Origin of the sequence: Pseudomonas sp. Wu6, assembly GCF_019891515.1 — a bacterium.
Lineage (GTDB): Bacteria > Pseudomonadota > Gammaproteobacteria > Pseudomonadales > Pseudomonadaceae > Aquipseudomonas > Aquipseudomonas orientalis_A.
The window spans coordinates 1-88,627 of sequence record NZ_JAFLXH010000028.1; the positions used below are offsets into that span (position 1 = coordinate 1).

At 62.7% G+C, this 88,627-nt stretch carries 67 protein-coding genes and 1 pseudogene; 28 read left to right on the plus strand and 40 right to left on the minus strand.

The features are described from left to right. Positions 1 to 217: 217 nt before the first annotated feature. Entirely contained in the window at positions 218 to 1,045 is an 828-nt protein-coding gene (locus J1G34_RS18850; RefSeq protein WP_065893101.1) for a N(5)-hydroxyornithine transformylase PvdF, read from the minus strand. 198 nt (positions 1,046 to 1,243) lie between these two features. Here J1G34_RS18850 and J1G34_RS18855 point away from each other — a divergent pair, with 198 nt between their 5' ends. Both J1G34_RS18855 and J1G34_RS18860 read left to right on the plus strand, forming a co-directional pair. After that, the gene (locus J1G34_RS18855; RefSeq protein WP_065897793.1) at positions 1,244 to 2,896 is read left to right on the plus strand and encodes a cyclic peptide export ABC transporter; all 1,653 of its coding nucleotides are present in this window, start codon (positions 1,244 to 1,246) and stop codon (positions 2,894 to 2,896) included. A 108-nt stretch (positions 2,897 to 3,004) separates the two neighbouring features. After that, a complete protein-coding gene (locus J1G34_RS18860) occupies positions 3,005 to 5,446 on the plus strand; it encodes a TonB-dependent siderophore receptor (protein WP_083203285.1) in 2,442 nt (813 codons plus the stop codon). Positions 5,447 to 5,594: 148 nt separating this feature from the next. Here the strand turns inward: J1G34_RS18860 and J1G34_RS18865 are convergent, their stop codons facing one another. Both J1G34_RS18865 and J1G34_RS18870 read right to left on the minus strand, forming a co-directional pair. After that, the gene (locus J1G34_RS18865) at positions 5,595 to 17,432 is read right to left on the minus strand and encodes a non-ribosomal peptide synthase/polyketide synthase (protein WP_222994477.1); all 11,838 of its coding nucleotides are present in this window, start codon (positions 17,430 to 17,432) and stop codon (positions 5,595 to 5,597) included. Positions 17,433 to 17,435: 3 nt separating this feature from the next. Further along, the gene (locus tag J1G34_RS18870) at positions 17,436 to 31,472 is read right to left on the minus strand and encodes a non-ribosomal peptide synthase/polyketide synthase (RefSeq protein WP_222994478.1); all 14,037 of its coding nucleotides are present in this window, start codon (positions 31,470 to 31,472) and stop codon (positions 17,436 to 17,438) included. A 208-nt stretch (positions 31,473 to 31,680) separates the two neighbouring features. Between J1G34_RS18870 and J1G34_RS18875 the strand changes: the two genes are divergently transcribed. Both J1G34_RS18875 and J1G34_RS18880 read left to right on the plus strand, forming a co-directional pair. Beyond that, positions 31,681 to 31,932, plus strand: coding sequence for a type II toxin-antitoxin system HicA family toxin (locus tag J1G34_RS18875; RefSeq protein ID WP_065894295.1), 252 nt, complete (start codon positions 31,681 to 31,683; stop codon positions 31,930 to 31,932). After that, positions 31,929 to 32,282, plus strand: a complete 354-nt coding sequence (locus J1G34_RS18880; protein WP_065894293.1) for a type II toxin-antitoxin system HicB family antitoxin — start codon at positions 31,929 to 31,931, stop codon at positions 32,280 to 32,282. The genes J1G34_RS18875 and J1G34_RS18880 overlap by 4 nt, the downstream gene beginning before the upstream one ends. On the opposite strand, the gene J1G34_RS18885 is transcribed toward J1G34_RS18880, so the two are convergent. From J1G34_RS18885 to J1G34_RS18915, 7 genes are all read right to left on the minus strand, one after another. Continuing rightward, entirely contained in the window at positions 32,261 to 33,454 is a 1,194-nt protein-coding gene (locus tag J1G34_RS18885; protein ID WP_065894291.1) for an MFS transporter, read from the minus strand. The two genes, J1G34_RS18880 and J1G34_RS18885, sit on opposite strands and share 22 nt — an antisense overlap. A gap of 40 nt (positions 33,455 to 33,494) precedes the next feature. Next, the gene (locus tag J1G34_RS18890) at positions 33,495 to 34,850 is read right to left on the minus strand and encodes an MATE family efflux transporter (protein WP_065884695.1); all 1,356 of its coding nucleotides are present in this window, start codon (positions 34,848 to 34,850) and stop codon (positions 33,495 to 33,497) included. 184 nt (positions 34,851 to 35,034) lie between these two features. Continuing rightward, positions 35,035 to 36,285, minus strand: a complete 1,251-nt coding sequence (locus J1G34_RS18895) for a hypothetical protein (RefSeq protein ID WP_207225378.1) — start codon at positions 36,283 to 36,285, stop codon at positions 35,035 to 35,037. 169 nt (positions 36,286 to 36,454) lie between these two features. Beyond that, positions 36,455 to 36,922, minus strand: coding sequence for a hypothetical protein (locus J1G34_RS18900; RefSeq protein WP_122462583.1), 468 nt, complete (start codon positions 36,920 to 36,922; stop codon positions 36,455 to 36,457). A 117-nt stretch (positions 36,923 to 37,039) separates the two neighbouring features. Then, positions 37,040 to 37,855: an ammonia-dependent NAD(+) synthetase gene (nadE, locus tag J1G34_RS18905; RefSeq protein ID WP_065894283.1), complete on the minus strand. Its 816-nt coding sequence runs from the start codon at positions 37,853 to 37,855 to the stop codon at positions 37,040 to 37,042. Position 37,856: 1 nt separating this feature from the next. Beyond that, on the minus strand, positions 37,857 to 39,074 hold the full coding sequence (pncB, locus tag J1G34_RS18910; RefSeq protein ID WP_065894281.1) for a nicotinate phosphoribosyltransferase: 1,218 nt from the start codon (positions 39,072 to 39,074) through the stop codon (positions 37,857 to 37,859). 11 nt (positions 39,075 to 39,085) lie between these two features. Further along, positions 39,086 to 39,733: a nicotinamidase gene (locus J1G34_RS18915; RefSeq protein ID WP_065894279.1), complete on the minus strand. Its 648-nt coding sequence runs from the start codon at positions 39,731 to 39,733 to the stop codon at positions 39,086 to 39,088. 145 nt (positions 39,734 to 39,878) lie between these two features. Between J1G34_RS18915 and J1G34_RS18920 the strand changes: the two genes are divergently transcribed. Then, positions 39,879 to 40,571 (plus strand): NUDIX hydrolase, encoded by a 693-nt coding sequence (locus J1G34_RS18920; protein WP_065894278.1) that lies wholly within the window; start codon positions 39,879 to 39,881, stop codon positions 40,569 to 40,571. Between the two features lie 67 nt (positions 40,572 to 40,638). Here the strand turns inward: J1G34_RS18920 and J1G34_RS18925 are convergent, their stop codons facing one another. Continuing rightward, complete coding sequence (locus tag J1G34_RS18925) at positions 40,639 to 41,412, minus strand: L-iditol 2-dehydrogenase (RefSeq protein WP_065937434.1); 774 nt, start codon at positions 41,410 to 41,412, stop codon at positions 40,639 to 40,641. Between the two features lie 214 nt (positions 41,413 to 41,626). Between J1G34_RS18925 and J1G34_RS18930 the strand changes: the two genes are divergently transcribed. The 3 genes from J1G34_RS18930 (at position 41,627) to J1G34_RS18940 (ending at position 44,711) form a co-directional block, all read left to right on the plus strand. Further along, on the plus strand, positions 41,627 to 42,541 hold the full coding sequence (locus J1G34_RS18930; protein ID WP_222994479.1) for an AraC family transcriptional regulator: 915 nt from the start codon (positions 41,627 to 41,629) through the stop codon (positions 42,539 to 42,541). A 176-nt stretch (positions 42,542 to 42,717) separates the two neighbouring features. Further along, entirely contained in the window at positions 42,718 to 43,668 is a 951-nt protein-coding gene (locus tag J1G34_RS18935) for a nucleoside-specific channel-forming protein Tsx (RefSeq protein ID WP_222994480.1), read from the plus strand. 14 nt (positions 43,669 to 43,682) lie between these two features. After that, complete coding sequence (locus J1G34_RS18940) at positions 43,683 to 44,711, plus strand: purine-nucleoside phosphorylase (protein ID WP_065894274.1); 1,029 nt, start codon at positions 43,683 to 43,685, stop codon at positions 44,709 to 44,711. Between the two features lie 106 nt (positions 44,712 to 44,817). Here J1G34_RS18940 and J1G34_RS18945 read toward each other — a convergent pair whose 3' ends face one another. The 3 genes from J1G34_RS18945 to J1G34_RS18955 all read right to left on the minus strand — a co-directional run bounded on the left by J1G34_RS18945 (position 44,818) and on the right by J1G34_RS18955 (position 46,029). Then, a complete protein-coding gene (locus J1G34_RS18945; protein ID WP_083203250.1) occupies positions 44,818 to 44,991 on the minus strand; it encodes a metallothionein in 174 nt (57 codons plus the stop codon). An 89-nt stretch (positions 44,992 to 45,080) separates the two neighbouring features. Further along, entirely contained in the window at positions 45,081 to 45,536 is a 456-nt protein-coding gene (locus J1G34_RS18950) for a DMT family transporter (RefSeq protein WP_065884704.1), read from the minus strand. A 4-nt stretch (positions 45,537 to 45,540) separates the two neighbouring features. After that, positions 45,541 to 46,029, minus strand: a complete 489-nt coding sequence (locus J1G34_RS18955) for a DMT family transporter (RefSeq protein WP_222994481.1) — start codon at positions 46,027 to 46,029, stop codon at positions 45,541 to 45,543. 115 nt (positions 46,030 to 46,144) lie between these two features. Between J1G34_RS18955 and J1G34_RS18960 the strand changes: the two genes are divergently transcribed. From J1G34_RS18960 to J1G34_RS18970, 3 genes are all read left to right on the plus strand, one after another. After that, positions 46,145 to 47,077 (plus strand): LysR family transcriptional regulator, encoded by a 933-nt coding sequence (locus J1G34_RS18960; protein ID WP_065884706.1) that lies wholly within the window; start codon positions 46,145 to 46,147, stop codon positions 47,075 to 47,077. 140 nt (positions 47,078 to 47,217) lie between these two features. Beyond that, on the plus strand, positions 47,218 to 47,577 hold the full coding sequence (locus J1G34_RS18965) for a type II toxin-antitoxin system Phd/YefM family antitoxin (RefSeq protein WP_170876043.1): 360 nt from the start codon (positions 47,218 to 47,220) through the stop codon (positions 47,575 to 47,577). After that, positions 47,574 to 47,951 carry a type II toxin-antitoxin system VapC family toxin gene (locus tag J1G34_RS18970; RefSeq protein ID WP_065937422.1) on the plus strand — a complete coding sequence of 126 codons (378 nt, stop codon included), beginning with the start codon at positions 47,574 to 47,576 and terminating at the stop codon, positions 47,949 to 47,951. The genes J1G34_RS18965 and J1G34_RS18970 overlap by 4 nt, the downstream gene beginning before the upstream one ends. Positions 47,952 to 47,978: 27 nt before the next feature. Here J1G34_RS18970 and J1G34_RS18975 read toward each other — a convergent pair whose 3' ends face one another. Beyond that, positions 47,979 to 49,298, minus strand: a complete 1,320-nt coding sequence (locus tag J1G34_RS18975) for an Nramp family divalent metal transporter (RefSeq protein WP_065937423.1) — start codon at positions 49,296 to 49,298, stop codon at positions 47,979 to 47,981. Positions 49,299 to 49,336: 38 nt separating this feature from the next. After that, complete coding sequence (locus J1G34_RS18980; RefSeq protein ID WP_222994482.1) at positions 49,337 to 50,893, minus strand: DUF726 domain-containing protein; 1,557 nt, start codon at positions 50,891 to 50,893, stop codon at positions 49,337 to 49,339. A 244-nt stretch (positions 50,894 to 51,137) separates the two neighbouring features. Here J1G34_RS18980 and J1G34_RS18985 point away from each other — a divergent pair, with 244 nt between their 5' ends. Beyond that, entirely contained in the window at positions 51,138 to 51,539 is a 402-nt protein-coding gene (locus tag J1G34_RS18985; protein ID WP_222994483.1) for a RidA family protein, read from the plus strand. Here the strand turns inward: J1G34_RS18985 and J1G34_RS18990 are convergent. Together J1G34_RS18990 and J1G34_RS18995 are read right to left on the minus strand one after the other, a co-directional pair. Continuing rightward, a complete protein-coding gene (locus J1G34_RS18990) occupies positions 51,529 to 52,425 on the minus strand; it encodes a LysR family transcriptional regulator (RefSeq protein ID WP_065894264.1) in 897 nt (298 codons plus the stop codon). The genes J1G34_RS18985 and J1G34_RS18990 overlap by 11 nt on opposite strands. 67 nt (positions 52,426 to 52,492) lie before the next feature. Then, positions 52,493 to 52,675 (minus strand): hypothetical protein, encoded by a 183-nt coding sequence (locus tag J1G34_RS18995; protein WP_130138709.1) that lies wholly within the window; start codon positions 52,673 to 52,675, stop codon positions 52,493 to 52,495. Here J1G34_RS18995 and J1G34_RS19000 point away from each other — a divergent pair. Both J1G34_RS19000 and J1G34_RS19005 read left to right on the plus strand, forming a co-directional pair. Beyond that, complete coding sequence (locus tag J1G34_RS19000; RefSeq protein WP_065894262.1) at positions 52,667 to 54,475, plus strand: monovalent cation:proton antiporter-2 (CPA2) family protein; 1,809 nt, start codon at positions 52,667 to 52,669, stop codon at positions 54,473 to 54,475. The genes J1G34_RS18995 and J1G34_RS19000 overlap by 9 nt on opposite strands. A gap of 72 nt (positions 54,476 to 54,547) precedes the next feature. Beyond that, a complete protein-coding gene (locus J1G34_RS19005) occupies positions 54,548 to 55,102 on the plus strand; it encodes a DcrB/PsbP domain-containing protein (protein WP_065894261.1) in 555 nt (184 codons plus the stop codon). A gap of 115 nt (positions 55,103 to 55,217) precedes the next feature. Here J1G34_RS19005 and J1G34_RS19010 read toward each other — a convergent pair whose 3' ends face one another. From J1G34_RS19010 to J1G34_RS19035, 6 genes are all read right to left on the minus strand, one after another. Beyond that, positions 55,218 to 55,937, minus strand: coding sequence for an alpha/beta hydrolase (locus J1G34_RS19010; RefSeq protein WP_065897146.1), 720 nt, complete (start codon positions 55,935 to 55,937; stop codon positions 55,218 to 55,220). 12 nt (positions 55,938 to 55,949) lie between these two features. After that, complete coding sequence (gene cobF, locus J1G34_RS19015; RefSeq protein WP_065897148.1) at positions 55,950 to 56,705, minus strand: precorrin-6A synthase (deacetylating); 756 nt, start codon at positions 56,703 to 56,705, stop codon at positions 55,950 to 55,952. Positions 56,706 to 56,750: 45 nt separating this feature from the next. Further along, complete coding sequence (locus J1G34_RS19020; RefSeq protein ID WP_065897150.1) at positions 56,751 to 57,305, minus strand: histidine phosphatase family protein; 555 nt, start codon at positions 57,303 to 57,305, stop codon at positions 56,751 to 56,753. A 77-nt stretch (positions 57,306 to 57,382) separates the two neighbouring features. Then, positions 57,383 to 58,702, minus strand: coding sequence for an MFS transporter (locus J1G34_RS19025; protein WP_065894258.1), 1,320 nt, complete (start codon positions 58,700 to 58,702; stop codon positions 57,383 to 57,385). A 34-nt stretch (positions 58,703 to 58,736) separates the two neighbouring features. Further along, positions 58,737 to 60,269: a class I adenylate-forming enzyme family protein gene (locus J1G34_RS19030; RefSeq protein ID WP_065894256.1), complete on the minus strand. Its 1,533-nt coding sequence runs from the start codon at positions 60,267 to 60,269 to the stop codon at positions 58,737 to 58,739. A gap of 3 nt (positions 60,270 to 60,272) precedes the next feature. After that, on the minus strand, positions 60,273 to 61,451 hold the full coding sequence (locus J1G34_RS19035) for an acetyl-CoA acetyltransferase (protein WP_065894253.1): 1,179 nt from the start codon (positions 61,449 to 61,451) through the stop codon (positions 60,273 to 60,275). Positions 61,452 to 61,597: 146 nt separating this feature from the next. Between J1G34_RS19035 and J1G34_RS19040 the strand changes: the two genes are divergently transcribed. Next, positions 61,598 to 62,170 carry a LuxR C-terminal-related transcriptional regulator gene (locus tag J1G34_RS19040; protein ID WP_065884721.1) on the plus strand — a complete coding sequence of 191 codons (573 nt, stop codon included), beginning with the start codon at positions 61,598 to 61,600 and terminating at the stop codon, positions 62,168 to 62,170. A 589-nt stretch (positions 62,171 to 62,759) separates the two neighbouring features. Here the strand turns inward: J1G34_RS19040 and J1G34_RS19045 are convergent. Next, positions 62,760 to 63,347 (minus strand): NUDIX domain-containing protein, encoded by a 588-nt coding sequence (locus J1G34_RS19045; protein WP_065884722.1) that lies wholly within the window; start codon positions 63,345 to 63,347, stop codon positions 62,760 to 62,762. A 181-nt stretch (positions 63,348 to 63,528) separates the two neighbouring features. Between J1G34_RS19045 and J1G34_RS19050 the strand changes: the two genes are divergently transcribed. Then, the gene (locus tag J1G34_RS19050; protein ID WP_065894251.1) at positions 63,529 to 64,455 is read left to right on the plus strand and encodes an alpha/beta hydrolase; all 927 of its coding nucleotides are present in this window, start codon (positions 63,529 to 63,531) and stop codon (positions 64,453 to 64,455) included. A 194-nt stretch (positions 64,456 to 64,649) separates the two neighbouring features. Here J1G34_RS19050 and J1G34_RS19055 read toward each other — a convergent pair whose 3' ends face one another. From J1G34_RS19055 to J1G34_RS19070, 4 genes are all read right to left on the minus strand, one after another. Next, on the minus strand, positions 64,650 to 65,807 hold the full coding sequence (locus tag J1G34_RS19055; RefSeq protein ID WP_222994484.1) for an alpha-hydroxy acid oxidase: 1,158 nt from the start codon (positions 65,805 to 65,807) through the stop codon (positions 64,650 to 64,652). Positions 65,808 to 65,940: 133 nt separating this feature from the next. Continuing rightward, positions 65,941 to 66,669, minus strand: a complete 729-nt coding sequence (locus J1G34_RS19060; protein ID WP_222994485.1) for a DUF72 domain-containing protein — start codon at positions 66,667 to 66,669, stop codon at positions 65,941 to 65,943. After that, positions 66,666 to 67,097 (minus strand): DNA methylase, encoded by a 432-nt coding sequence (locus tag J1G34_RS19065; RefSeq protein ID WP_222994486.1) that lies wholly within the window; start codon positions 67,095 to 67,097, stop codon positions 66,666 to 66,668. Before J1G34_RS19065 ends, J1G34_RS19060 begins: the two co-directional genes overlap by 4 nt. A 2-nt stretch (positions 67,098 to 67,099) precedes the next feature. Then, positions 67,100 to 67,309: a hypothetical protein gene (locus tag J1G34_RS19070; protein WP_065884727.1), complete on the minus strand. Its 210-nt coding sequence runs from the start codon at positions 67,307 to 67,309 to the stop codon at positions 67,100 to 67,102. A 196-nt stretch (positions 67,310 to 67,505) separates the two neighbouring features. Here J1G34_RS19070 and J1G34_RS19075 point away from each other — a divergent pair, with 196 nt between their 5' ends. Beyond that, a complete protein-coding gene (locus J1G34_RS19075) occupies positions 67,506 to 68,009 on the plus strand; it encodes a DUF4142 domain-containing protein (RefSeq protein ID WP_065884728.1) in 504 nt (167 codons plus the stop codon). A 30-nt stretch (positions 68,010 to 68,039) separates the two neighbouring features. Next, entirely contained in the window at positions 68,040 to 68,600 is a 561-nt protein-coding gene (locus J1G34_RS19080; protein ID WP_065884729.1) for a type 1 glutamine amidotransferase domain-containing protein, read from the plus strand. Between the two features lie 60 nt (positions 68,601 to 68,660). Here the strand turns inward: J1G34_RS19080 and J1G34_RS19085 are convergent, their stop codons facing one another. Then, positions 68,661 to 68,867 (minus strand): PLD nuclease N-terminal domain-containing protein, encoded by a 207-nt coding sequence (locus J1G34_RS19085; RefSeq protein ID WP_065884730.1) that lies wholly within the window; start codon positions 68,865 to 68,867, stop codon positions 68,661 to 68,663. Between the two features lie 279 nt (positions 68,868 to 69,146). Between J1G34_RS19085 and J1G34_RS19090 the strand changes: the two genes are divergently transcribed. Beyond that, entirely contained in the window at positions 69,147 to 69,623 is a 477-nt protein-coding gene (locus J1G34_RS19090) for a hemerythrin domain-containing protein (RefSeq protein WP_065884731.1), read from the plus strand. A gap of 56 nt (positions 69,624 to 69,679) precedes the next feature. Here J1G34_RS19090 and J1G34_RS27310 read toward each other — a convergent pair. Continuing rightward, positions 69,680 to 69,983: pseudogene (locus J1G34_RS27310) on the minus strand (DUF2946 domain-containing protein); the annotation flags it as partial. A gap of 179 nt (positions 69,984 to 70,162) precedes the next feature. On the opposite strand from J1G34_RS27310, the gene J1G34_RS19095 reads away from it, so the two are divergent. From J1G34_RS19095 to J1G34_RS19105, 3 genes are all read left to right on the plus strand, one after another. Next, a complete protein-coding gene (locus tag J1G34_RS19095; RefSeq protein WP_065894241.1) occupies positions 70,163 to 70,771 on the plus strand; it encodes an SCO family protein in 609 nt (202 codons plus the stop codon). Further along, entirely contained in the window at positions 70,771 to 71,253 is a 483-nt protein-coding gene (locus J1G34_RS19100) for a copper chaperone PCu(A)C (protein ID WP_122463785.1), read from the plus strand. Before J1G34_RS19095 ends, J1G34_RS19100 begins: the two co-directional genes overlap by 1 nt. Positions 71,254 to 71,455: 202 nt before the next feature. Then, entirely contained in the window at positions 71,456 to 72,454 is a 999-nt protein-coding gene (locus J1G34_RS19105; RefSeq protein ID WP_222994487.1) for an NAD(P)H-quinone oxidoreductase, read from the plus strand. 594 nt (positions 72,455 to 73,048) lie between these two features. Here the strand turns inward: J1G34_RS19105 and J1G34_RS19110 are convergent. The 3 genes from J1G34_RS19110 to J1G34_RS19120 all read right to left on the minus strand — a co-directional run bounded on the left by J1G34_RS19110 (position 73,049) and on the right by J1G34_RS19120 (position 75,574). Next, positions 73,049 to 74,176: an alkene reductase gene (locus J1G34_RS19110; RefSeq protein WP_065894235.1), complete on the minus strand. Its 1,128-nt coding sequence runs from the start codon at positions 74,174 to 74,176 to the stop codon at positions 73,049 to 73,051. Positions 74,177 to 74,270: 94 nt separating this feature from the next. Beyond that, positions 74,271 to 74,948 carry a type 1 glutamine amidotransferase domain-containing protein gene (locus J1G34_RS19115; RefSeq protein WP_065937433.1) on the minus strand — a complete coding sequence of 226 codons (678 nt, stop codon included), beginning with the start codon at positions 74,946 to 74,948 and terminating at the stop codon, positions 74,271 to 74,273. Then, positions 74,945 to 75,574 (minus strand): TetR/AcrR family transcriptional regulator, encoded by a 630-nt coding sequence (locus J1G34_RS19120; protein ID WP_222994488.1) that lies wholly within the window; start codon positions 75,572 to 75,574, stop codon positions 74,945 to 74,947. Before J1G34_RS19120 ends, J1G34_RS19115 begins: the two co-directional genes overlap by 4 nt. A 173-nt stretch (positions 75,575 to 75,747) precedes the next feature. Here J1G34_RS19120 and J1G34_RS19125 point away from each other — a divergent pair, with 173 nt between their 5' ends. Next, complete coding sequence (locus J1G34_RS19125; protein ID WP_065897161.1) at positions 75,748 to 76,689, plus strand: GlxA family transcriptional regulator; 942 nt, start codon at positions 75,748 to 75,750, stop codon at positions 76,687 to 76,689. Positions 76,690 to 76,693: 4 nt separating this feature from the next. On the opposite strand, the gene J1G34_RS19130 is transcribed toward J1G34_RS19125, so the two are convergent. Then, positions 76,694 to 77,332 (minus strand): GNAT family N-acetyltransferase, encoded by a 639-nt coding sequence (locus J1G34_RS19130; protein ID WP_222994489.1) that lies wholly within the window; start codon positions 77,330 to 77,332, stop codon positions 76,694 to 76,696. Between the two features lie 46 nt (positions 77,333 to 77,378). Here J1G34_RS19130 and J1G34_RS19135 point away from each other — a divergent pair, with 46 nt between their 5' ends. Continuing rightward, on the plus strand, positions 77,379 to 78,251 hold the full coding sequence (locus J1G34_RS19135) for an undecaprenyl-diphosphate phosphatase (RefSeq protein WP_130138996.1): 873 nt from the start codon (positions 77,379 to 77,381) through the stop codon (positions 78,249 to 78,251). Here J1G34_RS19135 and J1G34_RS19140 read toward each other — a convergent pair. The 4 genes from J1G34_RS19140 to J1G34_RS19155 are packed head-to-tail and all read right to left on the minus strand — an operon-like array spanning position 78,191 to position 81,726. Beyond that, positions 78,191 to 79,078: a sugar phosphate isomerase/epimerase family protein gene (locus J1G34_RS19140; RefSeq protein WP_262411869.1), complete on the minus strand. Its 888-nt coding sequence runs from the start codon at positions 79,076 to 79,078 to the stop codon at positions 78,191 to 78,193. The two genes, J1G34_RS19135 and J1G34_RS19140, sit on opposite strands and share 61 nt — an antisense overlap. A gap of 1 nt (position 79,079) precedes the next feature. Then, positions 79,080 to 80,279 carry an NAD(P)/FAD-dependent oxidoreductase gene (locus J1G34_RS19145; protein WP_222994490.1) on the minus strand — a complete coding sequence of 400 codons (1,200 nt, stop codon included), beginning with the start codon at positions 80,277 to 80,279 and terminating at the stop codon, positions 79,080 to 79,082. 2 nt (positions 80,280 to 80,281) lie between these two features. Then, complete coding sequence (locus J1G34_RS19150) at positions 80,282 to 80,602, minus strand: MocE family 2Fe-2S type ferredoxin (protein ID WP_057721995.1); 321 nt, start codon at positions 80,600 to 80,602, stop codon at positions 80,282 to 80,284. Positions 80,603 to 80,634: 32 nt separating this feature from the next. Next, positions 80,635 to 81,726, minus strand: coding sequence for a fatty acid desaturase family protein (locus tag J1G34_RS19155; RefSeq protein ID WP_222994491.1), 1,092 nt, complete (start codon positions 81,724 to 81,726; stop codon positions 80,635 to 80,637). Between the two features lie 162 nt (positions 81,727 to 81,888). Between J1G34_RS19155 and J1G34_RS19160 the strand changes: the two genes are divergently transcribed. After that, the gene (locus J1G34_RS19160) at positions 81,889 to 82,938 is read left to right on the plus strand and encodes a LacI family DNA-binding transcriptional regulator (RefSeq protein WP_222994492.1); all 1,050 of its coding nucleotides are present in this window, start codon (positions 81,889 to 81,891) and stop codon (positions 82,936 to 82,938) included. Positions 82,939 to 83,582: 644 nt separating this feature from the next. Here the strand turns inward: J1G34_RS19160 and J1G34_RS19165 are convergent. After that, the gene (locus J1G34_RS19165) at positions 83,583 to 85,556 is read right to left on the minus strand and encodes a sigma-54 interaction domain-containing protein (RefSeq protein ID WP_222994493.1); all 1,974 of its coding nucleotides are present in this window, start codon (positions 85,554 to 85,556) and stop codon (positions 83,583 to 83,585) included. 174 nt (positions 85,557 to 85,730) lie between these two features. Between J1G34_RS19165 and J1G34_RS19170 the strand changes: the two genes are divergently transcribed. The 3 genes from J1G34_RS19170 to J1G34_RS19180 are packed head-to-tail and all read left to right on the plus strand — an operon-like array spanning position 85,731 to position 88,456. After that, positions 85,731 to 86,735 carry a Gfo/Idh/MocA family oxidoreductase gene (locus J1G34_RS19170; protein ID WP_222994494.1) on the plus strand — a complete coding sequence of 335 codons (1,005 nt, stop codon included), beginning with the start codon at positions 85,731 to 85,733 and terminating at the stop codon, positions 86,733 to 86,735. After that, on the plus strand, positions 86,732 to 87,511 hold the full coding sequence (locus tag J1G34_RS19175) for a TIM barrel protein (RefSeq protein ID WP_222994495.1): 780 nt from the start codon (positions 86,732 to 86,734) through the stop codon (positions 87,509 to 87,511). Before J1G34_RS19170 ends, J1G34_RS19175 begins: the two co-directional genes overlap by 4 nt. Before the next feature lie 18 nt (positions 87,512 to 87,529). Continuing rightward, positions 87,530 to 88,456 (plus strand): sugar ABC transporter substrate-binding protein, encoded by a 927-nt coding sequence (locus tag J1G34_RS19180; protein ID WP_065891766.1) that lies wholly within the window; start codon positions 87,530 to 87,532, stop codon positions 88,454 to 88,456. The last annotated feature ends 171 nt before the right edge of the window (positions 88,457 to 88,627 follow it).

An 88,627-nucleotide genomic window follows, 5' to 3' on the forward strand; every position in this document is an offset into this window, starting at 1 on the left:
ACAACCGAATCAGGCTCCACAGCTACAACAACTACCTGTCGCCAATAGCCATGGAGCAAAAAGCGGCATAAACACCGTAATCGGTGTCCGGGATTACTTGACCAGTTCAGCTTGCCCCCGATGAGGGACTGTCAGTGAATGCTTCTGCAACTGACCCTCCGCCATCGGGGGCAAGCCCCCTCCCACATTTGAACGCCATGCGTCAGGAGGATTGTATTCAGCCTTGCTTAGCCAACAGTTCCAGGCCTTCATGCAGCGCCGGGAACAGACTGTTGTTGAAGTTGTTCCAGCGCAGTTCGAGGATGGTGTCTTCGGGCGAAATCTCGGTCTTCAAGACGTCGTGGAACACTTCGCCGGAATCAATGCCGTTATCCACATAGTGAAATGACGCGCCGGTGAGGTACAGCGGCGCCGAGGGGGTGGTAGCCCTGGTCGTCCAGTCCACCACGGTCTGCCCACGCGCGCCATACAACGCGTTCCAGGTGGCATAGGCGCCACGGCGTTCGTAAGGCGATTCGATGCGGGTGATACCCGGATGGATGTTCATGATGCGCCGCGCAAACGGTGCGCCTGGGCGTACCAGTTCATCGAGGATCACCAGCAAGCCATCGAGCACCACGATGTCGGCTTTCAACTCGACCAGCACGTCATGCAGGCGCCGTTCGAAATCCTGTTTGCCGGCGATATGCTCAGCGCTGCCCCGAGGCAGGCGACGATAGGTCGACGGTACGCTCAGCAACAGGTCGTTGACCAACTTGCCCTGTACGCTCAGGTCGGCCGGGTACAACCACTGGCCGCCAGGCTTGTAAGCGAAACCATAATCGGCGACCAACGCCTGATCCCGTGGATTCTGCTCATCGTCGTCGTACACCACCCCGACCAGGTTGTAGGCATCGCCCAGCGCGGTGTCGTTGAGCGAGCCCACCAGAAACTCCAGCACCGACTTCATGTAGCGCTCGTGGTCCTTGTAGGCCACCGGCTGCCCGGCCTTGTCGGCGGCGGCATTTCTCAGGGACCAGACATACACCAGGTTCTTTTTCGTCATTGTTTCGCTCTCGCAGAAGGAATACGTACGGCGTGAATACCCGTGCGCCTACCCAACAAGAACGAACCAGCCCTCGCGCAATTTATCCAGCGCCGCCACCGCCCGGCACACCGAGCTAAATAGTCGCGCCGACACTTCGTTTGTCATGGGTAAGGGTCTGTGTGCCCAGCCCCTCTTTTCACTCTCCGGGATGTATTTATGACCGACCCCAAACGCGGCGCCTTCAAAGGCATGCTCGCCCTGCTCCGGCCCTTTCGCATCATTGTGACGGTCTCCGTCGCCCTCGGCATGGTGGGCGGCCTGGCCATTACGTTGCTGCTGGCGACCATCAATAACGCGCTGCACTCGGCGGCAGGCATGACCCAGGGCGTGGTTCTGACCTTTGCGGCACTGTGCGTGGTGGCGCTGTTCAGTTCGATCATTTCCGACATCGGCACCAACTACGTCGGGCAACGGATCATCGCCGCCCTGCGCAAGGACCTGGGCGAGAAGGTGTTATCGGCGCCCATCGGTCAGATCGAACGCTATCGCTCCCACCGCCTGATCCCGGTGCTGACCCACGACGTCGACACCATCAGCGACTTTTCCTTCGCGTTCACGCCGCTGGCCATCGCGGCCACAGTCACCCTCGGGTGCCTGGGCTACCTGGCCTACCTGTCGGTGCCGATGTTCCTGATGATGGTGGTGGCGATCATTATCGGCAGCACCGTGCAGTTCATTGCCGGCGGCAAAGGCATCCAGGGCTTCGACCTGGCGCGCAGCCATGAAGACGAGTTGCAGCGTTACTACAACGCCATTGCGTCCGGCGCCAAGGAACTGCGCATGCACCGACCACGGCGGTTTCGCATGAACACCCACCGCATCCAGGAAACCGCCGACCGCATCAGCGACATCCAGGTGCGCTCGGTCAATATCTACATCCTGGCCAAGACGTTTGGCTCGATGCTGTTCTTCGTGGTCATCGGCCTGGCCCTGGCGATGCAGGCGTACAACCCCAACCCGGACCCGACGGTGATCACCGGCTTCGTGCTGGTGCTGCTGTACATGAAAGGCCCGTTGGAACACCTGCTGGGTTACATGCCCGTGGTCGGCAAGGCCAAGATCGCGTTTGGCCGCATCAGTGAACTGTCGGAGCGTTTTTCGTCCCCGGAACCGCACCTGTTGATGGATGACAGCGAAGCGCCGACACCGGTGGTCAACAGCCTCGAACTGCGCAACGTGAGTTACAGCCCGCCGGCGGTCGAGGGCAGCGAGCCGTTCCACCTGGGGCCGATCAACCTGAGTATCCAGCAAGGCGATATCGTGTTTATCGTCGGCGAAAACGGCAGCGGCAAGACCACCCTGATCAAACTGCTGCTGGGTCTGTACCCGCCCCAGGCCGGCGAGATTCGCCTGAATGGCGAAGCGGTCACCGACCCTGAGCGCGATGACTATCGCCAGTTGTTCACCACGGTGTTTTCCGACTACTACCTGTTCGACGACCTGGTCCAGGGCAGCGCCGCCCAGTCCCTGGACAGCGCCACCCAATACCTGGAACGCCTGGAAATCGCGCACAAGGTCAGCGTCAAGGACGGCGTATTCAGCACCACCGACCTCTCCACCGGCCAGCGCAAGCGCCTGGCCTTGGTCAACGCCTGGCTGGAAGAACGCCCGGTGCTGGTGTTCGACGAATGGGCCGCCGACCAGGACCCGGCCTTCCGCCGGATCTTCTACACCGAGCTGCTGCCGGACCTCAAGCGCCTGGGCAAGACCATCATCGTGATCAGCCACGACGACCGTTATTTCGACATCGCCGACCAACTGGTACGCCTGCGCGCCGGCCAGGTGGTGCACGAAATGGAACCGGCGTGAATTTTATTTTCCGGTTTTTCCAGGTAGGAACGTCTCACTAGTGCTAATGAGAATTAACCTCAATAGATACGATAACTGCCCACTTAAAACCTAGAAGAGAAAGCATCCATGCCAGCACGACTCGGTCTCAGCCCCCTGAGCAAAGCGTTATCCATGCGCAGGGCCCTGAACATGAACCTTCTTCCGAGTGCCCTGGCACTGGCGGTGGCGCTGCCGATGGCGGGCTATGTTCAGGCCCAGGAGATCGAGTTGAACATTCCTGCACAGCCGCTGGGGAGCGCGCTGCAGGAATTTGGCCGCCAGACCAACGTGCAAGTGCTGTACAGCCCTGGCGACGTGCAGGGTAAGAACAGCCGGGCGATCAAGGGCAAGATGCAGCCGCAGCAGGCCATCGATGCGTTGCTGGCAGGCAGCCAGACCACTTACAGCCTCAACGGCAATACCTTGACCGTGGCCGCCGCCAGCGCAGCGGGCGGGCTGGAACTGAGCCCGACCGAGGTCACCGCCAACTACCTGGGCAACATCACCGAAGGCTCGAACTCCTACACCCCGGGCACCATTGCCACCGCCACGCGCCTGACCCTGACACCCCGGCAAACCCCGCAGTCGATCACGGTGGTCACGCGCCAGCACATCGAGGACTTCGGCCTCAACAGCATGGATGACGTGATGCGCCACACCCCCGGCATCACGGTGTCGGCCTATGACAGCGACCGTACCAACTATTATTCCCGGGGTTTCTCGGTCAACAGCTTCCAGTACGACGGCATTCCTTCCACCGTGCGCAACGTCGGTTACTCGGCGGGCAATACCTTGAGCGACATGGCGATCTATGACCGCGTCGAAGTGCTCAAGGGCGCTACCGGCCTGCTCAATGGCGCCGGCTCCCTGGGGGCGACGATCAACCTGATCCGCAAGAAGCCGACAGCGGACTTCAAGGGGCATGTGCAACTGGGCGCCGGTTCCTGGGACAACTACCGCAGTGAAGTTGATGTCAGCGGGCCCCTGACCGACAGCGGCAATGTCCGTGGGCGTGCGGTCGCCGCGTACCAGGACAAGAAGTCGTTCATGGACCACTACTCGCGCAGGACCGAAACCTACTACGGCATTACCGAATTCGACCTGTCTCCCGACACCCTGCTGACCGTGGGCTTCGACTACCAGGACAACGTTCCGCAGGGTTCGAGCTGGTCCGGCTCCTTCCCGCTGGTCAATTCCAACGGCAGCATCAACAAGATGCCGCGCTCCTACAACAACGGCACCACCTGGAGCTCCTGGGAGCAGAACACCCGAACCGCGTTCGCCATGCTCGAACATGACATGGGCAGCGGCTGGGTGACCAAGTTCCAGCTCGACCACAAGATCAACGGCTACCACGCCGACCTCGGTTCGATTCAGTTCGTCCAGCCGGCAGCCGATGGCACTGCCGAAATCAACGGGCAGAAGTACACCGGCGAAACTAAAAGCACCTCCGCCGACCTCTACGCCACCGGGCCTTTCAGCCTGTTCGGGCGCGAACATGAACTGGTAGTGGGCGGCTCGATCGGCACCTCGCGCTGGCAGGGCAAGGGTTACTGGTCGCCGGAATGGCCGGGCGGCAACAAAGTCGATTTCTATAACTGGAACGGCCACCTCGCCAAGCCTATCTACGGCCCGGCCCAGCAGCACATCGATGACACCATCCGCCAGACGGGTTACTACGTGACCACACGCTTGAACGTGATGGATGACCTGAACGTGATCCTCGGCGGGCGCGTGGCCAACTATCACGTCACCGGCAACAACCCTTCCTACAAGGAAACCGGGCGGTTCATTCCTTATGCCGGGGTGATCTACGACCTCAACGACAACTTCTCGGCGTACGCCAGCTACACCGATATTTTCCAGCCTCAGGAAAGTACCTATAAGGACCGCAACGAAAAACTGCTGGAACCGGACGAAGGGCAAAACTACGAGATCGGCCTCAAGGGCGAGTTCTTCGAGGGCCGCCTGAACACCAGCATCGCTTACTTCGAAGTGCATGAGACCAACCGTGCGATCTCCGACGATGCGTACAACAACCAGACGCCAACCCCGCAGAACTATGCATTCAAAGGTTCCAAGGCCGTAACCAAAGGCTACGAAGCGGAAATTTCCGGTGAGTTGAGCCCGGGCTGGCAAGTGCAAGGTGGCTACACCCACAAGATCGCGCGCGATGACGATGACAAGAAGATCTCCACGTTCGAGCCCGAGCATCAGGTCAACCTGAACACCACCTACAAGCTCAAGGGTGACCTGGACAAGTTCACCATCGGCGGCGGCGTGCGCTGGCAGACCAAGGGCTGGAACGAGATCTGGAACGGGCCACTGGAAACCAATCAGGACATCACCCAGGAATCCTACTGGCTGGTGGACTTGATGACCCGCTACCAGGTCACCAAGAACCTGTCGGCGACGGTCAACTTCAACAACATCTTCGACAAGTCCTACTACACCAACGTGGGTTTCTATAACTCCGCCGCCTACGGCGAGCCGCGTAACGTGATGGTCAGCACCCGCTGGGACTTCTGACCGCACGGCGACAAGCTCCACAATCGGCGGAGTAATGGGGATCAAAATGTGGGAGGGGGCTTGCCCCCGATGGCAGTGTGTCAGTCAATACATCTGTTGACTGTGACACCGTAATCGGGGGCAAGCCCCCTCCCACATTGGATACGGGTTACCCCATCGCCTGCGCCAGGCTGCGGATGAACGCGGCGCTGTCGATAATGCCGTCATGGTCAGTCTCGATCATCACCGAACGCTCGATGCGTCCCTGGCTGATCACTGTCGCCATCTGCTGTTCAATCAATTCCCTGAAGCGCCCTGCCCGGCTCATGGACGCCCACCAGCAACTGACTGGCGCCTTGATCGGCTTGAAGTCCGACGCGACCATGCGTTCGCTCAACGCGCGGTCGACGTCCCAGGCAATCTGCGCTTCGTTGCCGTGCAGCAATTGCTCCTTGATGGCGGTAAAGGTTTCGCCCAAGGCCTGCTCAGCCCAGCTCACGAACCCTTGCCATTGACCCATTTCATCCTCGGCATCGCGCTGGCACTGCTCCCAGGCACGCTGTATCGCCTCGGCGAACTCAGGGAACATCACGCCCAGTAACGCCGCGCGGCGCTCGTTGGCCGACACCTCACGATCTTCCCCCACGTCTACCGCATCCCAGTAAGGCTTGACCCACTGCGGCGGCGCGGCGTCGATCCACCCCACAAACTCCACCTCACGCCCCGCCTGTTCCAGGCCGTGCGCCACTTCCATCGCCAGGTTGCCGCCCAACGACCAACCTGCCAGGCGGAACGCCCCGTGGGGCTGGGCCATCAGCAATTGTGTGGTGTAATCCTCGACCATCACTTGCCAGTGCGGCACCGCAGCGCCCTCCTCGGCCAATGCTCGGCACATCACCCCGAATACCGGGCGCTGCTCGCGCAGTGCCAGGGCAATCGCGGTGTAGCAATGCACCGAGCCAAAGCTTGGGTGGAACAGGAACAACGGCGTGCCTTCGGTCTGCTGGTTGAGCCTGACGATCAACGACGTTCGGTTATCGCCCTGCAAGCAGCTGACCTGCCCGGCCACAGTTGGATTGAGCATCAACTGGCTGACCGACAAATTCACGCCGCTGGCCTTGCGGATGCGCTCCTTGAGCATCAGTACCCGCAACGAATGGCCACCCAGTTCGAAGAAATTGTCGTGCAGCCCCACGCGTTCCACGTCCAGCACCTCGCTCCAGATCGCCGCGACCTGCTGCTCTATTTCGCTGCGGGGTGCCTGGTACTGCCCGGTGCCGTGGGCCTCTGGCTTGGGTAATGCCCTGCGATCCAGCTTGCCGTTCGGGCTCAGCGGCATCTGCGCCAATACCACCCACTGCGCCGGCACCATATAGTCCGGCAACTGCGCGGCCAGGTGCGCAACCAACGCGGCTTTCCAATCGTCCTGCGGCTGTTGCAGCACCAGGTAACCCACCAGGTGGGTGCCGTCGACCGCGAGCACTGCCGCTTCACGGATGCTGCTGTGTTTCAGCAGGCGCGCTTCGATCTCACCCAGCTCGATGCGCAGCCCGCGCAGTTTGACCTGATGGTCGATGCGCCCGGCGTACTCAAGCACGCCATCGTCGCGATAACGTGCCAGGTCGCCGGTGCGATACAGGCGCGTGCCGCTGCCGAACGGATCGGTGACAAAACGCTCGGCGGTCAGCGCGGGACGACGGTGATAACCCCGCGCCAGCCCGACCCCACCCAGATACAACTCACCCAACACACCGACCGGCGCCGGTTCCAGGTTGGCGTCCAGCACATAGCACGAAAGATTGGCGATTGGCCGGCCGATCGGCACGGCGTCGCGGCCCTCTTCGACGCAGGTCCAGTGGGTCACGTCGATTGCCGCTTCGGTGGGGCCATACAAATTGTACAACCCAGCGCCGGGTAGCTTGGCGAAGACCTGCTGCTGGGCGTCGGCGGGCAGCGCTTCGCCACTGCAGACAATGCGTTGCAGGCTGTGGCACGAGGCCACCTCTGCGTCTTGCAGGAAGGCTTGCAGCATGGACGGCACGAAATGCAGCGTGGTGATCTGGTGCGCGTTGATCAGGCTGACCAGCCGCGCCGGGTCACGATGGTCGCCCGGTGCGGCCACCACCAGGCGTGCGCCGGTCATCAATGGCCAGAAGAACTCCCACACCGACACGTCAAAGCTGAACGGCGTTTTCTGCAGCACGCTGTCACGGGCCTCGAGGCCATACGCCTGCTGCATCCAGCACAGCCGGTTGGTCAGTGCACGATGGCGGTTGCCGGCGCCCTTGGGCTGGCCGGTGGAGCCGGAGGTGTAGATCACATAGGCGAGGTTTTCGCCGTGCACGGCGACGTTCGGGTTGTGGACGCTGAAGGCGTCCGGCGAGGCGTCGCCGCTTTCCAGCACCAGGCATTGCACGCCGGCTGGCACCGGCAGTTGCGCCTGCAGATGGGCCTGGGTCAACAGCAGTTGCACAGCGCTGTCCTGCAGCATGTAGGCCAGTCGCTCACGCGGGTATTCCGGGTCCAGCGGCACGTAGGCACCGCCCGCCTTGAGCACCGCCAACAGGCCCACGACCATTTCGATCGAGCGCTCCAGCGCCAGCCCCACCAGTACGTCCGGGCCGACGCCGGCAGCGATCAGGCGATGGGCCAGGCGGTTGGCCCGGGCGTTCAATTCGGCGTAGCTCAAGGTGTGCCCGGCAAACAGCAGCGCCGGGGCCTGCGGCGTGCGATGCACTTGCGCCTCGATCAACTGATGCACCGCTTGATCCAGAGGATATTCCACCGCAGTGGCGTTCCATGTCTGCACCAGCGTTGCGCGCTCGGCGGCGGCCAGGGTTGGCAATGCGCCCAGGGGTTGGGAAGCATCGTCTGCCAATGCCATGAGTAATTGCTGGAAGTGCTCGGCCAGGCGCTGGATGTGCGCTGCGCTGAAGGCCTTGCGGTCGTAGTTGAACTCCACGCCCAGGCTGTCGCCTATCGCCAGCAGGACCGTCAATGGGTAGTGGGTCTGCTCCAGGCTTTGCACCGCGCCAAAGCGCAGCCCCGACGGCGCGCCCTGCTCCAGGGCCTCGGACACCGGGTAGTTTTCGAAGACCAGGATACTGTCGAACAGCGCTTCGCCACCCAGCCCGGCCCAGCGCTGGATCTCGAACAACGGTGTGTGTTCCTGCTCACGCAAGCTCAGGTTCTGCTGCTGGACCTGCTGCAGCCACTGACTGACCGACATCTGTGCATCCGGGGTCGCCACCACCGGCAAGGTGTTGATGAACAGGCCGACCTGCTGTTCAATCCCGCGCAATTGCGCCGGACGCCCTGCCACTGTAGCGCCGAACGCCACGGTGGCGTGCCCGGTGTGGTGCTGCAGCAGCAACAGCCAGGCGCTTTGCACCAAGGTGTTGAGGGTGACTTTGTTGCGCTGGACGAACGCTTTGAGACGCTCGGTCTGCGGCGCGTCAAGACTCAGGCGATGCTCACCGTTAATCGCCAGGGCCGTGTCGTCCTGCACCTGTGCGCCACGCGCCAGGCGCGTAGGTTCCTGCAAGTTGATCAACTGGTCTTTCCAGAACGCCTGGCTGAGTGCCTTGTCCTGGGCGTGCAGCCAGGCAATGTAATCGCGATAACGCCCGGTCGGCACCGGCAATGGTTCACCTGCATAGTGTTGCAGGACTTCGCCAAACAACTGCGAACCGCTCCAGCCGTCCATCAGGATATGGTGATTGGTGTAGATCAAGTGATAGCTCGACCCACCGGTGCGCACTACCGTCAGGCTCAACAGCGGCGCCTGTTCCAGCACAAAGCCCTGGGCCCGCGCCGACTCGGCCAGGCTGTCGAGGGATAAGGCAGCATCGTCGCGCGCTTGCCAGTCCAGCTCGACAAACGGCAGGCGAACCTGCTTGTAGACCACCTGCAAGGGCTGCTCCAGCTCGGCCTGCCAGACAAAACCGCTGCGCAGGATCTCATGACGCTCGACCGCCGCCTGCCACGCTTGGTGGAAGCGCGGTACATCCAGGCCGTGCACGTCGATGCGCATCTGGTTGATGTAGTCACCCGAGCCTTCGCCGTACAGCGACTGGAACAGCATGCCCTGCTGCATCGGTGACAGCGGGTACAGGTCTTCGACCTCGGCGGCGTTCAGCGCCAGGTCATCGAGCTGCTGCTGGGTCAGGTTCGCCAGGGGGAAGTCGGACGGCGTCACGCCCCGGTTGGCCGGCTCGCAGCAGTGGTCGATCAGGGCCTTGAGTTCCCGTGCGTATTCATCGGCCAGTTGCTGGACAGTCGCTTGCGCGAACATCGCCTGGCTGAAACTCCAATTGAGCCTCAACTCGCCGCCATACACCTGGCCGTTGATTTCCAGCCAGTTACCCAACGGCGCCTCCGGGCTTTGCTCGGCACCGCTGGCGTCGCCGGAAGGCGTAAACAGCCCTGGCCGCTCGGCGCTGTCGAAGCTGACGTCGAACTGTCCCAGGTAGTTGAACGTGATGCGCGGGCGTGGCAACGCGGCCAAGGCCTGCCGGGCCTCGGCATCGCCCAGGTAACGCAGGGCGCCAAAGCCCAGGCCCTTGTCGGGGACGGCGCGCAGTTGTTCCTTGATCTGTTTGAGGGAGCTGGCCAGGGTGGTGGCCGGCAGCAATTTCAACGGGTAAAGGCTGGTGAACCATCCGACGGTGCGGGTCAGGTCGATCTCGTCGAACAGGTCTTCGCGGCCGTGGCCTTCGAGCCTGATCAACATCGACTCATCACCGGTCCAGCGCGTGATCACACGGGCCAGGGCGGTCAGCAACAGGTCGTTGATCTGGGTGCGATAGGCACTCGGCGCGTCCTGCAGCAAGCGACGGGTGTAGACCGGGTCCAGCTGCGTACTCACACTCAGCGCCAGGTGGTTGCTCAGGCTGGCCTGCGGGTCGGCGCCCGGCAAGCCGGACGGACTGCCGTGCAGTTGCGCCTGCCACCAGACCAGTTCGTGTTGCAGTGCCTCACTGCGCGCATACGTCTGCAGGCGTTCAGCCCAGGCGCGGGTGGCGCTGGTCTTGGCCGGCAGTTGCACGGCGGCGCCCTGGGCCAGTTGCTGATAGGTGCTTTGCAAATCTTCGAGCAGGATGCGCCAAGACACGCCGTCAACCACCAGGTGATGGATGACCAGCAACAATCGCTGGGACCCGTCGGCCAGTTGCGCCAGCACCGCACGCAACAAGGGCCCCGCCTCCAGGTCGAGGCTGCGCTGGGCTTCTTCGCCCAGGGCGTCAAGTTCCTCGACTGTATTCAAGGTGGTCTGCCACAGCACCTGGTCGGCCTGGTGCAGGTGCGGCCCACGGTACGCCGCACTCCAGCCCGCCGGCCCCTGCACAAATGTGCTGCGCAAGGCATCGTGGTGCACGATCAGCGCCTCAAGCGCGGCCACCAGCAGCGGCACCTGCAAGGGCTGGTGCGGTTGCAGCACCACCGATTGGTTCCAGTGGTGACGCTGGGGGATGTCATCGGCAAAAAACGCCTGCTGCACCGGCAACAGCAGCAGCTCGCCGCTCAGTGCCGACTGATCCAGCAGCACTGCGCCCTCGCCTTCCCGGGCGACTGCCGCCAGGCTCTGCACGGTCTGGTGCTGGAACAGGTCCTTGGGCGAAAAGCGCACGCCGACCTGACGCGCCCGGCTGACCACCTGGATCGACATGATCGAGTCGCCGCCCAGCTCAAAGAAGTTGTCATGCAAGCCCACTTGCGGCAGGCGCAGCACGTCGCACCAGATCGCGGCGATCTTGCGCTCCAGTTCGCTCTGGGGCGCTACATACACCTGCTGCATCAGGCTTACATCCGGCAGCGGCAGGCCCTTGCGGTCGAGCTTGCCGTTGGGGGTCAGCGGCATGCGTTCGAGGAACATCAGGTGGGTAGGCACCATGTAGTCCGGCAAACGGGTTTTCAAGGCGCGACGCAGGGTTTCGCGGCCGTTGGCCTGGGCGACGGCATCGTCGAGCAGGGCCGGATCAAGCGGCACCACGTAGGCCACCAACTGCTTGCCGGTCGGACCTTCCTGGGCCACCACCACGGTTTCGCCGACGCTGTCCTGTTCGCGCAGGCGCGCTTCGATTTCACCCAGTTCGATACGGAAACCACGGATCTTGACCTGATGGTCGACGCGACCCAGGTAATCCACCACACCGTCCGGACGCCCACGGGTCAGGTCGCCGCTGCGATACACGCGGCTGCCGGGCTTGCCGAACGGGTCCGGCACAAAGCGTTCGGCGGTCAACGCCGGACGCTCCAGGTAACCCCGGGCCACGCCCTCGCCGCCCAGGTACAACTCACCGGCCACGCCGATGGGTTGCAGGTTGAGCTGCGCGTCCAGCACGTAGCCGCTGCGGTTGCCGAGCAAAGTGCCGATGGGCGCGTAGACGGCGCCGCACGGGTCACCCTTGCGCGCCTTCCACAGCAGCGGCGTGACCACGGTTTCGGTGGGGCCGTAGCCGTTGAACAGGTAGGTCGGCTTCAGCGCGCGCCAGGCCAGGTCGTAGCTGGCCTGGGCCACCGCATCACCGCCGAAGCAGTACACCCGAACGGCTGGAGGGTTGCCGTCGCGTTCGGCGTGTTCGGCCAGTTGCTGCAGGTACACCGGTGGGAACACCGCCATGGTCACGTTGTGCCGGTGCATCTGTTCATAGGTGTATTCCGGCAACCATAGGCTGTCGTCGCGGATCAGCACGCTGGCGCCATTGATCAGCGGGTGCATCCAACCCTCGTGGGAACCGTCGAAGGCGAACGACATGAAGTGCAACTCGCAATCGGCCGGGCGGGTTTCATAGCGCTCACCGGTGGCGATGATGTGCGCCACCAGTGGCCCGTGGGACACCGCCACGCCCTTGGGCATGCCGGTGGAGCCGGAGGTGTAGATCACGTAGGCGAGGTTATCGCCGTCGAGGGCGACGTTCGGCGCCGCATGATTGTCGTCGGACCAGTCCTGCAGCTGATCCACTGCCAGGGCTTGCAGGCCTTGCGGAATCGGGAGGCGCTGTTGCACGGTCGAGTGGGTCAGCAGCAACCGCGAGCGGCTGTCCTGCATCATGTACAGCAGGCGATCACGCGGGTATTCGATATCCAGCGGCACGTACACGCCACCGGCCTTCAACACCGCGAGGAACGCCACCATGATCTCGGCACTGCGCGGCATGGCAATCGCCACGCGCACTTCCGGGCCGACGCCACGGGCGATCAGCGCGTGGGCCAGGCGGTTGGCCTGGCGATCCAGCTCGCCGTAAGTGAGCTGCTCGTCGGCGAACTTCACCGCCACCGCATCCGGGGTTTCCCGGGCACGGTCGGCCACCAGTTCATGCACCAAACGCTGGGCCGAGAAACCGGAGGCGCTGCGGTCCCACAGTTGCAGGATGTGTTGCTGCTCGGCGGCGTCCAGCAGGTTCAACTGGCCCAGCGGTTGCCGAGGGTTGGCGACCATGCCCTGCAGCAGGTTCTGCCAGTGGCGCGTCATGCGTTGCACGGTGCCGGCTTCGAACAGGTCCTGGGCATAACCCAGGGTGGCCCAGATGCCTTCGGTGGACTCCTGAATGTCCAGGTCGAGGTCGAAATGCGCGGTCTTGCTTTGCCATTCCAGCCCTTGGACCAGCAGGTGCGGCAGGTGCTGCTGGACCTGGGCCTGGCCGACGTCGGTCTGGTGGTTGAACATCACCTGGAACAGCGGATTGTGGCTCAGGCTGCGTTCCGGTTGCAGGGCTTCCACCAACTGTTCGAACGGCAGGTCCTGATGGGCCTGGGCCTCAAGCGCGCGTTGCCTGGTTTGTTGCAGCAACTGCTCGACGCTCATCTGGCCGTGCAGGTCCGCCTTGAGGACCTGGGTATTGACTAAGAAGCCGATCAGCCGCTCGGTTTCGCTGCGGTTGCGGTTGGCGATGGGCACGCCGACGCGGATTTCTTCCTGGCCGCTGTAGCGGTGCAGCAGGGTCTGGAACGACGCCAGCAGCAACATGAACAGGGTCACGCCCTGTTGCCGGGCCAAGGCCTTGAGCTGTTGGCTCAGCTCGGGGTCCAGCTCGAAAGCCAGGCGTGCGCCGCGATGGCTTTGCACGGCGGGACGCGGGTGGTCGAACGGCAACTCCAGCACACTTTGCTCGCCGCCGAGCATTTCGCGCCAGTACGCCAGCTGACGGTTCTTCTCGCCCGCCTCCATCCAATTGCGCTGCCACACGGCATAGTCGGCATATTGGATCGGCAACGCCGGCAGCTGCACTTCCTCGCCCTGGCTGTAGCCCGCATAGAGCTGCACCAGTTCTTCGACCATCACCTGCATCGACCAGCCATCGGAGACGATGTGGTGCTGCACCAGCACCAGCACATGCTCACCAGCAGCCACGCGCAGCAGCGACACACGCAGCAACGGGCCGTGTTCCAGGTCGAACGGCTGCGCGATCTGCGCCTCGACCTGCGCCTGGAGTTCAGCCTCGTCGACATCGGCGTGAGCGATCTGCAGCGACGCCGATGGCGCGATCACTTGCACTGCACGCTCATGCTCCTGGCGCAGGCAGGTGCGCAGGCTTTCATGCCGGGCCAGCAACGCATCGAAACTGCGCTGCAACGCGCCCAGGTCCAGTTGCCCTTTCAGGCGCAACGCACTGGGAATGTGGTAGGCGGCGCTGTGCGGCTCCAATTGCCAGAGAAACCACTGACGCTCCTGGGCATACGACAGCGGCAAGGCGTGCTCGCGCCCGACCGGCAGCAACGGCGGTGCGCTGGGCGCCAGGCTGTCCTGGGCCTGCAGTGCCGCAACAAATGCATCCAGCCGTGGGTGCTCGAACAAGGCCTTGAGCGGCACCTCGCGCTGCAGCGTCTGGCGAATGCGCGACACCACTTGCATCGCCAGCAGCGAATGCCCGCCCAGTTCGAAGAAGTGCTGGTTCAAACCGACGTTGTCGGTGCCGAGAATATCGGCCCAGATCGCAGCGATCTGCTGTTGCAACGCGGTGACCGGCGCCTGCCAGTCCTGGAGCGCCGTGCTGGCGTCCGGTTTGGGCAGTGCCTGGCGGTCCAGCTTACCGTTGGGGTTGAGCGGCATGCGCTCGAGGAAGATCAGGTGCGCCGGCACCATGTAGTCCGGCAGCTGTTCGCGCAGGGTGTTCATCAAGCGTTCGGCTTCACTCGACGGTTGCGCGGGCACCAGGTAGGCCAGCAGTTGGTTGTCGACAGCCAGCACCAGCGCTTCGCGCACGCCGTCCTGGGCCAACAGCACGGTTTCGATCTCGCCCAGTTCGATGCGGAAGCCGCGCACTTTCACTTGATGGTCGACCCGCCCGACATACTCCACCACCCCGTCGGCGCGATAACGCGCCAGGTCGCCGCTGCGATAAAGCCGCTCGCCGCAGGCACTGAACGGGTTGGCGACAAAACGCTCGGCGGTCAGGCTCGGGCGCCGCAGATAAGCGCTGGCCAGGCCGCTGGCGCTGGCGATGTAGAGTTCGCCTACGGCACCGACAGGCAGCAGATTCAGGTCGCGATCCAACACATACAGCCCACGCCCGGGTAGCGCGCGGCCGATGGGGCTGGCGGTGACGCCGCTGATTACGTCGGGGTCGGTGCAGTCCAGCACGCTGGAGACCACGGTGGCCTCGGTCGGCCCGTAGGTATTGAGCAGCCGCACATGGCCCAGGCCCGCCCGTTGCCACAACAATGGACCGTCGAGGGGCATGGCTTCGCCGCCGATATGCATCTGGCGCAACGCCCCGTAAGGCCGCGCACCCGCCGCCAGGCAATCCTGCAAGAACAGTTTCCAGTAGGCGGTCGGCAAGTCGGCCAAGGTGATGCCCTGCTCGATGATCTGCCGATACAACTCGGCACCGTCCCACAGTTGCGGGCCACGCAGCACCACCGTGGCACCGAGGGTCAGGGCCGGGTACAACTGCTCGACGAAGCCGTCAAAATTCAGGGTAGCGAACTGCAATACCCGGTCTTGCGCGACCAGTTGCGAATAGTCGGCGGCGATGCAGGCGAACTCACTCAATGCGCCATGGCTGATGGCCACGCCCTTGGGTTTGCCGGTGGAACCCGAGGTGTAGATCACGTAGGCCAGGCTGTGCGGTTCGAAAACAGCCGGTGGATTGTGCTCATCACACAGCGCCAACTGCGCCTGGACCAGGTCGATTTCCACGGCCACCGCGTGCGCCGGCAATGGCAGGCGATCGCGCAGGTGCGACTGGGTCAGCACCAGGCGCACATCGCTGTCCTCGAGCATGTGCACCAGACGCTCGCGGGGGTACTCAGGGTCCAGCGGCACATAGGCCGCGCCGGTCTTGAGCACCGCCAGCAAGCTGACCACCATGGCGAAGGAGCGCTCCACGGCGATCCCGACCAAGGCTTGGGAGCCGATACCCTGGGCGATCAAGTAGTGCGCCAGGCGGTTGGCCTGGCGGTTCAGTTCGCCATAGCTGAGGGCCTGGTCGTCCAGGGCCAGGGCCTGACGTTCAGGCTGCGCGGCGGCCTGGTCTTCGAACAGCAGATGTACGCCTTGCAATTGCCGGGCGCAGGCCGGAGCGTTCCAGTCCTGAAGCATGCGTTGCTGCTCGGTAGCATCCAGCAGCGAAAGCTCGGCCAGACGCCTGCGCGGATCGCTGACGACCGTCTGCAGCAACTGCTGCCAGTGCTGCGCCAGGCGCTCGATGGTCGCTGAGTCGAACAAATCGGTGGCGTAATTCAACGCCGCCCACAGCCCTTCGGCCGACTCATGGGTATCCAGGCTCAGGTCGAAATGCGTGGTCTGGCTGTCCCAGTCCAGCTCCACCACGCGCAGGCCAGGCAGTTGCTGGCCGTCGCGCCCGCCCTGGGCGTCGGTCTGATGGTTGAACATCACCTGGAACAATGGGTTGTGGCTCAGGCTGCGCTCAGGCGAGAGCGCCATCACCAATTGCTCGAACGGCAGGTCCTGGTGGGCCTGGGCTTCCAGGGCGCGGCGCTTGGTCTGTTGCAGCAACTCGACAAAGCTCATCTGCCCGTCCAGGTCAGCCTTGAGCACTTGGGTGTTGACGAAAAACCCGATCAGCCCCTCGGTTTCGACGCGGTTGCGGTTGGCAATCGGCACGCCGACGCGGATATCCGACTGCCCGCTGTAGCGGTACAACAAGGTCTGGAAGGACGCGAGCAGCAGCATGAATGGGGTGATGCCTTCTTGCTGCGCCAGGCGCTTGAGACCGGCGACCAGTTCGGGCTGTAGATGCAGCTCCAGGCTCGCGCCGCGATGGCTTTGCTGCGCCGGGCGCGGACGGTCCAGCGGCAGTTCCAGCACCGGCTGTTCACCGCCCAGCAGCGCCTGCCAATAAGCCAGTTGCCGCGCCCGCTCTCCCGCTTCCATCCAGCCGCGCTGCCACAGGGCGTAGTCGGCGTACTGAATCGGCAGCTGCGGCAGTTGCAGGTCCTGGCCCAGGCTGTAGGCGGCATACAACTGCACCAGCTCCTGCACCATCACCTGCATTGACCAGCCGTCGGAGACGATGTGGTGCTGCACCATTACCAGCACATGGTCATCTTCAGCCAGTTGCAGCAAGGTCACGCGCAGCAGCGGAGCCTGGTGCAAATCGAACGGCCGCGCCACCTCCGCTTCCACCCGTGCCATCAACTGCGCTTCGTCGATCTGCGCGTGTTGAATCTCGACCCGGGCCTGGGGCAGCACAGCCTGCCACAAGTGCTCGCCCTCCTCGACCAGTTGGGTGCGCAGGCTCTCGTGTCGGGCCAGCAGGCTGTCGAAGCTGCGCTGCAGTGCCGCCAGGTCCAAGCGACCGTGCAGGCGCAAGGCGCCGGGGATGTGGTAAGTGGCGCTGCCGGGGTCCAACTGCCAGAGAAACCACTGGCGCTCCTGGGCATAGGACAGCGGCAGGCGTTGGCCGTCCTCACGGATTGCAGCAATCGGCAGTTGAGCGAAACTCATGCCCCGGCTTTGCAGACGCTGATAAAACTGCTGGCGCTGTTCCAGAGGCAAGCGAAGAAAGCGCGACACCAGGTCGATGTTAGGGTTGGAAAGCATGGTTCAAATCGCCTCTAGTTCGCTCAAAAAGTCACGAAGATCATCAAAATCTTCCACGCTGCCGGCGCGGAAAGTGGCTGCGGCCTGCACGTAGGCGCGCAGTGATTCGGTCTGGAACAGTTCCATCAGCGGTACGTCCAGGCCCAACTCGGCCTGCACCCGCGAGGTGATCTGGATGGCCAGCAGGGAATGCCCGCCGACTTCGAAGAAGTTGTCGTTCAGGCCCACTTGCGCCAGGTGCAGCACGTCGGCCCAGATCGCGGCGATCTGCTGCTCCAGTTCGGTGTGCGGCGCCACGTACTGTTGCTGCATCTGGCTGGCATCCGGCAACGGCAGGCCTTTGCGGTCGAGCTTGCCGTTGGGGGTCAGCGGCATCTGTGCGAGGAACACGAAGTGCGCCGGCACCATGTAGTCCGGCAGGCCGCTTTTCAGGGCGCGACGCAGGCTGTCGCGGAATTCGGCCTGGTCGGCCAGGGTCGCATCGGCCGGCACCACGTAGGCCACCAACTGCTTGCCGGTCGGACCTTCCTGGGCCACCACCACGGTTTCGCCGACGCTGTCCTGTTCGCGCAGGCGCGCTTCGATTTCACCCAGTTCGATACGGAAACCACGGATCTTGACCTGATGGTCGACGCGACCCAGGTAATCCACCACACCGTCCGGACGCCCACGGGTCAGGTCGCCGCTGCGATACACGCGGCTGCCGGGCTTGCCGAACGGGTCCGGCACAAAGCGTTCGGCGGTCAACGCCGGACGCTCCAGGTAACCCCGGGCCACGCCCTCGCCGCCCAGGTACAACTCACCGGCCACGCCGATGGGTTGCAGGTTGAGCTGCGCGTCCAGCACGTAGCCGCTGCGGTTGCTGAGCAAAGTGCCGATGGGCGCGTAGACGGCGCCGCATGGGTCGCCCTTGCGCGCCTTCCACAACAGTGGCGTGACCACGGTTTCGGTCGGGCCGTAGCCGTTGAACAGGTAGGTCGGTTTCAGTGCGCGCCAGGCCAGGTCGTAGCTGGCCTGGGCCACTGCATCCCCGCCGAAGCAGTACACGCGCACCGCTGGAGGGTTGCCGTCGCGCTCGGCGTGTTCGGCCAGTTGCTGCAGGTACACCGGTGGGAACACCGCCATGGTCACGTTGTGGCGGTGCATCTGTTCATAGGTGTATTCCGGCAGCCACAGGCTGTCGTCGCGGATCAGCACGCTGGCGCCATTGATCAACGGGTGCATCCAGCCTTCATGTGCGCCGTCGAAGGCGAATGACATGAAGTGCAGTTCGCAATCGGCCGGGCGGGTTTCATAGCGCTCGCCGGTGGCGATAATGTGCGCCACCAGTGGCCCGTGGGACACCGCCACGCCCTTGGGCATGCCGGTGGAACCGGAGGTGTAGATCACGTAGGCAAGGTTGTCGCCGTCCAGCGCCACATTCGGCGCGCGGTCACTGCACTGCGCCCATTGCTCGCTGCAGTCAATCGCCAGGGTCTCCAGCCCATCGGGGACCGGCAGTTGCGCCAGGGCGCGGGTATGGCTGAGCAGCAATTGCGCCCGGCTGTCCTGCATCATGTACAGCAGGCGATCACGCGGGTATTCGATATCCAGCGGCACGTACACGCCACCGGCCTTCAGCACCGCGAGGAACGCCACCATGATCTCGGCACTGCGCGGCATGGCAATCGCCACGCGCACTTCCGGGCCGACGCCACGGGCGATCAGCGCATGAGCCAGGCGGTTGGCCTGGGTGTCGAGTTCTGCGTAACTGAGGGTGTGCGCATCGAACTTCACCGCGACAGCATCCGGGGTCTCCCGGGCACGGTCGGCGACCAACTCATGCACCAGCCGCTGGGACGGATAGCCGGCATCGGCGCGGTTCCACAGTTGCAGGATGTGCTGCTGCTCGTGCTGATCCAACACGCGCAACTGGCCGATGGCTTGAGTCTGATCGGCCACCATCGCCTGCAACAGGTTCTGCCAATGCCCGGCCATGCGCGCGATGGTGGCGGGTGCAAACAGGTCGGTGGCATAGCTCAGGGAGGCATGCAGCGCCGTCGGGCTTTCTTCCACGTCCAGCGCCAGGTCGAACTGGGCCACGCCGTCATCCCAGCCCAGGACCTCGATGTGCAGGTCGGTCAACTGCTGCAACTGACGCTCGGCGGACGTTACACGGTGGTTGAACAGCACCTGGAACAACGGGCTCAGGCTGAGGCTGCGGTCCGGATGCAGTGCTTGCACCAGTTGCTCGAACGGCAGGTCCTGATGGGCCTGGGCGTCCAGGGAGCGCTGGCGCACCTGGCGCAGCAGCTGCTCGACGCTCATCTGCCCGTGAAGGTCGGCCTTGAGCACTTGGGTGTTGACGAAGAAGCCAATCAGGCCCTCGGTCTCCAGGCGGTTGCGGTTGGCAACCGGCACGCCGACGCGCACGTCTTCCTGGCCGCTGTAGCGATGCAACAGCGCCTGGTAGGACGCCAACAACACCATCGGCAAGGTGACGCCGGCACTGCGCGCCAGGGTGCGCAGGCCTTCCAGCAGTCCTGGCGCCAGGTCGATGCCCAGGCGCGCACCGCGATGGCTTGGCAGCGCCGGGCGCGGAAAGTCGAACGGCAGCTCCAGTACCGGTTGCTCGCTGCCCAACTGCTCACGCCAATAGGCCAGTTGACGTGTTTGCTCGCCGGCCTCCATCCAGTTGCGTTGCCATACGGCATAGTCGGCGTACTGGATCGGCAGCGCCGGCAGATCCGCGGTTTGACCCTGGCTGAACGCGGCGTACAGCTGCACCAGCTCTTCGACCATCAGTTGCATCGACCAGCCATCGGAGACGATGTGGTGCTGCACCAGCACCAGCACGTGGTCGTCCTCGGCCAGGCGCAACAACGTGACCCGCAACAGCGGCCCGCGCAGTAAATCGAAGGGCCGTGCGACCTCGGCGGCGACGGTGGCCTTGAGGTCGGCGTACTCGCAGGCGCCGTGGTCGATAGCGATCCGGCCGACCGCTTCGATGACCTGCACCGCAGCCGTGGCCTCCTGGCGCAGATGAGTGCGCAGGCTTTCATGGCGGGCCAGCAAGGTGTCGAAACTGCGTTGCAACGCGGCTTCGTTCAATGGGCCATGCAAACGCAAGGCACTGGGGATGTGATACGCCGCGCTCTGCGGGTCCAGTTGCCAGAGGAACCATTGACGCTCCTGGGCATAGGACAACGGCAAGGGTTGCGTGCGGTCGGCCTTGAGCAGCGCCGGTGCGGTGCTGCCCTCCTCGCCGAGGGCGCGCACGAAATCACCCAGCAGGGGCTGCTCGAACAGGGTCTTGAGTGCGACTTCCAGCGCCAGTGCCTGACGCACCCGCGACACCACCCGCGTGGCCAGCAGGGAATGCCCGCCCAGCTCGAAGAAGTGATCGTCGAGGCCGACCTGCGGCACCTCCAGCACCTCGGCCCAGATCGCCGCAACCTGTTGTTCGCGCGCGGTGACGGGCGCCAGGTGGCCCTTGTGCAACTGACCGGCATCGACCTTGGGCAAGGCCTTGCGGTCGAGCTTGCCGTTGGGGGTCAGCGGCAGGCGCTCGAGCAGCAACACGTGCGCCGGCACCATGTAGTCCGGCAGCCGCTCGCGCAGCGCGGTTTTGCAGGCCTGTGAATCCACCGCCGTGGTGGTCACCAGGTAGGCGATCAAACGGTCGTTGTCCGCCAGCACCACCGCTTCCCGCACGCCTGGGTACTCCCGCAGGCAGGCTTCGATTTCACCCAGCTCGATACGGAAGCCGCGCACCTTGACCTGATGGTCGACGCGGCCGATGTACTCGACCACGCCGTCCTCACGGTAACGCGCCAGGTCGCCGGTGCGGTACAGGCGTGCGCCTGGCGGGCCGAACGGGTCCGGCACAAAACGCTCGGCAGTGAGTGCCGGCCGCGCGTGATAACCCCGCGCCAGGCCGACTCCGCCGATCAGCAGCTCGCCGGCCGCGCCCTGCGGGCAGGGGGTAAGCCCGGCATTGAGGATAAACAGCGAGGTATTGGCGATAGGTCGCCCGACAAAAGGCTGCGCCTCGTGCAAGCGATGGGCCGCCGACCAGATGGTGGTTTCCGTCGGCCCGTAGAGGTTCCACACCGGGCCCTGCAAATCGAGCAGACGCTGGGCCAGGTCAGCCGGCAGCGCTTCGCCGCCGCACAGGCACTGGATACCGCGCAGCAGGTGCGCACGCGGGCTGTCGAGCAGCATGCGCCAGGTCGACGGCGTGGCCTGCAGCACGTTGGCTGCCTGGTTGTGAGCGAGGTCGAGGATGGCTTCCGGGTCAAGGGCCATGGTCTGCTCGCTCAACAGCACCGTCGCGCCGACACTCAGCGGCACGAAGAGCTCCAGGGCGAAGATGTCGAATGAGAACGTGGTCAACGACAACAGACGCGCATCGCCGTCAATGGACAAGGTATCGGCCATGCCGCAGGTAAAGCTGCACAACGCCTGGTGCCGTACCATCACGCCTTTGGGCGTGCCGGTGGAGCCGGAGGTGTAGATGACGTAGGCCAGGTGCTCCGGCGTAACGTCCACCTGAGGGTTGTGCGCGTCACCGTCGCAGTCGTCGGTCAGCAGCACCAGCAGGTCCTGGGGCTGTACGAGACGACCGCGCAAATGCGCCTGGGTCAGCAACACCCGGGCATTGCTGTCTTCGAGCATGAACGCCAGGCGCTCTGCCGGGAACTGCGGGTCGAGCGGCACGTAGGCGCCACCGGCCTTGAGGGTTGCCAGCAGGCCGACCACCATGTCCAGGGAGCGTTCCACATGCACCGCCACCAGCACGTCGGGGCCGACGCCCGCCGCGATCAACCGGTGCGCCAGGCGATTGGCCCGGCGGTTGAGTTCGGCGTAGCTCAGGCTGACGTCATTGAAGCGCAGTGCGGTGGCATCCGGCCGGGCGAGCGTTTGCGCCTCGAACAACTGATGTACGCATTGCTCGTGCGGGTAGTCGGCGGGCGTGTGGTTCCAGTCTTCAATCATTTGCTGGCGCTGAGGCGCACTGAGCATCGCCAGTTCGTCGAGCGACTGTGATTCATCGCGTACCACGGCGCGCAGCAGGTTATGCCAGTGCCCGGCCAGGCGTTCCAGGGTCGCCGGCTCGAACAGGTCGGTGGCGTACGTCAGCGACGCCCACAGGCCATCGGCGGATTCTTCGGTTTCCAGGTTCAGGTCGAACTGGGTGCTGTGAACGGCCCAGTCCAGCGGCTGCAATGCCAGGCCCGGCACGTGCACGGCGCCGGCGCGCAAGCTGTCCTGGTGGTTGAACATCACCTGGAACAGCGGGTTATGGCTGAGGCTGCGCTCGGGCTGCAAGGCTTCCACCAGTTGCTCGAATGGCAGGTCCTGATGCGCCTGGGCCTCGAGGGCGCGCTGCTTGACCTGGGCCAGCAGCTGCGCAAAGGGCATTTGCCCCTGCAGCTCGGCCTGCATGACCTGGGTATTGACGAAGAAACCCACCAGCCGTTCGGCTTCCAGGCGCGTGCGGTTGGCGATCGGCACGCCGACACGTATCTCGGACTGTCCGCTGTAGCGATGCAGCACGGTCTGGAACGAGGCCAGCAACAGCATGAACAAGGTTACGTCCTGACGCTGGGCCAACGCCTTGAGTTCGGCCACCAGCGTGCTGTCCAGATGGATCTTCTGGCGCGCGCCGCGATGGCTTTGCACCGCCGGGCGCGGATGGTCCAGAGGCAGCTCCAGCAGCGGGTGTTCACTGCCCAGGCGCGTGCACCAGTAATCGAGCTGGCGCTGTTTTTCCCCGGCCGCCATCCAGTCACGCTGCCATTGGGCATAGTCGGCGTACTGGACCGGCAACGCCGGCAATGGGCTGTCGCCCTGGTAGAGCGCCACCAGCTCATCGACCATCACCTGCATCGACCAACCGTCGGAGATGATGTGATGCTGAGTGATGACCAGCACATGGTGCTGCGCAGCGACTTCCAGCAATTTGACGCGCATCAGCGGGCCACTGCGCAGATCGAACGGGCGCTGGATTTCCTCGGCCACCGCCTGCTCGATCGCCGCCAACTCGACGCGCTGGCGCTCGATGGTCACTGCCAGGGCGGGATGGATGACTTGCAGGGTCTGCTCGCCCTGCTCGACAAAGGTGGTGCGCAGCGGCTCATGGCGGTGTACCAGCGCCTGGAACGCCTGCTCCAGGGCGGCGATGTCCAGCTGACCGCGCAGGTGCAGGGCGGTGGGAACGTGATAGGCCGCGCTGGCGGAGTCCAGTTGCCAGAGGAACCATTGGCGTTCCTGGGCGAAGGACAACGCCAGCGGATGGTCGCGTTCCAGCGCCACCAACGGCTGCGCCGTGCTCACCTGCAACGCCGCGCAGGCGTCGGCAAACGCGCGCAGGGTCGGCTGTTCGAACAGCGCGCGCAATGGCACTTCCAGGTTGAGCGCATGCCGTACCCGGGAGATGACCTGGGTGGCCAGCAACGAGTGGCCGCCGCGCTCGAAGAAGTGATCCTCCAGCCCGACCTGCTCAACCTGCAACACCGCCTGCCAGATCGCTGCCAGCTGGATTTGCAGCGGGCTGTGGGGCGCCACGTAGGCTTGTGTGTGCTGGTTCAGATCCGGCACCGGCAATGCGCGGCGGTCAAGCTTGCCGTTGTTGTTCAACGGCAAGGCATCGAGCACCACCCACTGCCCGGGCACCATGTAGTCCGGCAGCGACTGACGCAAACGGGCCGCCAGTGCCTGTGTGTCCAAGGCGATGCCCGCAGCGGGCACCACGTACGCCACCAACTGCGTACCGGTGGCGCTCGGCAGCGCCAATACTGCCGCTTCACGCACCTGCGGCAAGGCTTGCAGGCCGGCTTCGATTTCGCCCATTTCGATACGCAAGCCGCGAATCTTCACCTGATGGTCGATACGCCCGACGTACTCCAGCGCACCCGCCCCGTTGTAACGGGCCAGGTCACCACTGCGATACAGTCGGGCGCCGGGGACTGCGGAAAACGGGTCCGGCAGGAAGCGCTCGGCGGTCAGCGCCGGGCGGTCGAAATAGCGCTGGGCCAGACCGGCTTCGGCGCCGATGCACAACTCGCCTACGCCATCGGTCGCCAGCAATTGGAAACTGCTGTCGAGCACGTAGAGCGAGCGCCCTTCAATCGCGCGCCCGATCGGCACACCGAACGCGTCGCTGGCATCATCGAGTTGGCACGCGTGCACGCTGGACACCACCGTCGCCTCGGTCGGCCCATACGTGTTGACCAGCCGTACACCGCCCAACCCGGCAGCATGCCAGGCGCGCAGGCCTTCCACGGACATCGCCTCACCGCCCACATGCACCTGGCGCAGCCGGCCCAGGGAGCGTTGGTGCATGACGCATTCCTTGGCCAGCAGGTACCAATATGCGGCGGGCAAGTCGGCCAGGGTCACGCCCTGTTCAACGATCTCGCGCGCCAGTTGCCCGGCGTCCCACAGGTCATCGCCACGCATGATCAGCGCCGCGCCCACGCACAGCGGCGGGTAGCACTGCTCGACAAAGCCGTCGAAGCTGAAGGTCGCGAACTGCAGCACGCGGTCCTCTGCGCTCAACTGGCTGTACAGCACGGCGCTGTCGCAGAACTGGCCGAGGGCGGCATGGTCGATGGCCACGCCTTTGGGCTGGCCGGTGGAGCCGGAGGTGTAGATCACATACGCCAGGTCCGCCGCCGCCGCGTGATTGGGCGGATTGGTTGCCGGGCAGTCGGCCAGCTCATCGCCCGTGGCGCTGAAGTCGACACGGGTCAGCCCGACCGGCAACGGCACATCGGTCAGCAAGCCGGTTTCGCTGAGCAGCAGGTCCAGGCGACTGTCCGCGAGCATGTAGGCCAGGCGCTCGGCCGGGTATTTAGGGTCCAGCGGTACATACGCCGCGCCGCTCTTGAGTACCGCCAGCAGGCTGACGATCAGTTGCGGACCGCGCCGCGACGCCAGGCCCACGCGCTGGCCGGGGCCCACGCCCAGTGCCAGCAGGCGATGGGCCAGGCGGTTGGCCCGTGCGTTGAGTTGGGCGTAGCTCAAGCGTTCGCTGCCGGCCTGCACCGCCAGTGCGTCCGGCGTGGCCTGGGCCTGGGCGGCGATGCGCTCATGGGCGTGTAGATGACCTCGGGCGGTCGCCGGCAACTGGCTGAGGGCAAGCACGTCGCGCTGCGCGGGGGCGTCGAGCAGGCGCAGATTGCCCAGGGAGACGTGAGCGTCGGCCAACAGTTGCGCCAGCAGATGGTGCAGGTTGTCCCCCAGCCGCGTGACCTGAGACGCGCTGAACTGCGCGCGGTCGTAGCTGAATTCCAGGCGCAGGCCGGTGCCCAGTTCGATGCCAAGGGTCAATGGGTAATGGGTGCGCTCATGGTTATGCAGCGGCCCGAAGGTCAGGCCGGCCGGCGCGCCTTGTTTCAGGGCTTCGGCCACCGGGAAGTTTTCAAACACCAGCAGCGTGTCGAACAGCGCGGCGCCTTGCTGGCCGGCCCAGCCCTGGATGTCGTAGAGCGGCACATGCTCGTGATCGCGCAGGCTGAGGTTCTGCGCCTGCAACTGGCTGAGCCAACTGGCGGCGGATTGCGCCGGCGAGGCGGCGCTGATGATCGGCAAGGTATTGATGAACAGGCCCAACTGCTGCTCGATCCCCGGCAACGGCGCGGAACGCCCGGCCACGGTGGCGCCGAAAGCCACGCAAGCCTGCCCGGTGTAGCGTTGCAGCAGCAGGCTCCAGGCGCCCTGCAACAGGGTGTTGAGGGTCACTTTATGTTGGCGGGCGAACTCACCGAGGCGCTGGGTGAAGTCACTGCCCAACACGACGTGATGCTCTGCAGTCCCCGCACCGTCAACCGGCGCGCGCAGCGCCTGGGCCAACCGGGTCGGCGCCGGCAATGGCGCCAGCTCGGCTTTCCAGAATGCTTCGCCGTTGCCTTGCTGTTGCAGCCAGCCCAGGTAATCTCGAAATTGCCCAAGCGGTGCAGGCACGGCCTGGGCCGCGTAATGAGCAAGCACTTCGCCGAGCAACTGGGCGTTGCTCCAGCCATCCATCAGGATGTGGTGGCTGGTGAAAATCAGCTGCCAGGTCGTGCCCGCGCCACGCACCAGCACCAGGCGAAACAGCGGCGCGGCATTGAGTTCGAAGCCGCGTGTACGCTCGGCGTTGGCCAGTGCATCGAAATCGGCGCGGGGGTCTTCAATCACTTGCAGTTGCAGGTCGACCTGGCGGCGAATCACTTGATGCGCGCTGTCCAGGCCCAGCCAATGGAAGCTGCTGCGCAGGATGTCGTGACGGTCCAGCGCGGCCTGCCAGGCGCGCCCGAACGCAAGCAGGTCGAGGCCGTCGATGTCCAGGCGCAGCTGGTTGATATAGGCCTGGGCCTCGGGTTCCAACAGCGTGTGGAACAGCATGCCCTGCTGCATCGGCGACAAGGGGTAAAGGTCTGCGATGGCCGGCCCGGCCACCGGCAATGCATCCAGTTGCGCCTGGGTGACGCGTGCCAGGGGGAAATCCGATGGCGTGACCTGCCCGGCCGGCGTGGCACAGCAATGTTCGATCAGGGTCTTGAGTTCAGCGGCGTATTCGTCCGCCAGGCGCTGGATGGTCGAGGGTTCGAACATCTCGCGACTGAAGCCCCACTGTAAGGCCAACTCACCGCCATACACCTGCCCTTCCACCGTCAGCCAGTTGGCCAGCGGCGCCTCGGGGTCCTGAGCCTGGCCACTGCCCTCGCCGGCCGGTACGAACAGCGCCGACTCATCGAACTGGCGGTCGAACTGGCCCAGGTAGTTGAAGGTGATGCGTGGCGCGGCCAGCCCGGCCAGGGATTCGCGCGCTTGCGGCGCGCCGAGGTAGCGCAGCAGGCCATAGCCCAGGCCCTTGTCGGGGACGGCGCGCATTTGCTCCTTGACCGCCTTGATTGCACCGGACAGCTCGCCATCGGCTTGCAGGCGCAATGGAAACAGGCTGGTGAACCAACCAACGGTGCGTGTCAGGTCGATGCCATCGAACAGGTCTTCGCGACCATGTCCTTCCAGCTGGATCAGCGCGGTGGGTTGACCGCTCCAACGGCTGACGACCCGTGCCAGGGCGGTGAGCAACAGGTCATTGACCTGGGTGCGATAGGCCGCCGGCGCCTCTTGCAGCAACTGGCGCGTGTACTCGGCATCGAGGCGCGTTTCAAGCTTGGCGCCCAGGCGATTTTGCAGGCCACCCTCGGGGTGATCGCAGGGCAACTCGGCATCGATGGATTGCGCCTGCCAGTACGGCAGTTGGTGATCGAGGGCCTGCGCGTGGTCTTGCAGGCGCTGCGCCCAGTGCTGGTAGGCGCTGGTCTTTGCCGGCAATGTCTGTTCGCGATAAGCCTGTTGCAGGTCTTCCAGCAGGATGCGCCAGGACACGCCATCCACCACCAAATGGTGCACCACCAACAGCAAGCGCTGGGTACCGTCGGCCATGTCGACCAGGGCGGCGCGCAGCAGCGGGCCGTGCTCCAGGTCCAGGCTGCGCTGGGCCTCATCGCACAGCGCGGCCAATTCGGCGTCACTGCCGGCACGGGCCTGCCACAACGCCGATGCGCCGACCTGCGCGGCGTGATGCTGTTGCCAACCCTCGGCCTGCGCCACGAAGCGCAGACGCAGGGCATCGTGATGCCGGATCAATTGCATCACCGCCGCATCGAGTCGAGAGAACTCCAGGGTTTCACGCGGCGTCAGCAGCAATGACTGGTTCCAATGCTGACGCGCCGGGATGGTCTGGGCGAAAAAGCCCTGCTGCACCGGCGTCAGGATGACCTCACCGCTGACCGGGCCTTGATCGATCGCATTGAGCTCATCGAAGCTCGCCACCAGCGCCAGGCTGCGCACGCTCTGGTATTGGAACAGGTCGCGCGGGCTGAGGCGGATACCGGCCTGACGGGCACGGCTGACCACCTGGATGGAAATGATCGAATCGCCGCCCAGCTCGAAAAAGTTATCGTCCAGGCCTACGGCCTCGATGCCTAGCACACTGCTCCAGATCGCGGCCAAGGCTTGTTGCAGGGCGTTTTCAGGCGCGGCGAAAGCCTGCTGCGGCGCAGTGTCCGGCAGTGGCAGCGCCTTGCGATCGAGCTTGCCGTTGGCGGTCACCGGCAGCCTGGCCAGGGTGATGAAATGGGTCGGCACCATGTATTCCGGCAGGCTGTTGAGCAGCCAGGCCTTGAGGTCGCCGACGGCCTCGCTTTCAAGGACCAGATAGGCCACCAGCTGCTTGCCGCCCTGTACCAGGACCACTGCTTCGCGCACCTGCGGGTGCTGCATCAAGCGTGTTTCGATCTCGCCCAGTTCGATGCGCAAGCCGCGCAGCTTGACCTGGTGGTCGAGGCGGCCGAGGTATTCGATCACCCCATCGGCGCGCTGACGTACACGGTCGCCGGTACGGTACAGGCGCTCAGCGGCCACGAAGGGGCTCGGCACAAAGCGCTCGGCGGTCAGCGCCGGGCGACGATGGTAGCTGCGCGCCAGACCGGTGCCGCCCAGGTAAAGCTCACCCGCAACACCGGCCGGTACCGGGTTGAGCTGGGCATCGAGCACGTAGGTGCCGAGGTTGGCGATCGGCCGGCCAATCGGCACGCTGTCGGCGCCTTCATCGATGCAGGTCCAGTGGGTCACGTCGATCGCGGCTTCGGTCGGGCCGTAGAGGTTGTACAAGGCCGCATTCGCCAGCTTGGCGAACACCTGCAGTTGCGCGTCCAACGGCAAGGCTTCGCCGCTGCAGACAATGCGCTTGAGGCTGGCGCAGGCGCCTACGCCTGGCTCATGGATGAACGCCTGCAACATGGACGGCACGAAATGCAGGGTGGTGATGGCGTGCCGCTTGATGGTCTCGATCAGGCGGGCCGGTTCACGGTGCTCTCCCGGTGCGGCGACCACCAGGCGCGCGCCGGTCATCAGCGGCCAGAAAAACTCCCACACCGAAACGTCGAAGCTGAACGGCGTTTTCTGCAGCACCGCGTCGCTGCCATCGAGTGCGTAGGCCTGCTGCATCCAGCACAGGCGGTTGACCAGCGCACGATGGCTGTTACCGGCGCCCTTGGGCTTGCCGGTGGAGCCGGAGGTGTAGATCACATAGGCCAGGTTCAACCCATGGAGGGTGACGTTCGGGGACTCGCTGCTGTAGGCGTCGAGCCAGTCGGCGGGCTGGTCCAGGGCTATCACCTGGATGCCTGCGGTCGGCAGTCGCGCCAACAGGTTTTGCTGGCTGAGCAGCAGCGTGATGCCGCTGTCGTCGATCATGTAGGCCAGGCGTTCCCCAGGGTATTCCGGGTCCAGCGGGACGTAGGCGCCGCCTGCCTTGAGGATGGCCAACAGGCCCACGACCATGTCGATGGAACGCTCGACACAGATCCCCACCAGCACATCCGGGCCGACGCCTCGCTCGCGCAGTGCATGGGCCAATTGGTTGGCACGCGCGTCAAGCTGGGCATAGGTCAGGGTGACCTCACCGAATACCAGCGCCGGGGCATCCGGCGTGCGTTGGGCCTGGTCTTCAATCAGGTGATGGATCGCGCGTTCGGTCGGGTACGGCGCGGCGGTGTGGTTCCAGGCCTTGACCAATACCTGCTGCTCGTCAGCGCCCAGCATCGGCAACTCGCCGATGCGCTGTTCACCGTCCGCCACCATCGCCTGCAACAGGCTGATCCAATGGCGGGCCATGCGCTGGATGGAAGGCGCGTCGAACAGGTCGTTGGCGTATGTCAGCGCGGCATGCAGGGTGCCTGATTTTTCATAGGTGTCGAGGGTTAGGTCGAACTGCGTGGTGCGACCCTGCCATTCCACCAGGGCCAGTTCCAGGCCGGATGCGGTGCTGACGGAGGCGATGTCCGCCACCACCGGCTGATGGTTGTACATCACCTGGAACAGCGGCGTATGGCTCAGGCTACGCTCGACTTTCAAGGCTTCCACCAAGCGTTCGAACGGCAATTCCTGATGCGCCTGGGCACCCAGGGCGTGTTCCTTGATGCCTTGCAGCAGTTCGACGACGCGGGTTTGTCCGGTCAGTTCGGTGCGCAGCACCTGGGTATTGACGAAGAAACCGATCAGCCCTTCGACTTCAGTGCGATTGCGGTTGGCGATGGGCACACCGACGCGTATATCGCCCTGCCCCGTGTAGCGATGCAGCAGCACATTGAACGCGCCGAGCAGCAGCATGAACAAGGTGACGTTGTGCGTTTGCGCGCACGTGCGCAATTGCGCGGCCAGCGCCGGGTCGATCTCGAAGGTGTGGCGCGTGCCCTGGTAGCTGGGCATGGCCGGGCGTGGACGGTCGGTCGGCAGCTCCAGCACCGGGTGTTCATCGCCCAGGCGCGCCTGCCAGTATTGCAGCTGGCGCGCCTGCTCGCCGGCTTCCAGCCAGCGACGCTGCCAGAGGGCGTAGTCGCTGTACTGGATCGCCAGCGCCGGCAATTGCGGCGCTTCGTTGCGCTCGTGAGCGTCATAGAAACGGATGAATTCGTCGATCAACACATTCATCGACCAACCGTCGGAGACGATGTGGTGCAAGGTCAGCAGCAACACGTGCTCGTGTGCATCGAGCTTGAGCAGTTGCACGCGCAGCAGCGGGCCGTGTTCCAGGTCGAACGGCAACAGCGACTGACGCGTTGCCGACGCGTTGACGGCCTGCTCACGGTCAGCGGGGGCCAAGTTACTGAGGTCCAGGTGCTCGACTACCCCTGACGGTTCGATTGGAACCTGGGCCAGCCGCTCATCCGCCTGGCGCTGAAACACCGTGCGCAAGGTTTCGTGGCGCGCCACCAGGCTGGCGAACGCCTGGTCCAGGGAGTCCAGGCTCAGCGCACCCTTCAAGCGTACGGCGCCGGGCAGGTTATAGGCGCCGCTGGCCGGGTCCAACTGCCACAGAAACCACATGCGCTGCTGCGCGTAGGACAGCGCCTGGCGGTCCTCTGCCTCCACCCCCGCCGGAATCGGAAACCGGGAAAAATCCACGCCTTCTTTCTGCAGGGCCTGCAGGAACACTTGGCGCTTTTCCAGGGGCAACCCGATAAACCGGCGAGCAAGTTTCAAGGAGTCTTCAGCATTCATTTGTTGGAGTCCGGAGCAATAGGCAGGAAGCACAAAGGCACGTCGTCCCTATAAAACGAACCGCAGAGGGAAAAATTAGCGAGCAATGGGGGCTGCAAGCGAGGTGTCATCAAGGGTTACATCAATCTTGAGAAAGACACGTCAACCCAAGCTAGCATTGACGTACACCACTTTTTGCAACTACATTTAGTTACACGCAGGGAACGCCGTGTCCAAAAATGAAAAGCTGCTCGCCAAACTGCTCGATGAGCACGTGGCATTCACCTGGTCTGAACTCGTAACGCTGTTACGCCGACTGGGCTACACACAGATTGAAGGGGCTGGAAGCCGGGTCAAATTCGATATCGGCGACCCCAGTGCACTGATTACCCTGCACAAGCCTCACCCCGGCAACGAACTGAAACACTACATTCGGCGCCAAATCATCGAACAATTGAAATCAGGAGAACTGATTCAGTGAACAACCAGCTGAAACACAAAGGCTACATCGGCTCCATCGAAGCCAGCCTCGAAGACAACTGCCTGTTCGGCAAAATCCTGTTCATCAAGGCGTTGGTGAGCTACGAAGGCAAAACCGTCGCCGAGCTGGACGCGGCCTTCAGAGAGGCGGTGGACGATTACCTCGCCACCTGCCAGGCCCTCGGGCAAACGCCGGAAAAGCCTTGCAAGGGCTCGTTCAACGTACGCGTGGGTCATGATCTGCATTTGGCGGCAGCGCTGGCGGCGACCCGCAAGAAAGTGACGTTGAACGATCTGACACGCCAGGCGCTGAATGAGTTTTTACAACATCATTGCCCGGCGATTGGCTGACTGCCCAACCGCCGATACCCCAGCACGGCCGAACCCAACACCACCAACCCCGCCGCCAGCGCCACCCAGAACCCGCTGGCGGCGCCGGAGTGGTCAATCATCCAGCCCGAGCTGGCGGCGCCAATCGCCACGCCGATGCTCAGGCCGGTGATCAGCCAGGTCATGCCTTCAGTGAGGCGGCTCGGTGGGACCACTTGCTCCACCAGCGCCATGGACACGATCAGGGTCGGGGCGAAGAACAGGCCGGAGATAAAGATCGCCACGGCCAGGCCCGGAATATCGGTCACCCACAGCAACGGCAAGGTGGTCAACGCCGTGGCCACGCCGCAGAACAGAAACTGCCGGGGCAACGAGGCCTTGAGCTTGAGCGTGCCGAAAGCCAGGCCGGCCAGGCAGGAGCCGATGGCGTAGACCGACAGCACGATACTCGCCGCGGCGGGTTGACCCTGATGCTGGGCAAAGGCGACGCTGACCACATCCACCACCCCGACAATTACACCCATGGCCAGCAACAGGGTCATCAGGATCAGCACCGAAGGCGAGGCGATCAGCCAGCGTCCATGGTGGTCGTGGCGTGGGTGCACCGGCGGCTCGGTCTCGCGTTGCAGCACGAAAGTGGTCACGCCCACCGCCAGCAACAGCGCCGCCGCCAAAGGCCCGGCCTCGGCAAACAGCACCACGCTCAGACCGACCGAAATGGGCGGGCCGATGATAAAGCACACCTCATCGAGCACCGACTCCAGGGCGAACGCGGTTTGCAGCCTGGGCTGGCCGCGGTACAACTCGGTCCAGCGCGCTCGCACCATGGCCGACATGTTGGGCATGCAACCGGCCAGCGCGGCGAACAGGAACAACGTCCAGTTCGGCGCCTGCACACGCGTGCACAGCAGCACCATCAACAACGCGCCCCCACCGATCAGCGCGGCGATCGGCAGCACCCTGCCCTGGCCGTATCGATCCACCAGACGCGATACCTGCGGCGCACAAAATGCCGTGGCCAACGCGAACACCGCCGCCACCGAGCCCGCCAGGCCATAACCGCCATGCACCTGCGAGAGCATGGTGATCAGGCCGATACCGGTCATGGATATCGGCATGCGTGCCAGCATGCCCGCCAGGACAAAAGCGCGAGCGCCGGGAACCTGAAACAACGCGGCGTAGGGATTTGCCATTGATAAAGCGCCTTCTGTCCTTAGGTGGGGCAACCTTGTATCACACCAGCCGCTTGATCTGCTTATGCCGCCATACCAGGCGGTAATAGGCTGTCTGCAACACCAGCATCGCCAGGTAAGTCACCGGAAATGCCATCCATACGCCTTCCAGGCCAAAGTGCGCATTGAACAGGTACGCCACCGGCAATTCCACGCACAGCACACAGAAAATCGAGATAGCGACCGGCATCAGCACCACGCCGCTGGCACGCATGATCCCGCCGATCACGGCCTGGAAGCCGAACACCAGGATGCTCCACAGCATGATATGCAACAGGTGCTCGGCGTTGACGCGCGCGGCGGCGTCGGTGATGAACAGACCCAGCAGCCAATGCGACAACCCGTAGCCGAGCACGATCAGGCCACCGGTGAGGCCGGTATTGATCAACAGCCCGGTGCGCAGGATCGGCCCGATGCGCTCCAGGCGACCGGCGCCAATGGCCTGCGCGCCCAGGATCGAGGCGGTGATGGCAATCGACAGCGCCGGAAACTGCACGTAATTGACGATCTGCGTCACCGCGCCGTACGCCGCCGTTGCCTGGGAACCATGGCCGTTGACCAGCGCCAGGATGACCAATTCGGACAACGACAGCACCACCATCTGCAAGCCGGTAGGCAACCCGATGCGCAGGACCTTGCCGAGGATCACCCGGTCCAGGCGCAGGGCTGCGAGCATGTCGCGATCCGGCGCCATCACATGGTGCTTGTGGCGCAGGCGCAGAATCAGGAACAGCATCGCCAGGGCATTCCCCGCCAGCCCGGCGTACGCCGCACTCTGGATGCCCATGGGCGGCAGGCCGATCCAACCGCGGATCAGCGCCGGCGTCAGCAACAAGCCCACCAGGGTCGATACCATCAGCGCCAACAACGGCGAAACCGTGTCGCTGACGCCGCGCAGCAGCTGGGTATAAAGGATAAAGACCAGCAGCAGCGGCATGATCAGCATCATCACCTGGGCGTAGCCCACCGCATCGTCCAGCACATCGACGGGGGTTCCCAGGGCCTGCAACGCGGGGCGCGCAAACAGCCCACCCAGTACGGCCGCGAGCAAGCCTATCAGTGCGCCCAGGGTCAGCGTGGCGCCGGTGATCACCTTGACCAGTCCAGTCTCCCCGGCGCCCCAGGCCTGGCCGATCAGCACCGAGGCGCCGGCACCCAGGCCAATCACCAGGGCGATGAAGAAAAACACGATGGGGAACATGCCCGACACCGCCGCCAGCGCGTGGGTACCGAGCATCTGCCCGACATAGATACCGTTGAGCGTACCGGAGAAGCTTTGCAGAAAATTGGAGAGCACCATCGGTGCCAGAAAGAACAGGTAAACCTGCCACAACGGTCGTTGCTGGGTGACTTCCATGATGGTTTGGGCCCCTGGGTGGCAGTGGAGTGGTCAATCGCTTGAGGCTGTTGGCGCTGAACCGCCAATGGTACGCCGAGATCGATGGACCACTCCAGAGGGCAGGTAGTTGCGTGCAACGAGGCAGGTGCCAGGGACGGCTGCTATCCGCCTACCGGAAAGCAGCCTTTGATAGCCGCAAATATTACCCGCCGGCGGATACGGAGAAGTTACCCGCATACGCGCTGGCGTAGGGTTTGCTTGGCGCACGGGAGGATTGCTGGTCGATCATATGGTCGATGTTGACCATATCAAAGCGTTGGTCTTCAGCGCCCGGCTTGCCCTCCTCCCGAACGCCGATATCCAGCTCACGCAACAAGCCAGGACGATTGAGCAATTCCAGGGCCACTTCGCGCGCTTGCGGACTGAAGGTTCGTGTGGACGGGGTAAGACCCGCCGCCTCTTTCAGCTCATTCACATTGACGTACTTGTCATCCGCACCGGCGGTAAACTGTCTGAAATTATTTTTGACGGCATGCAGCAGCCCTTCGTCGCTCATCGTCCTGAATGTATTTGATGCATCCCCCAGGTCCTGCCGGGAGATACTGCCGTCAAGCACGCCACTGCGGCCTTGATCCAGTGTCTTGAACAGTTGTCCTCGCTCCATCAATTCCTGCGCGACAGCAGTATCGGCCGCACTGATGGGCCGTCCATCCAGGGTATGTCCCGACGCAGCGGCGCTCAGCGACTCATCCGTGATGCTACCTCGTGAAGGATCTTGCAGGGCACCGAAATGGGAAAGCACCTTGGCCGAGAACGCCTCGTCACTGTCATTGGCATAGGGTCGACCTGCGGCCATCATCGGGCTCCATGGCTGGCTACCTTGCACACCCATATAAGACGGGGGCTGCGACGCCTGCCAGCCTTGCATGCCTTGCGGCCCACCGAATTCAGGTTGCGCGTTGAACTGAGGAGAATATTGCTGATTTATTCTCTGCTGTTGCATCGCGCCGTTATTCCCTCCGGCAAATCGATTGCCTGACAGTGGGGAATAGCCGCCCGCCTCCTGCTGAGACAACTGACCGATAGCCAGTTGCATATCCTCGCGGTTAATCAGGCCATCTTCCTGAGCGCCATTTTGAACACCGTCAAACAGGCTTGCGAGACCGGGCCGACCCAATATATCCCTGGCAAGCAACGTCATCTGATCATCATGACCGCCCATCCCCAATGGACGATTGGCCACATCAGCCAGCGACTCTCGAGACGCGAAAGAACTGCCAGGCGATCTGAAATACTCGAAGTTTTGCAGCAGCATGTCTGCAACGGCCGAGTGGGAATAATTGCTGGTCATTACGCTGGGCATATTCGCCATCGCATTACCCGCTGAGGGAAATTCGCGGTTCTGCACAGGCGGAGGCGAATAGAACGGCTGGTTTAAGTAAGTATTCATCATGGCAACACCTCATGTCTTGGACGTAACAACGGCCTGGCCAAACAAACAAGCGCTCGGTTCGGCTGCCTGTTGGTGGCAACTGAAACAGTGCAGTTCCAAACACACATAGGGTTTCGCATCAGAATCGGACTATCCACCAAACGCCTGCGAGGGCCGGCGAAGTGCAGGGTCAAGCGGAGCGATCTGCGGCCCGACCGCCGTCGTGGCGCAGAACACGTAGCTTGAGCAGCGAGTGGCGCATCTCGCGGTGGCGTTCGCTATTGAGCAGCAGCAATCCGCACAGCGGACATACGACACCCAACGTATAGGCCAAGGTGTGGGGATGGTACTGCAGGGTCGGTACCACCAGCATCAGACACATCGCAAAATAGCTTGCCAGGACAACACCCGCCCAACGCCGACCGCACATCATCATGGCATTGGAAAACACGGCAACAGTCGCCAATGCGACAAGACTCCACCCCGACATCTGCGCTTTGAGCGACGGGTCGAACCGGCGCAGATAGGTCGCATCATCCAATACCGTCACCAGGATGCCTGACAAAATCGCCATGGCCGTCGTGCCGAGAAGCACTGGCAGGTAGCGGCGCAAGACGCCAGCAATTGAGTCACTCGCTTTCAATACGCTGGAAGCCATTCCGTTGATCCTGAACTCATTGAAAGCTCAGAGCGTAAAGAATCCTCATCCTTCAATAATGTAGGAAAAATTCCATTTCATGGCGAGACACTTCCTGATATGGCTTGCAGCCCGCGCCTACTGCGGGGCAATCGGCAGCGCACGTTTATGCGCTGTCTTGCCATATGCCGCCTCGACAATCGCCCTCACCCGCTCGCTCACCGGTTCGCCCATCAAGTACGCGTCGATCTCGGCGTACGAGCAACCGTAGGCGTCCTCATCGAGTTTTCCCGGTGCCAGTTCTTCAAGATCGGCAGTCGGCGGCTTTTGCGCCAGTTTTGCCGGGGCACCGAGTGCGGTGGCAAGCAGGCGCACCTGGGATTTGGTCAGGCCAGACAACGGCGCCAGGTCGCAGGCGCCGTCGCCGAATTTAGTGAAGAACCCCATCAGCGCTTCGGCCGCCTGGTCGGTGCCGACCACCAGGCCATTGTGCAGGTTGGCGAGTGCATACTGCGCGATCATGCGCGCGCGGGCCTTGACATTGCCCTTGATGAAATCGCGTTGTGCGGCACTGGCTTGCGCAGCGGCCAGGTTGGCCATCAGGCCGTCGACACTGACGGCAATGTCCAGGGTGTCGACATGGTCCGGCAGGATAAAATCCAGGGAGGCCTGGGCATCGTGTTCGTCGCCCTGGGTTTTGTAGGGCAGACGCATGGCGATAAAGCGCGCGGCGTAGTCTTCGTCGCGCAGTTGCTGCACCGCCAACTGGCACAGGCGGCCTGCGAGCAATGAGTCGACACCGCCGCTGATACCCAGTACCAGCGCCTTGCAGGCAGAAGCGCGCAACACGCGCTTGATGAAATCGATGCGTCGTTGAATTTCCCGGGCCTCGCCACCTGCGACCAGCAAGCGGTCTACGTTCAACTCACGGGCGATGCGTTCTTGAGTGTGCATGTCATGCCTCCACGCTACCAACGTTGAATACCTGTGCTGCGTACTGCAGGAACGATGGGTCTTCGCAGACGTTCTTGACCGGGTCATCGGAAAATTTCACCACCGGCTCGCCGTGTACTCGCACCAGCTTCATCACGATACTCAATGGCTCCACGCCGTCCACATCACAGGCAAGGCTGGTGCCCATGCCGAAGCCGAACCTGGCCTTGCCGCGGATATGCCGCAGGATCGGCAGGCATTTTTCGAAATTCAGACCATCGGAGAACATAAGGTCTTTGGTCATCGGGTCGATACCGAGCGCCTTGTATCTGGCCAGCACCTTGTCGGCCCACACGATGGGGTCCCCGGAATCCTGGCGCAGGCCGTCGTAGAGCTTGGCGAAGTACAGATCGAAATCCTTGAGGAAGAAATCGGTGCTGATGCAATCGGTCAGGGCCATGCCAAGACGGCCGCGGTACTCGCGCACCCAGTTTTCCAGTGCGGCGTTCTGGCTTTCGCGCAGGCGCCCCAATTGCTGGTGCACCATCAGCCATTGGTGGGCCATGGTGCCGATCAGCGGCAAGTCGAATTCATAGGCCAGGTGTGCGTTGCTGGTGCCGAGGAACTGGCCGGGGAAGTCGCGGCGCATGATGTCCACCACTTCGCGCTGGGCCTTGAATGACAGGCGCCGCCGCGTAGAAAAGTCGGAGACGCGCAGGTCGGCCAGTTCGTCGCGGCTGAGGTTTTTCTCCAGCCAGTCGAACTTCTGGTAGAGCTTGCGGGTGACGTCTTCGAGGGTGACGTCGGGGTACTTGTCGCGGTTGCGCAGCTCGCTGACCAGCGCCAGTACCGGTTGCTCGAACATGATGCAGTGCAGCATCGGGCCGATCACCCGGATGTTCAATTGCCCGTCCACTTCACTGACGTGGATATAACGCAGGTTGAAGCGAAACAGCCCGAGGAAGCGCTCGTAATCCGGCGTGAGGTATTCGCGAAAGCGCGGGTTGAACAGGAAGCGCAGCTCGCCTTCACGCATCTGCAGGCCGGCCAGCTGTTCCAGCTCGGCGCGCAGCTGCGGGATCAGATGGCCGAGTTTTTCCCTGGAGCGGACGATGAAGTTGTACTCCACATCCACATTGGGGTGCTGGTGCAGCACCGCCTGCATCATGGTGAAGGTGTAGTAATCGGTGTCGAGCAAGCCCTGGATGACCGGGGACTCGGTGTCATAGGCGCTTTCCATGGTGGATCTCCTTAACGCGTGGCCATCGCGGCCAGTTCTTCGCGGGTGCGGCTGATAGCGGCACCGGCCTTGAGCAATTCGTTGACGGCCTGCACGCCGCCCTCTTCAGTGATCCCTCGACACCCCGGCAGGTGCAACACCACCTGCAGCCCGGCCTTGAGCAGTTGCAGGGCGGTGGTCTTGACGCAGTAGTCCAGGGCCAGGCCACCGACGAGCACGCGGACGATGCCCCGGGCCTTGAGGTATTCAATGACGCCGGTCGACAGCTTGTCGTGCAGGTCGTGGTAGCAAGCGCCGTAGGGGTGCAGGTCGGGTTCGACGCCCTTCCACACGAAGTAGTCGTAGTCATAAGGGCTGGGCAATTCAGCCAGCAAGGTGAAGCCCTCGGTACCCGGCACGCAGTGGCTGACCCAGGTGACATCGGCGTGAGCCAGGCCGGTAGGTTGCAGCATCTGGCTGTGCTGCTCGACCACCCAGGGCGCCTGCGGGCTGTGGGCGTCCTTGCTGCCGATACGGCGCCCGGCAAGGCTGGCCATGTAGTTGAGTTCGGCACCGATCAGGTCTCCTCCGGCTACGGGCAGTTCGTCGGGGCACAGCGGCGTGAAACTCTTCTGGGCATCCACATCGAATGAGGCAATGGCAGTTTTGGCGAGGGTCATGGTGATTCTCCGGTGGCCTGGAAACAAAAGTACATGTCATGTACTTTCAAGGCAACAAGTATTTTCACGACTGCCTGAGCTCGAGTACATGACATATCTGTCCGAAGCGTTAGACTAGGTGCCTACGTTGTAAGAAGGACGTCACATGCCATTGAGCCCCTACCTGCACACCGTCGACTTGTGCGTACTGTGTTACTCCCGTGCCTGCGGGGAATTGAAGCTGTTGCTCAACAAGCGCGATGCCGAGCCCTTTGCCGGACATTGGGCATTGCCGGGTGTGGTGGTCAATGGCGATGTGCAGGACCTGAGCCTGCAGGATGCGGTGGAGCGACTTCGCGCCAGTGACAAGGTCGGCCTCGATCTGGTCTGGAACGAACAGGTGGGCACCGTGGGCGATGCGTTTCGCGACCCGCGCTGCTGGTCATCGTCCACTTACTACCTGGCGATCGTGGCCGAAGAAGTCGCGCTGGGCGGCCATCAGGCCTGGTATTCGTTGAGTGCGGTAGCCGATGGCAGTATCAAGTTACCGTTTGATCACAACAGGCTTGTGGCGGCCGTACAGGAGCGATTGTTTTCCAAATCGCTGTACAGCAGCCTGCCGTTGATGTTCCTGGGCCGTGAGTTCAGCGCACCGGAGGCGACTACGATTTTTTCTTTGGTACTCGCCCGGCCGGTGCTCAAGACCAGTATCCGCCAGCGCTTGCTGAAACTGACCGAGGCCGGGTATCTGCGCGAAACCGGGCGCAAAAAGCAGGGTGAAGGCGGCCGGCCCCAGGCGACGGTAGACATGTTGAAGCCAGGAGAGATCTACTTCTTTGATCGCAGCTTTGCCGAGTAACCGAACAACGAATATCAACGGGGTGGGGCTGGTTGTCCGTGCCCACCGTGTTGATCGGTGCACGCCACTAGTTCATCCAGTTACCGCCATCGACGTTGTAGGTCTGCGCGACGACATAGTCAGCCTCTTTCGACGCCAGGAAGATCGCCATGCCGATCAGGTCTTCAGCCGTGCCCATGCGCCCGTAAGGCACCTCGTCCCCTACCCGTTTCTTCTTCTCGCCCGGCGCCAGGCCTTCATGCCGGGCGAAGAGTGCATCCACTCCATCCCAGTGCTCACCGTCCACCACGCCCGGGGCGATGGCATTGACGTTGATGCCCTGCCTGATCAGGTTCAACCCCGCCGATTGCGTCAGGCTGATCACCGCCGCCTTGGTCGCGCAATACACCGCCACCAGCGCCTCGCCGCGCCGCCCGGCCTGGCTGGCCATGTTGATGATCTTGCCGCCGTGGCCCTGGCGGATCATCTGCCGCGCGGCGGCCTGCAAGGTAAACAGCGTACCCGCGACGTTGATCGAAAATAACCGTTCATAGCTGTCGCGGGTGATCTCGACGATGGGTGCCAGGTCGAAGAGTGCCGCGTTATTGATCAGAATATCCAGCTTGCCGGCGTGGGCGACCACGGCGGCGATGGCTGCGTCAATGGAGGCCTGGTCGGTGACGTCCATTGCCACCGCGTAAGCCTGGGGGCCCAGTTCGGCAGCGGTCTGCTCGGCGCGCTGCAGGTTGATATCGGCAACGGCGACCGTGGCGCCTTCGTGAATATAGGCCTGGGCAAACGCGCGACCAATGCCGCGCGCCGATCCGGTGATCAGTGCGCTTTTACCTTCAAGTCGTTTCATGGCGGTGTCCTTTGCAATCATGTCGGATTCCTGCACGGCTGATTACAGCAGTTGGAGACGACCTCTCACAAACGCACCGCACACGCTCGACCGGTACTTTTTTAACCGACCTCAAACGTGCAAAAAAGTATCAGCGCCCGATAGCACCGTGGGTAGCGCCGAGCCTGCCAAGGCGCGTATTTTGGCGGTTATCCAACGCACAAGAGGCAGCCGCATGCCCATCCGCGCTCCCCTGTTCGAGCAACGCCGCGCCGAACGTGAAGTGATCCTGCCCGAGCCGCAGCACTGTTTTCGCTGGTTCGAGCATGACTACCCGATTGACTTGGCGCGCTGGAACCACCACCCGGAATTCGAAATCCACCTGATCCGCCACGGCAGCGGCAAGCTGGTGGCGGGCGACTATATCGGTGCATTCGGTGCCGGGCATGTCGCGCTGATCGGTCCCGACCTGCCCCACGACTGGATTGGCGACCTGGCACCCGGCGAGTACCAGTGCGGCCGTGACGTGGTGCTGCAATTCGACGGCGCCGCCCTCCTTGCCCTGCGCGAGGCCCTGCCGGAACTTGGCGACCTGCAGCCGCTGTTTGAACAGGCGCGACGCGGCCTGGAGTTCAAGCACGAAACAGCGGCGCAGGCGGCGCGGCTGATGGAAGCCATCGGCAACGCCCGGGGCCTGCAACGCCTGGTGCTGTTCCTGCAACTGCTCGACACCCTCAAGAGCGCCCCGCCCCGACAGATCAAGGTCCTGGCCAGCCCGCGCTACGCACCGACCCTGGACCCGCGCAGCGCCGACCGCATCAACCAGGCCTTCGACTACCTCATGCGTGAATTGAGCGGCGAGGTGCGCGTGTCGGATATCGCCCGGCAGCTGGAAATGAGCGAACCAGGCTTCTCGCGCTTTTTCAAACGCAATACCGGCCATGGTTTTATCGAACTGATGCGCAAATTTCGCGTGCAGCGCGCCTGCCGGCTATTGCTGCAAAGCGACAGATCGGTGGCGGACATCTGTTTTGAAGTGGGCTACGCCAACCTGTCCAACTTCAACCGGCATTTTCGGATCGAGATGAACCAGACGCCCAGTGAATATCGGCGTGAGACCGGCCTGCACGCGGTCAGTCACCTCGGCTGAATGACACCCTGTCATTTTCTGATCAAAGAGACGGTTATTTCCGCCTTTTCTCAGTCGATTCAGACCATTGACGAAAGTTGGTACAGCCTGTGCAAACGTTTGCGGAACGAACCTGGTCGCCAGGTTCACCCTGCCCGAGCAATCGGGTTCAAACCGCGTACGAATAGGGATTTTCAATGCACCCCACCTCAACGCCTCGTGCTTGCCTTGGTGTTTCCTTGCTACTGGCCGCCGTTACGGGACTACTCAGTGCACCCATTTTGGCGCACGACCAACCTTCGGATGACTCGGCACAGGGCGAAACCCTCAGCCCCGAGGCCAACCCGCCGGCGAAAAAAGGCGCTTACCTGTCGGAATGGTTCAACCAGGACCTCACGCTGATCGGCAGCAAGGACATCAGCTTCGGTCCCAAGCCCCAGGACGACGTCTACCTGGAATACGAGTATTTCGGCCGCAAGGGGCCATTCGAGCTGTACGGCTACATCGACGTGCCAAAGATCCTCGGCATCGGTAACAGTAACGACAAAGGCGCGTGGGACCATGGCTCGCCCGTGTTCATGGAACATGAGCCGCGTATCTCCATCGACTACCTGGCCGGTCGCAGCCTGGCGATCGGGCCGTTCAAGGAATGGTATGTGGCGTTCGACTGGATCTACGACCACGGCAGCAACAAAGAGAACCGCGCCAATACCCTGTACAGCGGCCTTGGCACCGACATCGACACCCACTCGCGGGTCAACCTGTCGGCCAACTTCTACGGGCGCTACCAGTGGGAAAACTACGGCGCCAGCAATGAATATTCCTGGGACGGCTACCGCGCGCAGATGAAATACATCGTGCCCATCGGCAAATTCGACAACGGCGCCTCGCTGACCTACATCGGTTTTACCAACTACGATTTCGGCTCGCAGCTGCACAAGGACAACCCTGCGCGCACCGCCAATTCCCTGGTGGCAACCAACGTATTGTTGTACTCGTTCACCCACCTGCGCTTCACCCTGGTCGGCCGTTACTTTCATAACGGCGGCAACTGGGAGGATGGCAGCGAGTTGAATTTCGGCGAAGGCAACTTTCGCGCCCGCTCCGACGGCTGGGGTTACTACGCCGGCGTGGGCTACCAATTCTGATCAAGGAGCTGCAGATGAAAACTTTAACCCGCCTCTCGATGGCCATCGGCCTCGCCCTGCTGCCCCACGTGGTGCTGGCGGACAGCGCTGCGCCGATCAAGCCCAAGGTGATGTTGATCACCATGTTCGCCCCCGAGGCGCAAACCTGGATCGATCGCCTGGAGCTCAAACAGGAGGTACGCGTGCCCGGCTTGTCCGCCGAGTACCCGGCGATTCGCTGCAACACCCAGGACGTGTGCCTGCTGGTGACCGGCATGGGCCAGACCAACGCCGCCGCCTCCACCCTGGCACTGGCCCTGTCGCCCAGGTTCGACCTGCGCCAGAGCTATTTCCTGATCGCCGGGATTGCCGGTATCAGCCCCAAGCATGGCACCATCGGCACAGCCGCCTGGGCGCATTACCTGGTGGAATTCGGTACGCAGTGGGAGCTGGATTCCCGCGACGCGCCCAAGGATTGGCCGACGGGTTATATCGGCATCAACACCAAGGGCCCCAATGAAAAACCGCCGCTGGACTACAAGACCGAAGTCTTCGAGCTCAACCCAAAGCTTCAGGCCAAGGCGTTTGCCTTGTCGCACAAGGTTGAGTTGACTGAAAGCAAGGAGTCCGCCGCCTGGCGCAAGCACTACCCCGCCGCCCCGGCCAATCAGCCGCCCCAGGTCACACGCTGCGACACCCTGGCGGGCAATACCTGGTTTTCCGGCACCCGCCTGAGCGAACGCGCCGAGGTGTGGACCAAACTGCTTACGGACAACAAAGGCGAATACTGCACCACCCAGCAGGAAGACAACTCCACCTATGAAGCGCTGCTGCGCGCCAGCCGCGAAGGGCTGGTGGACATCCAGCGCCTGGCGGTGGTGCGTGCAGGCTCCGACTTTGACCGCCCGTACCCGGGCTACAGCGAAGTGGACAACCTGCTCAAGTACGCCGACCAGGGTGGGTTTGTACCGGCGTTGGAGAACCTCTACCGCACGGGCAATCCGCTGGTACAGGCGATCCTGAACAACTGGTCGGCCTGGGAAAAAGGCGTTCCAGAGGCCTGATACAGATCCAACTGTGGGAGGGGGCTTGCTCCCGAAAGCGATGCATCAGCCAGTACGTGATTGGCTGATCACCGCTATCGGGGCAAGGGCCCGCCGATCAATCATCTCAGGCGTTGGCAGACGACTTGGCGCATTCGCAACCCGTTGCCGCCGCGCACGGCTCACCGTGCGCATGATGCTCGGCGCAGCCCTGGCAGCAGTAGCCCTTGCCGTCCTTCATTATCGCGTCGACACCCAGTACGCATTTGCAGTGTGGGCAGGCACAGGTTTGATCCGGCATGGTCAGACTCCTTCTTCATGGTCGTCACGGCGCGGCGAATGCCACACCTTAAACAGTGACTCCAGGCACGGCGCCAAGGTTCAGCGCCGTCAGTCAGCCTGACGCGTATTGCTGCGATACATGAACACCAGGGCCAGGGCCAGGCACAGCATCGCCACGATCCGGCTACCGGACAACTCGATCGCGGGGTTGCCCAGCCAGCCGAAGTTGTCGATCAGCATGCCCATGCCCAATTGCCCCACGATCACCGCTACCGTGGCAACCGCCGTACCCACCACCGGCACGGCGCCGACCATTACCATCATGTACACCACGCCGAACAGGGCACCGGTCAACTGCCACTTGGGCACCTCCAGCAAACTGACAGCCTGGGCGGGCTCAAAGAAAAAAATCAGCAGCGCGGTGGTGAGCGCACCGACCGCAAAGGTCAGCAGGCTACTGCGCAACACCCCGACGGTCTGGCCCAGACGACCGTTGATGGCGGCCTGCACGCTCAATACCGCACCTGCGGCGACCACCACGACCAACAACACAATCAGATTCATCGCCTTACCCTCGTGCAATCAGAACAAGTGCCGCCACAATCAACACCAGGGCTATCCAGCGCTCCACATTGACCCGCTTGCGCGCCGTGCCGAACCAGCCGAAATGGTCGATCAGCACGCTCTTGCCCACTTGGCCGGAGAGGATCGCAATCATCGTCATGGCCACACCGATATGGGGCGTGGCCAGGGTCAGCACCACCACGTACATCGGCCCCAGGAAACCGCCGATCAACTGCCAGCGCGGCAGTTGCGTGAAAGCCGGGCCCTTTTGCGGGCCGCTGAACAACAACAGCAGAAACAGGATCGCCGAGCCGACGCCAAAGATGCTCAACGTGGCCCATAAATGCCCGACCTGCACCCCCAATGGCCCGAGCAAACCGGCCTCCACCGACAGGCCCATGCCTGCCAGGATGACCAACGGCAGCAACAGCAACCGAAGCATGTTCCGCTTCGGCCGCGACTGGGCCGTACCTTCGATAGAACCTGCCTGCATACATCACCCGCACTTCAAGAAAAAAACAGGGGTGCATTATCCGGTGGTCGAGTTGTGCGATAAATGGCAGCATGCAGACAACACCTTTGCGCAAAACGCACAGCCCGGAGCCGCCATGCAAGGTTTGAACGAGTTGAGTTTCAAGGCGCTGCGCCTGTTCGTCGCGGTGCTGGACCAAGGCAGTTTTTCCGAGGTAGCGCGCCGCGAAGGCCTTGCGCCCTCCTCCATTTCGCGGCAGATCCAACTGATGGAGCAAGCCCTCGGCCAGCAGTTGCTGTACCGCCACACCCGCGCCGTGAGCCCCACCGAAGCCGGTCGCCTGCTCGGGCGGCATGCGCGGCTGATGCTCGAGCAACTGGAGACTGCCAGCCAGGCCCTGCAAGAGCAGGACAGCGAACCCAGCGGACTGGTGCGCATCAATGCGCCAATGGTGTTCGGCCAGCGCCACCTTTCGCCGTGGCTGGGGGAACTGTGCCGACGCTATCCGAAGCTGCAACTGGACATCCAGCAAACCGATACCTTCGTCGACCCGCTGCAAGACGGCACCGACCTGCTGTTTCGCATCGGCGTACTCAATGATTCCAGCATGCAGGCGCGGATCTTCGCGCCGCAACGCTTTCGCCTCGCCGCCAGCCCCGCCTACCTGGCGCGGCACGGCACGCCGCGCCATCCCGACGAACTGGTCAATCACCGATGCCTGGCCTACAAGGGCATCAAAGGCCAGGAGCGCTGGTTCTTGCGTCGCGACCAGGGCGACTGGAGCGCCTACAGCGTCAAGGGCCCGATTACCGGCAACCACGCCGACACCCTGACCCACGCCGCCGAGCAAGGCCTGGGGCTGGTGGTGTTTCCCTCCTGGCTGATCGGCGAGAGCCTGCGCGCGGGCACCTTGCAGGCGGTACTGACGGAATACGAGGTGGCAACCACCCTGGAGCCCCAGCAGATCGCGGCGTTATGGCCGGGCAGCCGCAGGCTCTCGCTCAAGGTGCGCACGGTGATCGATTATTTCGTGGAGTGTTTTGGGACGGTGCCGTATTGGGATCGGTGAGTTCCCCTGAACGTCGAACGGACATCTGTGAGGGGAATTCCTACGGAAAAATGTAGGCTCATTCTGTTTTTCCGGGCCAGCATTCCCTGGTACGCCGAGCTGCGGCAGACTCTCGGCGAAACCTATTTTGGAGTAATGCCATGGATGTCATGTACTGCAAACCGTCGCCCACTGAACGAGCGGCTTCAGCAGGTGGTTCAGCCATTTTTGATAGCTCACGTAGTTTTGGCTGTTTTTGGCCAAAACACGGGGAAAACCAGATGACCATCATACCTTTGGGCGAGGCAAAAAATAATCTGTCGAAATGGGTCGATGAGGCTGCCGCCGGCAAAGTCATTACCATCGCCAAGCACGGGCGCGCAATGGCGCAGCTTGTTCCCATCGGCAAGTCCAAGGCTCGGCGAATCGGCGCTATGAAAGGCAAGCTGGTCATCCCCCAGGACTTTGACGCGCCGCTGTCGAAAGACCTGCTGGATGCGTTCGAAGGTGCCCATTCATGAGGGTGCTGCTGGATACCCATATTCTGCTTTGGGCACTCAATGATGACCCGAGGTTATCCAGCAAAGCGCTCAGATTGATTGAAAATGCCGCCGATGTTTACGTGAGCGCCGCGACATTCTGGGAAATGGCCATCAAGGTCAGCATGGGGAAGCTCGATGTCGATCTGGACGAAATCCGTGATCACTGTTTGGAGAGCGGGTTTATCCAATTGCCGATCACCTCAGAGCACGCTATTGCGGTCAAGGAGCTCGAGCCACATCAAAAAGATCCCTTCGATCGACTGATTGTCGCCACAGCAATTAGTGAACCCATGAAACTGTTGACCTCTGATCCGCAAGTTGCCCATTACAGCCCTCTCGCCATTCTGGTGTAGGTCATGGCCCAGCAGCAGACAGGTCACTCAGAACACCCACTGCCCGATCAACCAGGCATTCGCTCCACTGATCACCGCAAATAAAAACCATGCCAGCAATCGGGTGGGCAGGCGGTTAACGAATGGTCCCATCAGCTGCTTGTCGCCGGTCATGCGGATCAGCGGGTATAGCGCGAAGGGCAACTGCAGGCTCAGGACCACCTGGCTCAGAATCAGCAGCTTGCCGATGGCGTCGTCGCCCATCAGCCACACTCCGAGAAACGCCGGGATCAGCGCCAGCCCACGGGTGATCAGGCGGCGCTGCCAGCACGGGATGCGCAGGTTCAGGTAGCCCTCCATGATCACCTGCCCGGCGATCGTGCCGGTGAAGGTCGAACTCTGGCCGGAGGCCAGCAAGGCGATGCCGAACAGGATGCTGGCGAACGCGCCGCCCACCAGCGGGTCGAGCAGATGATAGGCGTCCTGAATCTCCACCACCTCGGTATGGCCGGTCTTGTGGAACGCTGCGGCGGCCAGCACCAGGATGGCCGCGTTGACCAGCAGGGCCAGGGCCAGCGAGCCGATGGTGTCGATGCGTGCCAGCTTGACCGCGTCCTGTTTGCTGGCCAGGTCCTTGCCGATCAGGCGGGTCTGCACAATGGAGGTGTGCAGGTAGAGGTTATGCGGCATCACGGTCGCACCGAGGATACCGATGGCCAGATACAGCGGCGCGGCATCGCTGATGGCCGACAGGGATGGGGTGAAGCCACTGAGCACGTCCGGCCAGTAGGGTTTGATCAACACCAGTTCGATGAAGAAACACACGCCAATGGTCGCAACCAGCGCCAGCATGATTGCTTCCAGTCGGCGGAAACCACGGTTCTGCAAAGCCAGGATCAACAACGTGTCGAAGGCGGTGATGACGATACCGGTGGTCAGCGACACACCGAGCAGCAGGTGAAACGCCAGGGCGCAGCCGAGCACCTCGGCGAGGTCGGTGGCGATGATGGAAACTTCCGCCAGCGCCCACTGTGTGCGTGCCGAGCGCGTGCTGTAGCGCTCGCGGCACAGTTGCGCCAGGTCCTTGCCGGTCGCGATACCCAGCCGCGAGCACAGGCACTGCACCGCCATCCCCGCCAGGCTCGCCAGCAACACTACAAATAACAGGCTGTAGCCATAGCGCGACCCGGCTTCGATGGCGGTCGCCCAGTTGCCGGGGTCCATGTAGCCGATGGAGATCAACAGGCCGGGGCCGGCGAACATCAGGGCGCGCTTGAAAAACGACGCTTTGGGGTCAACGGCAACGGAGCCGGCCACTTCCGGCGGGCAGAAGGGGGCGGTAGCAATTTTCGGCAGGCTGAATTTCACGCGGTATCCCAGGCAAACACACAAGTCAGGGCGCCAGCTTAGCAGTCCGACGCGACCGTGCGCATCACCGTCTCCCGGGGCAGGTCAAACGTTTCAACCACTTGCACCACCAGGTCCAGTTCCTGATTCAGCGCCTCACGTTCCAGGCGCTGGCGAATCACGCCGACCACCAGCACCGCCAGGGTTGTGATCGAATAAGCCGGTCCGGAAAACGCCCGTACGCCGCTGACCAGCAACATTGCGGCCGCCACCGCCTGGCCCACCACCGGAATCGCCGTGGCGGCACCGCGTCGCACAATAAACCCGGTAAGCCCGGCCAATGCGGTGCCGCTCAAGGCGGTGGTGGCCGAACGGCCAACGTTGAAACGCCTGAACAAGCCTTGCTCTTTGTGCATCGCGGCCTTGAGTTCGGCCTCGAACGCCTGACGGTCGGCAGCGCTGAGTTTGTCCTGGTACTGCTCGATCAGCGTTTGCGCAACCTGCGCTTCGATATCCGCCAGGGCAACGCTGGCAACGGCATCGTCGAACTTGATGCCCAGGCGTTGCGCCACCGCTTCGGCGATCTGCCGATAGGCCACACCGTGACCACGGGCCAGGTTCATAAAGCTGTCGCCGCCCATGCGCTGCAACTCGATGGCGAGCTTGCGCGGTTCGCGCACTCCGGCATCAATCGAGGCACTGCGCTTTTGTGCCATCAACTCGGCGAGAAATTTCAACTCATCCGGTCGCGCCTGCATCAGGATCGGGAACAAGTCCGCATCCTCTTCGGCAAAGCGCACTTCACTGCTGCGCAGGTCAGCGCGGATCAGGCCCCGGCGCTCCTGCAGCAGATCGGTGTACTGCACCACTGTTTTCAACTGCGGCCAGTAGGCGGCATGGTCGAAACTGGCCAGGTGAACATTGGTGACCTTGGCCTTCAGGGCCGGCGTCACTGCGATGGCATAGCGGCCAATGCAACGCTCGGTGTCCGGCTTCATCGCCAGTGCCCAGTCCTTGCTGGAGTGGCAATTGATCACCCGCCCCCTGAGCGGCGCCGTCACCGCCTCCCACGGGCTCGACGTACAAATCGCCCCGCCCATCAGCAACAGATTGTTCAACGGCAGTTCATGGGCGATTTCAGGGCTGGCCAGCACACTCTTGACCACGATCCGCGCACCCAGAGAGTGACCGATGAGATTGATTTGCCGCACCTGGAGCGATTCGGCGTGCAGGTAGCTCGCCAGCTCGGGCAACAAGGTCCTGGCCACTTCATCGACACGCGCCTCGACACTTTTGTAATGGTCGAGAAAGTAAGCAATCGCCTTGCCCACCCCCACCGTCGCCGCGCCCAGGCCGCCTCCGCCCAGCATCGAGGCGATCACCTCCTTGAACGGCGCAAACAGGTTTTCCAGAAAGTGCCCCGCCGGCCAGAACAGCATGAGGTTGGTCGAGCCTTCAATGCCCGCCAACTGTTCCTTGAAGCCAGCCAACTGCTGCCGGCTGAAAAACGCCGAATAACCGTGAACATAGAGATTGAGCACGTCCCCCTGGGGCTCGCCGCACAGTACAAACGTGGGCTTGCGGGTACGGTGCATTTCATCCCACTGGTGCTGCATGGGGCGGTGACTCCTGGTGACGAGGGAGGAGGATAGTATCAAAGGCCAGGGTTGAACGTCGTGCCGCAGGGGGAAAAGGCCTGCGCCGGCGCCCTCTTTCTTGCGTGAACCTGCACCGCAGCCACCCCACAAGAATTCGCCGATTATCCAGGTGGATGGACAGTCATGGCATAAATTCGGGATTTTGTTCGCGCATTGGCTGCTATAGCCTGGGTTCAGTCCTTTACCGAACCGAGGAATCACCATGAGCAAGCCCGAATTTTTTGTCACCCCAGGCTACGGCGATTACATGCGCCAGCACCTGCATTATTCGCAAGCGGTAAAAGTCGGCGATCGCGTGGAAACCTCAGGCCAGGGCGGCTGGGACGATGAGTTCCAGATTCCCGCCGACCTGGCGGACGAAATCACCCAGGCCTTCCATAACCTGGAACGCACCCTCGCGACCGCCGGCACGTGCTGGGAGCACGTGATTCACGTCAATTCCTACCACGTCGGCGGTTTTCCGCCCGAGGTCAACGAGGCGATGGTCAAGCACTACCGTCAGTACATGCCCAACCATGCGCCGATCTGGACGCAGGTGGGTGTCGAAGCCCTGGGCTTGCCGGCGATGCGCGTGGAAATCCGCGTGACTGCGATTATTCCCTGACCCCGAACGTATGAATCACCCACTCGACAAACACCCTGAGTCGCGCGCTCTGATGGCGATTGGGTGGGTAGAGAATGTGCAGCGGCGTGGCCGGGCGTGACCAGTCCGACAACACGCTGACCAATTGGCCATTGTCCACGTAGTGCTGCACGATTGACTTGAAATGCTGCCCGACGCCCAAGCCTGCCAGCAGCATTTCCTTGAGGCCGTTGCCGTCATTGCTGGAGTAGGCGCAATCGCCCACCTCGATGCACCTGCCGTCCCGCTCGAAAACCAGCGGCTGGGCCTTACCCGACCCGGCAGAGAAATAGCCGGCCTTGAGGTGGTTGTGCGCCAGGTCTTCCGGGGATACCGGCAGCCCCCGACGCGCCAGGTAACTGGGCGCGGCGCAGGTCAGGTATTGCAGGTCCGCCACTTTGCGGCCGATCATCGCCATGTCATCAAGCTTGCCGGCGCGGATCACGCAATCCACGCCCTCCCCCACGATATTGACCGCACGATCACTGATCCCCAGGGCGACGGTGATATCCGGATACTCACGATGAAAATCCACCAGCGCGGGAATCAGCAGGCAGTTGGCAAACGACGCCGGCGCATCCACCCGCAGGTGCCCGCCGGGTTTGAGCAACTGACCGCGCATGGCACTGTCCACTTCATCCAGCTCCGCCACCAGGCGACGGGCCTGCTGGCAATACTCCAACCCATCGGACGTCGGCGTCAGGACACGGGTGGTGCGGTGCATCAACTGGACGCCCAGGTGCTTCTCAAGGTCGATGATCAACTTGCTGACGGTGGAACGTGGCAGCCCCAGTTGGTCAGACGCACGGCTGAATGAACCGGTGTCGACGACACGGACGAAAGCGCGTAGGGCAAGGAGCTGGTTCATGAGGTTGACTTATCCAATATAATCGATCTTCACCTGACCACCGGAAAACGTCGCAATGATCGCCAACTCACCGCCCATCGCGCGGATGGCAGTTGCGCGACATGCCGATGTAATCCTGTGTATTCAATGCCCTAATCCAGGCAAACATGCCACCCCACGCGGCAAAAACACAATTATCACGCGGTAAAAAGCGCTCTAATACGCGCCAGTCGATTTGGTTTTGAGCATCCTGGAGTTCGTAATGCCCCATGAAGGCAACCTGTTACAAGCAGCCGTGGTATTCCTGTTCGCCGCCGTGCTGGCCGTGCCCCTGGCCAAGCGCCTGCAACTGGGCGCGGTGCTGGGCTATCTGTTCGCCGGTGTGATCATCGGCCCCTCGGTCCTGGGCCTGATCGGCAACCCGCAAAGCGTGGCGCAGTTCTCCGAATTGGGCGTGGTGCTGCTGCTGTTCATCATCGGCCTGGAGCTTTCGCCCAAACGCTTGTGGGTGATGCGCAAGGCGGTATTCGGTGTCGGTCTGGCCCAGGTGCTGCTCACCGGGCTGGTCATGGGCGTGGTGGCGCTGTGGCTGTTTGGCCAGTCATGGAACAGCGCGATTGTGCTGGGCCTGGGCCTGGCGCTGTCCTCCACCGCGTTCGGCCTGCAAAGCCTGGCCGAGCGCAAGGAACTCAACCAACCCCATGGGCGCCTGGCCTTTGCGATCCTGTTGTTCCAGGACATCGCGGCAATCCCCTTGATCGCCATGGTGCCGCTGCTGGCCGGCAGCGATCATCCGACCACCGAAGCCCAGGGCGTGCAGCACGTCTTGCAGATCCTGGGCAGCATCGCCGTAGTGATCATCGGCGGGCGCTACCTGTTGCGCCCGGTGTTTCGCATCGTCGCCAAGACCGGCCTGCGCGAAGTCTCCACCGCCACCGCGTTGCTGGTGGTGATCGGTACCGCCTGGCTGATGGAACTGGTGGGCGTGTCCATGGCTCTCGGCGCTTTCCTCGCCGGGCTGCTGCTGGCGGACTCCGAATACCGCCACGAACTGGAATCCCAGATCGAACCGTTCAAGGGCCTGCTGCTGGGTCTGTTCTTTATCAGCGTGGGCATGGGCGCCAACCTCAGCCTGCTGCTCAGCACACCGCTGGTGGTGATCGGGCTGACCTTGCTGTTGATCGGGTTGAAACTGCCGCTGTTGTACGCCGTGGGTCGCAAGGTGGGTGAGCTCAATCGTGAAAGTGCCCTGCGCCTGGGCGTGGTGCTGGCGGCCGGCGGTGAGTTTGCTTTTGTGGTGTTCAAGATCGGGCGCGACCAGGGCCTGTTCGAGCCGCATCTCTACGATGTGCTGGTGCTGACCATCACCCTGTCCATGGCCGTGACACCGCTGCTGCTGTTGATATGCCCGAAGCTGTTCAAACCCAAGGTCAAGTCGGTGGACGTACCCGAGGAATACCGCGCCATCGAAGGCGATGCACCGCGTGTGGTGATCGCCGGCATGGGCCGGATGGGCCAGATCGTCGCGCGTATCCTGCGCGCGCAGAACGTCTCGTTCATTGCCCTGGACACCTCGGTGGAAACCATCGAACTGACCCGCAGTTTCGGCGGCATGCCGGTGTTCTACGGCGACCCGCAACGCCCGGAAATCCTGCATGCGGCCAAGGTCGAACAGGCGGAGTTCTTCGTGATCGCCATGGATGACCCGGAGATCAACATCAAGACCGCCGAACTGGTGCGCAACCTCTACCCGCACATGAAGATCATCGCCCGCGCGCGTAACCGCCAGCACGTACACCGCCTGGTGGACCTGGACGCCTCACCGGTGCGTGAAACCTTTTATTCCAGCCTGGAGATGAGCCGACGCACCCTGGTCGGCCTCGGCTTGAGCCAGGCTCAGGCCGATGCGCGCATCGACCGCTTCAAGGCCCACGACCAGCAGGTCCTCGCCGCCCAGCATGCGGTGTACGACGATGCGGCCAAAGTCATGCAGACCGCCCAGGAAGCCCGTACCGAACTGGCGCGCCTGTTCGAGATGGATCGGCTGCAAGAAGAGTCCGACAAGGTGTGAGGTGGCAGGTGAACGATCTTGCGAATTTTCTGACAGAATACGCCGCAATTTCGTTCATCTCTGGAGCGCTTCATGGCCACGTTCACCAAGACTGCACTGCTGCTGGCCCTTGCGCTTACCGCCGGCAGCGTATGGGCTGCCTCCAAGGCGACCACGCAAACCATCTCCACCCTGGGCGGCAAGTTCACCTTCGACCTGCCCAAGGCCTACACCGCCGATACCCTGCCTTCCGGTAAAGCCGATGATGGCACCGCCGATACCCAGGGCACCCTGTACGCCAACGCCACCACCAAAAGCGTGGTGATCGTCGCCGAAACCGTACGTAACGATGGGGTAGCCATCAAGGACAACGACCCGCAGTTCCTCGATGGCGCCGTAGCCGATTTCGTCAAGAACCAGAGCGCCGCCCTGCCCGACTTCAAGAAGCAAAACGAGAAAAAACTCACCTACAAAGGCCTCGGCCTGCGGCAAGTCGACAGCACCGCCACCCAGGGCGGCGGCAAGACGTTGAACTCCACCTTTCTCGGCGGTTCCGGCAATCAGCTGCTGGTGATCCAGGCGATTTCGCGAGCGGATGATGTAAAGGGGCATGCTGCGCTGGTCAAGCAGATTACCGGCGGCAAGTAAGCCAATCTCCAATGTGGGAGGGGGCTTGCCCCCGATAGCGGTGTGTCAGTCTCAATATCTTTGACTGAAAGATCGCTATCGGGGGCAAGCCCCCTCCCACATTTTCAACTGCGTTTCACTTCAAACTTTTCTCCAGCCAGGCTTTTAAATCCTGGATTTCCGCTTCGCTGATCGTATGGTTCATCCCGGGATACCCATGAAATTCCGGCTTCAACCCAATCCCCTCGAGCACCGCATTCGCCCGCGTCCCCAACGCATAAGGCAGCGCCTGGTCCAACGTGCCATGGCCGATAAAGATCGCCAGCTTGCCCAACGCTTCATCCTGCTTGAGCTCGGCCTTTAGCACCGGCAACACACTGCCGCTCAGGGCCGCTATGCCACGCAGCAGCTCGGGTCTGCGCAAGCCCACTTCATAGGACATGATCGCGCCCTGGCTGAACCCGACCAGAAACACACGATCACTCATGGTGTGATACTTGGCGGTGGCCTTGGCCACGAAGTCTTCAATCAGCCTGGCGCTGCTCTGCAGATCGGCGGTCACGCCATCGTAATCACCGTCACCGGGGGCCTTGGTGAACCAGCGATAGCCACGTGGCTCCACCGGCAGCGGCGCACGCACCGACAGGTAGGTCCAGGTGGAAGGCAGCGCATCCTTGATGCCGAACAGGTCTTCCTCGTTGCTGCCAAAGCCATGCAGGAAAATCACCAGCGGCTGGTTGCGTGAATCGCCCTGGGTTTGCTCCAGGTACGACAGCGGCAAGTCGGTGTGCAGGTCGGCATCCGCCTGGGCGACACCGGCCAGCAGGGTCAGGGTGAGCGCGAGCAATTTGAGCATGGGAACTGTCCCTCAGGGTTTGCGCAACAAATAGGTGTCCATGATCCAGCCATTGGCGAGCCGCGCAGCCTTGCGTACCCGTTGGATGTCTTGCGCCACATCAGCCACTTTGCCGCTGATCAGGATTTCATCCGGCGTGCCCAGGTAGGCGCCCCAATAGATGTCCAGGTCTTGATCGGCCACGCTGCGGTAGGAGTCTTCGGCATCGAGCATCACCACCAGGGTGTCGGCATCACTCGCCTGCCCCGCCGCCAGGCGCCGCCCGGTGGTGATTTCAATGGATTTACCGATCCGGTTCAACGGCACTTTATGCCGGGCCGCCAGAGCCTGCACGCTGGTGATGCCGGGGATCACCTCAAACTCGAATTCACAGCGGCCGTCGGCCAGGATCGCCTGCAGGATGCGAATGGTGCTGTCGTACAACGCCGGGTCACCCCAGGCCAGAAACGCGCCCACTTCGCCGTCGGCCATTTCCTCGTTGATCATACGCTCGAAGGTTTGCTGCTTGTCGCGGTTGAGGTCCCGCACGGCGGTGGTGTAGTCGATATCACCGCGCGCGCGCTCAGGGCAATCGGCCTCGACGAAGCGATAGCCGGACTCGGTGATATAGGTCTCGCAGATTTCACGCCGCAGGTCGATCAGTTTGTCCTTGCTCTGGCCCTTGTCCATCAGGAAAAACACGTCGGTGCGGTTCAGCGCCTTCACGGCCTGCATCGTGATGTAGTCGGGGTTGCCGGCGCCGATGCCGATGATCAGGATGCGTTTCATGGGTTGCTCTCATTGCGGAGCGTGGATTTTGCCATGATCGGGGCGTCAGGCGTAAGTTTCCAGACGCAGGCGCCAGACTGCATTGAAGCGCAGTTCGGTGCGCGACAGCGGTTCAACGTCGATCCGGTAGAACATCGAGACCGGGCACTGCATGACGAACAGCAGCGCAGCGCGGATAACGAACGGATGGGTCACTGCCAGCACATGGCCGGGCTGACGTTCCTGGGACTTGATCCAGTCCCCGACCCGCCTGCACAACTGCCCCAGCGTCTCGCCACCATGGGGCGCGGCGGCACTGTCGGTGAGCCAGGCGTTCATCTGATCACTGTCGAGATCGCCGATAGCCTGGCCTTTCCAGCGCCCCAGGTCCAGGTCGCGCAGGGCCGCTTCGGTGCACGGCTGCGCACCGAATAACGCCGCCGTCTGCCGGGCTCGTGCCTCCGGCCCGCACACCAGGCGCGCTGCCTTGGGGTAATGGCCTGCCAAAGACAGTTGCGAGCCTTGCCAGTCCATGAGCAGCGACTCGTCATCGGCAAAACGTGCCTGTTTCTGCGCCGCCGTGGCCGCATGGCAGATCAGGGTCAATCGGGTAGCCTGCACGCCATTCGCTCCGCCGGGATCAGGCTGCCAAGCCTGGCGCAGTTAACGCCTCGATGCAACGCCCGGCGACCGCGCCCTCAAGCCAATGCCGCCGCCGCAGGCACTGCCGCCGGGCTGGTGCTGGCCACGAAGTCCTCCTTGCGCAGCAGCACCAACGCGATCAGCGACACCACCCCGGTCGCCACATAGAAGTACCAGGGCGAGGTGATGTCACCGGTCACCTTGATCAGCCAGGTGGAGATCAGCGGCGCGCTGCCGCCAAACACCGCAACGGGCACGTTGTACGCCACGGCAATCCCGGTGGAACGGATGCGCGTGGGCAGCAGTTCGCTCATCAGCGCATAGGTGGACGAAGCGTACAGGCCGAACAGAATCGCCACCGCCATCAACGGCGCGAAGAAGGTTGCCGGCGTGGCGGTCGGTGCCATCTTGAACAGCCAGAACATCGCCAGGGTCGCCAGTGTGCCGATCACCATCAGGAACGGCTTGCGCCCGTACCTATCGGTGAAGGCGCCGCCGAACGGCATGACGAAGGCCGCCGAGAAGCTGGCGACGAACACATAAAGCAAGGTGGTGCCGCTGTCGAACTTGAGAATCTTGGCCATGTAGGTCGAGGCAAAGGTCAGCACCAGGTAAAAGATCGAGCTGTGCAAGGTGATGATGAAGAACACCAGGGCAATCGCGCGCTTCCACTGCCAGACTTCGCGCAGGGGTGCGCGAGAAGTTTGCCCGGCGCGTTGCAGGGCAAGGAACTCGGGGCTGTCTTCGAGCTTGAGGCGGATGTACATGGAAATGAAGCCCAGCGGCGCGGCGATCAGGAACGGCACGCGCCAGGCCCAGTCCTGCATCATGTCGGCGCCCAGCACCCAGGTCATGCCATTGGCCACGGCGCCGCCCAGCAGCAGGCCAAGCACGGCGGTGACCATCAACCAGCAGGTGGCAAAGCCGCGTCGGCCGGGACCGGCGTATTCGGAAATGAAGCTGGTGACCGTGCCGATTTCACCGCCCGCCGAGAAGCCTTGTACACAGCGCACCAGGATCAACAGAATCGGGGCGGCGATGCCCAGGGTCGCGTACGTGGGCAGCAAACCGAGCATCACCGTGGAGCCGGTCATCATCACCAGCGCCATGATCAGGGTTTTACGCCGGCCGATCTTGTCCGCCAGCGGGCCGAAGAACAGCCCGCCCAGGGGCCGGATGAAGAAGCTCAGGGCGAACGCGGCAAAACTGGCCAGCAGGCTGGTGGTGGGGTCGTCGGAGACGAAGAACGCCTGGCCGATATAGACGGCAAGAAAGCCGTAGACGCCATAGTCGTACCACTCGATCAAGTGGCCGGAGGTGGCACCGAGAAACGCGCGGCGGCGTTTGCGGACAGTGTCGTGCGCGTGATTGCCCATCGAGGGGGACTCCTTGTCTGTTTGTCGATCCATGCTAAAACGCGGCGATACTCGCCGCTTTGAGCGATTGCCGCAAGTCGGTCTTGAGGATTTTGCCGTAGCTGTTCTTGGGCAATTCGCTGCGCCACACATATTTCTTGGGTTTCTTGAACGATGCCATGCGCGCCAGGAACCAGGCCGTCAGCTCGGCTTCGTCGAGGGGCTGGCCGCTGCGCGTCACCACAAACGCCACCACCGACTCGCCCCACTGCGGGTCCGGTTCACCCACCACGCACACCTCAAACACCTCGGGATGCTGGGCCAGCACCTCCTCGACTTCGCGCGGGTAGACATTGCTGCCGCCGCTGATGATCACGTCCTTGGAGCGATCCGTGAGGGTCAGGTAGCCGGCGGGGTCGAGGAAACCGATGTCGCCGGTCAGCAACCAGCCATCGACCAGGGCCTGGCGCGTGGCCTCGGGGTTGCGCCAATACCCCTGCATCACCGTAGCGCCACGTACGGCAATTTCGCCGCGCGTTCCCATGGGCAGCGGTTGGTGCCCGGTATCAAGGATGCGGATTTCCACACAGGCTTGCGCATGGCCGACGGACGCGGCCAGGGTCGCCCAATCAGGGCGTTGACGGTCGGCAATCAGCCCACGGGGCAGCACGCTGATGGTCATCGGGCTCTCGCCCTGGCCGTAGATCTGCACCAGGCGGGCGCCAAAGGTGTCGACAGCATCGCGCAAGTCGGCCAGGTACATCGGGCCACCGCCGTAGACTATGGTCTTGATGCCTGCGCCGCTGTAGCCCTGGCGCCGCGCCTGCTCGACCATGCGCTTGACCATGGTCGGCGCGGCAAACAGCGAAACACTGCCCAGCTCGGCCGCCAGGCCAAACAGCTCGGCGGCGTCAAAACCATTGGACGCCGGCACCACATGGCGCGCGCCGCAGCGTACGTGAATGAAGTTATAGAGCCCGGCGCCATGGGACATCGGCGCGGCATACAGCGCCGCATCGTCGGCGCTCACCGGATCGACATCGGTGGCGTAACACAACGACATGGCGATCAGATTGCCATGGGACAGCATCACCCCCTTGGAACGCCCGGTGGTGCCGGAGGTATAGAACAGCCAGGCAAGGTCGTGATCCTGGCGCGGCACCGGTTGCTCCCGTGTCGCCCCGCCAGGGTCATCAGGCGGCAGCACGTGACCATCGAGCTCTGTGCAGCGCAGGGGTAGGTCCTGCGCTGAAAACACCCGGCCGCCATCGGTAAAGATCAGGCGGGCCTGGGCGTTATCGGCGATCCACGCCGCCTCGGTCGGATGCAGCTTGGCGTTGATCGGCACCGCCACCGCCCCCATCCACCAGATGGCGTAGAGCAACTCCAGGTAGTCGCAGCTGTTTTTCATCAGCACCGCCACCGCATCCCCCGGCTGCACGCCGTGCTGGTCCTGCAACTGCGCGGCGCGCTGGCGCACATGGGCGGTGAAGGTGGCGTAGTCGGCCACTTGCCGGGCGCCGTCGAACAGTGCCGGGCGTTGCGGGTCGCGACGCTGGGTGTCGTGCAACCAGTTGGCAATGTTCATGGCTCAGTACCGGCGCGCATGCAGGACCGAGGCGTAGTTGGCCACCGCCATTCCACCCATGTTGAACACCAGCCCGAACTCCGCGTTGGGCACCGCCAGGCCGATCGGCTCGCCGGTCAATTGCCGGAACGCCAGGGCATGCATCGAGACACCCGTCGCGCCAACGGGATGGCCCTTGGCCTTGAGCCCACCGGAAAGGTTCACCGGCAAGCGCCCGCCCGCGCGCACCACACCGCTGTCGAGTACACGGTGCCCCTCGCCTTTGGGCGCCAGGCCCATGGCTTCGTAGATCAGCAGCTCGGCGATGGTGAAGCAATCATGCACCTCGGCGAAACTCAGGTCGGCCAGGGTCACACTGGCCCCGCGCAAGGCGGAGTGAATGGCCCGCTGCGGGCCTTCAAACGCGAGGATGTCGCGCTGGGCGATAGGCAAGGTGTCATTGACCTGGGTCATCGCGCGAATCTGCACATCGCGACGGAACGCCCGCGCGCGCTTGGGTGAAGCCAGGATGATCGCCGCCGCACCATCGCTGATCAGCGAGCAATCGGTAAGGCGCAGCGAATCGGCTACGAACGGGTTGCTCTGGGACACATTGTTGCAGTGCTCGAAATTCATCTCCCGGTGCATCTGCGCCAACGGGTTGGCCATGGCATTGGAGTGATTCTTGGTGGCAATCGCCGCCATCGAGCCCAGCGGGCTATGGTAGCGCTCGGCGTATTGGCGCGCGGCGCGACCGAACAGCTGCGGGAAACTCAGGCCGGCCTCGGCGGCATCGTTCTGGTAACCGGCACCGGCCAGCGCCTGGGTGACGGCAGCCGTGGAGGTGTGGGTCATTTTTTCGGCGCCCACCACCAGCACCAACTCGGCGCTGCCGGAGAGAATCGCATTGACCCCGGCCTGGATCGCCGCCGAACCGGACGCACAAGCGTTTTCACAGCGCGTGGCCGGCTTGAAGCGCAGCCCGGGGTCGGCCTGCAGCAGCAATGACGCGGCAAAACCGTCGGGCACCAGCCCGGCATTGAAGTGGCCAAGGAACAGCGCATCGATTTGCGATGCCTCAAGGTCGGCATCGCTGAGGGCCTCACGCGTGACCTGAACAATCAGATCCTCCAGCGTGGTGCCTTCCAGACGACCAAAACGCGAATGACCAGCGGCAACGATAGACACGCAATCAACAGGCATAATCAATTTCTTCTGTTCTTCAACCGGACTTCCCCTACAATGAACCAGCTCTGGCCGCACGCCAATTCGTGTAACTACTTACATGGATAAGTAGTTTTACAAGGATAAGTATTCGCCAGTGAGTTGAACAACGAGGCAGGATGCCCATGACCGTGTTTACCCAGCCCTTGCAAGACCTCGAACGCCTGGCGTTCAAACTGTCCCCCGCTCCGCAGTTGGTCACCAGCAACCGCGTGATACTCGACTGCAACGACGCGTTCCTGAAACTGTTCGGCTATGCCCGCGAGGCGCTGGTCAATCAGTTGACCTTGCTGATCTACCCGTCCAAGGCCGACTACCACGCCATCGGCAAGCGCAGCCATGATTGGTTGCTCGACAGCGACAACGGTTTTTATTCCGACGAGCGCTTCATGCAGCATCGCAACGGCGAGGTGTTCTGGGCCAAATCCCATGGCTACACTCTTACACCCAGGGACCCGTTCAAGCTGATGATCTGGCACTTCGAACGCCTGGACCGCAGTCACCAGGGCACCGGGGACTTGACGCCGCGGGAGCGCGAGATTGCCATGCATATCGTGAACGGGCTCAAATCAAAGGAAATCGCCCTGCGCCTGGGGATTTCCCACCGCACGGTTGAAGTGCATCGGGCACGGTTGATGAGGAAATTGCAGGCCAAGACGGTGGTGGAGTTGGTGTCGAAGATTATTATGGTGGCGTGAGGGGGGTCTTCGGTTGGGTTTGTTGGTTTTGGTGGGAGGGGGCTTGCCCCCAATGACGGCCGAACAGCCAACGCGTATTTACCTGACACTCCGAGGTCCAAATGTGGGAGGGGCGGTGCGACGATTCGACTTGCCCCCGATGGCGGCCTCAGGGCCGACCAGGATGTTGGATCAGATCGAGTACATATCCGTTTCTGCGGTCACGGCCACTTAGGGTTCCGCCCTGACGGCGGGTCACTTTGGAAAAGCCCCAAAGTAACCAAAGGGCTCTTGCCCCACCACTCGGCACCTCGCCTAGGCTCGGTGTGCCCTCTCTCCGGCTTGAATCCGTGGGCCGCCGCAATGGGCCATCCTTGGCCCAGTGCGGCTAACCCGGCGTCCTGCCGGGTTGCCCACGGATTCAAGCCTGCGTTCGGCCAGCGTGGTTTAACGGGGCGCCTAGGATCAAAAGCAGATCAAGATCAAGAGCGACTCGCTTCGCATCGTGGTTACGGGTGGGCGCTACAGCGTTGTGTCGATATCTATGGCCATCGGGGGCAAGACGAATCGTCGCACCGCCACGCCCTCATTTTGCTCGTCAGGCTCCCCCCTACCAACGCTCTTTCAACATCCGCAGTTCCAGATGCTGCAACAGCATGATGGTCTTGCCATCCACAATCTCCCCGCTGGCCACCATCCCCAACGCCTGCTCGAACCCCAGTTCCAGCACTTCGATGTCCTCGCCCTCTTCCGCCAGGCCGCCGCCGGCGCCAACCCGGTCGCCCGCCTGGTATTCGCCGGTAAAGAAGTGAATGCGCTCGGTCACCGACCCCGGGCTCATGAAGGCCGCATAGACTTTTTCGACATGCCCCACGCGGTAGCCGGTCTCTTCCTCGGCTTCCAGGCGGATGCGTTCTTCGGGACTGGCGTTGTCGAGCAACCCGGCCGCCGCTTCGATCAGGTAACCGGGGTAATCATTGACGAAAGTCGGCATGCGGAACTGGCGGATCAGCAGCACCGTGCGCTGCTCGCGGTTGTACAACAGGATGGTCGCACCGTTGCCCCGGTCATACACCTCGCGGGTCTGGGCTTGCCAACTGCCGTCGCGACGGCGCAGGTCGAAGCTGTATTTCTTCAAGAGGTACCAGTTGTCCGAAAGGGTTTCTTCGGCGGTGATGCGCACGGGGCTGTTGTCCATGGTCGGGCCTTTGCTCAAAGAAGCGGAGCATCGCGTGCAGGCCATGCAGCGTCAAGCCGGTTGCCCGGATGGGTCGCTGCAACACTTTGCAAGCAATCCTGCGTCACGGCCGTCGTATTAATTTTTGCTCTGCCCGGGCCATCTGGTACAACCCGAGCTTGGCTTTTGTACTGGAATCTTCATGTCAGCTTTTTCCATACCCCGCCGGGGCCTGCGCCGGTTTGTGCTGCTGTGCATGGCCCTGCTGATCGTCGGCCTGCCGGTCGGCTGCGCCGTGCTGCAACACAAGGAGCGCGAACTGGTGTTTCGCATCGAGCCGGGCACCGCAGGCTGGTACACCGGCCTGCCAAGCGCCGTGCAGGAGTTCGATATCAAGCCCGCCACGTTCAAATCCGGCCAGAATATCCATGGCTGGTGGTACCCGGCCGCGCGCAAGGATGCGCCTGCGATCCTCTATCTGCACGGCGTGCGCTGGAACCTCACCGGCCAGCTGTTTCGCATCGAACAGTTGCACGCCCTGGGCTATTCGGTGCTGGCCATCGACTATCGCGGTTTTGGCAAAAGCCAGGGCGACCTGCCTTCGGAAACCACGGTGTATGAAGACGCGCGCATCGCCTGGGAACGCTTTCAAACCTTGCAGCCGGACCCCGGTAAACGCCTGATCTACGGCCATTCCCTGGGTGGCGCGGTGGCCATCGACCTCGCGGCCGAGTTGAGCAGGCAGGTGCCGTTGCCGGTACGCGGGCTGGTAATCGAATCCACGTTCACGTCCCTGGGGGATGTCGCCACGGCCGTTGCCGATACCTCACTGCCGGTGCGCTGGTTGCTGTCGCAGAAATTCGATTCCATCGACAAGATGGCCGATATCCATATGCCATTGCTGGTGGTGCACGGCCTTGATGACCGCTACGTACCACCGCGTTTCAGCCAGCAGTTATTCGAAGCCGCCCAGGAACCCAAGCGGCTGTTACTGGTGCCGGGGGCCGGCCACAACAACAGCATGAGCCTGGCCGGGCGCAATTATGGCGTGGCGCTGGACAAGCTGATGCAAACGACGATGCCATCACCGGTGGTCAGCCACTCCACAGGCCGAGACGGTGACTCATAAACGCACTTTTCGGCACTGGCTTGGCCAAGGCCTGTCAAGCGCAAACCCTGCCCGTATTGGCCGTCATTGAAAGTTGATCAAATATTGATCGCAGGTTAAATCGCCAATGCTGCCGGGGCCTTGCAAAGTTATCCACAGAGATACCCACGGTTTTCGTGGACAACTCTTTTTACTTTTCCGTTTCTTTTTGCCCATCAAACGCCGTCAGGAAACGTGCCAGGCAGCAGGATCTCGCGATTCACATCACGTATATCGTTATAGCCACACAGCGCCATCGACACATCCAACTCACGGGCGATGATCTCCAGCGCTCTGGTCACGCCCGCTTCGCCCATCGCGCCCAAGCCATACAGATGCGGGCGTCCGATCATCGTGCCCCTGGCGCCCAGCGCCATGGCCTTGAGTATGTCCTGGCCGGAGCGAATGCCCCCATCGAGCCACACCTCTATCCGATTGCCCACCGCCTCCACAATCGCCGGCAATTGGCTGATGCTCGACGGCGCACCATCCAGCTGACGGCCCCCGTGGTTGCTCACCACCAACGCATCGGCGCCGGTATTGACCGCCAGGCGTGCGTCTTCCACATCGAGGATGCCCTTGATGATCAGCTTGCCGCCCCAGCACTTCTTGATCCACTCCACATCGTCCCAGCTCAAGCGCGGGTCAAATTGTTGGGCAGTCCACGCCGACAGCGAACTCATGTCGGCCACGCCCGTCACATGCCCGACGATATTGCCGAAACCACGACGCTGGGTGCCGAGCATGCCCATCACCCAGCGCGGCTTGGTCATCATGTTGAGGATGTTCGGCAGGGTCAGCCTGGGCGGCGCCGACAGGCCATTGATCAAATCCTTGTGACGCTGCCCCAGGATCTGCAAGTCCAGCGTCAACACCAACGCATCAACACCCGCCGCCTTGGCCCGCTCGATCAGGCGCTCGATAAACCCGCGGTCGCGCATCACATACAACTGGAACCAAAAGGGCTGGCCGACGTGCTCGGCGATGTCTTCCAACGAACAGATGCTCATGGTCGACAAGGTATAGCGCAGGCCAAAAGCCGCAGCGGCGCGCGCGGTGAGGATCTCGCCATCGGCGTGCTGCATACCCGCAAGGCCGGTAGGTGCCAGCGCCACCGGCATGGCCATGTCCTGGCCAATCATGCTGGCGCGAATCGAACGTTCATCGATATTGCGCGCCACGCGTTGACGGAATTTGATACGGGCAAAATCGCTTTCATTGGCCCGGTAGGTGCTCTCAGTCCAGGAGCCGGAATCGGCGTAGTCGTAGAACATGCGGGGCACACGTTTTTGCGCAAGCTTGCGTAAGTCTTCGATGGTTGTGATCAACGACATCGGGTCACCTCTCCCTGAACTGAACCCAGAGAGTAACCGGCGATCGCCCAGGCAACCAGCCATTGCGTTTATCTCGCGAGCTGTACACGGCGGCGCCCTGCACCCCCAGGCGAGCCGGCGAGGATTTTTTCAATCAGATGGGGAGGTGCGACCGATGAAGGTCCAGCAGGTCCAGGGCATCGGCGATCGCATGGCCGCTGGCGGTGTTATCGAAGATGCACCAGGTGGGAATGCCCTCCTCCATCGACTGGCACAACAACCGCGCATACGCCTGCACCCGCTCATGCCCATAGGCGCTGTGATAAATGCGCGGCGAGCCATGCAGGCGCCAATAACGCACGCCGTGCCAGGCATCGCCTGCGGCAATGACATCGGGGTCGGCGGTGACCCAGCCAATCTCCAGGGCTCGCAACAGACTCCCAGCCGCCAGCCAACTGGCATGGCGCGGCTCCAGCACTACGGCGCCGGCAAAACCCTGGCGCAGCGCCTCGAAAAAGGCGCGGGCAACCAGCGGTTCATAACTCAAGGACGGCGGCAGCTGAACCAGCAGGCAACCGAGCTTTTCGTGCAGTTGCAGGCATTGCGCGAGAAACTCGTTCAGGGCGCTGGCGCACTGCTGCAAGCGCAGCTCGTGGGTGATCCGCTTGGGCATCTTGACCGAAAAACGAAATCCCGCAGGCACCGAATCGCGCCAGCGCGCGTAGGTTTTCGGCAAGTGGGGCCGATAAAACGAACTGTTGATTTCCACCGCATTGAAACGCGAAGCGTAGCGCTGCAGATGCGTGCCTTGCCCAAGGAAGGCCGGCCAATGCTCGCGGGGCAGGCTCCAGCCAGCACAGCCTATATACAGCGGTGCTGTCAAAACAGCACCGTGGCCGCATCGCGCATGAAAATCTCGATGGTCTTGGGCCCGACGCCGTCGAACTCACCCAGGCGCCTTTCGAACGCCTGGCGGTCGTCGCTGGCCTCAAGCATCCGGGTGATGCTGCCGCTGTAATCGGCATTGAGTTTTGCGCTCAGGTCCAACAGGCGCTGGGCCGTGGTTTCGTCGTAACGCACGTAATGCGCGCGCCCCAACATGGCGACCAGTTGCCGCGACGTGCAGTGCTGCAATTTACGCGGCGTGTCGCGGCCCTCCTCTTCAATGATCACCCTGTACGCCTGCGCGGCAATCGGCGCCTGAATGCGCTTGCCCATCACGAAGCTGGCGATAAACCACTTGAACAGGCTGCTGTCATCGCCAGGCTTGAGCTCGATTCCCAGTTCCGACGCGCTGATGGAACGGGCCATGCTCACTGCCCCTTGCTGAGCTTCTCATTGATCGCATCGGTCTGGCGCTCAAGGTCCTTGATCGAGGTAGGCGTCACCACTTTATCGATGGTTTCGGTCCTGGGGTTCGGACGTTCCAGGGACTGCCCTTTAGTGTCGTCGGCATTGCCCTTTTGCGCGTCTTCGGAACTGACGGGCGCGGGGGTTTTATCGGCGGGCTTGTGATCAGTCACGGTGCTATCTCCTGGTAATGACAGGTCACCCACAGTGGCGACCCTATGCAGCAGAACCCTGTGAATTTGGATTAGTTCAAGGAAATTGCCACGCTTGCCGTTCGGTCAATGCGTGCAAAAAAAATTTAAACCTTTTGCCCGGGCGCCGGTTCAACAGTCTCGTAACGGCAACACGCCATTTCCAAGGAGAGACACCATGACGACTCGACTGATGAAACACATGGGCCTGACATTCGCGCTGGTTGCAGGCTCGATTTCCACCGCAATGGCCGCCACCTCCAACGACTTTGTCGAGAGCGCCGCCCAGGGCGGTATCACCGAGGTGGAAGCCGGCAAACTGGCGCTGGAAAAAAGCAGTTCGGCGGACGTGAAGACCTTCGCGCAGCACATGATTACCGACCATACCAAGGCCAACCAGGAACTGATGGCACTGGCGAAAAAACTCGATATCGAAGTACCGGATGACGCCGCCCTGACTGACAAGGCGAAGAAAGCCATCCTGGAAATGCGCGATGAATCGTTCGACAAGGCCTACGCCAACAACCAAGTGGACGCCCACGAGAAAACCGTCGCACTGTTCAAGAAGGAAGCAGAGTCCTCGGACAACGCCGAGTTGAAAGCTTTCGCCACCAAGACCCTGCCGACCCTTGAAGCACACCTGGAAAAAGCCAAGGCGCTGCAAGGCAAATACGCCCATTAATTCACTTACCCAAACAGGAGACACCCGCTTATGAGTGCGCAACTCAACGGTAAGAAAATCCTGATCATCACCTCCAATACCGGCATCGAGCGCGATGAACTGCTCAAGCCTCTGCAAGCCCTGCGTGGTTTCGGCGCGACCGTGACGCACGCATCCAGCAAAGGTGGCACTACCCAGACCTTCGTGGGCGATACGGAAAAGGACCAGACCGTGGAATCCGACGTGCAACTGTCGGACGTGGTCGGCAGCGACTTCGACGCGCTGGTCATCCCGGGCGGCACCGTCAATGCCGATACCCTGCGCCAGGATAGCGCCGCGCTGCGCTTGATAAGCGAGTTCGCCCAGGCCGGCAAGACCATCGCGGCCATCTGCCACGGCCCGTGGACGTTGATCGACGCGGGCGTGGTCAAAGGCAAGACCCTGACTGCGTTTAAAAGCGTGCGTATCGATCTGGAGAACGCTGGCGCCGCCAGTGTGGTCGACGCCCAGGTGCAGGAATGCAAGGCCAATGGCTGGACCTTGATCACCTCACGCACGCCGGACGATTTGCCGGCGTTCAATGAGGCGATTGCCCAGGCTGTTGCGGGTTGATCCGTCCACCGCAATAAAAACAGGCGCCCCATGGGGCGCCTGTTTTTTTAACTGAACGCTTCAGTGTTTACGCGGTTGCGCCATCTCGCGCTTGGGCCCGAACATCGCCCAGGCGATCAGCCCCAGCAGGGGTACGAAGATCAGCACCACCACCCATAAGCCCTTGGTCTCCCAGCCACCGGTACTGCGCAACACGATGTTGATGGCCCACAGTTCCAACAGCAGCAGAATCACTGCCAGTACGATCCAGATATATTCAATTTGCATGCTTCACCTCCTGAAGTCTAAGGGTTAGGTCAAGCAAATGCGCCAGGGGTTCCATCGAATTGTTCAGCAACGCACTTCAACAGCGGCGGCGGTTGTGCGTTGTGCAATCCCGGCAACCCCCGATCATGCAAGCTGCACGACAACCACCCGACGGGTTGACGCCATCCATTTGATTTAAAACATAATTTACTAGCCTGAGAAGTTGGTACGCGTGATGCAATGAGCTTACTCACGAGGTGTGCGTTTCGACATGCCCGACCATTACCCGTGAGGTTCCACATGAATGCCATCGACCTTCTCAAAGCCGACCACGAACGCGTCAAGACTCTGCTGACCCAATTGAGCGAATCCACCGAACGCGGGGTGAAAAAACGCACCGACTTGCTGGCCAAGCTGGAGATGGAAATCACCCTGCACACCAAGCTGGAAGAAGAAATTCTCTACCCTGCTTTCAGAAAAGCCGGCGGCAAGGAACAGGACATCATGTACCACGAAGCCAAGGAAGAGCACCGCACCGTCGACTCATTGGTGCTGCCCGACCTGAAGCAGACCGACCCGTCCACCACCGAGTTTTCCGGTCGAGTCAAAGTGGTCAAGGAGCTGCTGGAGCACCATATCGAAGAAGAAGAAACCGAGATGTTTCCCGAGGCCAGGAAGCTTCTGGGCAAAGCGATGCTGGAGGAACTCGGGGCTGAAATGGAAGCGATGAAAGCGGCTCATAAAAAGGCCATGACGAGTAAACCAATGGCTGCGTAAGGCCTATTGGTCACGTTGTCTGCGCTTTGATTGGCGCAAGCGTCAGGGCCCGTTTACCGGCCCTGACGCCTTATCCTCAGCAACCAGGCCAGGCCAATCAAAAATACGATTGCGACAGTAACAGCCCTGCATACGGGGCAGGCAAAGTAGTTCGAGATGTTGCTGGAAGACAGGCCAGCCCACCCCTTGTCGGAAAATTATCGGCTGGCCGCCGTCCACTGCGCCTGACTGGCCGCCGTGACCATCAAGCTGTTGACCGACCATGTGCCCATGCCCCAAACCGCGTAGGAACCGGTTCACCAGTACGCAGGAGTACAGGGCCCAGGCGATCAGCGCCCGCTCGAGGCAGCTCGATTTCATCACCGCGACCCTACCACCGAAGCCACAAAAGGATAGAGCGCAGCGCGCCCCTGTGGCAGAACGTCGCAGATTACGCGGGGGCCCAGGGTTGCTAGACTCTGCACCCTTCTCGTTACTCCTTTTCAAAGCCGGGTGGGCAACTCCAGAGCCATTCAGGCGTTTCACAGGATGCACAGTTGATGAGTACGTTATTCACCCGCCGCAAAGTGCTGACCGGCATGGGCCTGTTGGGCCTGGGCAGCCTGCTGGGCGGCTGTGACTACAGCCCCAAGCTGGATTTCAAGTACGGCAAGGACCTCAGTGACAAGATCATGGGGCGCACCTTCAAGCTCAAGAACACCGACGGCGAAACCGTCACCCTGAGCTCGTACCGTGGCCTGATGCCCGTGGTGTTCTTCGGCTTCACCCAGTGCCCGGCGGTCTGCCCGACCACCCTGGCGCGCGCCGCCCAGGCGAAGAAGCTGATGGGCCGCGACGGTGAAATCATGCAGGTGGTGTTCATCACCCTGGACCCCGAGCGAGACACCCCCGAGATACTCGATAAATACGTCAAGGCCTTCGACCCCAGCTTCGAAGCCCTGTATGGCACCCCGGAAGAAATCGCCGTGGCCGCCAAGGAATTCGGGATCTTTTATGAAAAGATCCCCGCCGGCGACACCTACACCCTGTCCCACACCGCCACCAGTTTCGTGTTCGATACCCGTGGCAACCTGCGCCTTGGCTTGCAGGCATCCCTTACCGCTAAAGAGTGCGCAGAAGACCTGCTCACCGTCATGGAGGTCTGCTAATGACTGCCGTTCAACACCTCAAGCGTCTCACCCTCGGCCTCACCCTGCTCGGCCTCGCCGCCCACGCCAGCGCCCAGGTGCAAGTGAGCGACGCCTGGGTACGTGCCACCGTGCCGGGCCAACCGTCCAGCGGCGCCTTCATGACCGTCACCGCCGACAGCGACAGCCAATTGCTGCGCGTGGCTTCACCAGTGGCCAAAGACGTGCAGATCCATGAAATGAGCATGAAAGACGACGTGATGCGCATGGGCCCGGTGGACTCGGTAGCCCTGCCCGCAGGCAAAGCCGTCAAGCTCGACCCGAATGGCTACCACGTGATGCTGATGGGCCTGACCGGCCAGATCAAGGAAGGCGACCAGGTGCCGCTGACCCTTACGGTAAAAGACGCCAAGGGCACCGAGCAGACCATCGAAGTGGAAGCGCCAGCGCGTGGTTTGGATGGGATGGATCATAGCCACATGGACCATAGCAAGATGCACTGAGGGGCGAACTCTCTGACACCAGGATGAACGCTATCGCACGCTCAATGGGTTCGGTTCGCAACCACTCGTGCAAAACCTGACCGATGGGGAAGGTTGGCGCCATGGTGGTTGCACTGCAGCTGGAAGCGGGCATGATCTGGCTGAACCGTCGACCGCTCGCTATGGTCCCAACCCGTACGCTCATCGTTACAGGAACCCATCCATGACCCTGCCTCAAGAAATGACCCTGATCGAAATCACCGCCCCCGGCGGCCCCGACGTGCTGCAGCCGCGTCGCGCAGACGTGCCGGTGGCCGGCCCCGGCGAGATCCTGATTCGCGTGCATGCCGCCGGGGTCAACCGTCCCGACGCCCTGCAACGTGCCGGCAAATACCCGATGAAACCCGGCATGAGCCCGATCCCCGGCCTGGAAGTGGCCGGTGAAGTGGTGGCGCTGGGCGAAGGCGTGCATCAATACGAACTCGGCGACAAGGTCTGCGCCCTGACCAATGGCGGCGGCTATGCGCAGTTCTGCGCGGTGCCGGCCAGCCAGGCGCTGCCGATTCCCGAAGGCATGGACTGGATTCAAGCGGCGGCCGTGCCGGAGACGTTCTTCACCGTCTGGGCCAACCTGTTCGGTCTCGGCGGCGCCTGCAACGGCCAGCGCGCGCTGATCCACGGCGGCACCAGCGGTATCGGCACCACCGCCCTGATGCTCTGCCGGGAATTCGGTATCGAGGCATTCGCCACCGCCGGCAGCGCCGATAAATGCGCGGCGATCGCCAAGCTCGGGGCGCAGCCGATCAATTATCGCGTAGAGGATTTCGCCCAGGTCATCGCCGAGAAAACCGCAGGTAAAGGCGTCGATGTGATTCTCGACATCATGGGTGCCTCCTACCTCAACAACAACCTCAAGGCCCTGGGCATGGACGGCCACCTGGTGATACTGGGCTTCCTCGGTGGCGCCAAGGCCAATGAGGTGGACCTGCTGACCATACTCGGCAAACGTGCGGTCATCACCGGTTCCCTGCTACGCGCACGCACCCGCGAAGAAAAGGCCGCCATCGCCGAGCAGTTGCGTGAACACATTTGGCCGGTGCTGAGCGAAGGGCGTTGCCTGCCGATCATCGACAAGGTGTACGAATACACCGACGCCGCCCAGGCACACGCCCGCATGGAAGGTGGCGACCATATCGGCAAGATTGTGCTGCGAGTCGAATAAACCAGACAGCTCCCTGTGGCGAGTGAGCTTGCTCCCGCTGAAGCATAGGTATCTACACAACTCTGTAGCCCCCAACCGTAATCACGATGCGAAGCGAGTCGCTCTGGCTCTGGCTTTTGATCTGCTTTTGATCTCAGGCGCCCCGTTAAACCACGCTGGCCGAACGCAGGCTTGAATCCGTGGGTAACCCGGCAGGACGCCGGGTTAGCCGCACTGGGCCAGGGATGGCCCATTGCGGCGGCCCACGGATTCAAGCCTGCGTTCGGGCACACCGAGCCTAGGCGAGGTGCCGAGTGGTGGGGCAAGAGCGTTTTGCTTACTTTTGCGCTTTTCAAAAGTGAGCCGCCGTCAGGGCGGAACCCTAAGTGGCCGTTACCGCAGAAACGGATATGTACTCGGTCTGATCCAAGATACTGGCTGTCCCTGAGGCCGTCATCGGGGGCAAGCCCCCTCCCACATTTGGATCTCGGAGCGTCAGGTAGATACGCGTTAGCTCCCTCGCCACAGGTGCAGTGTCGCACCAAAATTGTGTAGATACCTATGCCCGCTGGAGGGCGCAGCCCTCCCCGACTCGCCACAGGGTAGCTGTCGAACTCAGCCTGGTTGAACATATTCCGGATAATCCACATACCCCGCCTCGGTCCCGCCATACAACCCCTCAGCCTTCAACGCATTCAACGGCCAGCCATTGAAGATTCGCTGCGGCAGGTCCGGGTTGGCAATGAACGGCCGGCCGAATGCAATCAGGTCCGCCAGCCCGGCGTCCACCAGTGTTGCGCCACGTTCGGCGGTGTAGCGGCCGGCATAGATGACGCGTCCGCTGAAGGTGCTGCGCACGGCCTGGCGGAAGCTGTCCGGCAGGTCGGGAGCATTGTCCCAGTCGGCTTCGGCGATGGAGACATAGGCGATACCCGACTGCTCCAGCACCTTGATCGCTTCGATATAGGTGTGGTGCGGGTCTTCTTCCACCAGGCCGATGTAGACACGCTCCTGATCGGTGCCACTGAACAACGGCGAAAAGCGCACGCCAACGCGCTCAGGGCCGACTACGCGGCACACGGCTTCGACGATTTCGCGCAAAAAGCGCAGGCGATTGTCCAGCGTGCCACCGTATTCATCATCGCGCTGGTTGGAATGGGCCGAGATGAACTGGTTGACCAGGTAACCATTGGCCGAATGAATCTCCACCCCGTCGAAGCCGGCGTCCAGGGCATTGCGCGCCGCCTGTGCGTAGTGGCCGACCAGTTCCTCGATCTCCAGCACCGTCAGGGCGCGGGGGACCGGCGGTTGTTTGAGCTCACCGGCACCCGGCGCCGTTTCGATAAAGGCCTTGGCCTGCAGGGCCTGGATGGCCGAGGGGGCGACCGGTGCGGCGCCGTCGGGTTGCAAGGCATTGTGGGACACACGGCCCACATGCCACAGCTGGGCGAAGATCACGCCGCCCTCGGCATGCACCGCCTCGGTGACCTTGCGCCAGCCGTCGATCTGCGCCGGCGTGTAGATCCCCGGCGTCCACGCGTAACCCTGGCCGCGAGGCTCGATCTGGGTGCCCTCGCTGACCATGAAACCGGCGCTGGCGCGTTGACGGTAGTACGTGGCCATCAAGTCGGTGGCGATATCGCCCGGTTGTGCGCTGCGCTGGCGGGTCAGGGGCGGCAGCACGATGCGGTTGTTCAGGGTGTGATGCCCCAGTTTTACGGGGGTGTTCAACGGATGAGCCATGGGGATATTCCAAATTCAGGACGAGCGAAAACACTGGCGACTCTTGCGAGCCGCCACATGCATCTATCGGTGGGGTTAAGTCGGTGGGGTTAAGTTAAGCGGTGAGGTTCAACAGGGCCTCGGCCACTTCACTGGAGCTGCCGGGGTTCTGCCCCGTCACCAGCAGACCATCGACAATCACGAACGACTGCCAATCGGCGCCCTTCTCGTACTTGCCGCCCAGTTTCTTGAATTCATCTTCCACCAGGAACGGCACGACGTCAGTCAGGCCCACGGCGGCTTCTTCCGAGTTGGAGAACCCCGTGACGCGACGGCCCTTGACCAGGGGCTCGCCGTTGACCGCCTTGACGTGACGCAAGGCGCCCGGTGCGTGGCAGACCAACCCGACAGGCTTGCCGGCACGCTCGAACGACTCGATCAGCGCGATGGACACCGGCGACTCGGCCAGGTCCCACAGCGGGCCGTGGCCGCCCGGGTAGAACACGGTGTCGAAGTCATCGGCGTTGACCGCGTCCAATTTCACCGTAGTGGCAAGGGCCTGCTGCGCGGCAGGGTCGGCGTTGAAGCGATGGGTCTGTTCGGTCTGGGCATCGGGCTGATCGCTGACCGGGTCCAGCGGCGGCTGGCCACCGGCAGGCGATGCCAGCACCACCTCGGCGCCGGCGTCCTTGAACGCGTAATAGGGAGCGGCAAACTCTTCGAGCCAGAAGCCGGTCTTGCGGCCGGTATCGCCCAGCTGGTCGTGAGAGGTCAGTACCATTAATACTTTCATTTTCCAGTGCCTCGATCGTGGTGGATAGCAGGGTTTTCGGGGTGGCCCAACAACTGTCGGGTCAGGCCCAGCGCCTCATCGAACGGCGCGGTGGTACGGGTGATCTTGCCCATGACGCTGGTCCCCAGCCACAACGCATACAGGCGTCGCGCCAGGCTTTCGGCAGGTTGCTCGAGCATCAGCGAACCGTCTTGCTCGCCGTGCTGCAACGCCGTGGCGAGCAACTCGATGGTGCGTGACGTGCCACGCTGCAATGCCAGGCGCATCGGCTCTGAAAGGTCTGACACCTCGGCGCCGAGTTTGACGGCAAGGCATTTGCCGGCGTCGGTGCAGCCGGTGTGGTTGTCGATCCAGCCCTGCCAGTAGCGCATCAGCCTGGCGTAGTGGGACAGGCCCGGCTGGCTGAACAGCTGCTGCATGCCCTCGATGTAGTGATCGAAGTAGGTATCGAGCAGCACCACCCCGAATGCATCCTTGGAGGTGAAGTAGTGATAAAACGAGCCTTTGGGCACCTCGGCGGCTTGCAGGATTTCGTTCAACCCCACCGCAGAAAATCCCTTGGCGCCGACAATAGCTTGTGCACTGTCAAGAATGGTCTGCCGTGCGCTTCTGGTTTGGCTGTGCATGCTTGGCCCCTTGCGATTAGACCAGTCGTCTAGTTCGTTGAGGCAATGTTAGGGACCGGGGCGCAGGCTCACAATGTCATATCCGCAAGGATTCCGGACATTCGCCACCGGCAGTTGCCGTTTACCCGGCACGCGCCGACAATCCTCCCTCCCGCGCCCCTTGGAGAATGACGATGCACAGCGTTGCGCTGATGGTTTACCCGAACTTCCAGTCCCTGAGCCTCAGCCTGGGCTCGGTGTTCGAGTGCGCCAACCTGCTGCGAGGCGAGCCGGCCTATGCCTTTCATCTGGTGTCGGAAAGCGGCGGCGCCGTCATGACGTCCCAGGGGTTTTCGGTAAACACCACGGCGATTCGTCCCGAGGGCTATGACACGCTGATCGTCAGCGGCTACCTGGAGTTTCGCCTGCCGGAAGCCAATCTGCTGGAGATGGTCAAGGCGGCTTCTGCGCAATCGCGCCGCGTGGCCTCGCTGTGCATGGGCATTTTCGTGCTGGCCGAAGCGGGTTTGCTCGACGGCAAGCGCACCACCACCCACTGGATCCACGCGCCAGCGTTTCGCAAGCGCTACCCGCACATTCGCCTGGAAGACGACAAGTTATTCGTGGTGGACGGCCAAGTGTGGACCGGCGCCGGCATGAGCGCCGGGGTCGACCTGGCACTGGCGATGGTGGAGAACGACCTGGGCAGTGACCTGGCCCGACGCATCGCCCGCAAGTTGGTGATCGCGCAGCGGCGCGGCAGTGAACAATCGCAACTGTCAGCCCTGCTCGAACTGGACCCCAAGTCCGACCGCGTACAACTGGCCCTGGCCTACGCCCGGGAAAACCTCACCCACGACCTGTCGGTGGACGCCCTGGCCGAGGTCGCCCGCCTCAGCCCGCGCCAGTTCAGCCGGGTGTTTCGCGAAGAAACCGGGCAGACGCCGGCCAAGGCCATCGAAGCGCTGCGCGTGGAAGCGGCACGGGCCATGATGGAAACCAGTCGCCACCCGGTTGAAGTCGTGGCCCGCGAAACCGGGTTCGGTGATCGCGAGCGCATGCGCCAGGCGTTTCTCAGGGCGTTCGGGCAACCGCCGCAGGCGATGCAGCAGATGCTCTGCGGGCGGGGCCAATAATCGATCAATGCAGTGAAGCGTGGGTAATCAGGTAGCTCATCAGGTGCGGCTCATCATCCAGCTCCAGGGTCTGCACCGGACGCGGCAGGTTATCCAGCACCGTGCGCCAGAACGCCTGGGACACTTCGTCCTGATCAAAAAAACGCACCAGCCAATTGTCCTCCCCGCTGCACAGCACCTGGGTGGCGATGGCGCGGCCGATGCCTTTGCGGCGGTAGCGCTTGAGGATGAACAGGTCGGCCAGTTCCAGGGCGTCGATGCCCGGCAATTCGCTGCCTTCGATCAGCAGGAAGCCGGCGATATAACCGTCCATCAGTAACAGATTGGCGCTCCACTGCGGGTCTTGCCAATAGCGGGTCAGGTGCTCGTCGTGGATGTAGAAACGGCCATCGGCCTCGACGTCTTCCTGTTCCCAGTCCGAAGACTCATAGGCGTAGTACTGGTAGAGATTGCGGATCAGCTCGGCGTGTTCAGGGCCGGTCTGGATCAATTCAACGGTGGTTTCAGGCATGGGGCTCTCAGTGAAAAAACGCAGGGCGCCATTGTTCACAAAAGCGCTGGCCAGCGCCAATACATTGCCCAACCTTTCTATTGGCTGAACCGATTGCAGATAGCGACCGCCCAGGCCGAAATTCTGAAACATTTAGAATAAACTTCGCCGGTTATCCCTTTTTTCAAGGACTTGTATTTTGACTAACGTCTGCTCCGCCGGCCTGGATGTGGGGTTCGCCTCCCTGGATTACCTGCAGATTTTCATCCTGGGGGTGATCCAGGGCATTACCGAGCTGCTGCCGGTGTCGTCCACCGCCCATATGCGCGTAGTACCCGCCCTGCTCGGCTGGCAAGACCCGGGCTCGGCGTTTTCCGCAGCGATGCAGTTGGCGGCGCTGGCGGCGGTGGTGAGCTATTTCTGGCGCGATGTGCAGCAAGTGACCACCGGCAGCATCAGTGCCGTACGCCGGGGTGACTACAACGACCGCTGGTTCAAGCTGGCAGTGGCGATTGTGCTGGCGACGATCCCGATCTGCATTGCCGGCCTGGCGCTGTCCTCGACCTTGAATAGCTGCAACTCGCCACTGCGCGGGCTGATGGTGATCGGGATTGCCTGTGTGGTAATGGCGGTGTTGCTGGCAGCGGCTGAATTGCGCGCCCGCCACACCCGCGACGTGAGCCAGATGCGTTTGCGCGATGCGCTGATCGTCGGGATTGCGCAGATTGGCGCGTTGATCCCCGGCGTATCGCGTTCGGGCTCGACCTTGACCGCAGCACTGTTCCTGAACTTCAAACGCGAAGAAGCCGCACGGTTCTCGTTCCTGCTGGGCCTGCCCGCCATTGCCCTGGCCGGTTTGAAAGAACTGTGGGTGCTGCTGCACACCGACATGCCCGCCCATGCCTGGCCGCATTTGATCTTCGGCCTGGTGGTGGCGAGCATATCGGCGTTCTTCGCCATCTGGGGCCTGATGAAGTTTCTGGAACGCTTCTCCACCTGGCCGTTCGTGATCTACCGCGCGCTGCTGGGGGTGTTTTTGATCGTGGCGGTCAGCACCGGCTGGCTGGCCTGATGCGCTGTCGTCGCCAGTGAGCGGTCCCACACCTGGCGAATCAGCGCCTTGAGCTTCAGCGCCTCAGCCCAGCGATCACTGAGCTCTCGGCCGTCCGCGCCGGTGATCGCGTAAGGCGGCGGGCCGAGCTCGCAGGTGAACGACAGGCTTCGCGGCGTCTCTGGGCGGGCCAGCCAATCCTCGATCCCGTAGCGCCACCATCCGGTAAATCGTTCTACCCACGGCTGATGCTGCGGGAAATCCAGCGCCACCTGCACCTGTTCACTGCTGGCCACGCGGCCATGAAAGCCCCAGCTACGGCGCAGGATGGTACGTATGTGCTCATCGTCATCGGCGTCGCCGGGCTCGGGCAATTCGCGCCCGACCACGTAGTGGGACAGATCGGCCAGCAGTTTCAAGTCAGGCATTTGCGCCAGCAGGTCGAGGGTGAACAGCAGATCACTGGTAAGCCGATAACGGTGGGTTTCCAGCAGGATCGGGAAATCCACCTGCTCGGCCAGGCGTTGCCAGCCCTCGATCAACCGGCCCGCCTCGGCCTGGGTGCGCGGACGCACGTCGGCTTGCAGGGTCAGGTGGTGACAGCCATGACGGTTGATCACCTCCAGGGCGCGCGCCAGGTCGTCCACCGTCTGCGGGAACAGTTGGCCTTCAATCTGCAAGCCGCGCGCGGCGGTGGCTGCGTGCAGGCGTGCAACTGCGTCGGCCTGCCAGTAATGGTCGGTGACGCCATCGAAACCGGCGGCGGCGATGCGATCCAGCTGCGCCTCAAGCGGGCCGGGTTCGGTGTGCATCGCCCATAAGGATTGAAATACCAGCAATTGGCGCATATCAGCCTCGCAGCCATTGTTTGAGAGAAATAGCCGGATCCGCCAGGGCAACCGACGACAACGGCACTCGGGCGCTGATCAGGCGTTCGCACAGCTTGATGTCCCGGGCCACGCGGTTGCCCGGTGCCCAACCGCAGGCGCCCTGCAAATGTCCGTTGTCACCGAGGTAGAACAGCAGCAAGCCGCCGTCGGGCAATGGCCGGCTGACAACGCTCGACGTCATCACACCGACGGTCTGCAAGCCCCAGTCGTACTGGTCGGACCAGAACCCCGGCACGGCCTCGAAAGGCAATGCGCGGCCCAGCAGATTCAAGGCGGCATGCCGCCCCTGAGCCTCGGCGTTGCGCCAGGTTTCCTGGCGCTGGTAAAGCCCGCCAAGACGGAACTCACAGACGTCCCCCGCCGCGTAGATATTCGCCGCGCTGGTGCGTAACTGCGCGTCGACACGAATGCCCTGCCCCACGTCCAGCCCGGCCGCCGCAGCCAGTTCGATATTGGGTTGCATGCCGATACCGACCACCACCAGGTCGCACGGCAGCGTGTGCCCATCCACCAGGCGTACAGCGTCGGCCTCGATCGACGCCACGGCGACATTCAAGCGCACGTCCACGCCTTGCTCGCGGTGCAACGCCAGCAGCGCGTCACTGATAATTGCGGGCAATACCCGGCCCGCCAGGCGCGGCCCGGCTTCAAGCAGCGTGACCGCGCAGCCCAGGCCGCGCGCGGTCGCCGCCACTTCCAGGCCGATAAAGCCGCCGCCGATAACCACCAGCCGAGTGCCGGGGCGTAACTGCTCGCGCAGGGCCAGGGCTTCGTCATGGGTGCGCAGGTACAGCACGTTGGACTGCGCCTGCGGCAGACGCCGCGCACGGCCGCCGGTGGCCAGCAGCAATCCGTGGTAGGGCAGCCACTGGCCATCGGCCAACTGCAGCCGATGCTGCAATGGCGCCAGCCGACTGACCGCGTTGCCCGCCAAATGCTCGATACCCAGCTCGGCCAGGCGTGTGCTGTCGCACAAGCTGCAGCCGGCCAGGTCCTGGCTGCCTTGCAACAAGCCCTTGGACAGGGGCGGTCGTTCGTACGGCACGTGGGGTTCGTCGCCGATCAGGATCAGCCGACCGCTGTAACCCTCTTCGCGCAGGGTCAACGCCGCACGGCCACCGGCATGGCCGGCGCCGACGATAATCAGGGGCGCGTCCATCGTCACGCCGTGACGGCGAGCAGCACCCGCCCCGCTTCGACCCGTACCGGGTAGGTTTGCAGATTGACGCACACTGGCGCGCCCAGGGCCTTGCCGGAGCGGTAGTCGAAGCGCCCATTGTGCTTGGGGCACTCGATCACATGGTCCATGACCAGGCCGTCGGCCAGGTGAATTTTTTCATGGGTGCACAGGCCGGCGGTGGCGAAAAACTCATTCTCGGCCGAGCGAAATACCGCATAGGTGTGCGCCCCATGGTCGAAGCGCAGCACGTCCTCTTCGTCTATGTCGCCAACGGCGCAGACATCGATCCATTGATCGTTCATGGTTTTTATCTCTTATTAAAAGGAAACGAACTTCAGCCGGCCGAAACTTCTGCGTGCACGGAGGCAGGGGCTGATTCAGGCTGCCGTCGGATCGGACGCTGGACGAAATAGGTCGGGTCGCTGCGCTGCTTCCAGACCGTCGGGAGGATCTCCTTGTAGGCCTCCCACAGATTGGCGTAAGGCGGCGGGCAGTCGCGACGGATCTCTTCGTGCAATTGCGCCAGTGCGTGGAACGGCACCATCGGGTACATGTGGTGCTCGAGGTGGTAGTTCATGTTCATGTAGATAAAGCGCAGCACGCGGTTCATGTAGATCGTGCGGCAGTTGCTGCGGTGGTCGAGCACGTCTTCGGCCAGGCCCACGTGCTGGGTTAGGCCGAACAGGTAGCCCAACCAGGCGCCATAGATGCTCGGCAGACCCACCAGCATCAGCGGCAACCAGCTCTGCAGGTACAAGGCGCTGCCGATGATCACCCCATACAGGCCAACCCAGATGCGCGCGGCGCGAAACACTTTGGGCCATTCGGATTGCGGGATGAAATCCCGTTCCTGGGCACTCATCCGGCCGATGGCATGGCGCGCCACGCCACTGAAGGTCTTCCACGCCAGGGGCAGATTGAACAGGCTCAGGAACATCATCAAAAAGCTCGGCGGGCGCGGCTCGACGATCTCCGGGTCGCGGCCGACGACGATGGTGTCGGTGTGATGCCGGGCATGGCTCCAGCGCCACACATGGGGCTCGAAAATGCACATGAAGCATGCCACCTGGTACAGCGCGTCATTCATCCAGCGGGTCTTGAACGCCGTGCCATGGCCGGTTTCGTGCCAGCGCGGGTTGGAGGCGGTGCCGTAGAGCACACCATAGGCCAGGAAGAACGGCACACAGGCCCAGGAGCCCCAGAACCAGTAGCCGCCAAAGCCGGTTGCGAACAACGCCGCGAACCAAATGGCCGTGTCGACCAGCGCCGGGCCGTCGCGGCGCTGCATCAGTTCCTTCATGCGTTTGCGCGGGACCGGCGACTGGTACCAGCGCGCCGAGACCAGGCCTTTTTCGGCGGCGCGGGCGGCCTCGGGGCCGGTCAGGCTGTAGTCGCGTCGGGCGCGGTGAGCGGTGTATTCAGGCATTGTTATTGTTCTCCGCAAGCGTAGGGTTTCAGGTGCTTTGCGAAACCAACCATAGAGCGCGGCTAAATCACCCTCAAGGCCTTGAATCCATTCCCTATCAAGCTATCATCCAGGCCCAGCGGGGCTTGATAGTTTTCTATCAAGACGCTCAAGGGGCTCGCCATGACCAACCATAAACGCCCGACCATCGCCACGGTTGCCGCCCATGCCGGCCTCAGTGTGGCCACCGTCGACCGCGTGTTGAACGCCCGCGCACCGGTCAATCCACAAACCGCCGAACAGGTGTTCCAGGCTGCCGAAGCCGTCGGTTATTTTGCCGCGCGGCTGATCGGCCAGCGCATTCGCGAACGGCGCCCGACCTACCGCTTCGGCATTCTCCTGCTGGGCACCGCCCAGGCGTTCTATGCCAACCTGGCCCAGTCCATCGGCGACGCGGCGCAGCATCACGCCACGGCCAACCTGACCTGCCAGTTCGACTACATCAATGACCGCACGCCCAGCGCCATCGTCGCGCAGATCGAGCAACTGGCCGTGCAGTGCGACGCCCTGGCGGTGGTCAGCTTCGCCCATCCGCTGATCAATGCCTGCCTTGCGCAAATCCGCGAAGCCGGCGTGCCGGTAGTGGCATTGCTTTCGGATATTCATGAGCAAGCCCGGGAACCGTATGTGGGCCAGGACAATCACGTCGTCGGACGCACCATGGGCTGGCTGCTGGCGCGCACGTGCGGTGCGCGCAAGGGCAGCGTGGGCATTCTGCTGGGTGGCCATCGCTTTCTCGGCCACCAGGCGCGGGTCGAAGGCTTGCACGGCTACCTGGCCGAACACGCGCCGGGGCTCAAACCGCTGGAACCGCTGATCAATCTGGACAACTGCGACATCACCGAAGAGGCCACCCTCGACCTGCTCAGCCGCCACACCGACCTGCGCGGGTTGTGCGTGGTGGGCGGTGGCGGTGACGGCGTGATCAACGCCCTGGCGCAACTGCCCAAGCGTCCGGCGTTGTGCTGCATCCTGCAGGAGTCCACCGAGTTGTCGCGCCAGGCGCTGAGCCGCGGGTTGATCGATGTGGTGATGGATTCGCAGCCGCGCCATACGGCGGTGGCCCTGGTGGAGTTGCTGGTGCAATTGCAGAGCGCCGAGGGGTTCGATGCAATGCGGCATCGGGTGCATATTGCGCCGCACATTGTTACCTCGGAAAATATGGGCGCCTGAGGCATGGACGGCGAATGTGGCGCTTGCTCCCGATGGCGGCCTTGGAGCCGACCGGTATCTTGTGACGGCCCCGGTCCAAATGTGGGAGGGGCGGTGCGACGATTCGACTTGCCCCCGATGGCGGCCTCAGGGCCGACCAGGATGGTGGATTGGGTTGAGTACATATCCGTTTCTGCGGTAACGGCTGCTTAGGGTTCCGCCCTGACGGCGGCTCACTTTTGAAAAGCGCAAAAGTAAGCAAAACGCTCTTGCCCCACCACTCGGCACCTCGCTTGGGCTCGGTGTGCCCGAACGCAGGCTTGAATCCGTGGGCCGCCGCCACGCGCCATCCATGGCGCGGGGCGGCTAACCCGGCGTCCTGCCGGGTTACCCACGGATTCAAGCCTGCGTTCGGCCAGCGTGGTTTAACGGGGCGCCTGAGATCAAGATCAAAAGCGCGGCGGCCTTAGAGCCGACCGGTATCTTTTGCCGATCCGCGATCCAAATGTGGGAGGGGGCTTGCCCCCGATGAGGGAGAGTCAGTAAGTACATCAGTGACTGACACATCGCCATCGGGGGCAAGCCCCCTCCCACATTTTTCCTCGGAACGTCAGGTAAATACGCGTTGACTGTCCGGCCGTCACGGGAGCAAGCCCCCTCCCACATTAGTAACCGCCCACCGGCCTGCGAAAATCCCCGGCATTCAACCCGAACCGAGTCATCTTGTTGTACAGCCCGCCCCGGGACACGTTCAACTGCCGGGCGGCCAGGCGGATATTGCCACCGGTGCTTTTCAGCGCCGCGACGATGGCATGCATTTCGTGGCTGCTCAGGTCCTGGGGGGGTTGCGGCGCATAGCTCTGGGCCAGCGCACGGGGCTTGCTGTCCAACGGCAAGTCGCCCGGCTGGATCAACTCGCCCATGGCCAGGTTGGTCGCCCGTTCGATGGCGTTTTCCAGCTCGCGTACGTTGCCCGGCCAGGCATGGGCGCAAAGCAAGGCCAGCGCGTCCGGCGCGAAGCCCTGCACCGTTTTACGCAACGAGCGCGCGCAGCGCTTGAGGAAGTGCCGCGCCAGCAGCGGGATGTCTTCGCGGCGCATCCGCAGCGGCGGCACCGTCAGGTTCAGCACATTCAGGCGGTAATAAAGATCTTCACGAAACGCGCCGTCGGCCACTGCCTGGCTGAGATTGCGGTGGGTGGCGGCGATGATGCGCACATCCACCTGGCGTGCGCTTTTTGCGCCGACCCGCGCGACTTCACCTTCCTGCAACACCCGCAACAGGCTGACCTGGGCGTCGAAGGACATGTCGCCAATCTCATCCAGGAAGATGGTGCCGCCATCGGCCAGCTCGAACTTGCCCGCCGAGCCGCCACGGGCCGAGCCGGTGAACGCGCCCTCGACATGCCCGAACAGTTCACTCTGCACCAGGTCCCGTGGAATCGCACCGCAGTTGACCGCCACGAACGGACCGTGGCAACGCTCGCTGGCGTTATGGATGGCCTGGGCGAACAACTCCTTGCCGGTGCCGCTTTCCCCGAGAATCAGCGTGGTGGAATCACTGCGGCTGGCGATGCGCCCCAGGTGCAGCGCATCCTGGATCGCCCGCGAGGTGCCCTGGAGGGTGTCGAAGGTGTACCGCGCCTGGGTGCCGACAATGCGCCGGGTGATTTCACGGATACGCCGGTTTTCGCGCAGCGACACGATCACCCCGCCCTGCTCCAGTGGGCACACCGAGACCAGGCAGGCGAGTTGGCTGCGGTCATGCAAGTGGAATGTGCAATCCAGGTCGCGCACAGCCTCACCCAGCACCTCGCTCAATTCACTGCGGCCCAGGCGCTGGAAGGGACTGCCAATCAGCTCCAGCCCCACCCCGAACAGCTGGCGGGCATAGCGGTTGAGCGCCTTGATGCAGCCGCGGTCATCCACCACCACAAGGCCTTCGTTGAGCACTTCGAGCACGGTTTGCTGTTCCTCCAGCAACGCCTGCAGCGCCATCTGCCGCGACACGGCTTCAGCGGCCGCCTGCACGGTGCCCAGGGTATGAAAGTGAAACCAGCCGGGTTCGGCGGTGAGCGTCAGCACGGCCAGGGTCTGGCCCTGGGCGTTCTTGATCGGCGCGGCGGCGCAGTGCATGCGGCGTTGACGCAGGCCGACCGCGAAGTTTTCTTCGGCCAGCACATACACCAGATGATCTTCAGCCAGCGCCAGGCCGGTGCAGTTGGTGCCCTGCACCGATTCGAGCAGTCGACTGCCCACGGGGGTGATATCCAGCCCGCAGAAATGCAAGGTGGTGCCCTCGGCATCGGTGAGGTTGATATGCCCGCGCGGGTTGTACGCCAGCAAGCCTTGCATGACTTGCGCGGCGGCGTCGATCAGCACGCGGTGGCTGGCCAGCGTGGCCGTCAGGCGGTCGGCGGCGACGAAGCGGTACGCGCTGTCGGCCGGATCAATACCGGCCTCGAGGCTGCGCAGCCAGGAGTCCCAGATCAATTGACGCACCTCGCGCGGGCGTTGCACCTGGCCGCGCAGACAGGCCTGCCACGCCTCTTCCAACGCGGCGACCGGGCCATCGTTCAGCGCCGCGGGGCCCAGCGCCGTCAGGTAGTCGAGGTCTTGCGCACTGATCGCAGCGCTCATAAGCGGGCTCCATGTTCATGTTTTAGACATGTCAGCATAGACATGTCATTTAAATGAACACTATATTTTTTAAACTCTATAAATATCAGCTAGTTATATTCTGGCACAGCCTTTGCTCCTGCCCCTTTGCCAACCAGGATTGTCCTGAGGCCAACAATAAAAAGGGGGTCACACATGAATACCAAACGCATCCGCCTGGGCTTGATCGGTGCCGGTCGCATGGGCAGCTTCCACGGCCTGACGGCCGCCCGCCACATCCCCGGCGCCTGCCTGGCCGCCATCGCCGACCCGACCCCAGGGCAAGCCGCGCGTCTGGCGGCGGAGCTGGGTGTGGACAAGGTCTACACCGACCCACAGCAACTGCTCGACGACCCGGACATCGACGGCATCCTCATCGCCGCCCCCGCCCGCAGTCATGCCGAACTGGTGATCAGCGCCGCCCGCGCCGGCAAGGGGATTTTCTGCGAGAAACCCATGGCCATCACCCTCGATGAAGCCGACCGCGCCATCGCCGCCGCGGCCGATGCCCGTGTGATCCTGCAGGTCGGCTTCAACCGTCGCTTCGCCAAGAGCTTTCGCAGCGCTCACCTGGATGTGGCCGCAGGACGCATCGGCACCCCGCAGTTGCTGCGCTCACTGACCCGCGACCCGGCGCTGAACAACCCTGGCGCCTCACCGCAATGGGTGATTTTCCTGGAAACCCTGATCCACGACTTCGACACCCTGCGCTACCTCAACCCCGGTGCCGAAGCGGTGCAGGTGCAGGTGATGGCCGACGCGCTGATCGCCCCGGAATACAAAAGCCGAGGCTTGCTCGACACCGCCGTGGTCACGATCCGCTTCGATAACGGTGCGATTGCCACCGCCGAAGCCAGCTTCCAGGCCGTGTATGGCTACGATGTACGCGGTGAAGTGTTCGGCAGTGCCGGCATGCTGACCATGGGCGGCGTGCAGGCATCCGACCTGGTGCGCTACCAGGCCCAAGGCATCCAGGCCGACACCCAACGCCTGGACACCGACCTGTTGCGCGACGCCTACATCGCCGAGCTCAACCACTTTGTCGACTGCCTGCGCAGCGGCGCCAAACCCCTGGCCAGCGGTGAAGATGCCCGCGCCGCCCTGGCGATTGCGCGCGCGTGTATCGAGTCCTGCGAGCAAGGCACGGCGGTGAGCCTGTGATCCCGTTCAAGCTGGCGGTCAGTGCCGAAATGGTATTCCTGGACCTGCCGTTCGTGGAGCGGGTCAAACGCATTCATGCACTCGGTTTCAGCGCCGAAATCTGGAGTTGGACAGACAAGGACATCAACGCCCTGGCCACGACAGGCGCGGACTTCACCTCCATGACCGGCTACATCAGCGGCACGCTCACCGACCCTGACGGTATCCGCCACTTGCTCGACAGCGCCCGCGAATCCTTGAGCGTTGCCGAGCGCCTCAACTGCCCCAGCCTCAATCTGCACGGCACCGGCCTGGGCGTCGGCGGCCTGCCGGTGCAGCCCGTCAGCCACACCTCCGGGCGCATGTGGCTGAGCGCCTGCAAGAGCCTGGAAAAGATCGCACGCCTGGGCGAGGACGCCGGCCGTGTGTTCCTGCTGGAAAACCTCAACACCGAGCTGGACCACCCCGGCACCCCGTTCGCCCGTGCCGCCGACACCCTGGCCCTGATCGAAGCGGTGGGCAGCGCGCATTTGAAGATGAACCTGGACCTGTACCACGCGCAGATCGGCGAAGGCAACCTGATCGAACTGATCCAGCGCGCAGGCCCCGCCATCGGAGAAATCCAGGTGGCCGACGTGCCCGGACGCCAGGAGCCCGGCACCGGCGAAATCCACTACCCGGCGATTGCCAGGGCGCTGCATGTCATGGGCTACAGCGGCGTGGTCGGCCTGGAAGGCTGGGCCAGCGGCGACAGCGACAGGGCCCTGGAGCGTTTCCGCCAGGCGTTCACCCTATAACAACAAGAGGAACAGCTCATGCATCGCTATTCATTGATCGTGGCCACACTGTTACTGCTGTTGAGCCAATCAAGCTTTGCCGCGTATCGCATCGGCGTGAGCATCGCGCGGGTCGACGATAACTTCATGACCTACGTGCGCACCGGCCTTGAAGCGGCCGCCACGCAACAGGACGTGCAGATCCAGTTCGAGGACGCCCAGGGCGACGTGGTGCGCCAGCTCAATCAGGTCGAAGGCTTCCTCAACCAGAACGTCGACGCGGTGATCGTACTGCCGGTGGACACCGCCGCCACCGCCAACATCACCCGTGCCGCCGTCGCCAGCAACACCCCGCTGGTGTACGTCAACCGTCACCCGGATGAACGCACATTGCCCAAGGGTGTGGTCACCGTGGCGTCCAACGACATTGAGGCCGGGCAATTGCAGATGCGCTATCTCGCGGAAAAACTCGGCGGCAAGGGCAACGTGGCGATCATCATGGGCGACCTGGCGCAAAACGCCACCCGCGACCGCACTGAAGGCGCCAGGCAGGTGCTCAAGGAATTTCCGGGCATCAGGATCGTTGAGCAGCAAAGCGCCGAATGGCAACGCAGCAAGGCCATGGACCTGACCAGCAACTGGTTGCTGGCGGGCACCCAGTTCGACGCGATCGTGGCCAACAACGATGAAATGGCGATTGGCGCGGCCATGGCGTTACAGCAGGCGGGCAAAGCCAAGGGCGAAGTGGCGATTGTGGGGATCGACGGCCTGCCCGATGGACTGGCAGCGATCCGGCGCGGCGTGCTCAGCGCATCGGTGTTCCAGGACCCCAAAGCCCAGGCGACCCAGGCCGTGCAGGCGGCAGTGCGGATGATCAAGGGCGAGCCGATTGAGTCGGAGGTGTGGGTGCCTTTCGAGCTGATCAAGCCCGAACAGGTAGCCGTCTTCGAGCAACGCTACAAATAAATCGAAGACAAGCCCCTCCCACACAAACAACGTATCCACGATGCGAAGCGAGCCGCTTTTGCTCTTGATCTGCTTTTGATCTCAGGCGCCCCGTTAAACCACGCTGGCCGAACGCAGGCTTGAATCCGTGGGTAACCCGGCAGGACGCCGGGTTAGCCGCACTGGGCCAGG

Bases quoted from the DNA above. Each gene is read 5' to 3' on its own strand.
- J1G34_RS18850 (WP_065893101.1), bottom strand. From the start codon at position 1,045: ATGACGAAAAAGAACCTGGTGTATGTCTGGTCCCTGAGAAATGCCGCC.
- J1G34_RS18855 (WP_065897793.1), top strand. From the start codon at position 1,244: ATGACCGACCCCAAACGCGGCGCCTTCAAAGGCATGCTCGCCCTGCTC.
- J1G34_RS18860 (WP_083203285.1), top strand. From the start codon at position 3,005: ATGCCAGCACGACTCGGTCTCAGCCCCCTGAGCAAAGCGTTATCCATG.
- J1G34_RS18865 (WP_222994477.1), bottom strand. From the start codon at position 17,432: ATGCTTTCCAACCCTAACATCGACCTGGTGTCGCGCTTTCTTCGCTTG.
- J1G34_RS18870 (WP_222994478.1), bottom strand. From the start codon at position 31,472: ATGAATGCTGAAGACTCCTTGAAACTTGCTCGCCGGTTTATCGGGTTG.
- J1G34_RS18885 (WP_065894291.1), bottom strand. From the start codon at position 33,454: ATGGCAAATCCCTACGCCGCGTTGTTTCAGGTTCCCGGCGCTCGCGCT.
- J1G34_RS18890 (WP_065884695.1), bottom strand. From the start codon at position 34,850: ATGGAAGTCACCCAGCAACGACCGTTGTGGCAGGTTTACCTGTTCTTT.
- J1G34_RS18895 (WP_207225378.1), bottom strand. From the start codon at position 36,285: ATGATGAATACTTACTTAAACCAGCCGTTCTATTCGCCTCCGCCTGTG.
- J1G34_RS18900 (WP_122462583.1), bottom strand. From the start codon at position 36,922: ATGGCTTCCAGCGTATTGAAAGCGAGTGACTCAATTGCTGGCGTCTTG.
- nadE (WP_065894283.1), bottom strand. From the start codon at position 37,855: ATGCACACTCAAGAACGCATCGCCCGTGAGTTGAACGTAGACCGCTTG.
- pncB (WP_065894281.1), bottom strand. From the start codon at position 39,074: ATGGAAAGCGCCTATGACACCGAGTCCCCGGTCATCCAGGGCTTGCTC.
- J1G34_RS18915 (WP_065894279.1), bottom strand. From the start codon at position 39,733: ATGACCCTCGCCAAAACTGCCATTGCCTCATTCGATGTGGATGCCCAG.
- J1G34_RS18920 (WP_065894278.1), top strand. From the start codon at position 39,879: ATGCCATTGAGCCCCTACCTGCACACCGTCGACTTGTGCGTACTGTGT.
- J1G34_RS18925 (WP_065937434.1), bottom strand. From the start codon at position 41,412: ATGAAACGACTTGAAGGTAAAAGCGCACTGATCACCGGATCGGCGCGC.
- J1G34_RS18930 (WP_222994479.1), top strand. From the start codon at position 41,627: ATGCCCATCCGCGCTCCCCTGTTCGAGCAACGCCGCGCCGAACGTGAA.
- J1G34_RS18935 (WP_222994480.1), top strand. From the start codon at position 42,718: ATGCACCCCACCTCAACGCCTCGTGCTTGCCTTGGTGTTTCCTTGCTA.
- J1G34_RS18940 (WP_065894274.1), top strand. From the start codon at position 43,683: ATGAAAACTTTAACCCGCCTCTCGATGGCCATCGGCCTCGCCCTGCTG.
- J1G34_RS18945 (WP_083203250.1), bottom strand. From the start codon at position 44,991: ATGCCGGATCAAACCTGTGCCTGCCCACACTGCAAATGCGTACTGGGT.
- J1G34_RS18950 (WP_065884704.1), bottom strand. From the start codon at position 45,536: ATGAATCTGATTGTGTTGTTGGTCGTGGTGGTCGCCGCAGGTGCGGTA.
- J1G34_RS18955 (WP_222994481.1), bottom strand. From the start codon at position 46,029: ATGCAGGCAGGTTCTATCGAAGGTACGGCCCAGTCGCGGCCGAAGCGG.
- J1G34_RS18960 (WP_065884706.1), top strand. From the start codon at position 46,145: ATGCAAGGTTTGAACGAGTTGAGTTTCAAGGCGCTGCGCCTGTTCGTC.
- J1G34_RS18965 (WP_170876043.1), top strand. From the start codon at position 47,218: ATGGATGTCATGTACTGCAAACCGTCGCCCACTGAACGAGCGGCTTCA.
- J1G34_RS18970 (WP_065937422.1), top strand. From the start codon at position 47,574: ATGAGGGTGCTGCTGGATACCCATATTCTGCTTTGGGCACTCAATGAT.
- J1G34_RS18980 (WP_222994482.1), bottom strand. From the start codon at position 50,893: ATGCAGCACCAGTGGGATGAAATGCACCGTACCCGCAAGCCCACGTTT.
- J1G34_RS18985 (WP_222994483.1), top strand. From the start codon at position 51,138: ATGAGCAAGCCCGAATTTTTTGTCACCCCAGGCTACGGCGATTACATG.
- J1G34_RS18990 (WP_065894264.1), bottom strand. From the start codon at position 52,425: ATGAACCAGCTCCTTGCCCTACGCGCTTTCGTCCGTGTCGTCGACACC.
- J1G34_RS19000 (WP_065894262.1), top strand. From the start codon at position 52,667: ATGCCCCATGAAGGCAACCTGTTACAAGCAGCCGTGGTATTCCTGTTC.
- J1G34_RS18995 (WP_130138709.1), bottom strand. From the start codon at position 52,675: ATGGGGCATTACGAACTCCAGGATGCTCAAAACCAAATCGACTGGCGC.
- J1G34_RS19005 (WP_065894261.1), top strand. From the start codon at position 54,548: ATGGCCACGTTCACCAAGACTGCACTGCTGCTGGCCCTTGCGCTTACC.
- J1G34_RS19010 (WP_065897146.1), bottom strand. From the start codon at position 55,937: ATGCTCAAATTGCTCGCGCTCACCCTGACCCTGCTGGCCGGTGTCGCC.
- cobF (WP_065897148.1), bottom strand. From the start codon at position 56,705: ATGAAACGCATCCTGATCATCGGCATCGGCGCCGGCAACCCCGACTAC.
- J1G34_RS19025 (WP_065894258.1), bottom strand. From the start codon at position 58,702: ATGGGCAATCACGCGCACGACACTGTCCGCAAACGCCGCCGCGCGTTT.
- J1G34_RS19030 (WP_065894256.1), bottom strand. From the start codon at position 60,269: ATGAACATTGCCAACTGGTTGCACGACACCCAGCGTCGCGACCCGCAA.
- J1G34_RS19035 (WP_065894253.1), bottom strand. From the start codon at position 61,451: ATGCCTGTTGATTGCGTGTCTATCGTTGCCGCTGGTCATTCGCGTTTT.
- J1G34_RS19040 (WP_065884721.1), top strand. From the start codon at position 61,598: ATGACCGTGTTTACCCAGCCCTTGCAAGACCTCGAACGCCTGGCGTTC.
- J1G34_RS19045 (WP_065884722.1), bottom strand. From the start codon at position 63,347: ATGGACAACAGCCCCGTGCGCATCACCGCCGAAGAAACCCTTTCGGAC.
- J1G34_RS19050 (WP_065894251.1), top strand. From the start codon at position 63,529: ATGTCAGCTTTTTCCATACCCCGCCGGGGCCTGCGCCGGTTTGTGCTG.
- J1G34_RS19055 (WP_222994484.1), bottom strand. From the start codon at position 65,807: ATGTCGTTGATCACAACCATCGAAGACTTACGCAAGCTTGCGCAAAAA.
- J1G34_RS19065 (WP_222994486.1), bottom strand. From the start codon at position 67,097: ATGGCCCGTTCCATCAGCGCGTCGGAACTGGGAATCGAGCTCAAGCCT.
- J1G34_RS19075 (WP_065884728.1), top strand. From the start codon at position 67,506: ATGACGACTCGACTGATGAAACACATGGGCCTGACATTCGCGCTGGTT.
- J1G34_RS19080 (WP_065884729.1), top strand. From the start codon at position 68,040: ATGAGTGCGCAACTCAACGGTAAGAAAATCCTGATCATCACCTCCAAT.
- J1G34_RS19085 (WP_065884730.1), bottom strand. From the start codon at position 68,867: ATGCAAATTGAATATATCTGGATCGTACTGGCAGTGATTCTGCTGCTG.
- J1G34_RS19090 (WP_065884731.1), top strand. From the start codon at position 69,147: ATGAATGCCATCGACCTTCTCAAAGCCGACCACGAACGCGTCAAGACT.
- J1G34_RS19095 (WP_065894241.1), top strand. From the start codon at position 70,163: ATGAGTACGTTATTCACCCGCCGCAAAGTGCTGACCGGCATGGGCCTG.
- J1G34_RS19100 (WP_122463785.1), top strand. From the start codon at position 70,771: ATGACTGCCGTTCAACACCTCAAGCGTCTCACCCTCGGCCTCACCCTG.
- J1G34_RS19105 (WP_222994487.1), top strand. From the start codon at position 71,456: ATGACCCTGCCTCAAGAAATGACCCTGATCGAAATCACCGCCCCCGGC.
- J1G34_RS19110 (WP_065894235.1), bottom strand. From the start codon at position 74,176: ATGGCTCATCCGTTGAACACCCCCGTAAAACTGGGGCATCACACCCTG.
- J1G34_RS19115 (WP_065937433.1), bottom strand. From the start codon at position 74,948: ATGAAAGTATTAATGGTACTGACCTCTCACGACCAGCTGGGCGATACC.
- J1G34_RS19120 (WP_222994488.1), bottom strand. From the start codon at position 75,574: ATGCACAGCCAAACCAGAAGCGCACGGCAGACCATTCTTGACAGTGCA.
- J1G34_RS19125 (WP_065897161.1), top strand. From the start codon at position 75,748: ATGCACAGCGTTGCGCTGATGGTTTACCCGAACTTCCAGTCCCTGAGC.
- J1G34_RS19130 (WP_222994489.1), bottom strand. From the start codon at position 77,332: ATGTTTCAGAATTTCGGCCTGGGCGGTCGCTATCTGCAATCGGTTCAG.
- J1G34_RS19140 (WP_262411869.1), bottom strand. From the start codon at position 79,078: ATGCGCCAATTGCTGGTATTTCAATCCTTATGGGCGATGCACACCGAA.
- J1G34_RS19145 (WP_222994490.1), bottom strand. From the start codon at position 80,279: ATGGACGCGCCCCTGATTATCGTCGGCGCCGGCCATGCCGGTGGCCGT.
- J1G34_RS19150 (WP_057721995.1), bottom strand. From the start codon at position 80,602: ATGAACGATCAATGGATCGATGTCTGCGCCGTTGGCGACATAGACGAA.
- J1G34_RS19155 (WP_222994491.1), bottom strand. From the start codon at position 81,726: ATGCCTGAATACACCGCTCACCGCGCCCGACGCGACTACAGCCTGACC.
- J1G34_RS19160 (WP_222994492.1), top strand. From the start codon at position 81,889: ATGACCAACCATAAACGCCCGACCATCGCCACGGTTGCCGCCCATGCC.
- J1G34_RS19165 (WP_222994493.1), bottom strand. From the start codon at position 85,556: ATGAGCGCTGCGATCAGTGCGCAAGACCTCGACTACCTGACGGCGCTG.
- J1G34_RS19170 (WP_222994494.1), top strand. From the start codon at position 85,731: ATGAATACCAAACGCATCCGCCTGGGCTTGATCGGTGCCGGTCGCATG.
- J1G34_RS19180 (WP_065891766.1), top strand. From the start codon at position 87,530: ATGCATCGCTATTCATTGATCGTGGCCACACTGTTACTGCTGTTGAGC.